General features: G+C 62.1%; 104 protein-coding genes, 3 tRNA genes and 2 rRNA genes (2 of these 109 running past the window's edge). 57 read left to right on the forward strand and 52 right to left on the reverse strand.

Translation table 11 applies throughout. From position 1 onward, the window contains the following. From ACR42D_RS02505 to ACR42D_RS02520, 4 genes are all read left to right on the forward strand, one after another. Positions 1-1,971, forward strand: a 23S ribosomal RNA gene (locus ACR42D_RS02505); it begins 971 nt to the left of the window's first position. 66 nt (positions 1,972-2,037) lie between these two features. After that, positions 2,038-2,152, forward strand: a 5S ribosomal RNA gene (gene rrf, locus ACR42D_RS02510). Between the two features lie 147 nt (positions 2,153-2,299). Beyond that, positions 2,300-3,058 carry a dimethylarginine dimethylaminohydrolase family protein gene (locus ACR42D_RS02515; protein ID WP_484565291.1) on the forward strand — a complete coding sequence of 253 codons (759 nt, stop codon included), beginning with the start codon at positions 2,300-2,302 and terminating at the stop codon, positions 3,056-3,058. A gap of 16 nt (positions 3,059-3,074) precedes the next feature. Next, complete coding sequence (locus ACR42D_RS02520; RefSeq protein WP_484565292.1) at positions 3,075-3,698, forward strand: class I SAM-dependent methyltransferase; 624 nt, start codon at positions 3,075-3,077, stop codon at positions 3,696-3,698. Positions 3,699-3,780: 82 nt separating this feature from the next. Here the strand turns inward: ACR42D_RS02520 and ACR42D_RS02525 are convergent, their stop codons facing one another. The 3 genes from ACR42D_RS02525 to ACR42D_RS02535 all read right to left on the reverse strand — a co-directional run bounded on the left by ACR42D_RS02525 (position 3,781) and on the right by ACR42D_RS02535 (position 6,403). Next, on the reverse strand, positions 3,781-5,169 hold the full coding sequence (locus ACR42D_RS02525) for an esterase-like activity of phytase family protein (RefSeq protein WP_484565293.1): 1,389 nt from the start codon (positions 5,167-5,169) through the stop codon (positions 3,781-3,783). A 186-nt stretch (positions 5,170-5,355) separates the two neighbouring features. Further along, a complete protein-coding gene (locus tag ACR42D_RS02530; protein ID WP_484565294.1) occupies positions 5,356-5,970 on the reverse strand; it encodes a hypothetical protein in 615 nt (204 codons plus the stop codon). A gap of 73 nt (positions 5,971-6,043) precedes the next feature. After that, positions 6,044-6,403 (reverse strand): helix-turn-helix domain-containing protein, encoded by a 360-nt coding sequence (locus ACR42D_RS02535; RefSeq protein ID WP_484565295.1) that lies wholly within the window; start codon positions 6,401-6,403, stop codon positions 6,044-6,046. A gap of 182 nt (positions 6,404-6,585) precedes the next feature. On the opposite strand from ACR42D_RS02535, the gene ACR42D_RS02540 reads away from it, so the two are divergent. Beyond that, a complete protein-coding gene (locus tag ACR42D_RS02540; protein WP_484565296.1) occupies positions 6,586-7,539 on the forward strand; it encodes a chymotrypsin family serine protease in 954 nt (317 codons plus the stop codon). Positions 7,540-7,657: 118 nt separating this feature from the next. Here the strand turns inward: ACR42D_RS02540 and ACR42D_RS02545 are convergent, their stop codons facing one another. From ACR42D_RS02545 to ACR42D_RS02565, 5 genes are all read right to left on the reverse strand, one after another. After that, positions 7,658-8,137, reverse strand: coding sequence for a hypothetical protein (locus ACR42D_RS02545; protein ID WP_484565297.1), 480 nt, complete (start codon positions 8,135-8,137; stop codon positions 7,658-7,660). Between the two features lie 80 nt (positions 8,138-8,217). Next, entirely contained in the window at positions 8,218-10,251 is a 2,034-nt protein-coding gene (locus tag ACR42D_RS02550) for an AsmA family protein (protein ID WP_484565298.1), read from the reverse strand. Positions 10,252-10,261: 10 nt separating this feature from the next. Beyond that, the gene (locus ACR42D_RS02555) at positions 10,262-10,966 is read right to left on the reverse strand and encodes a DUF4197 domain-containing protein (RefSeq protein WP_484565299.1); all 705 of its coding nucleotides are present in this window, start codon (positions 10,964-10,966) and stop codon (positions 10,262-10,264) included. A 139-nt stretch (positions 10,967-11,105) separates the two neighbouring features. Next, on the reverse strand, positions 11,106-14,246 hold the full coding sequence (locus ACR42D_RS02560; protein WP_484565300.1) for an aryl-sulfate sulfotransferase: 3,141 nt from the start codon (positions 14,244-14,246) through the stop codon (positions 11,106-11,108). Positions 14,247-14,327: 81 nt separating this feature from the next. Then, the gene (locus ACR42D_RS02565) at positions 14,328-15,356 is read right to left on the reverse strand and encodes a DUF1786 domain-containing protein (RefSeq protein WP_484565301.1); all 1,029 of its coding nucleotides are present in this window, start codon (positions 15,354-15,356) and stop codon (positions 14,328-14,330) included. A 112-nt stretch (positions 15,357-15,468) separates the two neighbouring features. On the opposite strand from ACR42D_RS02565, the gene ACR42D_RS02570 reads away from it, so the two are divergent. After that, on the forward strand, positions 15,469-16,299 hold the full coding sequence (locus ACR42D_RS02570; RefSeq protein ID WP_484565302.1) for an alpha/beta fold hydrolase: 831 nt from the start codon (positions 15,469-15,471) through the stop codon (positions 16,297-16,299). A 199-nt stretch (positions 16,300-16,498) separates the two neighbouring features. Here ACR42D_RS02570 and ACR42D_RS02575 read toward each other — a convergent pair whose 3' ends face one another. Together ACR42D_RS02575 and ACR42D_RS02580 are read right to left on the reverse strand one after the other, a co-directional pair. Beyond that, complete coding sequence (locus ACR42D_RS02575; protein WP_484565303.1) at positions 16,499-18,082, reverse strand: HEAT repeat domain-containing protein; 1,584 nt, start codon at positions 18,080-18,082, stop codon at positions 16,499-16,501. A gap of 34 nt (positions 18,083-18,116) precedes the next feature. Continuing rightward, the gene (locus ACR42D_RS02580) at positions 18,117-18,575 is read right to left on the reverse strand and encodes a chemotaxis protein CheX (RefSeq protein ID WP_319581534.1); all 459 of its coding nucleotides are present in this window, start codon (positions 18,573-18,575) and stop codon (positions 18,117-18,119) included. Positions 18,576-18,938: 363 nt separating this feature from the next. Here ACR42D_RS02580 and ACR42D_RS02585 point away from each other — a divergent pair, with 363 nt between their 5' ends. From ACR42D_RS02585 to ACR42D_RS02595, 3 genes are all read left to right on the forward strand, one after another. Next, positions 18,939-19,688: an N-acyl homoserine lactonase family protein gene (locus tag ACR42D_RS02585; protein WP_484565304.1), complete on the forward strand. Its 750-nt coding sequence runs from the start codon at positions 18,939-18,941 to the stop codon at positions 19,686-19,688. 78 nt (positions 19,689-19,766) lie between these two features. Further along, entirely contained in the window at positions 19,767-20,675 is a 909-nt protein-coding gene (locus ACR42D_RS02590) for an AEC family transporter (RefSeq protein WP_484565305.1), read from the forward strand. Positions 20,676-21,180: 505 nt separating this feature from the next. After that, a complete protein-coding gene (locus ACR42D_RS02595) occupies positions 21,181-21,666 on the forward strand; it encodes a hypothetical protein (protein ID WP_484565306.1) in 486 nt (161 codons plus the stop codon). A 73-nt stretch (positions 21,667-21,739) separates the two neighbouring features. Here the strand turns inward: ACR42D_RS02595 and ACR42D_RS02600 are convergent, their stop codons facing one another. The 8 genes from ACR42D_RS02600 to ACR42D_RS02635 all read right to left on the reverse strand — a co-directional run bounded on the left by ACR42D_RS02600 (position 21,740) and on the right by ACR42D_RS02635 (position 26,835). Continuing rightward, on the reverse strand, positions 21,740-22,306 hold the full coding sequence (locus tag ACR42D_RS02600) for a kinase inhibitor (RefSeq protein WP_484565307.1): 567 nt from the start codon (positions 22,304-22,306) through the stop codon (positions 21,740-21,742). Positions 22,307-22,358: 52 nt separating this feature from the next. Continuing rightward, positions 22,359-23,246 (reverse strand): AraC family transcriptional regulator, encoded by an 888-nt coding sequence (locus ACR42D_RS02605; protein WP_484565308.1) that lies wholly within the window; start codon positions 23,244-23,246, stop codon positions 22,359-22,361. Between the two features lie 70 nt (positions 23,247-23,316). Continuing rightward, positions 23,317-23,697 (reverse strand): RidA family protein, encoded by a 381-nt coding sequence (locus ACR42D_RS02610; RefSeq protein ID WP_484565309.1) that lies wholly within the window; start codon positions 23,695-23,697, stop codon positions 23,317-23,319. Between the two features lie 78 nt (positions 23,698-23,775). Continuing rightward, positions 23,776-24,228: a MarR family winged helix-turn-helix transcriptional regulator gene (locus tag ACR42D_RS02615; protein WP_484565310.1), complete on the reverse strand. Its 453-nt coding sequence runs from the start codon at positions 24,226-24,228 to the stop codon at positions 23,776-23,778. Between the two features lie 2 nt (positions 24,229-24,230). Continuing rightward, complete coding sequence (locus ACR42D_RS02620) at positions 24,231-24,854, reverse strand: cysteine hydrolase family protein (RefSeq protein WP_484565311.1); 624 nt, start codon at positions 24,852-24,854, stop codon at positions 24,231-24,233. Positions 24,855-24,945: 91 nt separating this feature from the next. Continuing rightward, complete coding sequence (locus tag ACR42D_RS02625) at positions 24,946-25,629, reverse strand: DUF554 domain-containing protein (protein ID WP_484565312.1); 684 nt, start codon at positions 25,627-25,629, stop codon at positions 24,946-24,948. A gap of 101 nt (positions 25,630-25,730) precedes the next feature. Continuing rightward, complete coding sequence (locus ACR42D_RS02630; protein ID WP_484565313.1) at positions 25,731-26,441, reverse strand: LrgB family protein; 711 nt, start codon at positions 26,439-26,441, stop codon at positions 25,731-25,733. Then, positions 26,425-26,835, reverse strand: a complete 411-nt coding sequence (locus ACR42D_RS02635; protein ID WP_484565314.1) for a CidA/LrgA family protein — start codon at positions 26,833-26,835, stop codon at positions 26,425-26,427. Before ACR42D_RS02635 ends, ACR42D_RS02630 begins: the two co-directional genes overlap by 17 nt. Before the next feature lie 87 nt (positions 26,836-26,922). On the opposite strand from ACR42D_RS02635, the gene ACR42D_RS02640 reads away from it, so the two are divergent. After that, the gene (locus ACR42D_RS02640; protein ID WP_484565315.1) at positions 26,923-27,816 is read left to right on the forward strand and encodes a LysR family transcriptional regulator; all 894 of its coding nucleotides are present in this window, start codon (positions 26,923-26,925) and stop codon (positions 27,814-27,816) included. Between the two features lie 65 nt (positions 27,817-27,881). On the opposite strand, the gene aldA is transcribed toward ACR42D_RS02640, so the two are convergent. Then, positions 27,882-29,318, reverse strand: coding sequence for an aldehyde dehydrogenase (gene aldA / locus ACR42D_RS02645; RefSeq protein ID WP_484565316.1), 1,437 nt, complete (start codon positions 29,316-29,318; stop codon positions 27,882-27,884). Positions 29,319-29,619: 301 nt separating this feature from the next. Between aldA and ACR42D_RS02650 the strand changes: the two genes are divergently transcribed. The 8 genes from ACR42D_RS02650 (at position 29,620) to ACR42D_RS02685 (ending at position 37,296) form a co-directional block, all read left to right on the forward strand. Beyond that, positions 29,620-29,706 (forward strand) — tRNA-Leu (locus ACR42D_RS02650). Between the two features lie 280 nt (positions 29,707-29,986). After that, entirely contained in the window at positions 29,987-30,604 is a 618-nt protein-coding gene (gene darT, locus ACR42D_RS02655; protein WP_484565317.1) for a type II toxin-antitoxin system toxin DNA ADP-ribosyl transferase DarT, read from the forward strand. A 12-nt stretch (positions 30,605-30,616) separates the two neighbouring features. Next, positions 30,617-31,675, forward strand: a complete 1,059-nt coding sequence (gene darG / locus ACR42D_RS02660; RefSeq protein WP_484565318.1) for a type II toxin-antitoxin system antitoxin DNA ADP-ribosyl glycohydrolase DarG — start codon at positions 30,617-30,619, stop codon at positions 31,673-31,675. A gap of 281 nt (positions 31,676-31,956) precedes the next feature. Then, a complete protein-coding gene (locus ACR42D_RS02665) occupies positions 31,957-33,582 on the forward strand; it encodes an ATP-binding protein (protein ID WP_484565319.1) in 1,626 nt (541 codons plus the stop codon). Then, positions 33,579-34,280, forward strand: a complete 702-nt coding sequence (locus ACR42D_RS02670) for a response regulator (protein ID WP_484565320.1) — start codon at positions 33,579-33,581, stop codon at positions 34,278-34,280. The genes ACR42D_RS02665 and ACR42D_RS02670 overlap by 4 nt, the downstream gene beginning before the upstream one ends. Before the next feature lie 213 nt (positions 34,281-34,493). Beyond that, on the forward strand, positions 34,494-35,471 hold the full coding sequence (locus tag ACR42D_RS02675) for a TRAP transporter substrate-binding protein (RefSeq protein WP_484565321.1): 978 nt from the start codon (positions 34,494-34,496) through the stop codon (positions 35,469-35,471). 58 nt (positions 35,472-35,529) lie between these two features. Then, positions 35,530-36,012 (forward strand): TRAP transporter small permease, encoded by a 483-nt coding sequence (locus tag ACR42D_RS02680; protein WP_484565322.1) that lies wholly within the window; start codon positions 35,530-35,532, stop codon positions 36,010-36,012. Between the two features lie 9 nt (positions 36,013-36,021). Beyond that, positions 36,022-37,296: a TRAP transporter large permease gene (locus ACR42D_RS02685; RefSeq protein WP_484565323.1), complete on the forward strand. Its 1,275-nt coding sequence runs from the start codon at positions 36,022-36,024 to the stop codon at positions 37,294-37,296. A 178-nt stretch (positions 37,297-37,474) separates the two neighbouring features. Here the strand turns inward: ACR42D_RS02685 and ACR42D_RS02690 are convergent, their stop codons facing one another. Next, positions 37,475-37,897 (reverse strand): hypothetical protein, encoded by a 423-nt coding sequence (locus ACR42D_RS02690; protein ID WP_484565324.1) that lies wholly within the window; start codon positions 37,895-37,897, stop codon positions 37,475-37,477. A 356-nt stretch (positions 37,898-38,253) separates the two neighbouring features. Between ACR42D_RS02690 and ACR42D_RS02695 the strand changes: the two genes are divergently transcribed. The 7 genes from ACR42D_RS02695 to ACR42D_RS02725 all read left to right on the forward strand — a co-directional run bounded on the left by ACR42D_RS02695 (position 38,254) and on the right by ACR42D_RS02725 (position 44,884). Continuing rightward, complete coding sequence (locus ACR42D_RS02695) at positions 38,254-39,000, forward strand: IclR family transcriptional regulator (protein ID WP_484565325.1); 747 nt, start codon at positions 38,254-38,256, stop codon at positions 38,998-39,000. 64 nt (positions 39,001-39,064) lie between these two features. Beyond that, a complete protein-coding gene (gene rhmD, locus ACR42D_RS02700; protein WP_371386870.1) occupies positions 39,065-40,270 on the forward strand; it encodes an L-rhamnonate dehydratase in 1,206 nt (401 codons plus the stop codon). Between the two features lie 135 nt (positions 40,271-40,405). Then, positions 40,406-41,689: an MFS transporter gene (locus tag ACR42D_RS02705; protein WP_484565326.1), complete on the forward strand. Its 1,284-nt coding sequence runs from the start codon at positions 40,406-40,408 to the stop codon at positions 41,687-41,689. 30 nt (positions 41,690-41,719) lie between these two features. Further along, positions 41,720-42,517: an aldolase/citrate lyase family protein gene (locus tag ACR42D_RS02710; RefSeq protein WP_484565327.1), complete on the forward strand. Its 798-nt coding sequence runs from the start codon at positions 41,720-41,722 to the stop codon at positions 42,515-42,517. A gap of 320 nt (positions 42,518-42,837) precedes the next feature. Next, a complete protein-coding gene (locus ACR42D_RS02715; RefSeq protein ID WP_484565328.1) occupies positions 42,838-43,335 on the forward strand; it encodes a GlcG/HbpS family heme-binding protein in 498 nt (165 codons plus the stop codon). A gap of 178 nt (positions 43,336-43,513) precedes the next feature. Continuing rightward, entirely contained in the window at positions 43,514-44,434 is a 921-nt protein-coding gene (locus tag ACR42D_RS02720) for a metal ABC transporter solute-binding protein, Zn/Mn family (RefSeq protein ID WP_484565329.1), read from the forward strand. Between the two features lie 18 nt (positions 44,435-44,452). Further along, positions 44,453-44,884 (forward strand): Fur family transcriptional regulator, encoded by a 432-nt coding sequence (locus ACR42D_RS02725; protein ID WP_484565330.1) that lies wholly within the window; start codon positions 44,453-44,455, stop codon positions 44,882-44,884. Positions 44,885-45,000: 116 nt separating this feature from the next. On the opposite strand, the gene ACR42D_RS02730 is transcribed toward ACR42D_RS02725, so the two are convergent. The 3 genes from ACR42D_RS02730 to ACR42D_RS02740 all read right to left on the reverse strand — a co-directional run bounded on the left by ACR42D_RS02730 (position 45,001) and on the right by ACR42D_RS02740 (position 47,752). Next, complete coding sequence (locus ACR42D_RS02730) at positions 45,001-46,143, reverse strand: IS481 family transposase (protein WP_484565331.1); 1,143 nt, start codon at positions 46,141-46,143, stop codon at positions 45,001-45,003. Between the two features lie 674 nt (positions 46,144-46,817). Next, the gene (locus ACR42D_RS02735) at positions 46,818-47,072 is read right to left on the reverse strand and encodes a hypothetical protein (RefSeq protein ID WP_484565332.1); all 255 of its coding nucleotides are present in this window, start codon (positions 47,070-47,072) and stop codon (positions 46,818-46,820) included. A gap of 11 nt (positions 47,073-47,083) precedes the next feature. Beyond that, positions 47,084-47,752 (reverse strand): YkgJ family cysteine cluster protein, encoded by a 669-nt coding sequence (locus ACR42D_RS02740; protein WP_484565333.1) that lies wholly within the window; start codon positions 47,750-47,752, stop codon positions 47,084-47,086. 378 nt (positions 47,753-48,130) lie between these two features. Here ACR42D_RS02740 and dsrA point away from each other — a divergent pair, with 378 nt between their 5' ends. From dsrA to ACR42D_RS02775, 7 genes are all read left to right on the forward strand, one after another. After that, a complete protein-coding gene (gene dsrA / locus ACR42D_RS02745; protein ID WP_484565334.1) occupies positions 48,131-49,447 on the forward strand; it encodes a dissimilatory-type sulfite reductase subunit alpha in 1,317 nt (438 codons plus the stop codon). Between the two features lie 18 nt (positions 49,448-49,465). After that, positions 49,466-50,611, forward strand: a complete 1,146-nt coding sequence (gene dsrB / locus ACR42D_RS02750) for a dissimilatory-type sulfite reductase subunit beta (protein ID WP_484565335.1) — start codon at positions 49,466-49,468, stop codon at positions 50,609-50,611. 68 nt (positions 50,612-50,679) lie between these two features. After that, positions 50,680-50,928 carry a dissimilatory sulfite reductase D family protein gene (locus tag ACR42D_RS02755; protein ID WP_071545912.1) on the forward strand — a complete coding sequence of 83 codons (249 nt, stop codon included), beginning with the start codon at positions 50,680-50,682 and terminating at the stop codon, positions 50,926-50,928. An 88-nt stretch (positions 50,929-51,016) separates the two neighbouring features. Further along, positions 51,017-52,402, forward strand: coding sequence for a cobyrinic acid a,c-diamide synthase CobB (locus tag ACR42D_RS02760; protein ID WP_484565336.1), 1,386 nt, complete (start codon positions 51,017-51,019; stop codon positions 52,400-52,402). A gap of 76 nt (positions 52,403-52,478) precedes the next feature. Beyond that, positions 52,479-53,612, forward strand: coding sequence for a DegT/DnrJ/EryC1/StrS family aminotransferase (locus ACR42D_RS02765; protein ID WP_484565337.1), 1,134 nt, complete (start codon positions 52,479-52,481; stop codon positions 53,610-53,612). Positions 53,613-53,617: 5 nt separating this feature from the next. Then, entirely contained in the window at positions 53,618-53,956 is a 339-nt protein-coding gene (locus ACR42D_RS02770) for a hypothetical protein (protein ID WP_484565338.1), read from the forward strand. Positions 53,957-54,059: 103 nt separating this feature from the next. Continuing rightward, on the forward strand, positions 54,060-54,554 hold the full coding sequence (locus ACR42D_RS02775; protein WP_484565339.1) for a peptidylprolyl isomerase: 495 nt from the start codon (positions 54,060-54,062) through the stop codon (positions 54,552-54,554). 103 nt (positions 54,555-54,657) lie between these two features. Here ACR42D_RS02775 and ACR42D_RS02780 read toward each other — a convergent pair whose 3' ends face one another. The 7 genes from ACR42D_RS02780 to ACR42D_RS02810 form a co-directional block, all read right to left on the reverse strand. Beyond that, positions 54,658-55,275: a hypothetical protein gene (locus tag ACR42D_RS02780; RefSeq protein WP_484565340.1), complete on the reverse strand. Its 618-nt coding sequence runs from the start codon at positions 55,273-55,275 to the stop codon at positions 54,658-54,660. Between the two features lie 165 nt (positions 55,276-55,440). Beyond that, the gene (locus tag ACR42D_RS02785; RefSeq protein ID WP_484565341.1) at positions 55,441-56,178 is read right to left on the reverse strand and encodes an ABC transporter ATP-binding protein; all 738 of its coding nucleotides are present in this window, start codon (positions 56,176-56,178) and stop codon (positions 55,441-55,443) included. Next, on the reverse strand, positions 56,175-56,942 hold the full coding sequence (locus ACR42D_RS02790) for an ABC transporter ATP-binding protein (protein WP_484565342.1): 768 nt from the start codon (positions 56,940-56,942) through the stop codon (positions 56,175-56,177). Before ACR42D_RS02790 ends, ACR42D_RS02785 begins: the two co-directional genes overlap by 4 nt. 10 nt (positions 56,943-56,952) lie before the next feature. Further along, positions 56,953-58,047, reverse strand: a complete 1,095-nt coding sequence (locus tag ACR42D_RS02795) for a branched-chain amino acid ABC transporter permease (RefSeq protein ID WP_484565343.1) — start codon at positions 58,045-58,047, stop codon at positions 56,953-56,955. A gap of 16 nt (positions 58,048-58,063) precedes the next feature. Further along, positions 58,064-58,975, reverse strand: coding sequence for a branched-chain amino acid ABC transporter permease (locus tag ACR42D_RS02800; protein WP_484565344.1), 912 nt, complete (start codon positions 58,973-58,975; stop codon positions 58,064-58,066). 121 nt (positions 58,976-59,096) lie between these two features. Further along, positions 59,097-60,272, reverse strand: coding sequence for an ABC transporter substrate-binding protein (locus ACR42D_RS02805; protein ID WP_484565345.1), 1,176 nt, complete (start codon positions 60,270-60,272; stop codon positions 59,097-59,099). 345 nt (positions 60,273-60,617) lie between these two features. Further along, positions 60,618-62,357, reverse strand: coding sequence for a long-chain-fatty-acid--CoA ligase (locus tag ACR42D_RS02810; RefSeq protein ID WP_484565346.1), 1,740 nt, complete (start codon positions 62,355-62,357; stop codon positions 60,618-60,620). A gap of 542 nt (positions 62,358-62,899) precedes the next feature. Between ACR42D_RS02810 and ACR42D_RS02815 the strand changes: the two genes are divergently transcribed. From ACR42D_RS02815 to ACR42D_RS02825, 3 genes are all read left to right on the forward strand, one after another. Continuing rightward, positions 62,900-63,514, forward strand: coding sequence for a winged helix-turn-helix transcriptional regulator (locus tag ACR42D_RS02815; RefSeq protein WP_484565347.1), 615 nt, complete (start codon positions 62,900-62,902; stop codon positions 63,512-63,514). A 2-nt stretch (positions 63,515-63,516) separates the two neighbouring features. Further along, entirely contained in the window at positions 63,517-64,608 is a 1,092-nt protein-coding gene (locus ACR42D_RS02820) for an N-acetylneuraminate synthase family protein (protein ID WP_484565348.1), read from the forward strand. 353 nt (positions 64,609-64,961) lie between these two features. After that, positions 64,962-65,921 carry a chemotaxis protein gene (locus ACR42D_RS02825; RefSeq protein ID WP_484565349.1) on the forward strand — a complete coding sequence of 320 codons (960 nt, stop codon included), beginning with the start codon at positions 64,962-64,964 and terminating at the stop codon, positions 65,919-65,921. Here the strand turns inward: ACR42D_RS02825 and ACR42D_RS02830 are convergent. The 3 genes from ACR42D_RS02830 to ACR42D_RS02840 form a co-directional block, all read right to left on the reverse strand. After that, a complete protein-coding gene (locus ACR42D_RS02830) occupies positions 65,918-66,199 on the reverse strand; it encodes a DUF2325 domain-containing protein (protein ID WP_071545926.1) in 282 nt (93 codons plus the stop codon). The genes ACR42D_RS02825 and ACR42D_RS02830 overlap by 4 nt on opposite strands. Before the next feature lie 118 nt (positions 66,200-66,317). Further along, complete coding sequence (locus ACR42D_RS02835) at positions 66,318-66,884, reverse strand: flavin reductase family protein (RefSeq protein WP_484565350.1); 567 nt, start codon at positions 66,882-66,884, stop codon at positions 66,318-66,320. An 81-nt stretch (positions 66,885-66,965) separates the two neighbouring features. Continuing rightward, positions 66,966-67,400: a MarR family winged helix-turn-helix transcriptional regulator gene (locus ACR42D_RS02840; protein ID WP_484565351.1), complete on the reverse strand. Its 435-nt coding sequence runs from the start codon at positions 67,398-67,400 to the stop codon at positions 66,966-66,968. Positions 67,401-67,836: 436 nt separating this feature from the next. Here ACR42D_RS02840 and ACR42D_RS02845 point away from each other — a divergent pair, with 436 nt between their 5' ends. From ACR42D_RS02845 to ACR42D_RS02860, 4 genes are all read left to right on the forward strand, one after another. Further along, positions 67,837-68,523, forward strand: coding sequence for a helix-turn-helix transcriptional regulator (locus ACR42D_RS02845; protein ID WP_484565352.1), 687 nt, complete (start codon positions 67,837-67,839; stop codon positions 68,521-68,523). A 206-nt stretch (positions 68,524-68,729) separates the two neighbouring features. After that, positions 68,730-69,104: a RidA family protein gene (locus ACR42D_RS02850; RefSeq protein WP_484565353.1), complete on the forward strand. Its 375-nt coding sequence runs from the start codon at positions 68,730-68,732 to the stop codon at positions 69,102-69,104. 88 nt (positions 69,105-69,192) lie between these two features. Then, positions 69,193-70,461: a dicarboxylate/amino acid:cation symporter gene (locus tag ACR42D_RS02855; protein ID WP_484565354.1), complete on the forward strand. Its 1,269-nt coding sequence runs from the start codon at positions 69,193-69,195 to the stop codon at positions 70,459-70,461. A 24-nt stretch (positions 70,462-70,485) separates the two neighbouring features. Then, positions 70,486-71,787, forward strand: coding sequence for an L-cysteine desulfidase family protein (locus ACR42D_RS02860; RefSeq protein WP_484565355.1), 1,302 nt, complete (start codon positions 70,486-70,488; stop codon positions 71,785-71,787). Between the two features lie 84 nt (positions 71,788-71,871). Here the strand turns inward: ACR42D_RS02860 and ACR42D_RS02865 are convergent, their stop codons facing one another. After that, the gene (locus tag ACR42D_RS02865) at positions 71,872-73,170 is read right to left on the reverse strand and encodes a right-handed parallel beta-helix repeat-containing protein (RefSeq protein ID WP_484565356.1); all 1,299 of its coding nucleotides are present in this window, start codon (positions 73,168-73,170) and stop codon (positions 71,872-71,874) included. Positions 73,171-73,398: 228 nt separating this feature from the next. On the opposite strand from ACR42D_RS02865, the gene ACR42D_RS02870 reads away from it, so the two are divergent. Then, complete coding sequence (locus tag ACR42D_RS02870; protein WP_484565357.1) at positions 73,399-75,423, forward strand: methyl-accepting chemotaxis protein; 2,025 nt, start codon at positions 73,399-73,401, stop codon at positions 75,421-75,423. Positions 75,424-75,489: 66 nt separating this feature from the next. On the opposite strand, the gene ACR42D_RS02875 is transcribed toward ACR42D_RS02870, so the two are convergent. From ACR42D_RS02875 to ACR42D_RS02885, 3 genes are all read right to left on the reverse strand, one after another. Further along, positions 75,490-76,035, reverse strand: a complete 546-nt coding sequence (locus ACR42D_RS02875) for a hypothetical protein (RefSeq protein ID WP_484565358.1) — start codon at positions 76,033-76,035, stop codon at positions 75,490-75,492. Positions 76,036-76,522: 487 nt separating this feature from the next. Then, entirely contained in the window at positions 76,523-78,109 is a 1,587-nt protein-coding gene (gene groL, locus ACR42D_RS02880) for a chaperonin GroEL (RefSeq protein ID WP_484565359.1), read from the reverse strand. A gap of 173 nt (positions 78,110-78,282) precedes the next feature. Continuing rightward, positions 78,283-78,543, reverse strand: a complete 261-nt coding sequence (locus tag ACR42D_RS02885) for a co-chaperone GroES (RefSeq protein WP_484565360.1) — start codon at positions 78,541-78,543, stop codon at positions 78,283-78,285. Positions 78,544-78,753: 210 nt separating this feature from the next. On the opposite strand from ACR42D_RS02885, the gene ACR42D_RS02890 reads away from it, so the two are divergent. The 4 genes from ACR42D_RS02890 to ACR42D_RS02905 all read left to right on the forward strand — a co-directional run bounded on the left by ACR42D_RS02890 (position 78,754) and on the right by ACR42D_RS02905 (position 82,451). Beyond that, positions 78,754-80,226, forward strand: coding sequence for an alpha,alpha-trehalose-phosphate synthase (UDP-forming) (locus tag ACR42D_RS02890; protein ID WP_484565361.1), 1,473 nt, complete (start codon positions 78,754-78,756; stop codon positions 80,224-80,226). 2 nt (positions 80,227-80,228) lie between these two features. Next, the gene (locus tag ACR42D_RS02895) at positions 80,229-80,462 is read left to right on the forward strand and encodes a hypothetical protein (RefSeq protein WP_484565362.1); all 234 of its coding nucleotides are present in this window, start codon (positions 80,229-80,231) and stop codon (positions 80,460-80,462) included. A gap of 67 nt (positions 80,463-80,529) precedes the next feature. Then, entirely contained in the window at positions 80,530-81,018 is a 489-nt protein-coding gene (locus tag ACR42D_RS02900; RefSeq protein ID WP_484565363.1) for a hypothetical protein, read from the forward strand. Between the two features lie 101 nt (positions 81,019-81,119). After that, positions 81,120-82,451: a DUF697 domain-containing protein gene (locus tag ACR42D_RS02905; protein ID WP_484565364.1), complete on the forward strand. Its 1,332-nt coding sequence runs from the start codon at positions 81,120-81,122 to the stop codon at positions 82,449-82,451. On the opposite strand, the gene ACR42D_RS02910 is transcribed toward ACR42D_RS02905, so the two are convergent. Together ACR42D_RS02910 and ACR42D_RS02915 are read right to left on the reverse strand one after the other, a co-directional pair. Beyond that, positions 82,448-82,960: a C40 family peptidase gene (locus ACR42D_RS02910; RefSeq protein ID WP_484565365.1), complete on the reverse strand. Its 513-nt coding sequence runs from the start codon at positions 82,958-82,960 to the stop codon at positions 82,448-82,450. The genes ACR42D_RS02905 and ACR42D_RS02910 overlap by 4 nt on opposite strands. A gap of 9 nt (positions 82,961-82,969) precedes the next feature. Continuing rightward, on the reverse strand, positions 82,970-83,530 hold the full coding sequence (locus ACR42D_RS02915; RefSeq protein WP_484565366.1) for a BON domain-containing protein: 561 nt from the start codon (positions 83,528-83,530) through the stop codon (positions 82,970-82,972). Between the two features lie 136 nt (positions 83,531-83,666). On the opposite strand from ACR42D_RS02915, the gene ACR42D_RS02920 reads away from it, so the two are divergent. Both ACR42D_RS02920 and ACR42D_RS02925 read left to right on the forward strand, forming a co-directional pair. Then, positions 83,667-84,089, forward strand: coding sequence for a hypothetical protein (locus ACR42D_RS02920; RefSeq protein ID WP_484565367.1), 423 nt, complete (start codon positions 83,667-83,669; stop codon positions 84,087-84,089). 9 nt (positions 84,090-84,098) lie between these two features. Continuing rightward, positions 84,099-84,635 carry a hypothetical protein gene (locus tag ACR42D_RS02925; RefSeq protein WP_484565368.1) on the forward strand — a complete coding sequence of 179 codons (537 nt, stop codon included), beginning with the start codon at positions 84,099-84,101 and terminating at the stop codon, positions 84,633-84,635. Positions 84,636-84,640: 5 nt separating this feature from the next. On the opposite strand, the gene ACR42D_RS02930 is transcribed toward ACR42D_RS02925, so the two are convergent. The 8 genes from ACR42D_RS02930 to ACR42D_RS02965 form a co-directional block, all read right to left on the reverse strand. Then, positions 84,641-85,549, reverse strand: a complete 909-nt coding sequence (locus ACR42D_RS02930) for an RluA family pseudouridine synthase (protein ID WP_484565369.1) — start codon at positions 85,547-85,549, stop codon at positions 84,641-84,643. A 166-nt stretch (positions 85,550-85,715) separates the two neighbouring features. Further along, on the reverse strand, positions 85,716-86,078 hold the full coding sequence (locus ACR42D_RS02935; RefSeq protein ID WP_484565370.1) for a YdbL family probable chaperone protein: 363 nt from the start codon (positions 86,076-86,078) through the stop codon (positions 85,716-85,718). Then, positions 86,068-86,277 (reverse strand): hypothetical protein, encoded by a 210-nt coding sequence (locus tag ACR42D_RS02940; RefSeq protein ID WP_484565371.1) that lies wholly within the window; start codon positions 86,275-86,277, stop codon positions 86,068-86,070. The genes ACR42D_RS02935 and ACR42D_RS02940 overlap by 11 nt, the downstream gene beginning before the upstream one ends. Positions 86,278-86,289: 12 nt before the next feature. Next, positions 86,290-88,680 carry an intermembrane phospholipid transport protein YdbH family protein gene (locus tag ACR42D_RS02945; protein ID WP_484565372.1) on the reverse strand — a complete coding sequence of 797 codons (2,391 nt, stop codon included), beginning with the start codon at positions 88,678-88,680 and terminating at the stop codon, positions 86,290-86,292. Between the two features lie 472 nt (positions 88,681-89,152). Beyond that, a complete protein-coding gene (locus tag ACR42D_RS02950; protein ID WP_484565373.1) occupies positions 89,153-90,454 on the reverse strand; it encodes a TRAP transporter large permease in 1,302 nt (433 codons plus the stop codon). Further along, positions 90,454-90,942: a TRAP transporter small permease gene (locus ACR42D_RS02955; RefSeq protein ID WP_484565374.1), complete on the reverse strand. Its 489-nt coding sequence runs from the start codon at positions 90,940-90,942 to the stop codon at positions 90,454-90,456. Before ACR42D_RS02955 ends, ACR42D_RS02950 begins: the two co-directional genes overlap by 1 nt. A gap of 66 nt (positions 90,943-91,008) precedes the next feature. Next, positions 91,009-92,016 (reverse strand): TRAP transporter substrate-binding protein, encoded by a 1,008-nt coding sequence (locus ACR42D_RS02960; protein ID WP_484565375.1) that lies wholly within the window; start codon positions 92,014-92,016, stop codon positions 91,009-91,011. 51 nt (positions 92,017-92,067) lie between these two features. Next, positions 92,068-93,723 carry an FG-GAP-like repeat-containing protein gene (locus ACR42D_RS02965; protein WP_484565376.1) on the reverse strand — a complete coding sequence of 552 codons (1,656 nt, stop codon included), beginning with the start codon at positions 93,721-93,723 and terminating at the stop codon, positions 92,068-92,070. A gap of 208 nt (positions 93,724-93,931) precedes the next feature. Here ACR42D_RS02965 and ACR42D_RS02970 point away from each other — a divergent pair, with 208 nt between their 5' ends. The 3 genes from ACR42D_RS02970 to ACR42D_RS02980 all read left to right on the forward strand — a co-directional run bounded on the left by ACR42D_RS02970 (position 93,932) and on the right by ACR42D_RS02980 (position 95,593). Continuing rightward, positions 93,932-95,215, forward strand: coding sequence for an RsmB/NOP family class I SAM-dependent RNA methyltransferase (locus ACR42D_RS02970; protein WP_484565377.1), 1,284 nt, complete (start codon positions 93,932-93,934; stop codon positions 95,213-95,215). A 179-nt stretch (positions 95,216-95,394) separates the two neighbouring features. Continuing rightward, a tRNA-Val gene (locus ACR42D_RS02975) sits at positions 95,395-95,470 on the forward strand. Between the two features lie 46 nt (positions 95,471-95,516). Continuing rightward, positions 95,517-95,593: transfer RNA gene (locus ACR42D_RS02980), tRNA-Asp, on the forward strand. A 705-nt stretch (positions 95,594-96,298) separates the two neighbouring features. Here the strand turns inward: ACR42D_RS02980 and ACR42D_RS02985 are convergent. The 3 genes from ACR42D_RS02985 to ACR42D_RS02995 all read right to left on the reverse strand — a co-directional run bounded on the left by ACR42D_RS02985 (position 96,299) and on the right by ACR42D_RS02995 (position 99,091). Next, positions 96,299-96,958, reverse strand: coding sequence for a hypothetical protein (locus ACR42D_RS02985; RefSeq protein WP_484565378.1), 660 nt, complete (start codon positions 96,956-96,958; stop codon positions 96,299-96,301). Beyond that, the gene (locus ACR42D_RS02990; RefSeq protein ID WP_484565379.1) at positions 96,959-98,203 is read right to left on the reverse strand and encodes a radical SAM protein; all 1,245 of its coding nucleotides are present in this window, start codon (positions 98,201-98,203) and stop codon (positions 96,959-96,961) included. A gap of 648 nt (positions 98,204-98,851) precedes the next feature. After that, complete coding sequence (locus ACR42D_RS02995; RefSeq protein ID WP_484565380.1) at positions 98,852-99,091, reverse strand: tyrosine-type recombinase/integrase; 240 nt, start codon at positions 99,089-99,091, stop codon at positions 98,852-98,854. Positions 99,092-99,578: 487 nt separating this feature from the next. Between ACR42D_RS02995 and ACR42D_RS03000 the strand changes: the two genes are divergently transcribed. Next, on the forward strand, positions 99,579-100,586 hold the full coding sequence (locus ACR42D_RS03000; RefSeq protein WP_484565381.1) for a hypothetical protein: 1,008 nt from the start codon (positions 99,579-99,581) through the stop codon (positions 100,584-100,586). A 260-nt stretch (positions 100,587-100,846) separates the two neighbouring features. Here ACR42D_RS03000 and ACR42D_RS03005 read toward each other — a convergent pair whose 3' ends face one another. Continuing rightward, positions 100,847-101,530, reverse strand: coding sequence for a DUF1847 domain-containing protein (locus tag ACR42D_RS03005; RefSeq protein WP_484565382.1), 684 nt, complete (start codon positions 101,528-101,530; stop codon positions 100,847-100,849). A 546-nt stretch (positions 101,531-102,076) separates the two neighbouring features. Between ACR42D_RS03005 and ACR42D_RS03010 the strand changes: the two genes are divergently transcribed. The 7 genes from ACR42D_RS03010 (at position 102,077) to ACR42D_RS03040 (ending at position 111,851) form a co-directional block, all read left to right on the forward strand. Then, a complete protein-coding gene (locus ACR42D_RS03010) occupies positions 102,077-102,505 on the forward strand; it encodes a Panacea domain-containing protein (RefSeq protein WP_484565383.1) in 429 nt (142 codons plus the stop codon). 1,161 nt (positions 102,506-103,666) lie between these two features. Continuing rightward, positions 103,667-104,422, forward strand: a complete 756-nt coding sequence (locus ACR42D_RS03015; protein WP_484565384.1) for an IclR family transcriptional regulator — start codon at positions 103,667-103,669, stop codon at positions 104,420-104,422. Positions 104,423-105,403: 981 nt separating this feature from the next. Further along, on the forward strand, positions 105,404-106,819 hold the full coding sequence (locus tag ACR42D_RS03020; protein WP_484565385.1) for a GntP family permease: 1,416 nt from the start codon (positions 105,404-105,406) through the stop codon (positions 106,817-106,819). A 109-nt stretch (positions 106,820-106,928) separates the two neighbouring features. Next, the gene (locus tag ACR42D_RS03025; RefSeq protein WP_484565386.1) at positions 106,929-107,831 is read left to right on the forward strand and encodes a dihydrodipicolinate synthase family protein; all 903 of its coding nucleotides are present in this window, start codon (positions 106,929-106,931) and stop codon (positions 107,829-107,831) included. 69 nt (positions 107,832-107,900) lie between these two features. After that, positions 107,901-109,622, forward strand: a complete 1,722-nt coding sequence (gene ilvD, locus ACR42D_RS03030; protein WP_484565387.1) for a dihydroxy-acid dehydratase — start codon at positions 107,901-107,903, stop codon at positions 109,620-109,622. Positions 109,623-109,903: 281 nt separating this feature from the next. Continuing rightward, complete coding sequence (locus tag ACR42D_RS03035; RefSeq protein ID WP_484565388.1) at positions 109,904-110,800, forward strand: AEC family transporter; 897 nt, start codon at positions 109,904-109,906, stop codon at positions 110,798-110,800. 178 nt (positions 110,801-110,978) lie between these two features. Beyond that, positions 110,979-111,851, forward strand: coding sequence for a GNAT family N-acetyltransferase (locus ACR42D_RS03040; RefSeq protein ID WP_484565389.1), 873 nt, complete (start codon positions 110,979-110,981; stop codon positions 111,849-111,851). A gap of 103 nt (positions 111,852-111,954) precedes the next feature. Here the strand turns inward: ACR42D_RS03040 and ACR42D_RS03045 are convergent, their stop codons facing one another. Then, positions 111,955-112,489, reverse strand: partial view of an ABC transporter ATP-binding protein gene (locus ACR42D_RS03045; RefSeq protein WP_484565390.1) — the 3' portion only. Its footprint extends 317 nt past the window's final position; 535 of the gene's 852 nt are visible here — the last part of the coding sequence; the start codon falls outside the window, past its right edge; its stop codon occupies positions 111,955-111,957.

A 112,489-nucleotide genomic window follows, 5' to 3' on the forward strand; every position in this document is an offset into this window, starting at 1 on the left:
ATGTGTGGCAGTCAGGCTATGGGTGCGAAGGCCCGTGGCCAAAAGGGAAACAGCCCAGACCAACAGCTAAGGTCTCCAAATCAATGCTAAGTGGGAAAGGTGGTGGAGTTGCTGATACATCCAGGAGGTTGGCTTAGAAGCAGCCATCCTTTAAAGAAAGCGTAATAGCTCACTGGCCTAGCGATTCTGCGCCGAAAATGTAACGGGGCTAAGCATTGTACCGAAGCTTTGGGTTCATAGTTTACTATGAGCGGTAGGGGAGCGTTCTCAGATGGGACGAAGGTGTACCGTGAGGTATGCTGGACTAATGAGAAGTGAATATGCTGGCATGAGTAACGATAAAATAAGTGAGAAACTTATTCGCCGTAAACCTAAGGTTTCCTGGGTAAAGCTAATCTTCCCAGGGTAAGTCGGCCCCTAAGGCGAGGCAGAAATGCGTAGTCGATGGGAAACAGGTTAATATTCCTGTACATGTATACGTGTGCGATGGAGGGACGCAGGAGGATAGGCGGTCCGGGTGTTGGATATCCCGGTGCAAGCGTGTAGGGTTGAACTGTAGGCAAATCCGCAGTTCTATATGCCTGAGACGTGATGCCGTGTCATTAAACTGACTGAAGCCGTTGAGTCCATGCTGCCAAGAAAAGCTCCTAAGTTTAGCGTATGCATACCGTACCGCAAACCAACACAGGTAGGTGGGTCGAGCAGACCAAGGCGCTTGAGAGAACTCTGGTTAAGGAACTCGGCAAAATGACCCCGTAAGTTCGCGATAAGGGGTGCTCGAATCCATGACCATTTGACTATGTGAGTGGATTTGAGACGCAGGAATCGGGGGGGGCGACTGTTTACTAAAAACATAGGTCTCTGCTAAGTCGTAAGACGATGTATAGGGACTGACGCCTGCCCGGTGCTGGAAGGTTTAAGAGGTGAGGTTAGACTTCGGTCGAAGCTTTAAATCGAAGCCCCAGTAAACGGCGGCCGTAACTATAACGGTCCTAAGGTAGCGAAATTCCTTGTCGGGTAAGTTCCGACCTGCACGAATGGCGTAACGATCTCCCCACTGTCTCAACCAGAGACTCAGTGAAATTGAATTCCCGGTGAAAATGCCGGGTACCCGCGGAAGGACGGAAAGACCCTGTGCACCTTTACTGCAGCTTGACATTGGTATTTGATTAATAATGTGTAGGATAGGTGGGAGACTTTGAAGCGTGCTCGCCAGAGTGCGTGGAGTCAACCTTGAAATACCACCCTTTATTACTTAGGTATCTAATCCATAACCGTTATCCGGTGTGGAGACAGTGTCTGGTGGGTAGTTTGACTGGGGCGGTCGCCTCCTAAAATGTAACGGAGGCTTGCAAAGGTTCCCTCAGGCTGATTGGAAACCAGCCGTTGAGTGCAAAGGCATAAGGGAGCTTGACTGTGAGAGAGACATCTCGAGCAGGAACGAAAGTTGGTCTTAGTGATCCGGTGGTTCCGAATGGAAGGGCCATCGCTCATAGGATAAAAGGTACGCCGGGGATAACAGGCTGATCGCGTCCAAGAGTTCACATCGACGACGCGGTTTGGCACCTCGATGTCGGCTCATCACATCCTGGGGCTGAAGCAGGTCCCAAGGGTACGGCTGTTCGCCGTTTAAAGTGGTACGCGAGCTGGGTTTAAAACGTCGTGAGACAGTTTGGTCCCTATCCTCCGTGGGCGTAGGAGAATTGAAGAGGGTCTGCCCCTAGTACGAGAGGACCGGGGTGGACGAACCTATGGTGTTCCTGTTGTCACGCCAGTGGCACTGCAGGGTAGCTAAGTTCGGAACGGATAACCGCTGAAAGCATCTAAGCGGGAAGCCAGCCTTAAGATTAGTTCTCCCTGGACTATATGTCCCTGAAGATCCCTTGAAGACTACAAGGTTGATAGGCTGGAGGTGTAAGCAACGTGAGTTGTTCAGCTGACCAGTACTAATAGATCGTGCGGCTTATTTAACAATTAATGGAATTCTCTCTTCCCCTATTTACTAATATATTCCGAACTCCGGTTCGCCAAAATTTTCTTGGTGGCCAAGGAGGAGGGGGTACACCCGGTCCCATTCCGAACCCGGTAGTTAAGCCCTCCATCGCCGATGATACTGCATGGTAGCGTGTGGGAAAGTAGGTCGCCGCCAAGGAATATTTCAAAAAGCCCTCAGTCATAACGACTGAGGGCTTTTTGCGTTTGGAGAAACGGGCAGGGGAAGAGGGCGGCAGATCGGGCTTGACGGGCGGAAGGGGAATCAGCAATCTGAGGCGGCATCAATTACTCAAGGAGAATCCACATGTTCACTCGCGCCATAACACGACGCCCCGGCCCCGAGATGGTCGACGGCATCACTTCCCAGAACCTGGGCAAGCCTGACTTCGAGCTGGCCCTGAAGCAGCATGCGATATACTGCCAAACCCTGTCCGACCTCGGCCTGGGCGTGACCGTGCTGGACGCGGCTCCCGGCTTCCCGGACTGCTGCTTTGTGGAGGATACCGCCGTTGTCTGTGCCGAGGTGGCCGTGCTCACCCCGCTGGGCGCGCCGTCCCGCCAGGGCGAGCAGCTGACCATCGAGCCCGAGCTGGCCAAACACAAGCCGGTGGTGAAGATCGTCCCGCCCGCGCTCATCGAAGGCGGTGACGTCCTCCTGGTAGAAAAGACCTTCTACGTGGGTTTGTCGGACCGGACCAACGCGGCGGGCGCCGCCGCCCTGGCCGACGCGGTCAGGCCCCACGGCTATGACACCGTGACCATCGCCTGCTGCCCCAGCCTGCATTTCAAGACCGACGTGAACTACATCGGCAACGACACCATCCTGGTCTCGCCATGCTGCGACTCCCTGCCCGAACTGGCCCGGTTCAAGCGCGTGGTGGTCGAGGACGACGAGGCGTACGCCCGCAACTGCCTGTACATCAACGGCACGGTCATCGTGCCCGAGGGCTTCCCCAAGACCTTGGCCCAGGTGCAGGCCACCGGCGTCAAGACCACGGTCATCGACGTGTCCGAATACCGTAAGCTGGACGGCGGGCTGACCTGTTTGTCCCTCAGGTTCTGATTCGAGGAGTTGCGCCTTGTCGTTTATCAAGTTCTTCTCCCGACAAGCGCGCAGGCCGTCTGGCCTGTTCGGCCGCTACGCGTCCAGGCTCATCTTTGACATGGGTAACCGGGCGGTCAACAAGCTAATGCTCGAACTGGCCGACGTCCGGGAGGGTGAGACCGTCCTTGAGATCGGCTTCGGCACCGGGACGGTCATCAAGAGGATGGCGGGCGTGATCGGCGACGGTGAGGTGCACGGCATCGACTTTTCGGTTGCCATGATGGGGGTGGCCCGAAAGCGTAACCGCAGCCAGATCGAGAGTGGCAAAGTCCACCTCATTCAGGGGGATTTCACTGCTTGCAATTACGCGCCCGAGACCTTTGACACCGTGTGTTCAGCCAACACCATCTATTTCTGGCCGGACCAGCCCGGGGGATGTGCGCGGATATACTCACTACTCAAACCCGGAGGCAAGGCGGTGCTCGCCTTCATGGATAAGTGCAGGATGGACACGATGCCGCTGGATAGGACGGTGTTCACGCCCGTTGCACACCAGGACGTGAAAAGATGGCTCCTTGGTGCAGGGTTCATCTCGGTGGAAGCGCACCGATCGCCGGTCGATACGACGCAATATTGCGTCGTCGGTCAGAAGGGATGACACAAAAAGGGACCCGGTATTCAGCCGGGTCCCTTTGTTTAGAATCAATACTCCTTCCAGAACACGTCTTTCAAGTTTTGATCTAGTACTCCGATACCGGCTTGGGCAGGGTGAAGAGCCAGAGCTTGGAGCTGGTGCCGGTTTCGGACAGTTCGATGTGGGTGTTCACCGGTTCGCCCTTGTATTTGACCTGGCCGGACGCGTCCACGGTGTAGGCGGCGGCCTTGGTCACGGGCTTGCCGTCACTGTCGTTGACCGGATCCACGACCTTGAAGGTGAAGCCGAAGTCGTTGTCCGAAGTCACGGCGATGGTGCGCATGTCCGGCAGCAGGGCCACGCCCTCGGCCTTGCCGGGCTTCCAGCCGTGATCCTTGAGGTCGATCAGCTTGGTCTTCTTGACGTACTTCACGCCGCGAGCCTCGACGTCCGCGCGGTCGGTCAGGGTCTCGAGCTCCTTGCCGTCGGCGGTCTTCACGCCGGAGATGTCGGACGCGCCGGAGATGTCGATCAGGTAGACCGGGATGCGGGTCTTGCCGTCCGCGTTCTTGCCCCGCTCGATGAGCAGGAACCGGGTCTCGGACACGGCGTGCAGGTCGCCGATCTTGGCGTCCGCGGATTTCTTGTAGTTGTCGCGGTCATGCGGGTAGGCGAACTGCTCGACCCTGCCGGTGGCCGGGTCCAGGAAGAGCAGGCGGCAGAAGGTTGCCTTGGACTTCTTGACGTTGCCGTCCACGTCGCAGATGGACTGGATGGCGGACAGAACCTTGTTGGACGGGGTCACGGCGATGCCTTCCAACCCCCGGTTGGGCTGGCGGGAGGCGGCGATCATGGGCAGTCCCTTGCCGGGCACGTATTTCTTGACGATCTGTCCGGTGTAGCCGTCGATCTTGGCGATGAACGGGCCGTACTCGTCGCAGATCCACAGGAACCGCTTGTCTTTGCGGTCTATGGCGATGCCCTCGGTGTCCAGCCCCTCGGGGTCGATGGGCAGCTTCTGCAGCGAGTCGTTCAGGGGAATCTCGCCGGTGGCGCCCACGGAACCGAGCGGGATGGCCCGGCCCGAGACCGGACGCATGTTCGCGTCCTTCACGGTGATCAGGCTGGACAGTACGGCGTGGCCGTCCTTGACCCGGATCGCGCCGTAGGAGGGGTGGAAATCCGGGGCCGGAAACATCTTGGTGGCCGTGGTCTTGCCGTCCTCGACCCACTTGGGCGCGTCGGCGTTGGGGCCACGGTCGGTGATGGCGTAGAACACGCGCGAGCCGTCGGCGGCCTTGCCCACGTAGGTCATGCCCGAACCGATGCCGATAGTGAACCCGTCCGGGAACTGGGCGGCGTACTGCCCGGTGTAGGGGACCATGAATTCCTTGGGAATCTCGATGTCGTATTTTTCCACGGTGACGTCCGCAGCCGGCGCGGCCTGGACGGCGGACAAGAGTAATAGAGCGGTCAGAAAGAGATAGCGCAGCATGAAGTGCCTCCTCATTGAAGTTGCCAGTATATAGAAGTAAGCGGGGCAAGACGCATGACGGAGGCATGACACTTCGTGACGGAAGTGTGTCGATTGGGCGCGGTGGTCGGTCGGCGGGAAAGCGGTTGACCTCTGGGGTGGGACCTGCGGCGGCCTTGGCGACCGCCGCAGGTGGGTTTTGGTGGACTAGCGGCGGGTGTAGGTGGTGTTGCAGGTGATGGAGTCACCCTTTCTGATGGCGTTGATGGTGGCCACGTTGGATCCCTCGGCGAACTGGAGTTCGATGGGACCGACCTCAACGTTGCTGCTGATCACCTCGCCGATCTGCACGTCGCGGAACAGGCCGACCCAATAGGTGGGAACGACCTTGAACTGCGCGGAGGCGTTGCTCAGGACGTTGCGCTTGAAGACGGAACCGACGCCGGCCATCCCGATACCGGGATTGGCCACCAGGCCCGACTTGTTGTTGATGACGACGTACTCCTGCTTGTCCGGGGAAAGGGCCTGGACGCGCTTGAGCTGCTGCACGCCGTCGATGTAGACGATGTCCCATTCGTATCCGAGCTCGGTCTGCATGGCCTGGCTGGCCTTGTAAACGCCCATCGGCGTGTCCTGCAGGTAGTCGGAGATGGCCACATTGTAGCTCGCCTCCCAGTACACGCCGCTGTTTCCGGAAGTGGGGACCGCGGTCCGCTTCCAGGCGACGCTGTCCAGTCCGATGGAGTTGGGAATGGTCTGGTACACCGCCATGGTCCAAGTCCTGTCCGTCCCGTTGTTGAAGTCAACGTAATACATGTCCATGATTCTTCTCCTATTGGGTTGATGTTGTCCGTTCCTGGCGCCTGAACGGGTATGAAGAGACACAAACGCTGTGTCATCTCATCGTGTTCGCATATTGAATGAAGCGTCCGGGTGTGGTGCGGAAGACCTTCTTGAATTTGGTCCTGAACTGCTGCGTCTTGGCGATGCCCAGTTGGGAGGAAATCTCCTCCACGGTCATGGCCTGCTGCGTTCTCCACATCCGGGCGATGATGATTCTGGACCTGACGGCCTTCTCCAGGTCGATGTATTCGGAGACGGACAGCTGGAAATCCTTTTTGAATCGCTTGGAAAGGTAGCTCTTGTTGATCTGGAAGGTCTCCGCAATGGAATATCGGGTCAGTTGGTTCAACTCGGCATCGCTCCTCGACATGACATAAAGGGCTATGGATTCGGTTAGGCTCAGTTTCTTCATTGCTGCTCCAATATTTGAATTGGCTCGGTTTTGTATCGGATAACGCATAGCGATGAGTGCGTACTAGGGCCAGATGGTCGCCTAACACGCGACAATCCGGCCCTTTTTTATTCTCTTCGCGCTCTCTATTGAGGGAGCATGGCGCCTATGCCGGGCAACCATGGAAACCAGAGGAGCGAAGTATGAGCAAATTGAATGTCGCAGCAATGGAAGGGGTCGTATTGGCCGAGGCCGATATGGAACGGGCCAGGGAGGTGTATCCCGGAGCCGTGAAGAAGTTTCTTCATGCCGAGAGGGAGAATGTCGTGGGCGTCGGTATCGGCCACAAGTGGGTCAATGGCCTGCCCACTGCGGAGGCCTGCATCCAGGTCTACGTCAGGAAGAAGGTCCGCGATCCAAACGAGCTGCCCGCCGGGGCCACGATCCAGGAAACGGTCGGTGGCGTCAAAACGGATGTCATCGAGGTCGGAGAGATCACTTTTGATTCCCTGACCGACAAGGTCAGGCCCTTGGAGATCGGGTACAGCGTCGGCGCCCAGTTCGAGGATGAAAAGCATACCGGCACCTTGGGGGCTTTCGTCACCAAGGTCATTGACGGAGTGCCCCATTACTTCGTCCTGAGCTGCAACCATGTCCTCGGTGCCAACAACGGCTTTTTGCCGGGGACCATGGCCATGCAGCCCGGGCCGAAGGACGGTGGGGGGGCGGACGCCATCTGCGCCCAGTTATGGCGGTATGTCCCGAAGTCGAAGGCCTCCGCGAACACCGTCGACGCGGCCATGGCCGCAGTGCATAAGGAAATGATCTGCGACGACAGGCCCTACGTCGTGACCCCGCAAAAGGATGTGGCCCCGGGGTTGAATGTGCGGAAAACCGGCAGGACAACGGGGCTCACCGAAGGCAGGATCATCGCCACCGACGTGACCATCAAGGTCAAGTCGAGTTCGGGCGTCGTCTACGAGATGACCGACCAGCTCAAGGCGTCCTACCCCAGCGCGGGTGGGGATTCCGGCGCCCTGGTCATCGCGTCGGAGGGCAACAAGCCCGTCGGGCTGCACTTCGCCGGAAGCGACGACGCCGCCTTTTTGAATCGGATCGAGAACGTCCTGACGGCATTGGGCGTTGCGTTGTACTAGATGGCCGGAATCCGGCATGGACGTCATGCGCTTACACTACAGGGAGGGGGCCGCCCCTCCCTTTGTTTTCGGCCTTGTCCTGTCCCGGCCCCTTTTCGCGCCGTCCTGGCGCCGATGGTCAGCGGCTGAAGTAGGTGGTGCCGTACTCCATGGAATCGTCCTTCCCGTCGATGTCGATGACGGCCGCGTTGGAACCCCGGGCGAAACGGAGTTCGATGGGGCCGACGTCCATGCCGCCGCCGATCGCCTCGTCGGCCCGCACGTCGCGGAACAGGCCGACCCAGTATGTGGGAACGGCCTCGGACCGCGCGGAGGCGTTGCTTTGGGCATTGCCTGTGGAAAGGGGGCGGTCACCCCTGAGTTGCTGCACGCCGTCCCTGTAAACGATGTCCCATTCGTGTCCGAGCTCGGCCTGCATGGCCTGGCTGGCTTTGTAAACGCCCATTTCCCAGGCCAGGCTGCCGGTGGTGGATGGGGGCACTTGGGTTCGTTTCCACACGTCGCTGTCCCGGCCGAAGGCGTTGGGAATGCTCCGGTAGACCGCCATGGTCCATGTCCGATCCGTCCCGTTGACGAGATCAATGGAGTATCGCTGCATGGTTTTCCTCTTTTGCGCGGCGGGCCTTGTCCCATGGAAGGGAGGGGATATCCTCCCCTCCCTCGGTCCGGTTGTTTTCCTCAGTTGAAAAGCCGCTTGAGCGGATTCTCCTTTGTGTCCTTTGCGCCCTCCGAGTCCTTTGCGCCGCCGAGCAGTCCCTTCTTGAGCGTTTCCTCGACGCCCTTTGCGCCCTGCTTGAAGGTGCCCTTGAACAGGGCCTCGGCCATGGCCTTGATGTCCAGGGAGATGGACGGGTTGTCCAGGCTGCCCTTGACGTTGACCGGCAGCGGCAGTCCCTTGAGGTCCTCGATGGACTTGCCGTCCTGGCCTTCCAGGGTGCCGACCACGGTGACCGTGGCGGTGTAGTCCGTGGTGTTCTGCGGCAGGTCCGCCCAGCCCTGGCCGGTGACGCGCAGCAGCGGGGACTTCATGAGCAGGTCCTTGTTGACGATGTGCCCGTTGGTCAGGGTGGCGGAGCCGAGCAGTTCGGCGAAGTCGGTCTTGGCCGGTTCGTCGCCGGATACGGGCTGTCCCTTGAGGCGGCTCCATCCGTCGCGGAGCATCTTGGCCACGTTCACGCCGTTGATCGCCCCGTCCGTGAAGGCGAAGGACGCGGTGCCGCTAACGGACCGCTTGATGTTGTCCGGGGTCAGCCCCGCGCCCGTGAGGTCGTACCGGGCGTTGGCGGTGCCGTTCAAATGCTCCTTGCCGGCCAGATCCTTGATCAGCGGCCCGGCCTGGACGCTCTTGAGCTGTCCGGTCTCGGTCCAGGCGGCCACGGGCTTGTTGGCGTCCAGGGTGCCCTTGGCGGTGTATTCGCCGTCATAGAGCTTCAGGGACACCGGGTCGGCGGTGATCAGGCCGTTCCTGGCGGTGATCTCGGCCAGGATGTCGGTGATGGTCAGGTTGACGGCCTTGAGCTTGCCCACGGTCAGCCGGGCCTTGAGGTCCAGGTCCTTGAGCGCGCTCAGGTCCGGCTCCTCGGCCGGGGCCGATTGCGTGGAGGCGGCGGGCTGGGCCGGGGCCGTCTTGGATTCGGACTTGGGCGGCAGGTAGCGGTCCGCGTCGATGTCGTCCACGTTGACGTTGACGGTCACCGCGGGCTTCTTGAAGTTCCTGACCGCGCCCTCGGCGGTGATCATTGTCTGGTCCAGCTTGACGGTCAGGGATTCCAGGGTGGCCATGGTGTCCGAGCCGTTGACCTTAAGGTCGGCGGTCAGGTTCTCCAGGACCTTGGGATCGCTGGTCTCGGGCGGGGTCATGCCCAGCTGCTTCATGAGCTCGCGCACCGATGCCTGGGCCAGCTTGAGTTCGGCCGAAAACGATGTTTGGTCATCCTTGCTCTTGGCGAAGAACAGGCCGCTCAACTCGAGGTTGAGCAGGGAGAGCTTCATGTCGTCGACCTCGATGCTCCCGGCCTCCTGGTCGAACCGGGCGAAGCCGGTCAGGACCGGCCGGGTGTCCACCTTGGGATTGTCGAGCTTGAGGTTGAACTTGAGCTCGAACGGGAAGCGGACCTTGTCGCCGACCTCGCCGATGATCAGGCTCAGGTCGTTGACCGAGGTCTTGGAGCCCGCCTGCATGTCGTCGTAGACGATGTTGGCGTTCGTGACCTCCACGCCCTGCACGGACAGGGACTTGGGCTGGCCGGATTTGGACGGAGCCTCCGTGCCGGTGACCGTCTCGGCCTCGCTCTTGCCCGAATCGCCGCCCTTGGCCAGGTCGTCCCAGTTGGTCACGCCCTTCTTGTTTTTGGCCAGGTTCAGGGTCAGGCCGTCCAGGACCACGGTGCCCACGGCCACCTCGCCGGAGAGCAGGGGCATGATCCGGATGGAGGCCTCGGCGCGGTTGATACGGACCATCTCGGACGGCGAGAAGCCCGGGGCGTTGCCCAGGGCCATGGGGCCCACCTCCAGGCCGAGCCAGGGGAAGAAATTGAAGGAGATGTCGCCCTCGAACTTCAGTTCGCGGCCGGTCTCCTTTTTGACAGCGTCGGCTATCTGGGGTTTGTAGTCATTGGGGTCGACCGTCAGCACCAGCACGATGCAGGCGGTGATGAACAGGGCCGCCAGGGCCCCGATGACGATCAGTGCGATCTTGAGAGTCTTGTTCATAATTTCGCTCCTAGAAGACTTTTTGCAGGAGTTCGCTGGTCACGGCCAGGTCGCCCGAGCGGACGTCCTGTTCGGTCTTGGCCATGTACAGGAACATGGAGTCCAGGGTTTTGTCGGTCAGGTAGCCCACCGGGTCGAAGCCTGTTCCGGTCAGGGCGGAAAGTTGTTGCGCGGCGCTGACGGCCGTACCCGCCCCGGCCTTGTCCAGGGCCGAACGGATCAGCGGGGCGGCGTTCGCTGCCAGACCGGACCGCGCGCTGTCCTCGAAATAGCGGGTCACGGCGTCGCTCTTGCCCGAAAGCAGCCCGGACGGATTGGCGAATTCCATGGTCCCGATGGTCTTTTGGAACAACTCGCCGATGGCCGGGACAGCCGCCTCGGCCGCCGAGTTCAGGTTGGCGAGCAGGTCGGGGGCCACGGTTTCGGCAATCTTCCGATAGCTGTCCGGAAGGGACAGGGAGGTGGCGGCCAGCTTGGAGAAACCGCCGTCCTGCGACAGGGACTGCACTGCGGAATCCGCACCGAGCGAGAGCAGTTCGCGGAAGGCGCTCTCGATCTGGGACGGGGTCACGGACAGCCCAGCGGCCTTGGCCCCGGCGTCTCCGGCGGCCTTGAGGGCGTCGCCCCATCCCGCGGACGCGGGGACGGCCGCCCAGGCCAGGGCCAGCGCGAGCAACAGGGAGAGAGCGGGGAGAACGGGATGTCTGGGCGTCATGGTCGGCTCCTGTTTGCATTGGAAAAACGCACAGGGGAAGAATACCACGGGCGAACCGGTCTGCCTAGGGGGCATGGGGGATTTTGGCGATACCTTCGGTATGACCGCAAACCGGTCGCCCTGCGTGGTCCGGGGCGGGCTAGGGCAGGCCGAGCCGGGTCAGGCCGGGATGGTCGGCCGGGATGCGCCGGGCCCGGTACAGGGGCTTGGCCGGAGCGGTCTGTTCCCAGACGGTTTCGCCCTGCGGCGTGATCTCGAGGACGCGCCCGGCCCGGCCGTCGTAGACCAGGTTGTTGCCGCCCGGCAGGCGGCGGGCCCCGGAGTGGCTCTCGCCGGTATGGGACCACACGGTCTCGGCCGTCAGGCCCGTGCCCTTGAAATAGTATTGCGGGCGGATTTCGAGGAGTTTCGTCCGTCCGGTGGCCCGGTCTGTGCCATTGGTGATGAGCAGGGTCTCCTGTCCCGGCCTGCCGTGGGCCACCCAGCGGGCGTCGCGCGGGCCGTCGAGCTCGGCCCGGCCCGCCGCGCCGTAGGCCGCCGGGTTGCCCCAGCGGAAGAGGATGTCTCCGCCCCGATGCATGAGCCCGCCCGTGGAGGACGCGGCCTGTTCCGTGGAGGTGGAGTGGTCGATGATCCAGACCTCGCCGGTGTTGCCCAGACTGAGCACGATCTGGTCCAGGGCCGGGTTGTAGTCCATGGCGTCGGCGCGCAGCCAGTCCGGGGTGCGGCCGGGGTTGTAGTTCACATCCATTCGCCGGGGCAGGCGCACCGGGCTGGCGTAGCCGGGCGCGTTCGGATCCGCGTTCTGTACCAGATGGTCCCAGACGTGCCATTGCCAGACGATCTGCCCGCTGCGCGGCCCGGACTTGCGCACCTCCACGATGTGTTCGGCCCAGATGCTCCCGTCGGGATGGTTGCGCACGGACGCGCCCGCCGCATCGAGTTGCGAGCCGCTCTTGAGCTCCCAGGCCAGGATCAGGACGTTGCCGCCCGGCAGGGGGACGATGTCGTGGTGCTGGCGGACATCTTTGGATATATAGCTGTATTCCCAGACGATCTGGCCGCGCGGCGAGACCTCCTGGATGATCCCGCCGTTCACGCCGCTCCCCTGAAACGGGGTGCGCACCTCGCCCTTGGCCGGGGAGACCGTGCGCAGCAGGTTGCCGCCGGGCAGGAGATGGGCCGTGCCCGTGACGCGGTCGCGCCCCTCCCAGGTCTTGACCGTATTGCCCTTGCCGTCGATCAGAAAGGTCCTGGTCCCGCCCACGGGCGCGAACAGGGTGTAGCCCGCGCCGGGCACGGCTTGCTCGGAGGCAGGCCCGGCGTTCTCGGCTTTGGGCGTGGCTGCCGGGACGGCTGCCGGGGGAGCCGGTCGGGGGGCGGCTCGTGGTGCGCGGGGCTGTGGCGCGTTCGCGGCCCGCGTGGCCGGGGGAAGGGCCTTAACGGGCGCGGCGGGCCGGGCCTGTCTGGCCTCGAACCGTTCCAGCTCGGCCCGGGACACGCAGCCGTCGCCATTGTGGTCCACGCGCCAGAACTGCTGGCGGACCACGCCCGAGGTCTCGTTGACGGTCAGGCAGCCGTTGCCGTCCCGGTCCTGCGCGGACAGGGCATCGCCGACAGGCGGTCCGGGGGCGGCCTTAAGCGTTTTCGGCTCGACAACGGGCTTGGGCTCGGCCTTGGGGGCCGGTGCCGGTTCGGGCGTCGGTTCAGGGGCGGGCGCAGGTGTGGGAGTCGGCGCGGGCATGGGGGCGGGTTCCGGTTCCGGGACAAGCGGTTCGGGCTCCGGGGCCGGAATCTCCGCCGAAACGCGCTCGGGAGCGGGTTCCAGGGCGGCCGTGGTCGCGGGAGCCGGTCCGGCTGGGGCCGGAGTCGGCGCGGGGACGATCTTCGCAGGGGCGGACGGTTCGGGGATCGAGGCGATGAGCGCTTTCGGCGTCGGCGTGGGCCTGGGGGCCTTTGCCGGTTCCGGGGTTGGGGCCCACACGGGAGCCTTCCGCGTATCGAGGAGCGCTACCGGGGCGGTAAGAACGTAGGCCGGGTCCGGGGCGGGCAGGGCGTTGGTCAGGCCGTATCTGGCCATGTCGGCGTGGCGCTCGGCCAGCAGGTTGTCCGCGAACTTGTAGCCGTTGGTCTTGAAGCCGTTGTCGAGCATGGTCTCGGACCTCCGGTCCAGGCCCGGGTTGGACCGGAACACGTCCTTGCCGTCAAAGCCGTCCTGGATGACCGCCGCCTGTGCGCGGATCACGCTCGGCGGCTCGGAGAAAAAGCGATTGTCGCCTTCGGGCGCCTCGTTGTCCCAGACCACGGTCTTGATGAGCACGGCCAGGTTGCGGCCGCCCGCCTGGTGGATGGCCGGGCCGTCCGTGAGCGCCCGGTTGCCGGTCAGGGTGCAGTAGTAGAGGAGGGGGGCGCTGCCGCCCTCGTCGGCCAGACCCGCACCGTGCGGGGCCTCGTTGTTGCGGAACAGGTCATTGAACAGGATTGGGGCCGCGCCCGGGCCGTTGTACATGCCGCCGCCCTTGAACTCGCTCTGGTTGGAGTCGAACTGGCAGGAGACGAACAGGGGGCGCGCGAGCAGGTTGGCCGCGCCGCCGCCCCAGGCCAGGGCCGAGTTCTGCCAGAAGGCGCAGTCCAGAAATCGGGGCGCGTTCCCCGCGCCGCTGTCCGGCCCGCCGGAACCCACGTTGCAGACCGCGCCGCCCATGAGCGCGTGGTTGTCCTGGAACACGCAGCCGCGCACCGTGGGGGCCGCGCGGAAGTTGAGCATGCCCGCGCCCTGGCCGTCGCCGGGCGGCAGGGACGCGTCCTTGGCGGTCATCCTGTCCGGGCCGTGCCAGCGGGCGTTCAGGGAGTACCCGCCGGAGATGGTGAAGCCGTCGATAAGCGCCCGGTCCGCGCCGGTGACCACGTGGAAAACGTTGTCCTCGGGCGCGCCGGGCAGGCCGATGTCGCCGGAAAGGACAGTCAGGTTGGCCTCGGGATCGCGCCGTTTCAGCTCGGACTCGTCGCCCTTGAATCCGCCATAGAGCGACACGCCGGGTTTCAGCCGGAAGGAGTCGGTGCGCCTCGGGCCGGGCGTGTATATCCCGGCGGCCACCCACACCTCGTCGCCGTCGTCGGCCAGGCTCAGGGCCTCGGCCACGCCTTGGAGCGGGGCGGTCCATGTGGAACCGTCACCGGGCCCGGCGGCCCCGTTGACGTACAGGGTGCGGGCCTGGGCGTTGGCGGCCAGGAGCAGCAGGCAGGCAAGCAGGACGGGGGCGAATCGGAGCGCGGTCATATGGTTTCCTCGGGAAACACCGCCGCTACCGTCCCCGTGGACGTGACGGCGGGTAGGGTTTGGCCGCCATCATGCCCGATTTTACCGCTGCATGGCTAGTCCCTTGAGCAGACCGAAACATCCGGCCAGCATCATGTCGCCGCCCGGGGCCGGAAAATCCACGTCGTACCCTTCGAGCATGGCCCGGCGGGGGCCGATGACGAAGGTGGGAGCGAACCCGTCCGCCTCGGCGGGCAGGTCCAGGCAGAGGCAGCCGTGGCCCTTTTCGTCGAAGACCTGTTCGAAGGACAGGCAGCCGCAACGGAACGCCGCCAGATCGGCCCACAGCTTCTCGCCGTCCACGCACCCGGTGTGCTGTTCGTACACGCCGTGGATGCGTCCGCCGTAGAGCAGAAAGGCGATCAGGTGCGAGTTGCCGATGTTGACCAGGGTGATGCCGCGCTCGAAGCTCAGCCGCTCGATCTCGTCCACGTAGAGCGCGCCGAGCACGGCGGCCGCGCCGGTGTCGGCCACGGGCCCGCCGCCGATGTCCCGCTGCAGGTCGGCAAGCCGGGTGAGCATGGCGGGCGGTTTTTGGTAGACCAGGGTCTCGGGGCGTCCCTCTCCCTCGCCGAGCATGGACTGCCACAGCCTGAACCGGCCCATGCGGTTGGACTGGCCGGGGTGGAAGCCGTGGTCCTGGGCGCAGGCCGCGATGCGGTCGGGCCAGGGCAGCTCGGCGGCGTCGAGGAAGCGGCGCCACCACGCCTCGTCGAAATCGGTCAGCCGGACCGGGGTGTACCCGTCCGGGCACTCCTCGGCCATGTCGATGCCCATGTCGGCCATGCGCGACAGATCGTCGGCCATGGTGTAGGCGGCGCTCTCGCTGGCGGCCACCTTGAGCCCGGCCTTGAGGTGGCCGTTGATGAACCGGGTCACGCCGCCGCCCATGTTGCTGCCGTGCAGCCAGATGGGCTGGCCCTGCAGGCGTAGCCCCTCGATGCGGCGGCCGATCTGCAGGGCCGGGGAGGGGATGACGAACTTGGGACAGTTTTCTATCTCCCTGTCCGGGGAGTACAGCAGCACGTCCTGCGTGCCGCTGCCGATGTCGAGGCAGAGTGTGGTTGTCACGTGGGTTCTCCTTGGATGTCCGGCCTTGGTTACACCGCGCGCAGGGCCAAGGCAAGGGGGCGCGGATTCCCCGCCGGGTTGACACCGGCCCGGCCCGCGGTCATGGTGCGTCATGCCCGTCAGAGTCTTCCTCTACGTCGTCCTGGGACTGACCCTGTTCACCCTGCTGCGCTACGGCATCTTTCTGCTGTCCAACGCCCTGGCCGGACGGCTCGGGCTCATCCGCGAGGAGGCGGGCGGCCTGGGGTCGGCCGTGGCGCGCGGCGTGGTCACGGCCATGGCCGCCGACGTGGTCGCCCTGCCGAGCATCGTCTTCCTGGCCCTGCCCGAGCGGCCCGCCGCGCCCACGGGCACGCCGGTGCTCATGGTCCACGGCCTGTACCACAACCGCACGGCCTGGCTGATCTTCGCCCGTAGGCTCCGCCGGGCCGGGTTCGAGAACCTGCACACCTTCGGCTACAACAGCTTCACCAAGGATTTCGACCACGCCCTGGCCGGGCTCAAAGCTCGCCTCGACGAGCTTTTGGCCGACTCCCCGGACGGCAGGATCATCCTCATCGGCCACAGTCTGGGCGGGCTGCTCTGCCGCTGCGCGGCGGGCGACCCCCGGTTCCGCGACAAGGTGGCCGCCCTCGTCGCCCTGGGCTCGCCCCACGGCGGCAGTGAACTGGCCTGGCTGGGCGGCAACCGCATGGCCAGGGGGCTCATTCCGGGCCGGACCATCCCCGAGGCCGTGGCCGAAGCGCCCGATCCGGACTGCCCCAAGCTGGCCGTCTATACACTGGCCGACGACTATGTCATCCCCCTCGACCTGCTGCGCACCGGCCGTCCCGGCTGGGACGAGCGCGTCTGCGCCCCCATGGGCCACGTCTGGATGCTCTATTCCCCGGAAGTGGCCGACATGGTCACCGACTTCCTGCGCCCGTTGCGGTGCGCGGAGTAGGGTGCGGGGGCTTAGGGAAAAGCAGGATTGGAAGGCCGCTGCGCGGCGATAGTCGGGTGATTTCGCCTCCGGCGGGCAGCGCTAGGGGTCGCCCCCTTGCATCCCTCTATTGCGCCTGCGGCGGTGTGTTCTCTCTATGTACAGGATAAAAAAAGGGCCTCATTTGAGGCCCTTTTTTTTGTTGATTTTTCTGCGATTTCTAGCTGGTGACTTCGAGGATCTTGGCCTTGAGGTCGTCCGGCTTGAACGGCTTGGTGATGAAGGCGGACACGCCGGTCTTGGAGGCCAGCCCTTGCTGGGAGGCCTCGGACTCGGTGGTGACCATGATGATCGGCACGTCCTCCATGCCCTGGGTGGAGCGGATCTTGCCGACCAGCTCCATGCCGTCCATGATCGGCATGTTCATGTCCGTGATGATGACCTCGAACGTCTCGCCCTGTTCGATGAACTCGTAGGCCTCCTCGCCGTTGGCCGCCACGAACGGCTCGAAGCCGAGGTCCGTGAGGATGGCCCGGTGCATGGCGCACATGGAGCGCGAGTCGTCCGCGGCCAGGGCCTTGCGCGTGCCCACGGTCAGAACCGGCAGGCGGTCCAGGTCCTGTTCGGCGCGCATGCCGCCGATCTCGGCCAGGGCGTCCCGGAACTCCTGCACGATCTCCGGGTCGCGGGACTCGGCCAGGGCGTCCACGAGGATGTCCCCCGCGCCCTGGCTCTCGTACAGCCGGTCGAAAATGGAGATGGCCTTGGAATTGATGACCGCCTTGGCCAGCAGGAAGGACTGGTCGTCGGCCGCCGAGATGAGTTTGGTCAGAGTCGAGATCATGCCCGGATTGATGTGCTGCTCCAGCCCGCCGATGACGGCCATGAGGATCAGCTCGTCGGTCTCGGACAGCCCGTCCACCAGGCAGATGATGCCCTTCATGGTGCCGATGCGGCCCAGGGCCTCGTACACGGCGTAGCGCACGTTGGGGTCGTCGGCCTGGCCCTTGTCGAAGGCCGCCACCAGACCGTCCGCGCCCGCCTTGTCGCGCAAAAAGCCCAGTACGTTGGCGGCCAGGATCTTGGTGTCCGTGTTCCCCGTTTCGAAGGCGTCCAGCAGCATGGGGATGCAGAAGGAGCCCACGTTGATCAGCGCGTCGGTGATGATCCGGCGCACCGTGGGATTCTTGTGGTGCAGGGTCTTGACCAGAAAGGAGATGGTGTCCTCGCTGGCGTTGCGGGCCAGTCCGTCCACGGCTTTCCAGGTGGTGATGTCGCAGACCTCGAAGCGGTCGTCCGCCTCGCTCTCCTCGATGATCTTCTTGAATTCATCGATAGAGGCGGGGTCGCCGAGCTTGCCCAGGGCCTCGATGCACGACGATTGGATGAACGGGTCCTGGTGGGTCAAAAACTTCCTGAACACGGGCATGGCTGCCTCGTCGCCGATGCGGGCCAGCGAGGTCAGGATCTCCATCAGGCGGTCGAGGTCCTCCTCGGCCATGGCCAGATCCGCCAGCGGCTGCACCGCGCCCTTGAGACCGTACTCGCCGGCCACTCGGATGCACAGAATATTGAATCCCTCGTGCGGGTCCTTGAGCCCCTCGATGACCTTGTCCTCGTTGTTCGAAAGGACCGCGTTCAGGGCGTTGACCACCATGTAATCAATGGAGGTGTCGCCGACCGGGTCCTTGAGCAGGCCGACAAGGCCGGAAAGGGCCTCGGAGTCTTTGCTCCCGGAAATCTCATTGAGGATCGTGATCTGATCCAGGAATTCCTTATCTCTGAAGTTCTCTAGTGGTGACATGGCGTCTCCGCGTGTTGTTGGGGAAGGCCGGGGCCTACTCGAAGCAGAACTCGATGGTGAAATCCCCGTCTTTGGTCTTGAAGGGGATGGCCATGATCGGGGCCTTAGCCATGTGCGAGATGGTGTGGTTGTCTCCCATGACCACGGTGGGCGTGGAGCCCTGGAAGACCAACCCGCGCTCCGCCAGGCCCGCCCGCGCCTGGCCGGAAATCATGTTCGTCAACTCGCCCACGGCGTCCTTGACGTCCTGCATGATGTCCTCGATCTCGTCGCCGAGCATGTTCTTGACGATGGCTACGGCGCATCCCTTGGAAAAGGAAAGCGAAACGCTGCCGTTCTTTTCGCCGGTGATGCCGACCATGCCGGATACGTCGCCGGCGGCGACGGTGTTTCGCTTCACGTAGGGCTTGCCCACCTCGGGTTTGATGAATGCCATGGTGGACAAGACATCTATGGCGGCTTTGATGAAGGGCTTGGCCAGTTCTACGTCCATGCTCTTTACTCCTTAAAAAATGAGGGTCTTTGTATCAGTCTTCAAGTTTACTCCAATTATCCGCAATAAAAGGAGAAGACCTGTGTGTATCCAATTGGGGCTCGCGCAACGGCAAATCCCCGCATTGCAAGTACGTACCCGAGGAAGAGTTAACGGGTCAAGGTGTGTATAATATTAATAATACCACTCCCGGTAATTTTCTTGGCCGGGTCCGGCGGCGGAGTCCGGACCCCGCCGAACGCTTCCGACGGCCGATTGCGCCCGGCGCTCCTTGGTCCGTCGGCCCGCGCGGGCCTCCCGACGCCCTTGACACGGCTCACGTCCATTCATACTTAGAGGCAAACACAACAGGAAGCGTGAACCGTGAGCTCTTACAAAATTCACCCGATCGTCATGGGAACCAAGGTCTTCGACAAAGGCATGATGACCTATCAGCACGATTACGGCACCCCGTACACCATCCCCATCTACACCTGGTACATAGAGGGCGGCGACAATAACATCCTGGTGGACACCGGCGAGATGCAGCCCATCGTTTCCGAGGACCGCGAAAAGGCCATCGGCGGCAAGATATATACCTTCGAGGAAGGGCTGGCCAAATACGGCCTCAAGCCGGAAGACATCGACATCATCATCCACACCCACCTGCACAACGACCACTGCGAGAACGACTACAAGTGTCCCAACGCGACGATCTACGTGCACGAAAAAGAGATGGAGTCGGTCTACAATCCGCATCCGCTCGATTTCCGCTACCTGGAGGACTATGTGGACGACGCGAAGGAAAACGGCCAGATCGTGACCGTGGACAAGGACACCGAAGTCCTGCCCGGCATCACCATGATCCACACCCCGGCACACACCCCGGGCGGCATGTCCGTGAAGATCGAGACCGACAAGGGCTCGGTGCTCATCTGCGGCTTCTGCACCATCCTCGAAAACCTGGACCCGCCCAAGGAGATCCGGGCCATGGAGATGGAGGTCATCCCGCCGGGTACCAACACCGGTCCCTACGAGGCCTACGACATCCTGCTCAAGGCCCGCGACATGGCCGACTACGTCCTGCCGCTCCACGAGCCCAAATGGGCGTCCATGGAGACCATCCCCGAATAGTTCAGGCGGGGGCCCGCCCATGCGGAAGCTCCCCGTTTTCCTTGCCATGAAGTCGCATCCGGGCGTACCGTCCCGTCCATGTCCCCCGCCATTTTCGCCATCCTGCCCATCTTCGGGCTGATCCTCATCGGCTTCATCCTGTACCGCCTCGACTTTCCGGGCGTGGGGTTCTGGCCGGTGTCCGAGCGGCTGACATACTACGCGCTCTTCCCGGCCATGCTCGTCAGCGGGCTGTCCGGGCGGCAGTTCGACGCCTCGTCCCTGGGCCTCTCCCTGACACTGATCGGCGCGGTCTGCCTGCTGGGCGCGTTTCTGGTCTTCACCCGGACCATGTTCCGCCTTGACGGCCCGGTCTTCACCTCGGTCTTCCAGGGGGCCATCCGGCCCAACACCTACGTGGGCCTTTCCGCCGCGGCCGGGCTGCTCGGCCCGGACTGGATGGCCCTGTCCGCCGTGGCCCTGCTGACCCTCATCCCGCTGGTCAATGTGCTCTGCGTCCTGGTCCTGTCGCGCCACGGCAGGCACGGCGGCGGCCTGGGCCGGGTCGGACTGGAACTGATAAAAAACCCGCTCATCCTGGCCTGCGTGGTCGGCATGGCCCTCAGCGTGCTCAAGCTCCCGCTGCCCGGCGTGCTCCTCGACCTGCTGACCATCCTCGGCAAGGCCGCGCTGCCGCTCGGCCTGCTCGCCGTGGGCGCGGGCCTGCGTTTCCACGGCATCGGCGCGTCCACACTGCCCGTGGCCCTGGCCTCCCTGGCCCACCTCGTGGCCCTGCCCCTGGCCGCCTACGGCTGCGCCCGCCTGCTCGGCGTGGAAGGCCCATCCGTGACCACCGCCCTCATCTATACCGCCATCCCGGTCTCGGTCTCCGCCTTCATCCTCGCCCGCCAAATGGGCGGCGACCACGACGTCATGGCCCTGATCATCACCGCCCAAACCGTCCTCTCCGCCCTGACCATGCCCCTCGTCCTCGCCCTGCTGGGCTAGGAAGACGCCCCCAACCCCCTCTCACCCTCCGAAACTTTTTCTATCCGCTTCGCGGGGCGGTCCGCACCGCTTCGGTTTTTGGCCCAGCATTGCCCGAAGTCCCCGCCGAACTCCACGGAGCGACTCGGGTGCGCAGCACTCGACAGCGGCTTTTCGCCGCCAATTCGTCCTCGGAATAGGCTTTGATTCGCCCCGTCCTGAGGCTCACCCCTTCGGGGCGTTGCGGAAAGGCCGCAACGTCCAAATCCGCTTTCCTGCGGATTTGTCGAGAGTGGTGCAGCTGTGTATTTTTTAGTGAATTGTAGGCGAGTCTTCGAGCCATACAAGATCTTATGCCTCAGGTACAGATCCAGGGGGCTTTCACCGCAGCGTAGCCGCCTACGTGAGGATGAAAGCCCCCTGGAAAAATGTGCAGATGGCCCGCTCCCGGAAGCCGCTTGCCATAAAGAAACAATTAAGTAATTATGCCGCTGATTTCCTGTTCACGGTACCAAAGGAGTGTGTAATGGCTAAAGATTTCAGGGAATATCTCGTCGAGGCCTACCGGACCGAGGAGTTCGGGCGCGTGTTCAAGGAACTGGCCGTGGGGTTCAAACTGTTCGTTTCGTTCCAGGCCAGCGAGGTGCACAGCTGCACTCCGGAGGAGACCCTGGACGACATGTCCGGCTATACCCACTGGGAGGTCACCCTGCGGTCCACCACGCCGCCCATCGACACGCCCGGCATCGGGCCGTGGATGACTCTGCGCGAAAAGGAATGGGCCGAGCCCTTTGACCGCCCCGAGTTCCAGCGGGCCATGCTCGGCGAGTTCATCCCCACCGAGCACTGCCAGCGGATCTTCGAGGACTGCATCGCCTACGCCATGGAAAAGGGCCACATCGAATCCGAGGCCGATATCCGCACCGTGGAGCCCGACGAGCTGGTCAAGAAGACCATGGGCTGCGGCGGCTGCGCCGGAAAGAAGAAGCCCGCCGAAAAACCCGCCGAATAGGCCGCTTTTATCTCCAACACAAAAGGCCCGCCTGTTGTCAGGCGGGCCTTTTTTCGTGGTCGAGGTTTAGGGGCTACCGTCCGTAGGTCGCGGTGATCGCGGCCTTGCCCAGGATGTGGCCGTGCAGGGAGAAGCCGACCATGGCGGCCGGGCTGTCCGGGGCGAGATCGAGATGGTCAACGTCCAGGGCGTACACGGTGAAGACGTACCGGTGCGGCGCGTCGTGCTGCGGCGGACAGGCCCCGCCGTAACCGGGCTGGCCGAAGTCGGTCCGGCTCTGCACGGCCCCGGCCGGGAGAGCGCCGCCCACGCTGCCCGCGCCCTGTTCGAGCCCCCGGCAGTCGGCCGGGAGGTTGAAGACCACCCAATGCCACCAACCGCTGCCCGTGGGCGCGTCCGGGTCGTAGACGGTCAGGGCGAAGCTCTTGGTGCCCGCTGGGGGATCGGTCCAGCGCAGGGCCGGGGAGACGTTGTCGCCGGTGCAGCCGAAGCCGTCCAGGACCTGCTCCGGGGGCAGGGCGGCTCCGTCGTGCACGGACGGGCTGGTCAACCGGAAGTCCCCGGCCAGGGCCGGGATCGCGGACAGGGTGAGGACGGCCGTCAGGGCCGCCGCGAGGAAAAGCGTGGAACGTGTGAGCATGATGCCTCCTTGGTGTTTCAAGGAATCTATCGGGCGGGGAGGTTGGGCGTGATCACGTTTCGGCCAAAGACGGCTCCAAAACGGCACCGCAGCGGAGCACGTCCCGGGGACTGATGCCGAACCGTTCCCGGAACAGGCCCGCAAACCGGGACGCGGAGCTGTATCCGCAGCGGAAGGCGGCTTCGCCCACCGAGACGCCCCCGCCCTGCAATAGGCTCAATCCCGTGCCCAGGCGCACCTCGCGGAGGACGTCCGTCAGGCGCGTGCCCTCACTCTGCAGGTGCCGACGCAGGCTGCGTTCGCTGGTACCGAGGCGGTCGGCCAGCTCCCCGGCGGTCCACTCCCGGCCCGGCGACTGGCCGATGACCCCGGCGCAGCGCGCCCCCCAGGTGGACGCCGAGGTCCACAACAGCGGGGCTCCCCCCGCCCGGTCGGCGATGAGCAGCAACACTTCTTCCCGGCAGAGGTCCAGGAGCCGGAGGTTGTCCGGGGCGGCCCCGGCCATGTCGGCCAGGTGGGCCAGGCTAAGGGCCAGGGTCTCGTCGCAGCGCAGGTGCAGTCCCTCGAGAAGGTGCGACGGCGCGTCCATCCGTTCTGGCCGGTCTGCCGTTCGGGCGAGCATGTCTTCGGAAAAGGTCAGGCAGAGCGCGGCGTACCGTCCGCTCTTCGGGTCCGGGATGTTCTCGACCATGGTCTCCATGCGCGCCGGGTACAGGAAGACCTCGCCCGCGCGGACGGTCAGTTGTTCCTGCTCCCGGTGGACCGTCTTGGTCCCTTCCAGGACGAAGACCGCGGTGGACTGGGGCAGGGAGACCGCGTGCAGACGGTATTGGCGGACGCTGGCCAGCAGGCCGAGCGGGGCCAGCGGCGTCAGGCCCGGTTCGGGGTCCTCTCTCGCCAGCAGTCGCTGCATGGTCCGGTGGAGTGCGGGAAAATCCATGCCCAAGGCGTATCAGCAGCGGGTACCGGAGGCAAGAGGCCGACCGCGCTTCCGGGCGGGCCCAGGATGGCTAGCCGTCCACGGCCAGGACGGCCTCGACCTCGATTTTGAGGCCGTCGGCGAACAGCCCGGCCACCCGGACCAGGGAGCTGGCGGGCAGGTTGTCGCCGTAGATGTCGAACAGGGCCTCGCGCAACGGGCCCACCCGGTCCAACTCCGTGACGAACGCCGTGACCTTGAGCAGGTTTTCCAGGCCCGATCCGTGGGCCGAGGCGATCAGTCCCATCTGCCGGAAAATCTCTCGCGCCTGCTCTTCGATAGGCCCGGATTCGGCGTCGCTGCCAAAGGCCGTGAGCCCGGACATGTACAGGGTGTCGCCGTGGCGCACGGCGTGGACGTACGGCCCGGCCGGGGCGGGCAGTTCCGGGATGTTGGTTCGTTGTATGGTCATGGGGTGTCTCCTTCGAGGCGTTTTCCGCCGTTCTTGAGATACGGGATGATGACGTAGACCTTGAGGGCGAAGAGGTGGTTAGGCATGGTCTTCCGCCAGTCGGCTCATGGCGTCCTGGATGGTTTCGTAATAGCCGGGCAGGATGGCCGCCAGCTTGTCGCGGCCCGGCCCGGTCAGCCTAACCAGCTTGACGCGCCGGTCCCTGTCGTGGGCGGCGATGTCGACGAATCCGTCCTCGGCCAGCCCTTTGAGGGTGCGGGTCATGACCGGCTTGGACACGTCGAGGTTGGCGGCCAGTTCGGTGACGGTCATCTCGTCCCTGTCCGGCTGGCGGTCGATGACCACCAGGATCAGGTAGCGCAACTGCGAGAATCCGTGCCCGGTGAAGTATTCGTCCAGGCTGCGGATGAGCAGACTGCCTTGCTTCATCAGGCGCAGGGCCTCCCCGATGACCTCGGGCCGCATGTCCGGGAACCGCTCGTGGTATCGGTCCAGGGTCTCGCGGCTGGGCAGTTCCTTGAGAAAGAACATGGTCATCCCCCCATGAACGCAGTCAGTTCCGCTGTGTTTGTCTCGGCCCCGAAGTGGCGGACCACATGCTTGCGCACGTGCTCGTGCTGGGCGCGCTCGAAGGCCGCGCAGGCGTCCTCCACCAGGTAGGCGTTGTAGCCCATGTCGTGGGCCTCGCGCAGGGAGGATTCCACGCAGACGTGGGTGGCGAACCCCATGAGGAACAGGGTGTCGATCCGCCGGTTGCGCAAAAAAGGGTCCAGGGTGGAGTTCTTGAGCACGCTGGCCCCGGACCTTCCGGAGACCACGAACTCGCCTTGGAGCGGGGCGAAGGGCGCGGGCCGATCGGCCCCGTCACCCCGCCAGGTCCCGGCCCGGGGAATGGCCTGGCGCAACCCGAGGACGCCGTCGCCGCCGTTGAAGATCAAGTAGCCGGGGTCCGCGCTCAGGTCGAGGCCCGCATGGACTACGGTCCAGCCGTTGGCCCGGGCGGATTGAATGATCCGCGCCCCGTTTTCGATTGCCGCCCGGAACGGTTCGCGGTCCTTGATGACCTTTTGTCGCAGGACGCTGTCCTCGGCCAGCCACTCCCGCTGGAATTCGATGAACACGAGCGCCGAACGCTCCCTGGTTATGTCGTGAAGCATGGTTCCTCCATGGTTTCGTCGTGCGGTTGTCTATTGTTATCATGGTAACTAATGTGCCGGACGCAGACTGTCAAGGGGGGCTGGACTGGGGTTAGCCGAAGAAGTAGGTCAGCACGACCACGTAGACCAGGGAAGGGAGCAGATTGGCCAGGCGGATCTCGGTCAGTTCCAGGAGGTTGATGCCGATGCCCACGATGAGCAGGCCGCCGCAGCCGGTGATCTGGGCGATCATCAGGTCAGAGAAGTACTGCTGGAAGAACGACGCGCCCACGGTGATGGAGCCCTGGTACACAAGGACCGGGATGAACGAAAAGATGACCCCGGTGCCGTAGGTGGCGGCGAAGGCGATGGCCGCGAAGCCGTCCAGGATGGATTTGGTGTAGATGATGGTGGCGTCGCCGTGGATGCCCTCCTCGAGGGAACCGACAATGGCCATGGCCCCGATGCAGAAGAGCAGGGAGGTGGTCACCAGCCCGTCGGTGAAGGTGGCGTTCTTGGACCGGACCAGCTTCTTGAAGCGGTTGCCCAGCCGTTCCAGCAGGGTGTCCAGCCGCAGCCATTCGCCGGTGATGCCGCCCAGCAACACCGCGAAGATGACGATCAGGATGTTCTCCACCTTGAGCGCCATCTGCACGCCGATGAGCAGCACGCACAACCCCAGCCCCTGGAACACGATGGTCCGGATGCGGTCCGGGAAACGGGATTGCAGAAAACAGCCGATCAGCGAACCGCCGATGATGGCGCAGGCGTTGACGAGGGAACCGATGGGCAACATGGGTGTTTCCTTGATCAGACGTGGATATGTCGTCCAGCGGTGCTATCACCAAGCGTAGGGCCTGACAAGCGGAATGGGGTCGATCCCGCTTGGAAAGTCGTCTAGCGGAACAGGGAAAAGACCGTGGCCCCGAGGACGTTGAGCATGCCCACGAGGATCATCAGCAGTCCGGCCACGGAGCCCTCCTCCTGGCCGAGCTCATTGGCCTTGGCCGTGCCCGCGCCGTGAGCGGCCACGCCGAGCATGGCCCCGCGCGCCAGGGCCGAGCGCAGAGGCAGCCGGTCGGCCAGGAATCCGCCCACGATGGAGCCGAGCACGCCGGTGACGATAACGAAGACCGCCGTCAGGTCCGCCGTCCCGCCGATGTCCTTGGACACGTCCATGGCGAACGGTGTGCTGATGGAGCGCGGCAGCAGGCTGAGGCGCAGGGGGCCGTCTATGCCGAGGACCGAGGCGAAGATCCAGCTGGTCACAAAGGCCGTGGCGGACCCGGCCAGCATGCCGATTCCCAGCACGCCCCAGTAGCGCCGGATGAGGCGGCGCTGCTCGTAGATGGGCACGGCGAAGGCCACGGTGACCGGTCCCAGCATGGTCAGGAGCCAGCCCGCCGAGTCGTGGTAGCGGCTGTAGGGCACGCGCAGGGCCCAGACCAGCACGATCAGCAGCGCCGGAGCCAGGGCCAGCGGCATCTGCCACCAGCGGTGCCAGCGGCCGTAGACGAGCTTGGCCAGCAGGTAGAGTCCGATGGTCGCCAGGGACCAGATGGCGGCCTGGACCAGGGGGTTGTTCCAGTACTCAGTCACGGTGGTCACGGCGGGCCTCCATGCGGAAGAAGAGATCGACGGTCAGCGCGGTGACGTTCATGACCGCGACGGTGCCCATGAAGATGACCGCCAGGAGCTTTAGCCCGAGCAGGCCGAAGAACTCGGGGTGGGCGGTGACCGCGGGCACGGCCGGGATGAAGAACAGGAGCATCTCGCCCAAGTACCAGTCGGCCCCCCGGCGCAGGCTGCGGGGGCTGATCTTCCGGCTGAAAAGCAGCAGATAGACGATGAGCAGGCCGACGATGCCCGACGGGATCGGGGCGTGGGTCGCCCGGACGAATCCTTCGCTGGCCAGCCAGACGAGAAAGAGCAGGCCGATCTGGGCCAGGCTGCTGTTGTGGAATTTCCTCCGCAGGGGAATGACTATGGCTCGTGTTGTCATGAATACCTCGTGACGGGAAAATAGGCCGCCGCAATCGATGAAGCAAATGACTTGTACAACTTGAAACTATTCCATATTGGAATAGGTATGGAGTTCAGAAAAATACAGATGTTCGTGGAGGTGGTCCGCCAGCAGGGCTTTTCCAGGGCCGCCAAGGTCATGTTCAGCACGCAGTCGACCATCAGCAAGGCCGTGCGTCAGCTGGAGAATGAACTGGACGCGCCGTTGCTGGACAGGCACGCGCGGGGCGTCGTTCTGACCCCGTCGGGCGAGGTGGTCTACCGCCGGGGGCTGCGTCTGCTGGCCGAGCGAGGCGACATGTTGCGCGAGCTGGAGGAGCTCCATGGCCTGGCCAAGGGCACGCTGGCGCTGGGGCTGCCGCAGATCGGCGCGTCCACCCTGTTCGCCCCGGTCTTCGCGGAGTACCGCAAACGCTTTCCCGGCATCGACATCCGGCTGGTGGAGCACGGCAGCGACGAGTTGGAGGAACTGCTGCTCGCCGGGCGTGTGGAGCTGGCCGCGTCGCTGTTGCCCGTGTCCGAGGAATTCGAGTGGCTGCCGGTCCGGCGCGAGCCGCTGGTGGCGCTGCTCTCGCGCGACTATCCCCAGGCTGTGCATGGCTCCATCCGTCTCGAGGCCCTGCGCGAGGTGCCGTTCATCCTCTTCGAGGACGGCTTCGCCCTGAACAGGATCATCCTGGCGGCCTGCCGCAGGAGCGGTTTCGAGCCCGCGGTCATCACCAAGAGCAGCCAGATCGACTTCATCTGCAAGCTGGCCGGGGCCGGGCTGGGAGCGGCCTTCCTGCCCCGGGTCGTGGCCGAACAGCGGACCTCCGGCGAGGTCGGGCTGGTCGAATTGGAGGACCCGCACACGGCCTGGGACATGGCCGTCATCTGGCGGCGGGGGGCGTATCGTTCCCGAGCGGCCCAGGCGTGGCTCGACGTGGCGCGCGATCTGTACGGCGACCCGGCAGCGGGCTGACCACCTCTTCAATAAAAGAAAAGGACCGGCCGAGGGGCCGGTCCTTTGTTGTGCGGACGCGAGGGTTAGTACTGGATGTAAGCGACGTGGGTCTGCAGGTATTCAAACAGGCCGTGCTTGCCGTCGGCACCGCCGATGCCGGACTTGCGCCAGCCCGCGTGGAAGCCCTGGATGGCCTCGAAGTGCTCGCGGTTGACGTAGGTCTCGCCGAACTTGAGCTCATTGATGGCCCGCATCGTCTTGTTCATGTTGGAGGTGAAGATGGACGAGGTCAGGCCGTATTCGCAGTCGTTGGACAGCTCGATGGCCTCGTCGAAGTCGCCGACCTTGACCACGGGCAGTGCCGGGCCGAAGATTTCCTTGCGGACGATCTCCATGTCCTGGGTGCAGCCCGCCAGCAGGGTGGGCTCGTAGAAGTAGCCCGAGGGCTGGTTTTCGGCGCGCTTGCCGCCGACCAGCACCTCCGCGCCCTCGGCCTTGGCCCGGTCGACCGTGGCCGCGATCTTGTCGAGCTGGGCGCCGTTGATCTGGGAGGACATGTCGGGCGCGGTCTTGGCAAAGGGATCGCCGTAGGTCACTGCGCTCATGGCCTTGGTCATGCGCTCGATGAACTCGTCGTAGACCGGAGCCTCCACGTAGACGCGCTCGGCGCAGTTGCAGACCTGGCCGGAGAAGATGACGCGCGAGGCGACCACGGCCTTGACGGTCAGGTCCATGTCGCAGTCGGCGCAGACAATGACCGGGGCCTTGCCGCCCAGTTCCAGCGAGGTCTTGGTAATGTTCTCGGCCGTGGCGGAGATGATCCGCTGGCCGGTCTCCACGCTGCCGGTCAGGGTGATCAGGCCGACCTCCGGGCTGCGCACCAGGGCGTCGCCCAGGGTGGAGCCGCCGCCGGACACGAAGTTGAGCACGCCCTTGGGCAGGCCGATGCCGGCGATGAGCTTGGCGAACTCGAAGGTGGTGTTCGGGGTGTCGCTGCTCGGCTTGAGGATGATGGTGCAGCCGGTCAGGATGGACGGGGCTACCTTGCGGGCCATGACGAAGAACGGGAAGTTCCACGGGCAGATGCCGACCACCACGCCGACGGGCTGGCGGTACAGGAGGATGTTTTCGGTGGGCCGGTCGCTCTGGATGACCTCGCCCTCGTACTTGTTGGCCCAGCCCGCGTAGTAGTCGAAATAGGCGGCGGTGGCGTCTATCTCCACCTGGGCGAGCGGCATGACCTTGGCCTGTTCCTCGGCCAGGGTCTCGGCGAGCATGACGCGGTTGGCCCGGATGGCGTCGGCCATCTTGGTCAGGTACGCGGCGCGTTCGGAGCAGGGCTTGGCGGCCCAGGCCTTCTGCGCGGCGGTGGCGGCTTCCAGCGCCAGGGCCGCGTCCTCGGCGTTGCCCTTGGGGGCCATGGCCACGACTTTCTCGGTGAACGGGTTGATGACCTCGAACCGCTCCTTGGAAACCGCGTCACGGAACTCGCCGTTGATGTACTGCTGATATGATTTCATCCAAAACCTCCTGAATAACAAGTGGGTTAATGTGCCAGCCTACAGGGAAAACCTCACCACCAGGAAACGGTCCGGCTGGGGTGCACATAAGAATGGTGCATACGTTGACAGAAGCGGAGGCCTGAAACAACCCCTCCAGCCGAGAAATGTGTCAATTCCAGCATAGTGGACATTCTCCGGCCAAAAGGGGGACACGGCCCCCCCCCTGTGGGATGGCGGCCACGGCCTGCCCCCGTCCCGCAGCCGAGACAAGACCATTGACAGAGACCGCGCCCCTGCCCTATGAGAGAACCTCTCCCAAGCCAGGGTGGCGGAATTGGTAGACGCAGCGGACTCAAAATCCGCCGGTAGCGATACTGTGAGGGTTCGAGTCCCTCCCCTGGTACCATACGAAAATCAGTGGCTTACGACGGAAATCGTGAGCCACTTCTTTTTGTGTCTTCTGATGTTGTTTGCCGTTTGCCCCGCATTTGCCCCTCTTTTGTGCTCATCGTTGGTGGTTAATGCTTGTTCGGTTTTGTGGGATATACAAATGATTGTGCCGATGATAGTAAGGCTAAAAGGTTAACGGCTTCCGATTACGGTTAGCTTACCTCTTATGTTGATTGAGCTTGCTATTGAGGGGCTAGGTGTTTTTTTGGGGTTGGGCTTAAGAACACGAGAATTAGATGACTTGGATATATCATTTTACGCACTACGAAAATCTAAACTCAATATTGGCTACGGGTGGCTTGAAATGCGATTCAGATATGGTCAATAAAGGCCATGCCATCGTAGGTAACAGGGATATTAAAACTCGGCGATTTAAAAAGAATGTGACGGTTCCTCCCAACGGTGTGGTTGCTGACTATGTTCCTTTTTATTTTGCTCCTCGCTCTCCCATGCTTTATTCGATTCATAGAGGCAATGTTCCTGAGTGTGACTATGGGCAGAAGGAAGTTATTTATTTGTGCACCACGGTAGAGGACGTTGTGTCAAAAGCTGAGTGTTGCTTCACTGATAGGAATGCAGCATTGACCTTCGCTTCATTCTATAAGGATGTCGGTCAACTTCATAACGTGGTCGATATGCCTTTGATGAGTGAGAAGATGTGGAACAACACACCTACTGATCTAGACCGTATGGAGCGTCGGATGGCTGAGTTCCTAGTCCATCGTTTCTTTTTGTGGGAGCTCGTTCGGTTTATTGGGGTGGCCAGTGTGGAAGTTAAAAACTACGTTGACGGATTGCTTCAAAGCAGTGGGAAAAATGTCGCCACTGACATCAGAACAGATTGGTACTATTAGGAGAGGTCTGCGATGATTACTTTAACAAAAGGTAATTTGCTAAAGTCTGATGCCGAAGCCTTGGTGAACACAGTGAATACTGTCGGTGTGATGGGCAAAGGAATTGCGCTGCAATTCAAGAAGGCATTTCCAGAAAACTTCGAGCAGTATGCCAAAGCGTGTAAGCTTGGTGTGGTTGTTCCTGGCTCTATGTTTGTGACCAAGACTACAGACTTAATTGACCCCAAATTTATAATCAATTTCCCCACTAAGAAGCATTGGAGAGGGAAGAGTAAGGTTGAATATATCGAGGAAGGATTAAATGCCCTTGTTAAGGTTGTGCAGGACAAGCATATTAAATCAATTGCTATCCCTCCGTTGGGTTGCGGGCTTGGAGGACTACCCTGGGAGACGGTTCGTTCATTAATTGAAGGGGCTTTCGCCTCATTGCCTGATGTGGATGTTTATCTTTATCCCCCTAAGGGGGCTCCAAGTGCGAAGTCCATGCCCAATAGAACTGTTAAGCCCAAAATGACCCCAGGCAAAAGGTCCTTGCTAAGTGTTTTGTCTCACTACGCTTCAATGCGTTTCGATCCAGAGTTTACACTTATTGAAACCCAAAAGCTTTCTTACTTTTTACAAATAGCGGGTCAACCTCTTAGATTGAATTTCGTCAAGTGGTTATATGGTCCATATGCTACCAATTTAAGGCATGTGATTAATGCATTGGAAGGGCATTACTTAACTGGATGGGGTGATGGAGATGAGCGCCCTCTAGTAAAGCTTCAGCTCATCCATTCAATGCAAAGTAAGATTGATGATGGCCTAAAAAAGGATCAAGAGCTTTCAGATCGGATTGAAAGAGTTCTCGATTTGGTCGAAGGTTTTGATTCCCCTTATGGTCTTGAATTGTTGGGAACAGTTCATTGGGTGATTACTCAAGAACTTGAATGCGAAGTTGAGCCTGAAAAAGTATATGATTCCATTAGTAAATGGACCGACAGAAAGAGCAGGATGTTTCAACGCTCACACATCGACCTTGCGATTGAGCGATTGGAATCGAAAGGCTGGCTTCAAGAGTGTGCTGTTTAGTGATCGCTGAGAGTTGGCATTGCCCTTTATCCCATGATGGTAATCCAATTGGTAGAAGTGGGTCCACTTTGTTGGACCACTGAGCAGCGTTTTTAAGGTGGACCGGTTAACGAGCTACGCCGCTTGGCGGGGCCAAGCCGTGGTATTGGGGTGAAGCGCATCCGGCAAAAAAAAGATGACGGATCAATTGGGAAGCGATATGAGTTGCTCAATCGTCGCAACCGCCGCCTGCGGTTGCGGAACGCCCGGTTCGGCCGGGCGATGCGCGATTGAATACCATCATGCAAAAATCCAAGATCCTGGCCGCCATAGTACCGAAGACCATACAGCACTATCTTGCTTATATGGTCGCCGGGCTGGTGCTGACCCAAATTGCGATCACCTGGTTTCTGGTCTCCGACCTCACCTCGTCCATGCTCCGGGAGCAGATCGGCCAGCGCGCGCTGCAGATCGCCCAGTCCATCGCCCAGATGCCCGCCATCGCGGAGGAATTGCAGCACAAGGACCCGAACGGGAAAATCCAGGTCCTTGCCGAGCGGATACGCGAACTGACCGGCGCCGCCTACATCGTCGTCGGCGACGCGCACAACAAGCGGTACTCCCATCCCGTGCCGGAGCGGGTCGGCAAGACGTTCGTGGGCGGGGACACCGGCCCGGTCCTCAACGAGGGCAAGTCCTATGTCTCGGAGGCGGTGGGCACGCTCGGCCGGTCCATCCGGGGATTCGTTCCCGTCCACGCGAGTGACGGCGGGATCATCGGCTTCGTGTCGGTCGGTTATCTGGCGACCAGCGTCCAGAAAAGCATAGCGGACCACATGCAGCGTCCGCTTCTCTTCATCGCCCTGTTGACGATAGTCGGATTCGGCATCACGGCCGGGATCACGCGTCATCTCAAGAAGATCACCCTGAACCTCGAACCGGCGGAGATTACGAATCTCTACCTGGAGCGGGGCGCGGTCCTTGAAACCATCCGCGAGGGCGTCATCGCCACGGACCACAAGGGCGTGATCCGCCTGGCCAACAAGGCCGCGCTCAAATACACCTGCTTCAATTCCTCGGAACTGGTGGGCAACCACATCGACGACGTCATTCCCTGCGCCGGGATGAAGCACGCCCTGACCACCGGGGAGAGCGAGTACGACCAGGAACGGGTGGTCAACGGACAGGAGCTCATCTTCAACATCGTCCCGGTCCTGAAGGACAAAGAAGTCAAGGGGCTGGTCGCCAGCTTCCGGCGCAAGGACGAATTGGACAGGATCTCCCACGAGCTCTCGAGCATCCAGGAATACTCGGAGCTCCTGCGGGGGCAGACGCACGAGTACTCCAACAAGCTCCACACCATCGCGGGCCTGATCCAGATCGAGGCCTACCAGGAGGCGCTCGAACTGGTCACCCGGGAGTCCTCGGGCTACGAGGACATCATCCGCTTCCTGAACAAGGCCGTGCCCCACCCGGTCATCGCCGCCATCGTGCTCGGGAAATTCAACCGGGCCATGGAACTGAAGATATCCTTTGAGATCGACCAGGACGGCACCATGGTGGACGTGCCGGATTGGATCAAACAGGAAAAAATCGTTACCATTGTCGGGAACCTGCTGGACAACGCCTTCGAGGCCGTCCTGGAGCAGGGCAAGGACCGGCGGCATGTCTTCCTCTCCTTCACCGATCTCGGCAACGACATCGTCTTCGAGGTCGAGGACACCGGCTCGGGCATCCCGGAGGAGCGGATGGACGTCATCTTTGAAAAGGGCATTTCCTCCAAGGGAACCCTCAGGAGAGGGCTGGGGCTGTATCTGGTGAAACAGCGCCTGGACGAGCTCGGCGGCTTCATCTCCGTTTCGTCGGGGGAGTTCGGCGGCGCGCTTTTCTCCGTCATCATTCCGAAAACCAGGTGTATCGTCGGATGAGGAATATCGAAGTCGTCATTGTCGAGGATGACCCGCGCATCGCGGACCTGCACCGCCGGTTCACCGAGCGGGTCGAGGGGTTTTCGGTCGTCGGCATCGCCCAGGGGCTCGAGGACGCCCGGGTCATGATCGGACTGTACAAGCCCGACCTGATCCTGCTCGATCTGTATTTCCCGGAGGGCACCAGCCTCGACCTGCTGCGCGAAATCCGCACCCAGGGCATCGAGACCGACGTCATCCTGATCACGGCGACCAAGGAGATGGGCCCGCTCAAGGACGCCCTCAGGGGCGGCGTGTTCGACTACATCATCAAGCCGGTCATCCTGGACCGGTTCACCGCCTGCCTGGACAAGTTCCGGGAGTACTTCCGCCGGCTGCGCACGGACGGCACCGTCGAACAGCGGGACGTGGACAGCATGCGCAATCTCAACCCGACCCTCTCCCTGTCCGAACCCCCGGCCGAGGACCTGCCCAAGGGCATCGACGCGCTGACGCTGAAAAAGATCAAGGCCGAGTTCGAGGGCGAAGGCCTGGACGCCGGACGCGGCGCCAGCGCCGAGGAGATCGGCGAACGCATCGGGGCCAGCCGGTCCACGGCCCGCCGCTACCTCGAGTACCTGGTCTCCATCAAGTTCATCTTCCCGGACGTGGCCTACGGCTCGGTGGGCCGCCCCGAGCGCCGCTATTTCAAGCACTGAGCCGGTTCACGGCGGGGCTTCCGGGCAGCCAGGCGGTCGGCGGTTTCGCCAGCGCCCGCGCCGTGAACAAAATGCCCAAAATCCATTTTAGGGACAGTATACCCTTTAAACAGCCAATCTGTTTTCTGTCCTTTTTTATCATACGTACATCCTACCAAGTCAGAAGGGTTGCACTCCAATCTAACCTTAAGACTGCCTTTGGCAGGAGGATGTATGAGACGTATCTTGACGGTCGCCTGCGCGATCATGCTGGCTGTTGCCCTTTCCGTTCCCGCGTTTGCCGGACAAATTGTCCTGAAACTCGGCCACATCGCCGAGCCCGTCCACCCGTATGGCCAGGGGGCCGAGAAGTTCGCCGAACTGGTCAAGGAGAAGTCCGGCGGCGATATCGTGGTCAAGGTCTTCCCCTCCTCCCAGCTCGGCGGGCAGAAGGACCTCATCGAGGGGCTGATCTTCGGCACCGTCGACATGGCTCTGGTCGGCACCGCCGTTCTGGGCCAGTTCCAGCCGCAGATTTCCATCTTCGACCTGCCGTTCCTCTTCCAGGATCGCCCCCACGCCTACCGTTCCCTCGACTCCGTCGGCATGGAGCTGGGCAAGGCCCTGGAGCCCAAGGGCATCAAGCTGCTCGGCTACATGGAGAACGGCATCCGCCACCTGACCAACAACGTCCGCGAGGTCAGGACTCCGGCCGATATGAAGGACCTCAAGATCCGCGTCATGACCAACAAGATATTCATCGCCATGATGAAGTCCCTCGGCGCGTCCCCCACCCCCATGGCTTTCGGTGAGCTCTATTCCGCCATGCAGCAGGGCACTGTGGACGGCCAGGAGAACCCCAGCGCCCACATCTGGACCAAGCGGTTCTTCGAGGTCCAGAAGTACGCCTCCCTGACCGCCCACGCCTACTCCCCGGAACCGGTGGTCATGTCCATGATAAGCTGGTCCAGGCTCTCCCCCGAACAGCAGCAGATCCTCAAGGACGCCGCCAGGGAAGCCATCGACTGGCAGCGCGAGCTGTCCGCCGAAAAGGATGCGGAATACTGGAAGCTCATTGCCGACACGGGCAAGATCAAGATCACCGAGGTCGACCGCAACGTGTTCATGGAAGCCACCAAGCCGGTGTACGAGGAATTCGCGCCGGTCGTGGGCCAGGACAACATCGACAAGATCAACGCGCTGCGCAAGTAGTCATATCGGGATGGGGCCGGAGGTTTTCTCCGGCCCCGTTTCATAGGAGGGTTTCCCGATGGATGCGTTGTTCAACAAATTGCGTTCCGTCCTCTACTGGATTTCCGTGTCGTCCATGACGATCATGCTCGGACTGATCTTCATGCAGGTCGTCACCCGCTACATCTTCGGCATCACCTTCGAATGGTCCGAGGAGCTGGCGAGATTTCTTTTCGTCTGGGTCGTCTTTCTCGGCTCGGCCCTGATCATGGGGGAGAGCGGCCACCTGGCGGTCCAGATCCTGCCCACCAAGCTGGCCGGAACAGGCACCGGGCTGGCGCTCGAGGTGTTCGTCAACCTGTGCAGCTATGCCTTCACCATGCTGCTCCTGGTGCAGGGGGCCAAAATGACTTCGGTCATGACCTTCCAGACGGCTCCCGGGCTCGGCGTCTCCATGAGTGTCGTCTACTCCATCATTCCGATCAGCGCGTCCCTGATGATCCTCTACCTGATCAAGGACACCCTGAATATCTTCAAGAAAATCCGGGAACACCGGGGTTAGGAGGTCGTTATGGAAGCGGTACTGCTTTGCGTCTTTCTCGGCCTGACATTCCTGGGAGTGCCCGTGGCCTACGCGCTGGGCCTCTCGGTTTCCGTCATTCTCTACCATTACATGAACATGCCGCAGGTCATGATCACCCAGGTCATGTACTCGGGCATCGACTCGTTCTCGTTCATGGCCGTGCCGTTCTTCATGCTCGCGGGCTCGTTCATGTCCGCGGGCGGCGTGACCAAGCGGCTGGTCAACTTCTCCCAGGCCTTGGTGGGTTCCTTCACCGGCGGGCTGGCGCAGGTCGTGGCGGTCTCGGGCATGTTCTTCGCCGCCATCTCCGGTTCCTCGGCGGCCACCACCGCGGCCATCGGCTCGACCATGGTCGATGAGATGGAGAAGAAGGGCTACCGCCGCGAGCTGGCGACCGGCATCGTGGCCTCGGGCGGAACGGTCGGCATCGTCATCCCGCCGTCCATCACCCTGGTGGTCTACGGCGTCATAGCCGGGTCCTCCATCGGTGACCTGTTCGTCGGCGGCCTGGTCCCCGGCCTGCTCATGGGGCTGACCATGTGCCTGGTCAGCTACTTCATCGCCAAGAAGGAGGGTATTCCCTCCGAAGGGTCCTTCTCGTTCGTCAACCTGCTCAAGGCGTTCAAGGATTCCTTCTGGGCGTTGATGACGCCGGTCATCATCATCGGCGGCATCTACGGCGGCATCTTCACCCCGACCGAGGCGGCGGCCGTGGCCGCGGTCTACGGCATCTTCGTCGGGTTTTTCATCTACAGGGAACTGACCCTCAAGGACTTCCCCCGGATCATCTTCCAGGCGGTCATGGGCACGACCATGATCATGTTCATCGTCGGCGCGGCCAAGGTCTTCGGCTGGATGCTCACCAACCTCGAGATTCCCCATCACATCGGGGAATACATCGTGTCCCTGACCAATTCGCCGGCCGTGTTCCTGCTCATGATGAATCTGCTGCTGCTCTTCATCGGCACGCTCATCAACGCCTCGGCGGCGGTGGTCATCCTGACCCCGATCTTCCTGCCGGTGGCGATGAAGCTGGGCATCGACCCGCTGTTCTTCGGCGTGTTGATGGTCGTCAACCTGGCCATCGGCTGCATCACGCCGCCGGTGGGTCTGGACCTCTTCGTGGCCAGCGCGATCACCAAGGTCCCCCTGGAAAAGGTCATGAGGGCTTCGGTTCCCTATCTGGCGGCCCTGCTCGCCGCCCTGTTGCTGATGACGTTCTGTCCCCCGATCATCACCTTCCTCCCGAACCTGTTGCAGTAGGGCATTACCCCGGCACCGCCGGGCGACTGTTTGAATAACGGGCCCCGCCGCATCATGGGATGCGGCGGGGCCTGCCCGCTTTGTACGACTTTGGCCGCTCCCGGACGCAAACAGGGCGCAGAGGCAAAACCTCTGCGCCCTGTTCGTTTCAACGGGGATGAATGCGGGCCGCCGGGAGCTATCCGTTGGCCGCGGCGAGGCAGGCGGCCCGGAGCCTTTCCTTTATGTACCGGACCATGTCGTCGTCGCCCTCGTAGAGGTCGAAGCATTTGGCGTCTTCGCCCATCAGGCCGCCGGGGACCTCGTCGCCCAGTTCCTTGGGATCGTCCACCAGGTCGTTGTAGAAGCAGACCGACAGCCAGCGGTCGGCCGGGTCGTCGTCGATGACGTCGACCATGGCGAACAGGTTGCGCTTGGTCTGGTTCTCATGGGCGGCGCGCAGGGAGTAGGTGATGCCGGGGCGGGGCACGAAGTCGAGCTTGATGCCGTCCAGACCTTCGAGGTGCGCCTTGAGGGTCGTGAAGCAGTCCTTGGTCTGGTTGGGGTCCGCTGTCCAGGTGTCGAGAAAGGTTGCCAGTTGGTCGGCGAGCAGGGTGTCCATGGGGTGGGATCTCCTTGAGATGCGATTCTCCGGTTGCGGGGGAACGGCCAGGGGCGTTCCTGGCCGCGAGCGTTCCTTGGTCGGGACGAAACGGGTCCGCCGCCAGTGCCTATACTTGGTGAACGCCCGGCCTTCAAGGGGAAGGTGGGGCGGCATGGGCGTCTCGCGCGCAAAAGAAGCGGCCCGAGTAAGGCCCGGAGGAAGGGAAGGCGAGGCAGGGGGGAGCTCTGTCCCGGCCTTGCGGCTGGCGCGAAATTGTCGAGCCCGTACGCGGCACCCTCTTGACAGGGATTTTTTTGCGGTCTAGGTTTGTTCAACATTTAGGAATGGAGTCCAGTATTTTGGAAAAGAGCAAAATGTCGACCCTGCAACGGGCCATGGTGATTATGGAATACCTCTCCGAGCACGGGGGTGCGCCCGCCTCGGAGCTCATCGAGCACTCGGGCATTCCCAAGAGCACGGCGTACCTGCTGCTCAAGGAGATGCAGCAGCTCGGGCTGGTCTCCCAGGACGACCGTGGCAACTACCGGCTGTGGGTGCGCCTCATCGCCCTGGGCGAACGCGCCTCGGAGCAGCTGGACATCCGCGACACGGCCAGGCCCCACCTGGAGGCGTTGATGAACCGCACCGGGCTGCTTTGCCATCTGGGCATCTTCGACGGCGACGCCGCCTACTATATCCTCAAGATCGAATCCCAGAGCACCATCAGCGTGCGCTCCTACGTGGGCAAGCGTCTGTCCCTGCACCGCTCGGGCGTGGGCAAGTGCCTGCTGGCCTGGCAGCCGGAGTCCGTGCGCAGGGCGATCATCGCGGGCACGGATTTCAAGCCGGTCACGCCGACGACCATCGTCTCGGCCGAGGCCCTGGAGGAGGATCTGGCCAAGATCCGGCGCGAGGGCTGGGGATTCGACAACGGCGAGGATGTCTCGGCGGTGCGCTGCGTGGCCGCGCCCGTGTTCGACGGGGCGGGCGGGGTGGCCGGAGCCATCTCCGTGGTCGGGACCTCCATGCAGGTGGCCGACTCCATGGTGGCCTCCCTGGCCGAGCAGGTGCTGGCCTGTGCGCGGGACATTTCAAGAGATTTGGGCTGGACGGAATCCTAGGCACGCGCGGTGCGCGCCGGAGGGGCTCCCCGGCCTCGACAACCTGTTACATTGGAGGACCAAGATGATTCTTCCGAAGATCAAGGAGATCAGGGCCTACTACTGCGGCGGCGCCACGGCCAAGGCCGCCGGTGGCGGCGGCGACTACCACGACCAGGCCGGAGGGCACTGGATCGACGACCACATCGCCACGCCCATGAGCAAGTACAAGAAGTACGAGCAGTCCCGCCAGTCCTTCGGCATCAACGTGCTGGGCACGCTGATCGTCGAGGTGGAGGCGGACAACGGCGTGACCGGCTTCGCCATCTCCACGGGCGGCGAGATGGGCTGCTTCATCGTCGAGAACCACCTCAACCGGTTCATCGAGGGCCGCTGCGTCAGCGACATCAAGCTGATCCACGACCAGATGATCAACGCCACCATGTACTACGCCGGTTCCGGCGGCATCGTCATGAACACCATCTCCTGCGTGGACCTGGCCCTGTGGGACCTGTTCGGCAAGGTGCTCGACACGCCGGTCTACAAGCTGCTCGGCGGCGCGGTGCGCGACGAGATCCGGTTCTACGCCACGGGCGCGCGCCCGGACGCGGCCAAGGAGATGGGCTTCATCGGCGGCAAGATGCCGACCCACTGGGGTCCGCACGACGGTGACGAGGGCATCCGCAAGGACGCGGCCATGGTCGCCGAGTACCGCGAGAAGTGCGGCCCGGACTTCTGGCTGATGCTCGACTGCTGGATGAGCCAGGACGTGAACTACGCGGTCAAGCTGGCCCACGCCTGCGCCCCCTACAACCTGAAGTGGATCGAGGAGTGCTTCCCTCCGCAGCAGTATGACAGCTACCGCGAGCTCAAGCGCCAGGCCCCGGCCGGGATGCTGGTCACCACCGGCGAGCACCACGGCACCATCCAGTCCTTCGCCACCCTGTCCGAGACCGGTGTGGACATCATGCAGCCGGACGTGGGCTGGTGCGGCGGACTGACCACCCTGACCGAGATCGCGGCCATCGCCAAGTCCCACGGCCAGCTGGTCGTGCCCCACGGTTCCTCGGTCTACTCGCACCACGCGGTGATCACCTTCACCAACACCCCGTTCAGCGAGTACCTGATGACCAGCCCGGACTGCCTCGAGGTCAGGCCCCAGTTCCACCCGCTGCTGCTCAACGAGCCGGTGCCCGAGAACGGCCGGATCACCAAGGAGACCCTGGACAAGCCCGGTTTCGGCGTGGAGCTGAACCGCGAGTGCGACCTGGTCCGGCCCCACACTCACTAGGAAATGGTGATGGACTATACGATGCGGATCGTGGCGGGCGGCGAGATGGAGCCCGCAACGAACATGGGCCACCAGGTGGCAGCCCGGTAGCCCACTCTCCCAACGTAAAACGGTATCACGCAATAGGAGAAAACCATGTCATCAAACTTGGAGCAGGTTGTCAATAAAACCCGCCTGCGCCTCATTCCGTTCATGTTGATGCTCTACATCCTGGCCTTCCTCGACCGGGCGAACATCGGTTTCGCCAAGGCGTCCTACCAGTTGGACACCGGGTTGGGCGACGGGGCCTTCGCCCTGGGCGCCGGGATATTCTTCGTGGCCTACGCCTTTTTGGGCGTGCCCGCCAACCTGCTCATGCGCAAGTTCGGCGCCCGCGCCTGGATCGGCGGCACGACCCTGGTCTGGGGCGTCCTGTCCGCCTCCATGGGCTATGCCGACTCCGAGTGGAAGTTCCTGCTCGTGCGCAGCCTGCTCGGCGCGGCCGAGGCGGGCTTCTTCCCGGGCATGATCTACCTGACCTCCCAGTGGTTCCCCCAGCGCAGCCGCGCGGGCATCATGGGGCTGTTCTACATGGGCGCGCCCCTGGCCCTGACCCTGGGCTCGCCCCTGTCCGGCGCGCTGCTCGAGATGCACGGCTTCCTGGGCCATCCGGGCTGGTACTGGATGTTCGTCATCGAGGGGGCGCTGGCCCTGATCGCCGGTTTCGCCACCTTCCTGTACCTGGACAACTCCCCGGCGGAGGCCCGTTTCCTCGTCCTCGAGGAGCGTGAACTGCTGGCCGAGACCCTCAAGGCCGAGGAGAGCACCAAGGCGACCTCGAAGATCAGCGACGCCGTCAAGCGCTGGCCCGTGTGGCACCTGGCCATCATCTACATGATCATCCAGATCAGTGTGTACGGCCTGGTCTTCTACCTGCCCACCCAGGTGGGTGCGCTCATGGGCACCACGGTCGGCTTCAAGGTCTCGCTCGTGGCCGCCATCCCGTGGGTGGCCGCGCTGTTCGGCACCTACTACATCCCCCGGTACTCGGACCGCACCGGCGAGCGGCGCATCACCGCCGCCATGACCCTGCTCGTGGCCGGTCTCGGCCTCGGCGTCTCGGCCTTCGCCTCCCCGGGCGTGGCCATCGTCGCCCTGTGCTTCGCGGCCGCCGGCTTCATCGCCGTGCAGCCCGTGTTCTGGACCATGCCCACCAGCCTCCTGTCGGGCGCGGCCCTGGCCGCCGGTATCGGCTTCACCAACATGTTCGGCGCGTTCGGCGGCTTCCTGGCCCCGAACATCAAGGCCCAGGCAGACATCTTCTTCGGCAACCACATGGCCGGTCTGGTCACGCTGGCGATCATCACCGTGTGCGGTTCGGCGGCCATCCTGGCCCTGCGCTCGAAGAAGGCTCCCCAACCCGTGCCCAGCGAAGGCTGATCCACGGGTCCACAACAAACGAGATAGACAATGATACCCAAGAACAGATTCAAAGAGGCGATCGCCAAGGGAGAGGTGCTCTACGGCCTGTGGCTGAGCACCGCATCCCCCTACATGGCCGAACTGGCGGCCGGAGCCGATTACGATTGGCTGCTCATCGACGGCGAACACGCCCCGAACACGATACAGACGGTGCTTGGCCAGCTGCAGGCCGTGGCGCCCTATCCGGCCTACCCGGTGGTCCGTCCCCTGGAAGGGAATACGGCCCTGCTCAAACAGGTCCTGGACGTCGGCGCGCAGACCGTGCTGGTGCCCATGGTGGACACTGCGGAAGACGCCAAGCGCATGGTCGCGGCCCTGCGCTATCCGCCCAACGGCCAGCGCGGGGTCGGGGCGAGCATCGCCCGGGCGTCCCGCTGGGGCCGCGTGAGCGGCTACATGGCCAAGGCCGAGTCCGAACTCTGTCTGCTGGTCCAGGTGGAGAGCCGCGAGGCCCTGGGCAACCTGGACGAGATCATGGCGGTCGAGGGCGTGGACGGCGTGTTCATCGGCCCGGCCGACCTGTCGGCCTCCATGGGCCACCCGGACGACGCGGGCCATCCCGAGGTGCAGGCCGCCATCGAGGACTGCCTGAAGCGCATCCGCGCGGCGGGCAAGGCCGCCGGAACCTTGTGCACGGACCCGGACGCGGCCCGCAAATGCATCGAGTGGGGCGCCAACTTCGTGGCCGTGGCCGTGGACACCGTGTCCTACGTCGATGCCCTGGATGCGGCCCTGGCTCCCTTCAAGCCGACCGGCCGGGAAGCGGAAGAGAAGCAGGGCTATTAAGCGCAACAAAATCGCAACCTCCACCGGCCTCGGGCGGCGGCGTCAGCCGCCCCCGGGGTCGGCCTCAGGTCCTTTTGCTCCCGTGGGACGACGGCGGATCAAAGCCCGCCGTCGTCCCACGCTTTTTTCCCGCATGGCCCCCAGTCCGGAGGGCGTCGGACCGGTCTCCACCTCGGCCGTTCTTGTAGCGGCTCTACCGTATCAAAACATTGCTTTTTTTATCGCGCGGGCGTAATTTCCTTTTGAATTCGCCGGTATTATCCGTTGCCCCGGCGTGGGGCCCGGTAAGACGGCATGTCATTTAGGAGGAGAATTTTTCCATGCGTAAAATCGTGCTCAGCACCGTTCTTGCCCTTGCCATCGCGCTCTTTGCCGTGCCCGCTCTGGCCGAGGGCCCGGTCAAGACCCTGCCCGGCGACATCACCCTGGCCCAGGCCCGGGCCGTTCTCGACACCGCCCTGGAAAAGGCCGTTGAGACCAAGGTGCCCGTGAACATCGCCGTCGTGGACGCCGGCGGCAACCTCAAGGCCTTCTATCGCCAGGAAGACGCCTTCATCGGCAGCATCGACATCTCCATCAAAAAGGCCGTCACGGCCCGTTACTTCAACATGTCCACCCGCACCCTGGGCGCCGTGTCCGTGCCCGGCCAGCCCCTGTACGGCATCGAGGCCAGCAACGACGGCCTGATCCTGTTCGCGGGCGGCGTGCTGCTCGTGGACAAGAACAACGTCATCGTCGGCGCCGTCGGCGTGTCCGGCGGCACCGTGGACGAGGACGAGGTCATCGCCAAGGCGGGTGCGGCCGCCCTGCTCAAGTAGCGTCCGCCGTCAATCACCTGCAATTCGAACGGCCCGGCCCGGAGTTTCTCCGGGCCGGGCCTCGTCGTTGCGGGCAGGGCGGATTCTCCGGCGGTGTTGACAAGTATGCAACTGTGTTGCACGATGTGATCAGTTTGCCTATCTCGACAAGGCCGTACCGCTGCATCTGGAGGTTGTCATGAAGGTTTTCGATCTGATGAAAAAAGCGCTCCCCGTGGTGCTCGTGCTGTTGATGGCCTGGGCCGGGCCCGCCCTGGCGGCAGGGCCGGTGAAGGCGTTCGTGTCCATCCTGCCGCAGAAATATTTCGTGGAACGCATCGGCGGGGACCTGGTGGACGTCGAAGTGCTGGTCCTGCCCGGTGCCAACCCGCACATGTACGAGCCCTCGCCGAGACAGATGACCGCCCTGACCCGGGCACAGGTCTATTTCGCCATCGGCGTCAACCTGGAGGAGGTCTGGCTGCCCAGGCTGGCCGATGCCAACCGTACCATGCTCGTGGTCAAGACCCAGGAGGGCGTGGAAAAGATCCCCATGGCCGAGCACCACCACGATGACGGGGACGGCCACAAGGCCGCGCACGAGGAGCATGAAGGCGAGGAGCACGGCATCCTCGACCCGCACATCTGGCTCGACCCGGTGCGGGTCAAGATCGTCGCGCGAAACACCTGCGCCGGGCTGATCCAGGTCGAGCCCGCTCACAAGGATGCGTTTCAGGCCAATCTGGCCGCGTTCCTCAAGGAGTTGGACGACCTGAACGAGGCCATTGCCGGGAAGCTGGCTCCTCTGCCTGCGGAAAAACGGACCTTCATGGTCTTCCATCCGTCCTGGGGCTATTTCGCCAAGCGCTACGGGTTGACCCAGGTGGCCATCGAGGCGGGCGGCAGCGAACCGAGCCCCCGGCATCTGGCCGAGATCATCGAGCACGGCCGGGAGCTGGGCGTGGGCGTGGTCTTTGTCCAGCCGCAGTTCTCCCGGCGCAGCGCCGACGTCATCGCCTCGGAGCTCGACGCCAGGGTCGTGCCCCTGGACCCCCTGGCCGAGAATTGGAAGGACAACCTGCTGCACGCGGCCGACGCCTTTGACCAGGCCCTGCGCTAATCCCGTCCGGAGGGTGTCATGACCAAGCACGATACCGCCGAAGCCGCCCGGGAGTTCCTGGAGCGGACCGGCCTGGAGCCGACCCTCAACCGTATCCTGGTGCTGTCCGCCGTGGCCGCCGGACAACATCCCATGACCGCCGCCGAGGTCCTGGCCGCGATCCTGCCCGAGCACCGCATCAACCGGGTCACGGTCTACCGTATCCTCGACCTGCTGGCCGAAAAGGGCGCGGTCAACCGCTTCAGCACCAGCGAGCGCGTCCAGCACTACTGCGTGGGCCGCGACCACAGCCATTTTCACTGCACCGGCTGCGGCCGCGTCCAGTGCATCGCCAACGAACAACTCCACTTCGATGAAACCGCCGTGGCCAACGCCCTCAACCTGGCCGTCAGCCACGTCGACCTCCACCTCGAAGGCCTCTGCCCCGCCTGCGCCCGCGCCGCAGGGTAGGGCGGAGGAGGCCTCCGGCGGCCGGGGGAAGGGGGAAAGGGACCCCTTTGAAAAGGGCTTCCCTGTGCAACCGGAAACATGGGTAACACTTCTGCCCGGGTACATGGGTAACACTTTTATTGTTCGTCTACCGGTTCCGGGGGCCTGATCAGGCCCCCGGAACCGGAGGCGGGCAAGATGCCGAGCAGGACTGATCCGGCGTAGATGTTCAAGTCGCCGGCGCGGTTTTCCAGAAGGCCGATCAGACTGCCGGCCAGGCCCTGGCTGATGTACCGCCTGCGGCCCCTCCACTTGATTTCCCCGGTGTTTTTGACCCGCCGGACAGTGTGCTGTGCGGCGTATTGAAAGTCCGGTATTTCAGCTGGATATCTTCTCTCCGATCGGACGTAGACCTGGGCTGGGACGGCCATGCCCAACGCTTCATGGGGCCTGTTGTGGTTGTAGTGCCGACGCCAGGCGCGGAAGCGGCGCTGCTGTTGCCGCAGCCCTCTGCCCAGGCGGATTTCCCGCTTGAGGCTGCGGTGCATCCGCTCGTGCGCCCCGTTTTGTTGCGGCTTGCCCGGCTCGATAAACTCCACGTCGATCCCCAACCGCAGCCAAAGAGCACTCAGCCGGGACAGGCCGCCCGCTCCCGCCCCCGCGAACGGCGTTCCGTTATCCACGCGGATTATTTCGGGCAGGCCGAATCGGGCGAAAGTCCGGTCGAAGGCCTCCCGCGTGGGCGCGAAGGCGGGCCGGGACAGGGCCTCGCACCCCACGAGAAATCGGCTGTAACTGTCCATAATCGTTAATGGATAGCAGGTGCTTCCGCAAAGCATCCTGAACCAGCCCTTGTAGTCGACGCTCCAGACGTGGTTGGGATGCTCGGGCTCCGTCAGCGTGTCTGGCCATTGCCGAAACCGGGCGTTGCGCCGCCTGCGCGCCTTGACCAGCCCCGCGTCCTTGAGGATGAGGGCGATGGTGCTGTGGGAGGGAGGCCGGAGCCCCCGATTGCGCAGCTCACCGGCGATCTTGCGCGGCCCGATGCCCGGCCACGCCTTGCGCAGGGCCACGACGGCCTCCCGCATTTCAACAGGCGTCCTATGCGGACAACCGCGCGGCCTCCTGGTCAGCTCCATGAATCCGAACTTGCCGAGTTCATGGTATCGTTTCAGCCACTTGTATCCTGTTTTTCGACTGATGCCGTACTTGCGGCACAATGCCGACAGGGCCTCGGCGCCAAGCTGCGCCTCCATCACAAACAGCCATCGTTGATCCATAGGTCTGACCTCATTCCAGGGCATGGGCACCTCCAGGCTCTCATGCCCAAAGTGTTACCCCTGTTCCCGGGCTAATGTGTTACCTATGTACCCGGGCTGTACCCCCTCTCCCCTTCCCCCGGACCCCCATCCCCCTTTCCCTCCGAAACTTTTTATAGCCGCCTTCGGCGGAGCGTGAGCACTAGGGTGCAGTTTTTTCTCATGAACAGCGACAGCGGCTCTCGCCATGCACGGTGTCAGGCTTTCGAGAGTGGTGCAGCCGTGCATTTCAAGTGAATTGTAGGCGAGTATTCGAGCCGTACAAGATCTTGTGCCCCAGGTATAGCGAGGGGGTGCTTCACCACAGCGTAGTCCCCCAACGTGAGGATGAAACACCCCCTCGGAAAATGTGCGGATGCGCCGCTATCGGAAGCCGCGCGCAAAAGAAGGCAAAAAGAAAGGCTCCATGGCGGTGATTGGAGCCTTTCGGGGGGAGTTCCCGGCGGGGATTGCCGGGAAAACAATTGATGTCGTTCTTGGTGCTCATACACTCATACTTTTATGCCAAATACAATAGGGGAACGTCCTGATGTTGCCTCCCTTTGCCGGGAGAAATTCCCATTCGGTAAAATAAAACCGCCCGGCAGGACCGGGCGGTAGGGAAAGTGGATAGTTTATTGTTTGTATTCAGTCGGTTAGTCGCCGAGGAGCTTGCGGGCGATGTCCAGGTCGTAGAGGGCCAGCGGATTCCGGTCCGTGTTCTTTTCGCGGAACATGGCCGCCGCGGCCTGGATGGCCCCGTAGGGGACCCACTGGTGTTTCTCCCAGATGACCGGCTCGTCGGGGTTGTAGAGCCGAAATTCGATTTCCCCCTCGTTGTCGCGCACGTACATGCGCACCTCGGGGTGCTGCAGGGAAGGGGTGTAGTAGACGCCGCGTTCATCTTTCATGGCGTGTTCTCCTAGGCTTGGAAGTTGAAGCGGACCGTGTCGCCCGTGTCGTAGACCTTGACGTTCATGGCGCCGAGCAGCACCCGCAGGGGCCTGCCGAAGAAAAAGTCGTTCAGTTCGGCGGGCATGCCGGATTTCTGCGGCACCAGGCGGCGCATCTCCATGTCGTAGGCAACCATCTCCCTGAGCGCTTCGCCGGCCTCGCGGTCACCCTCGCGGGCGGCCTTGGCCAGGTCCTCCATGCGCGACGGCGGACAGCGGCGGTCGTGCTCGGCCATGAGTTCGAGCAGGGGGTGTCCTTCGGGCAGCAGGTCGGCGCGGGACAGCCGGTCTTTGCCGTACATGGCCTGGAGCGGGGCGGTGTCCTCGCAGAACAGGGCCTCGCACTCGGCGGGGCGGGTCTCGTACACGCCGCAGAGATTGCTCTCCGGGCTTAAATAGAGGCAGGTCCAGGTACTGCCTTGCCCCTTGATCTTGAGCATCTCTGCCGTCAGCGGCACGATCTCCTGCCGGGGCTGGTCAAAAACCCATTCCCCGACGCGCAGGGTGACGATGTCGGCCAGGGGGATGGTGCCGTCCTGGATGAGCGGAATATCCTGGGTGTGGAGGGCCGGGCCGCCTTCGCGGCAGCACTTCCCGCAACACCGGCATTGCGGTTCATTAGTGTTTGGAATTTGCAAGTTTGTGTTGCTCCTTATACCCTTTTGCGGTAACGCTTATGGCGGTCCATATCCTGTGCCAAGGGTCCGATACTCCGGCTCGGCCGCGAAGGCAAGACCGGGGGTGGCAAACGATCCCGAAATCAGGTTGTCTAATGAGTCCGCAAACTGTGGGTTGACAATGGTTTCTTGGATATTTCGGTTGACAGAAAACCGAACGGTCCAGTACATTATCAGCCCTGCATACCTTGTGAATATTGGCGCAATTGCCGTTATTCCAGGTGGTTGCGTTAAGTAGGTAAGGCGTTCTGGCTCTGGGTGAATTTTTTCACCATTTGCCGGCCCGGGCGCAAAAATGGTTGATGGCAACATCTTAATCAAACAATGGAGGTTAAGGGAATGGCGAAACACAAAACTCCTCTGTTGGATCAGCTGGAAAGCGGCCCGTGGCCCAGCTTCGTATCCGACATTAAACAGGAGGCTGACGCTCGAGCCAAGAACGAGAAGGGTCTGGATTACCAGATCCCCGTCGATTGTCCCGACGATTTGCTGGGTGTTCTCGAAATGTCGTACACCGACGGTGAAACCCACTGGAAACACGGCGGCATCGTCGGCGTCTTCGGTTACGGCGGCGGCGTTATCGGCCGTTACTGTGACCAGCCCCAGATGTTCCCCGGCGTCGCTCACTTCCACACTGTCCGCGTGGCTCAGCCCAACGGCAAGTGGTACAACACCGAGCTGCTGCGCAACCTGGTCAAGATTTGGGACCTTCGCGGTTCCGGCCTGACCAACATGCACGGCGCCACCGGCGACATCGTGTTCCTGGGCACCACCACCCCGCAGCTCGAGGAGATCTTCTGGGAACTGACCCACGACCTCGAGATCGACCTCGGCGGCTCCGGCTCCAACCTGCGTACCCCGGCCACCTGCCTCGGCATGTCCCGTTGCGAGTACGCCTGTTACGACTCCCAGGAGCTGTGCTACAACCTGACCCAGGAATACCAGGACGAGCTCCATCGCCCGGCGTTCCCCTACAAGTTCAAATTCAAGTTCGACGGTTGCCCCAACGGTTGCGTTGCCGCCATCGCTCGTTCCGACCTTTCCTTCATCGGCACCTGGAAAGATGAAATCAAGATCAACCAGGAAGTCGTCGCCGCCTACGTCGGCGGTGAGATCGCTCCCAACGCCGGCGCCCACGCGGGCCGCGACTGGGGCGCGTTCGACATCCAGAAGGAAGTCGTTGACCTGTGTCCGTCCAAGTGCATCTCCTACGATGGCAAGCTGACCATCGACAACAAGGAGTGCGTCCGTTGCATGCACTGCATCAACACCATGCCTCGCGCCCTGAAGATCGGTGACGAACGCGGCTGCTCCATCCTGTGTGGCGCCAAGGCCCCGATCCTCGACGGTCCCCAGATGGGTTCCCTGCTCGTGCCTTTCATCGAAGTCAACAAGGACGACGATTACCAGGCCATCAAGGACATCGTCGAAAACATCTGGGATTGGTGGATGGAAGAGGGCAAGAACCGTGAGCGTATCGGTGAGACCATGAAGCGTCTGGGCATGGCCGCCCTGATCGACGCCGCTGGTGTCCCGGTTGACGCCCGCCAGGTCCAGGAGCCTCGCCACAACCCCTACATCTTCTGGAAAGCCGAAGATGTCGAAGGTGGTTGGGAACGCGATATCAACGATTTCCGCAAGCGTCACCAGCGCTAAAAAGAGGAGTGTATCAATATGGCTTTTATTTCTTCTGGGTACAATCCCGACAAACCGATGGAAGGTCGGATCTCCGACATCGGACCTCGTCACTTCGGTGAGTATCTGCCCCCGGTTATCAAAGAAAACTTTGGTAAATGGGACTACCATGAGATCATCGAGCCCGGCATCCTGCTGCACGTGGCCCTGTCCGGCGACAAGACCTACACCGTCCGCGCCGGTACCGCCCGCCTGATGTCCGTCACTCATATTCGTGAAATCTGCGACATCGCCGACAAGTTCTCCGGCGGTTACGTCCGTTTCACCACCCGTAACAACCTCGAGTTCCAGGTCGAGACCGAAGAGGCCGCCAAGGAACTCAAGGCTTACCTGAACGACCAGAAGTTCCCCGGCGGCGCTTACAAGTTCCCGGTCGGCGGCACCGGTGCCGGTGTGACGAACATCGTCCACACCCAGGGTTGGGTCCACTGCCACACCCCGGCTACCGACGCTTCCGGTACCGTCAAGGCCACCATGGACGTCGTCTTCGACGACTTCACCGACATGAAGCTGCCCGCTCCGGTGCGCATCTCCATGGCCTGCTGCCTGAACATGTGCGGCGCGGTGCACTGCTCCGATATCGCCATTCTCGGTATTCACCGCAAGCCGCCTCTCATCGACCACAAGTTCCTCGACAACCTGTGCGAGATTCCCCTGGCCGTGGCCGCCTGCCCCACCGGTGCAGTCCGTCCGTCCAAGGTCGAGCTCGACGGCGAGACCTACAAGACCGTCGCCATTAAGGAAGAGCGCTGCATGTTCTGCGGTAACTGCTACACCATGTGCCCGTCCCTGCCGCTGTCTGACGGCGAGGGCGACGGTATCGCCATCATGGTCGGCGGTAAGATCTCCAACCGTATCACCAAGCCCGCCTTCTCCAAGGTCGTGGTGCCCTTCGTGCCCAACGAGCCGCCTCGCTGGCCCACGCTGACCAAGGTGATCAAGAAGATCCTCGACACCTACGCTCAGGATGCCAACAAGTACGAGCGTCTGGGCGACTGGGCGACCCGCATCGGTTGGGAGCGTTTCTTCGAGAAATGCGACCTGCCCTTCAGCGAGCACCTGATCGATGACTTCCGTGATCCGGCGTACTACACTTGGCGCCAGACCACGCAGTTCAAGTGGTAAGATAATGAAGATTCGGGGTACGGCGACTCCGCCGTACCCCGTCTTTATGCAACAATAAGGAGTCCGTCATGGCACTCGATCCCGAAGCCGGAAAGGCTGAAATCCTCAAGTTCTGCGAAGAGAAGTCCGCGTCGAAGACCAAGTTCTACTTCAACGACTTCACCAAGCTCTTCCCGGATGAGAAGAGCCGCGCTGTTAAAAAACTCCTGACCGAACTGGTCCAGGAAGAAAAGATGGTGTTCTGGTCCTCCGGGTCCACCACCATGTACGGCCTGGCCGGTGTCGGCAAGCAGGCCCACTCCGAGGGCGAAGATTAATCTTCGTTTCTGATCGGTTTTCAAGCCTTGCCCTCGTCCACAGGATGACGGGCAAGGCTTTCTTGGTTCATTAAGCCCGGTTTCAAACGTGTCCGAATCCATCCCGCGCATACTCCTGGCCGGATTGTCCGGCGGCACCGGGAAGACCATCGTCTCCCTGGCCTGCGCCCGCGCCTTCACGCGCCGGGGGCGGGTGGTAGCCCCGTTCAAGAAAGGCCCTGACTACATCGACGCCCAGTGGCTCGCCCTGGCGGCCGACCGCCAGTGCTCCAACCTGGATCCCTTTTTCCACTCCCGCGACGTCATCCGCTCCCTGTTCTTTCACCGCTCCAAGGGGGCGGACCTGAGCCTCATCGAGGGTAACCGCGGGCTGTTCGACGGCATGGACGAACAGGGCTCCTGCTCCAGCGCCGAGCTGGCCCGCATGCTCGACTGCCCGGTGGTCCTGGCTATCGACTGCACCAAGATGACCCGCACCGTGGCCGCCATCGTCCAGGGATGCGTCGGGTTCGAGCCCGGCCTGAACCTGGCCGGGGTCATCCTCAACCGCACTGCGGGCGAGCGGCATCGGGCCGTGCTGCGCCGGTCCATGGAGACCTATTGCGACGTGCCGGTGCTGGGCATGCTGCCCAAGATGAAGAACCCCATCCCCGAGCGCCATATGGGGCTCATGTCCGACCAGGAGTACGACGGCTCGGCCCATCTGGACCGGTTGGCCGACGCCGCCGCCGAGTGGCTGGACCTGGATTCCATCTTTGAGGCCGCGCAGGCGGCCCCGGACTTCGGCCCCGAGCCCGGTCCCATATTTCCCGGCCCCCCGGCCGAAAAGACGGCGCGCATCGGCTACGTGCACGACGCGGCCCTGTGGTTCTACTACCCCGAGAACCTTGAGGCCCTGGAACATGCCGGGGCCGAGCTGGTCCGCTTGAGCCTGCTGGACGGCGAGCCCTGGCCCGAGATCGACGGGCTGTACCTCGGCGGCGGGTTTCCCGAGGTCTTTGCCGAGCGGATAGCGGCCAACCGGCCCGCGCTGCGCTACCTCCGGTCGCTGGCCGAGTCGGGCATGCCCGTCTACGCCGAGTGCGGCGGGTTCATGGTTCTGTGCGACCTGCTCGAGATCGACGGCCGCAGCCATCGGATGGCAGGCGTTTTTCCTCTGACCACGTCTTTCTGTCCCCGCCCGCAGGGATTGGGCTACACCGAGGCCGAGGTGGTCGAGGACACGGTCTTCTTCCCCAAGGGCGCGCGCGTCCTGGGCCACGAATTTCACTATTCCATGTGCGTGTCCGACGGCGCGGCCGACCTGCGCCACGGGCTGCGCATGATCCGCGGCCAGGGCAGCGCGCTCGGCCGCGACGGCTTCCTGCACAAGAACACCTGGGCCGGATACAACCATATCCACGCCCTTGCCGTGCCCGGCTGGGCCGAGCGGTTCGTGGCCGCCGCGGCCGCCCGCCGGGGAGGGGAGCGGTAAACCCCTTGTCTCGGCATGGTCTTTCGTGAGACACTGCCGCCACACAATCACCCACTCCTACAAGCGAGTATTTAGAATGAGTATACCGTTCATTGACCTGAAAACGCAGTACAGGCAGATCGAAGATCAGATCAAAGCCAATATCGAAGGCGTCCTGGAACACGGCGCCTATGTCATGGGCCCGGAGATCCGGGAACTCGAGTCCAAACTGGCCGACTACGTGGGCGTGTCCCACGCGGTGAGCTGCTCGTCCGGCACCGACGCCCTGCTCATGTCCCTCATGGCCCTGGGCGTGGGCCCGGGGGACGCCATCTTCACCACCCCGTTCACCTTCATCGCCACCGCCGAGGTGGTCGCCCTGCTCGGCGCGACCCCGGTCTTCGTGGACATCGACCCGGTGACCTTCAACATCGACCCGGACGACCTGCGGCGCAAGATCCGCTATGTTCGCGAGAACCGCAAGGACCTGACCTCGCGCGGCGTCATCGCCGTGGATATCTTCGGCCAGCCCGCTGACTACGACGCCATCGAACCCATGGTCCACAACTCCGGCCTGTTCCTGCTGGTGGACGCGGCCCAGTCCTTCGGCGCCATCTACAAGGGCAAGTCCGTGTGCGCCCTGGGCGATCTGGCCTGCACTTCGTTCTTTCCGGCCAAGCCGCTGGGCTGCTACGGCGACGGCGGCATGGTCTTCGTCAACAACGAGGAACTGCACCAGCTCCTGGTCTCCGTCCGCGTGCACGGCATGAGCCCCACGGACAAGTACGACAACGACCGGCTGGGGCTGACCGCCCGCATGGACTCCATGCAGGCCGGCGTGCTCCTGGCCAAGTTCGGCATCTTCCCCGGCGAGATCGAGAAACGCCAGGAAGTGGCCGCCCGCTACGCCGAGCTCTTGTCCGAAGTGGACGGCCTGACCCCGCCGTCCGTGCCCGAGGGCAACGTTTCGGTCTGGGCCCAGTACTGCGTGCTGGCCCGGGACACCGAGCAGCGCGCCGAGATCATGGGACGGCTGTCCGAGGCGTCCATACCGTCGGTCATCTACTATCCCAAGCCGCTGCACCTGCAGACGGCGTTCGCCGATCTGGGCTACTCCATGGGCGACTTCCCGGTGTCCGAGGACGCCTCCTCGCGCATCTTCGCGCTGCCCATGCACCCCTACCTGACCGCCGAGGATCAGGAAAAGATCGTCAAGGTCCTCAAGGGGTAGGGCGCGTGTCCAGGTTGACCTGGGGCGGCATGGTCCGGGTGCTCAAGCCGGTCATGGCCGGGGTGGCCCTGGCCTATCTGGTCACGGGGTTCGTGGACGGGCCGCCGCCGGTCAACTTCAGTCCGGAGAGCCCGCACACGGCCAAGCAGACGGAGATCGTCGAGCCCCAGGCCGAACTGGTCATCGAGCGGAACATCCTCAAGCTCGGCTCCCTGCTGACCTTCCAGGCCGAGAACCCGGCCCTGGTGCGGCAGCAGGCCTCGCCCAACGAGGGGCTGGGCATGTTCTACGACCCCGGCGTCCAGGCCCCCTCGGGCCAGGACGGTACGGCCGCAGGCCAATAGGCCCGGCCCGGCGGCCTCATTTGCCAGGCGCACCGGGCTTTGGTAAGGGGTAAGCCCCTAACGACATCACGCCGGGCGCGACCCGGCACAAAGGAGCGTATTCATGATCAAGATGGAAACCAGCATGGGCGACATCGTCATCGAACTCGATTTCGAGAAGGCCCCCAAAACAGCGGCCAACTTCCAGCAGTATGTGGAAGAGGGCTTCTACGATGGCCTGATCTTCCACCGCGTGATCTCCAATTTCATGATCCAGGGCGGCGGCATGGACCCGGACATGAAGGAAAAGACGACCCGCGAGCCCATCCAGAACGAGGCCAACAACGGCCTGACCAACGACAAGTACACCCTGGCCATGGCCCGGACCATGGACCCGCACTCCGCCTCGTCCCAGTTCTTCATCAACGTCAAGGACAACGGCTTCCTGAACTTCTCTTCCGAGACCCCCCAGGGTTGGGGCTACGCCGTGTTCGGCAAGGTCGTGGAAGGCCAGGACACCGTGGACAAGATCAAGGACGTGGCCACCGGCCGCCACGGTTTCCACGACGACGTCCCGCTCGAGCCCGTGGTCATCGACAAGGCCACGGTCGTCGAATAGCGGCCGATTGCTCCCCGGCCTTCGGGCGCGGGAGACGCGACGATCCAAATAAAAGGCGCGCCCTGTTACGGGCGCGCCTTTTTTGCCGTGTGTAAGGTGGTCGCTAGACCATCAGGTTCAGGCCGGAGTAGGCGGCGCTGCTCCCGCCCATGGCCAGCAGGCCGCCGCCATCGAACCAGCTTGTCGGATTGGTGTTGTCCGCGTACCACCAGGCCATGGACTGCTGCCGCATGCTGGTCATCATCTGGCTCTGCGAGAGCTGGCTGGAAGCCGTGGCGGTCAGTTTGCCCAGCTGGATGATGTCCCGGAACTCCTTGACCTTGTCAGGGTTGTCCTCGAAATATTTGTTGATGATATCCGCGTTCTTGGTGGAGGCCGGGACCGTGACCTTGCCCGTTTCCGGGTCGTAGGTCATGGCGAATTCGGTGGACACGTCCACGCCGAGCTTCTTCAGGTCGGCCATGACCTCGCGGTCCCACTTGTCGCCGAGTTTCTCCCGGTAGTCCTGGACATCCTGGAAGGAGAGCCGGTTGTCGTCCCCCTTGGGAATCTGGTCCAGGATGGACGAAATTTCCGAGGCCAGGCCCGAGGACCCCGCTTTCTTGGAGCTTTCCTCGTCCATCTTCCTGGCCTGTTCGCGAAGCTGTTTCTCCTCGATCGAGCCGCGAAGCAGCGTATAGGTGTTGGTGATCAGATCCCGTCCGATGGATGTTGTCGACATGCTTACTCCCGCTGTTGCCGTTTCTCATGAGGAATCTTTTTCCCTTTGCCGGACACAGCACAAGGCGTGCCAAGCTTAAGAAATATTAATTGGCTGCGGACGGGAATGGACGCAAAAAAGGGCTGCCCGGCAGGACAGCCCCTTTGCTTTGCGTGTTGATGGGGATTAGCCGCCGAGGTACGCCTTCTTGACCTCCGGGTTTTCCATCAGCTCGGCAGACGTGCCCTGGGCCACGATCTCGCCGGTGTCGATGACGTAGCCCCGGTGGGCGAACTTGAGCGCCAGGTTGGCGTTCTGTTCGATGAGCAGGATGGTCATGCCTTCCTCGTTCAGCTCCCTGAGGGTGCGGAACATGTCGTACATGAGCAGGGGGGCCAATCCCATGGACGGCTCGTCGAGCATGATCACCCGGCAGCCGGACAGGATGGCGCGGCCCACGGCCAGCATCTGCTGCTCGCCGCCGGACAGGGACTCGGAGCGCTGCTTCTTGCGCTCGTCCAGGCGCGGGAACAGGGTGTAGACGCGCTTGTAGTCCCGGTCGATCTCTGCCTGCCCGTCCTTGCGGGAGTAGGTGGCGATCTTGAGGTTTTCCTCCACGGTCAGGTTGCCGAATATGTGGCGTCCCTCCGGGACCAGGGCCATGTGCAGGTCCGAGACGACCTTGTCGGCGGACATGCCCAGGATGGACTGGCCCTTGAAGCGGATGTCGCCCTTGATGACCTTGGGGGCCTCGGGCGGCGGCAGCTGGGCGATGGACATGAGGGTGGTCGACTTGCCCGCGCCGTTGGCGCCGATGAGGGTGACGATCTCGCCCTCGCCCACGGTGAAGGAGATGCCGTGCAGGGCTTCGATGTTGCCGTACTTGACGTACAGGTTTTCGACTTCGAGTAAGGGAGTAGTCATATGTTGTCGTCTCCAAGATAGGCCTTGATGACGGCCGGGTTGCTCTGGATGTCTTCAGGGGTGCCCTCGGCGATGGTGGAGCCGAAGTCGATGACCTTGATCCACTGGCACAGCGAGGTGACGACCTTCATCTGATGCTCGATCATGAAGATGGTGATGTCGAAGCGCTCGTGGATGCCCCTGACCAGGGTGATCAGGTCCTCCACGTCCTTGGAGTTCAGGCCCGCCGCCGGCTCGTCGAGGAGCAGGAGCTTGGGCCGGATGGACATGGCCCGGGCGATCTCCACCCGGCGCTGCAGGCCGTAGGGCAGGTTCTTGGGATACTCCATGGCCACGTCGGTCAGGGACATGGCCTCGAGCAGCTCCTCGGCGATCTCCAGGATGCGCGCCTCTCGGGCGCGGTATTTCTTGCCGCGTATGACCGAATCCAGGACCGAATAGCCGAGGCGGTAGTGCTGGGCGATGCGGATGTTGTCCAGCACGGTCATGTCGTGCCACAGGCGGATGTTCTGGAAGGTCCGGGCGATGCCCATGGACGTGACCTGGTGGGGCTTGAGCCCGGCCGTGGGCTTGCCGTCGAAGGTGATGGTCCCCTCGGTGGGCTGGTAGAAGCCGGAGATCAGGTTGAAGATGGTGGTCTTGCCCGCGCCGTTGGGGCCGATCAGCCCCATCAGTTCGCCGCCCTGCATGTCCACCGAGAACTCGCTGACGGCCTGAAGGCCGCCGAACCGTTGGGTGAGGCTGTCTATTTTAAGCAGTGACATGAACAGCCCCCTATTTGAACGTGTAGTATTTTTTGAGCTTCGGGAACACGTCCGACAACTCCTTGTTGCCCATGATGCCCTCGGGCCTGAACTGCATGATCAGGACCAGGAGCAGGGGGATCATGACCCACTTGATGACGCCCGCCGACGGCTCCCAGTCCGGGAACACGAAGGTGGCCGGGGCCAGCAGGAAGTCGATGAGCGCCTGGGAACGGAGGATCTCGAGCAGGAAGGTGAAGACAATGGCCGAGAGGACCGCGCCCGAGAGCGAGCCCATGCCGCCCAGGTAGACCATGACCATGGCCTCGGTGGACTTGAGGATGTTGAACGACTGCGGGTTGACGTAGCCGACCACGTGGGCGAACAGGCCGCCCGCGCATCCGGCCAGTCCGGCCGAGATCATGAAGTTCACGGTTTTGATCTTGTTGGTGTTCACCGACATGATCTCCGCGGCGGTCTCGTCCTGGCACACGGCGTTCACGCCCTTGCCGTAGGTCGAGGTGATGAACCGGCGGATGACCCAGATGTCGAAGATGGTGAACAGGATGACGTAGAGCAGGACCCAGGGGAAGTCGTTGTCGCCGGCCAGCCACGACGGGGTGGCGTCGACCATGGCCCAGACCGTGTCCTTCATGCCCTGGAAACCGCGCGAGCCGCCGACGAAGTCCATGTTCTCGATGCCCGAGATGACCATGTAGTTGACCGCGATGGTGATGATCGCCAGGTAGTCGTCGCGGGTCTTGAACGAGGGCAGGGCCACCAGGATGGAGGACAGGGCCGCAATCACGCCGCCGATCAGGATGATGACCGGGAAGACGAAGTAGGACGCGCCCGCCGGGAACAGCGGGTCGCCGAACTTGGAGCCGAAGCAGAGCACGGACAGGATGGAGGCGACATACGCGCCCACGCACATGAATGCCGCGTGGCCGCAGGTGAATTCGCCCATGTTGCCGTTCACCAGATTCAGCGAGGTGGACATCATGATGTTGATGCCGCCGAACATGATGACCGCCTGGATGTAGTTGTCGAGGATGCGGTACTGGGCCAGGACCAGAAGGACCACGGCCGCGAACGCGATCAGGATATTGAATGAGTATTTCTGCATGCGCTTGGCTCCCCGACTAGATCTTGGTGGACTGCGGCATGCCGAACAGTCCTGTCGGTTTCATCCAGAGAATGATCAGCAGGATGGTGAAGGCGAACAGGTCGCGGTAGGTGGACGGGAACACGGTGACCACGCCGACCTCGATGAAGCCGAGCAGGAAGCCGCCGTAGAACGCGCCTCGGATGTCGCCGATGCCGCCGACGACCGCCGCGATGAACGCCTTCCAGCCGATGAGCATGCCCATGAAGGGCTCGAGCACCGGATAGGACATGGCGAACAGCAGACCGGCCAGGCCCGCGAAGCCGGAGCCCAGTATGAAGGTGAACACGATGACCTGGTCGATGGGGATGCCCATGAGCGGGATGGCGAACTTGTCGTACGAGATGCCGCGCATGGCCATGCCGATCTTGGTCTTGGTGACGATGAAATTGAGGATGACGAAGACCGCGATGGCCGCGAAGATGACGATGACCTTGAGGTTGGTCACGGTCACACCGCCGATGTCCCAGACGGTCTTGTGGACCAGTTCCGGGAATTTCAACCGGCTGGCGCCGAGCACGGCCAGGTTGGAGTATTCGAGGATCAGCCCGCACATGAGCGCGGTGATGACCACGTAGAGCCGGTGCGCGCCCTTGCGTCGCAGCGGCCTGTAGGCCACGCGCTCGAGGGTGACGCCCACGCAGGCGGTCAGGAACATGGTCAGCGGCACGGCGAGCAGGAATGTCGCCATGGGCGACAACCCGAGCGCCGGGCCGAGCAGGAACCCGGCCACGAAAAACGCGATGTAGGCGCCGACCATGAAGATATCGCCATGGGCGAAGTTGATCAGGCGCAACACGCCGTACACCAGGGTGTAGCCCAGCGCGATGAGCGCGTAGAAGCTTCCCCACTGCAGGGCGTTGATGATGTTTTGAATGATGAAGTCCACGATAGCCTTCCCTGGGAAATTTCTGAGGATTTCGGGCCGCTGGGCGCCCCCGGCCCCGGAGGGTGTATACAAGAGCGGGGGCCGACGGCCCCCGCTCACCTAAGCCGGTATACTCAATTGCTTACGGGCAGACGGACTGCTCGAAGACGAATTCGCCCTGGTCGGAGATCTTGACCACCACGGCGCACTTGATCGGGTCGCCCTGTTCGTCGAACTTGGACTTGCCGGTGATGCCGTCGAAGGACTTGATGGCGGCCAGGCCGTCGCGGATGAGCTGGCGCTCCTTGCGCGGGTTGGAATCAACCTTGCCGGCGTTCTGGATGCCCTGAACGAGCAGGCCGATGGAGTCCCAGGTCAGGGCCGCGTAGTCGGCCGGGGTGGAACCGTAGGCCTTCTCGTAGCGGTCGATGAAGACCTTGGTGGCGCCGGTGGCGCCGGCGGCCGCGTAGTGGGTGGAGAAGAAGTTGCCGTAGCACTGCTCGCCGCAGAGCTTGATCAGGTCGGGGGTGCCCCAGGCGTCGGAGCCCATGAACGGACCCTGGTAGCCGAGGTCACGCGCCTGCTGAACGATCAGGGCGACCTGGTTGTAGTTGTCGGGGACGAAGATGAAGTCCGGGTTGGCCTTGATGATGGTGGTCAACTGCGCGGAGAAGTCCTGGTCCTTGGTGCCGTGGGACTCGAAAGCCACGACCGGGCCCAGGCCCTTCTTTTCCCAGGCGGCCTTGAAGATCTCGGCCAGACCCTTGGAGTAGTCGTTGGACACGTCGAACAGGACGGCGGAAGTCTTGGCGCCGAACTTCTGGGAAGCGAAGTCGGCGGCTACCGGGCCCTGGAACGGATCCAGGAAGGCGGCGCGGAAGACCCAGGGACGGTCCTTGGTGGTGTCCGGGTTGGTGGACCACGGGGTGATCATCGGGGTGCGGTTGTCGTTGCAGGTGCCGCCGGCGGGCACGGCCTGCTTGGAGGAGTTGGGGCCGATGATGGCGACAACGTTCTCCTGCTCGATCAGCTTGAGGGCCGCGTTGACCGCGGATTCGGCCTTGGACTCGTTGTCCATGTAGACGAACTCGAGCATGTACTTCTTGCCGCCGACCTCGAGGCCGCCGGCATCGTTGATGTCCTTGAGGTACATCTCGGCGGCCTTCTTGGAGCCGTCGCCGACCTCGGGGATGTCGCCCGTCAGGGGCAGGTTGAAGCCGATCTTGATGGTGTCGGCGGCAAAGGCCGGAACCATCATCAGGAAGCTCAGGACGAACGCGAGAGCCAGCAGGCCCATCTTGTGCAAACTCAGTTTCATTACTCCTCCTCTCATAGGAATTATGGTTGCTGATAGAAACAGTCTTGTTTCATACATCAAAAGGGGAATGAGAGGAAGTCATTTTCGTTAATACATTTTTGCAAATCTGGCGGTATGGTTGAATAAATTGCTCACTTCTTAATAAAAACAGCCCGAAATTTCTCCAAAAGAAATTTTTTGGGGAATAAAATTTTTCATTAATGTTAGAAAACGATTGGAGACTCGCCGAACCATGTCCCGGATTGGATGAAAGCGTTGGGGGCCGGGCCTTTGCGGGACGCGAAAAAAGGCCGGTCCCCCTCGGGAACCGGCCCTTTGTCTCAGGCTGTGCGCGGCCGTATCCGGCTACTGTTCGCAGGCGTCCCGGGGCTCGGCCGCCTTCTTTTCGGCCCGGCGCTTCTTCTTGGCCTCGGTCTTGGCTTCCTCCTCCTCGCGCAGGGCGCGGCGCAGGACCTTGCCGACCATGGTCTTGGGCAGTTCGGTGCGGAACTCCACCTGGCGCGGGACCTTGTAGTTGGCCAGCTTTTCGCGGCAGAACGAAATCACGTCGCAGCGATCCAGTTTTTCGCCTTCCTGGACCACCACGTAGGCCTTGACGATCTCGCCGCGCGCCTCGTGGGGGATGCCCACGGACACGGCCTCCTTGATCTTGGGGTGGCTGTGCAGGACCTCGTCGATCTCGCGGGGGTAGATGTTGTACCCGCCGGAGATGATCAGGTCCTTTTTGCGGTCCACGATGTAGAAATAACCTTCCTCGTCCATGGTGGCGATGTCGCCGGTGTACAGCCAGCCGTTGCGGAGCACGTCGGCCGTGGCGTCGGGCCGGTTGTAGTATCCCTTCATGACCTGCGGGCCGCGGATGACCAGCTCGCCGCGCTTGCCCGGGGGCAGGGGCTCGCCGCCCACGTCCATGTCCACGATCTTGGCGTCCGTGTCCGGGAAGGGCAGGCCGATGGAGCCGTTTTTGCTCTTGCCTTCCAGGGGGTTGAAGTGGGTCACGGGCGATGCCTCGGTCAGCCCGTACCCCTCGGTGATGGACGTGCCCGAGCGCTCCAGGAACTGCTCCATGTACTCCACGGGCATGGGCGCGGACCCGGACACGCAGACCTCGATGGACTTGAGGTCGTACTTGTCGATGTCCTTCTGCTGCAACAGCGAAATATACAGGGCGGGCGCGCCGGGAAAGACCGTGGGCCTGAGCTTGTGGATGCCCTTGAGCACGTCCAGGGGCACGTAGCGCGGGAACGGGGCCAGGGTGGCGCCCAGGCTGGTCGGCCAGGCCAGGCAGGTGGTCAGCCCATATATATGGAAATAGGGCAGGATGCCGAGGAAGGTCTCCTGCTTCTTGCCCAGGGTGTGCATCATGGACTGGCACTGCTGCATGTTCGCGCCGATGTTGAAATGGGTCAGGATACACCCCTTGGCCACGCCGGTGGTCCCGCCGGTGTACTGCAGCAGGGCCGTGTCGTCGGCCACCACCCGCTCGTTGGTGAACCGCTCGCGCCCCTTGGTCAGGCTCTTGAACGGGAGCACGGTCCGGCCGTCGAAGGGCACCTTGGGCATGGAGCCGCTCTTCCTGGCCTGCAGGGCGTAGAGGACGTTCAGGGGGAATTTCAGCCCCTCGCCTATGGAAGTGATGAAGAACTTCTCCACCGGCAGGGAGTCGCGGAGCTTTTCGAGTTTGGGCCAGAGCAGGTCCAGGGTGATGCAGCAGCGCACCCCGGCGTCGTTGAACTGGTGGATGATCTCGGTCTCCATGTACAGGGGGTTGGTCATGACCCCCACGGCCCCGGCCCGGAGCACGCCCCAGAAGGCGATGATGGTCTGGGGCAGGTTGGGCAGCATCAGCGCCACCCGGTCGCCCTTGCGGATGCCCGCCGCGCGGAGATTGGCGGCCATGATCTCTGTCTGCGCCTTGAGCTTGGCGTAGGTTATCGACCAGTTGCGGAAAACGATGGCCTTGCGCTTGGGCCACTTGTGGGCGGCCCTGTCCAGGAACTTGAACAGCGGAATCTTATCGTAATCCAGGGTCGGCGGCACATCCGGATCATAGGATTTGAGCCAGGGACGGTCGAGTTGCTCCATCGCGGGGGTCCTTCAAGGGGGTTCGGTGGTGAAAATGTGCGGCGAAGGTATAATAGGCCGGTCACGGGGTCAATATGGCGTGTTTCCAAAGGCGGAGTCGGAGTTTTGACGATTTTTTCTTGCCCGACAGGAGTGCCTGTCCGCCTGGCTCGACAACTCGGTGGTTGTAAAAATAAAATCCATTTCTACCGGTGTGTTAAGTAAGTTCAAAAGCGGCTGACGGGAGGTTGTCCACCCCTTGGCAAACTCCTTGCACTTGTCTCCGCACGTCCCTTTCGGGGGAAATCATTGCCCGTCGGCTAAAGTCGGGACCCGAAGACGCCGATTATTCAATATGTCAACGATCGATTGAACGGCGGTGGCTGGGAAAGGCGGGCCAACGGCCGGAGGAGCCCGGTCGGGGCCGAGTTGACAGGGGGGGTGCCTGTGCCTAGAGTGAAAACCTCGGCAGTGCCGGACGCCATCTCGAACGGATGAATCATTGACCGAACGAATGACCGAGAAGTTGCATGGCAGAACACGCTGAAAATGTGGTGACCGGAATGCTGATAACCGAGGGGTGCTACCTCAGACCGAGCAAGAGCACCCGCGTCCTGGCCATCCTGGACGCCCTGTCCAGGGACTCCAGCCTGTCCCAGTACGAACTGGGAAGACGGCTGCACCTGTCCGGGGCCATGGTCAACCAGTACCTCAAGCAGCTGCAATCCGAAGGGCTGGTCGAATTCCTCCCGGTCAACGGCAAGAGCTACAACTATACCCTGACGGAACAAGGCCGCCGCTCGCGGCAACGGATGTTCTCGGACTATTCCTCGGAGACCGTCCGACTCTATTCCACCATCAAGGAGTTCGTGCTCGACAAGCTCAAGGGCCTGGACGAGGAAGGCAAGCGGGACCTGGCGCTGTTCGGCGCGTCCGAGACCTGCGAGGTGGTTTTGTCCGCCCTGCGCGGCACCCGCTTCCGGGTCAAGATCCTGCTCGATAACGATGCCGAGAAACAGGGGCAGATTTTCAACGGGCACGTGGTTTCCGCACCGCATGTCCTGGATCAGGTGGACTGCGACGCCGTGGTCATCACCTCCTTTGGCAAGCAGGGCGAGATCTATGAACAGGTCAAGCCCTATTCCGAAAAGCGCGGATTTCAAATCGTGAGATTCTGAGTATGAAACAGATCCAATCCGTCACATTGCGTTCGGGCGTCACCATCGGCAAGGGCCATCCCTGCTTCGTGGTCGCGGAAATCGGCAACAACCACCAGGGCGAATTCGACATCGCCAGACAGATGATCGACGAGGCCGCCGCCGCCGGAGTCCAGGGCGTCAAGTTCCAGAAGCGGGACAGCGAGGCGCTGCTCACCCGGCAGGGGCGGGCCGCGCCCTACACCGGGCCCAACAGCTTCGGCCCGACCTACGGCGAACACCGCGCCGCGCTCGAGCTGTCCATCGATCAGATGGCCCGGCTCAAGGAATACGCCGAATCCATGGGCCTGGTCTTCTTCGCCTCGGCCTGGGACGACCCGAGCCTGGCTCAGATCCTGGATCTGGACGTGGAACTGCTCAAGATCAGCTCCGCCGAGCTCGTCAACGTGCCCCTGGTCCGCAAGTACGCCAAGGCCGAGATCCCGGTCATCCTGTCCACCGGCATGAGCGGCCTGGACGACATCGACGTGGCCATGGCCGAAATCCGGTCCTACCACGACGACGTCATCCTCCTGCACTGCAATTCCACCTACCCTTGCCCCGAGGAACACATCGGACTGCCCGTCATGGACGCCCTGCGCGACCGTTACGCCGTGCCGGTCGGCTACTCCGGGCACGAAAAGGGCATCGGGCCCAGCGTGGCCGCCGCTGCCCTGGGCGCGTGCGTGGTTGAACGCCATTTCACCCTGGACAAGACCCTCAAGGGAACCGACCACCAGGCCTCCCTCGAACCCGCGCAGCTGGCCGCCATGGTGACCATGATCCGCGAAGTCGAAAAGGCCGTGCAGGTCAAGGGCAAGGTCGTCTTCCCCGACGAGCAGGCCGCGGCCAAGAAGCTGCGCAAGTGCATCGTCTTCTCCCGTGATCTGCCCGCCGGCCATATTCTTACCGAGGCCGACCTTACCACCCGCTGCCCGCGCGTGGGCGTCTCCCCGGTCCACTGGGACGAAATCATCGGCGCCGCGCTCAACCGGCCGGTCAAGCACGAGGAACCCGTGCAATGGGATACCCTCAGCCTGACCCAGTCCGCCTGCGCCGACGCCGCCACGTCGTAGACGGCGCGTATGCGAATGAAAAGGTGCGGACGCGCAATGCGCGTCCGCACCTTTTTTTTGCCTCCCCCTTCCCCCCTTCCCCCCTTCCCCCCTGGACCCCCCAACCCCCTCTCACCCTCCTGAACTTTTTGGGCCGCTTCGCGGATGGTGGGAACTCGGGGGAATCGCTGTTTCGCACTTTTGCCAAAGGCGACACATAAGGTGCTTGAGCGGGGGCTGAGGCTGTGCCCCGGTTGCTTCGGCACGGCGCAGGCTATCGGAATCGGCAATCTATACGTAAATTATCATTCATCTCGGGGCAGAGGCGTGCTAGATGGTAGGGGTATGGCCGCAACCGTGCCGGAGGAGGGCGAATGAGTCAGACGGATATTTTGTTGGAAACAGGGACCAATGAGCTTGAGATCATTGAGTTCTTCATTGACGAAGTCACCCCGGAAGGGGTGGAGCGCCAGTATTTCGGCGTGAACGTGGCCAAGGTGCTGGAAGTCGTCGAGGCCCCGGAGGGGCTGGAGGGGTCCGAGGCGGCGGTGCACCCGAGTTTTCTGGGCACGATCCCGCTGCGCGATCTGATCCTGCCGGTGGTGGACTTGAGCGTATGGCTGCATATGGAGCGTTCGCCCGCCGAGAACGAGCCGATCATCGTCACCGAGTTCAACGCCATGATCACGGGTTTTCTGGTCTCGGGCGTGACGCAGATCCACCGAGTGTTCTGGGCCGACGTGGAGCCGCCGAGCAAGTACGTGTCGTCCATGGAGACCAACTGCATCACCGGCACGGTCAAGATCAAGGACCGGTTCGTGCTCATGCTCGACCTGGAGCAGGTCCTGGCCGACCTGGACGAGTCGGGCCAGACCAAGGCCAACCTGAGCACCGTGGTTTCGGACGAGCGTTACCGTGCGCTGGTGGCGGACGATTCCACTTCGGTGCGCCAGCTGCTCGAAAACAATTTCAGCCGGGCCAATTTCGAGGTGACCATGGTCCGCGACGGGGCCGAGGCGTGGGCCATTCTGGAAGATATCAAGATCAAGTGCGCCGCCGAGGGCACCAGCCCGCTGGACTACCTGGATGCCGTTGTCTCGGACGTGGAGATGCCGCAGATGGACGGCTACACACTGACCCGGCAGGTCAAGGAGGACCCGGTCCTCAAGGTACTGCCCGTGGTCCTGTTCTCGTCGCTCATCTCCAAGTCCGTGCTGCACAAGGGCAAGGCGGTCATGGCCGACGAGCAGGTCACCAAGCCGGAATTCCACGGCCTGACCGAGAAGGTCATCAACCTGATCCGCAGATGGGACAGGCCCGGGGCGACCGCCTAGCCGACCACCTCGTCCAGCTGCTTGCGCAGGGTGGACACGCCGCAGGAGTGGTGCATGTAAACCGGCACGTCCTTGCCGCGCACGGCGTCGAGCACGTCCTTGCGCGCCTTGTGGGACACCTTGTTGGTGAACATGACCACGAAATCCACCTGGCCCAGGGCCTTGGATATCTTGCGCTCCTTGCCCGTGAAGTGCTTCAGCTTGATCCCGCTGCGCTTCGCTTCGGTGACGTATTCCTGCTTCAGCCGATCCATTCCGCCTATCAATGCCGCGCACATATTGCACTCTCCATGTTTGAAATTGAAAATCGTTATCAACAAATACAGAGAGGACGGGATCGTGTCAACAACAGATCCCGTCTTTTTCGTGATGCGGCTAACTGACTGCATCAGTGGATTATTTGCGCAACGCCTTGCCGTCGTGCCAGGCACGGCCTACCTGTTCGCCCACGGCCCAGTAGTGGTTGTCGGGCATGGTCAGGGTGAAGGGCCGGACCTTTTCCACGTCCACGTGGCCGTCGGTCATAAAGCGCTCCTCGGTCCAGGCCCCGACCAGTTCGCCGATGAACAGGGTGTCGTTGGTCATGGCGAATTGCTCCTTGAGCCGGAACTCCATGGCCAGGGGGCAGGTGCGGATGAGCGGAGCGTTTTCGAGTTCGCCGTAGTGGACCTCGAACAGGCCGGACTTGTCGGTCCGGTTGCCCGAGGCCAGCCCGGCGTAGTCGGTCTCGGCGACCATGTCCACGGACGGGATGTTGATGGAGTATTGACCGGTTTCGAGGATGGCCCGGTGGCTGGCGTGCTTTTTGTTGACCGCCATGGCCATGATGCACGGGTCGTAGTTGACCCGCGTGACCCAGGCCATGGCCATGAAATTGGGCTTGCCGTCGAGCATGGTCCCGAGGATGGTCTGCGGCTCGGGCAGGATGAAGGCGTTGTTGCCGATGTTGATTCGTTCGGACATGGTGTGCTCCTTTTTATTGTATGTACATACAAGTGTTGTCGCCGAAAAGACCGGCACCGGGTATCCGTGCGTCGGGTCCTGTCAGGTCATGTCTTCGATGCGCTGGTGCGCGGCAAAGGTCTCGCGGGCCAGGGCGTCGCCCGCCTCGCGTCCGAGCACGGCGCAGTAGTTTTCGTGCAGTCGGGTCCAGGCCTTCTCGATCTCGGGTTGGATCGCGCCCGCCCGGTCCGTGGGGTAGACTCGTGTCAGCTTGCCCTCCTGCTTGCGTTCCACCAGGTCCTGGTAGACCAGTTTGTCCGTGAAACGGGTCAGGGTGGACGGGGCCAGGTGCAGGTGGTCGGCAAGCTCGGTCACGGTGATGCCCGGCTGGTCGTTGACCAGCATGACGGCAAAGGCGAGCGAAGGGGACAGCCCGGTGTCGCGGAACGCCTTCTCGGCCATGCGCGAGACCGACCGGGCCAGGGCGTTGGCCGTGAAGAACAGGCAGTTTTGCAGATAGAGCGATGGTTTCTTCATGTGATTCTCTGTTGTATGTACATACAAATATCCTCACGGGCCGCGATGGTCAAGTGGGGAGTGTCGGTAAGAGGGGGCGGGCGTGTACCGTGGGGGGATGGGCGGGCCGGGAACCTTCGTGTGGCGTTGCTTCGTATGGCGACGGCGTTGGCAATGGCTGTCGGCTTGGCTCCGCCGAATGTGCCGAGTCGGGCAGGAGGAAGGCGTTGTTGCCGATGTTGATTCGCTCGGCCATTTTCCCTTCTCCCGCGTTGTGCTAAAGGGCATGTAACCGTAATAGTCCTAAACTAGAGGCGTAACTGGGCGGGAATTGCCGGGCCTCCTTCCCCGCCGCAAGCCATTCCGGGTGGCGTGCGGCCCGGGAGTTTGACATTATTCTCGCAGGCCGCTAGATTTTTATTTTTATGCCAAATTTTTATTGAGGGAGGGGAGAGATTTGGGTGGAAAAAGCAATTCGGCATGCTCGACGATCAGGCAATTCGTTCCGTTGGTCGCCTTTCTCGGTGCTTTTCTCGGCGAGAATTGCGAAGTGGTCCTGCACGACGCTTCGGCCAAGGAGAAGTCGGTGCTGGCCATCGCGAACGGGCATATCTCCGGTCGCAGGGAAGGGGCCCCGCTGACGGACTTGGCGCTCAAGTTTGTGGTCAACAGGGAGTATGAGAAGCGCGATTGGGTCATGGGCTATACCACCCGCACAAGGGACGGCAGGCCCCTGCATTCCGCCACCTATTTCATCCGCGAAGACAATGGGGAACTGGCCGGGATGTTGTGTCTGAACATGGACACCTCGGATCTGGTGCAGGCCAGGGACATGTTGAACAAGGTCATCGCCGCCGTGGGCTTCGAGTCGGCCAAGGCGAAACAAAGCCCGGACCATGCGGCGCACACCGAGACCTTTTCCGGGTCCATGGAGGAACTGACCGAAAACCTCATCCGCCGGGTCGTGGCCGAGGCCCACATCCCCCCGGAGCGCATGACCATTGCCGAGAAAATGGGCATCATGGCCACCCTCAATTCCCACGGCGTCTTCCTGCTCAAAGGGTCGATCCGGGTGGTGGCCGAGTATCTCGCCGCTTCGGAGGCCACTATCTACCGGTATCTGCAAAAGTTGAACGAGCAGTAACCCGGCCCGGCATCCCCCGCAACCTGCCAGAAACGGCGCGCCCCGCAGACAGCTGCGGGGCGCGCCGTTTTCTTGGTGTAATAAAAAAGTATATTCCATGATAAAAAATTATTGACTCGGTGGTCATTCCTCTTTACTAAAAAATTATTGTAGTGCGAATAAACGCATCACATCAAACAATCACCTATAAGGTAAGGAGATATTTTATGCACCAAGCTGTCAACAGCGATAAAGTCCCGGCGGCCGTCGGCCCCTACTCACACGGGAGCGAGGTCGGCGGCCTCATCTTCACCTCGGGTCAGCTGCCCATCGACGCCGCCACCGGCGAAATGCCGGCCGACGTCGCGGAGCAGACCCGGCAGTCCCTGGAGAACGTCCGCCAGACCCTCATGGCGGCCGGTTCCTCGCTGGAAAAGGTCGTGAAGACCACTGTGTATCTGAAGAACATGGAGGATTTCGGCGCGGTCAATGAAGCCTATGCAGGCTTTTTCAAGGAACCGTTTCCGGCCCGCAGTTGCTTCGAAGTCGCCCGCCTGCCCAAGGAGGCGTTGGTGGAGATCGAAGTCATCGCGGAAAAATAGAGATCTTGCAGCGCCTCCGCTTCAACAGTCTGTCCCGGCCGGACCGTAGGGTCCGCCGGAACAGTTCATAACGATAGGATAAAATGCCATGTCTACCAAGAGCAGATTCGGAGAGTTCGGGCTGATCTTCAAGCTCGTGTTCGGTATCATCGTAGGTGTCGTCATCGGCCTGTTCGCCAATGAGGCGATCATGGATGTCGTCGTTACCGCAAAATACGTCATGGGGCAGTTCATTTATTACACCGTCCCGCTGGTTATCATCGCCTTCATCGCCCCGGCCATCACCCGGCTCGGGCACAACGCCAACAAGATGCTCGGCGCGGGTGTCGTTCTGGCCTACGTATCCGCCGCCGCAGCAGCAACCATGGCCGCCGTGGCCGGGTACGCCCTCATTCCCCATCTGTCCATCGCCACGGAAATGGAGGGGCTGCGCGAACTGCCCAAAGTGGTCTTTCAGCTCAGCATTCCCCCCGTCATGCCGGTCATGACCGCCCTGGTGACGGCCGTGGTTCTGGGCGTGGCCACCATCTGGACCAACGCACGGACCTTCAGGGGCATACTGGGCGAGTTCGAGAACATCATGATGCAGGTGGTCATCCGTATCGTCATTCCCGTGCTGCCGTTCTTCATCGCCGCCACCTTCGCGGGGCTGGCCTATGAAGGCAGCCTGACCCGCCAGCTGCCGGTGTTCCTTGAGGTCATCGTCCTGGTGCTGGTGGGCCACTGGATCTGGCTGACCGTGCTTTACACCATTGCGGGCGCGGTCTCCGGCCGCAACCCCCTCAAGGTTCTCCGGCATTACGCCCCCGCGTACCTCACCGCCGTGGGCACCATGTCCAGCGCGGCGACCCTGCCCGTGTCTCTCGAATGCGCCCGCAAGTCCGAGGTGCTCAGCAAGGATACGGTGGAGTTCATGATCCCGCTGGGGGCCACCATCCACCTGTGCGGATCGGTGCTCACGGAGACCTTCTTCGCCATGACCATCTCCATGATGCTGTACGGGCATCTGCCCGCCGTGGGCACCATGGTGCTCTTCGTCCTGCTCTTCGGTATCTTCGCCATCGGAGCGCCCGGCGTTCCCGGCGGTACGGTCATGGCCTCCCTGGGCATCGTGGTCGGCGTCCTGAACTTCGACCCGGCCGGCGTGGCGCTGCTGCTTGCGGTGTTCGCCCTGCAGGACAGCTTCGGCACTGCCTGCAACGTCACCGGCGACGGCGCTTTGGCATTGATGCTCGAAGGGCTGTTCAACCGGCACGGCGAACTGAACGAGGCCCGGCTCGCCGAGGAAGCGGCCGTTGTCGCGGCACCGGATGCGAGGGCCCCGATGCAGGTCGAGCTGGAAGAAGCGCAAGGTTAGTGAACCCAACGGGAGATTCCCATCATGTCGAAGAATGATTGGGCTCAGTATCGAGCCATTATCAGTAAGGAAGTGGTGCCGGCACTGGGCTGCACCGAACCGATAACCATATCGCTGGCCGCTGCCCGCGCGGCGGAAACCCTGGGCGCGTTCCCGGAACGGGTCACCGTCCTGGTGAGCGGCAACCTGCTCAAGAACGGGATGGGCGTTGGCGTTCCCGGCACGGGCAGCACCGGCCTGGACATCGCCGCGGCCGTGGGCGTCACCGGCGGCAAGTCGGAACTGGCCCTGGAGGTGCTTCGGGATCTCACCGAGGCGCAGGTCGAACAGGGGAAACGGCTGCTGGCCGAAGGCAAGGTCAGCGTCGACGTCGCGGACGCCGGCGAGCTGCTGTACGCGGAGGTGACGGTGACGGCGGGCGGCGAAACGGCTCGCTGCGTCATCGCCCGCGAACACACCGGTATCGTGCTGGTGGAGAAGAATGGACAGGTCCTGCTCGACAAGCGGCAGCCCGCTCCTTCGGAAACCGGCGAGGCCTGGCCGCTGACCGTCCGCGAGGTCTTCGAGTACGCCACCGAAGCGCCTCTGGAGGATCTCGACTTCATCCTGGAAGCCGCGCGCCTGAACGAGGCCGCCGCGGCCATGGGGCTGGAGCGGGATTGGGGTCTGCGGGTGGGACGTTCCATGGACCGGGACCTCGAAGCGGGGTTGCGCTCGGACGACATCGTCTCCTATGCCACCAAGCTGACCGCCGCCGCCTCCGACGCCCGCATGGAGGGTGCGCCCTTGCCCGTCATGAGCAACTCCGGCAGCGGCAACCAGGGGCTGACCGCCACGCTGCCCGTTGTGGCCTTCGCACGCAGGCGGGGCGACTCCGAAGAGGCGTTGGTCCGCGCTCTGATCATGAGCCATCTCACCGCCATCCATCTCAAGCACCACCTGGGGCGGCTCTCCGCTCTCTGCGGCGCCAGCCTCGCGGCCACGGCCGCCGGATGCGGCATCGTGCTCCTCCTGGGCGGCGGTCTCAAGGAGGTGGAAGGCGCCATCCGCAACACTGTGGGCGACATCGCCGGAATGATCTGCGACGGCGCAAAGACCTCGTGCGCCCTCAAGGTGGCGTCCTGCGTCGAAGCCGCCGTCAACGGGGCCTTGCTGGCCATGAAGGGGATAACCATCCCTGGCCGGGACGGCATCGTGGAGGACGACATCGAGGCCTGCATCCGCAACATCGGCCGCCTCGGATCCGTGGGCATGGCCGAAACCGACAAGGTCATTCTGGACATCATGACCAGCAAGAGCAACGGCCGGGCCGTCAAAACGGCGTAACCATCCGGCGCAAAGGGAGTATTCCCATGCCTCTCTCGACGGGAATCGGCCACGGCCGGTTCCCGTCTTTCTTGGTGGGGCGGTCTATCCGGCGGGTTCCCAGTCGTTGCCTTCGGAATCGGCTTCGGGCAGGGCGCAGGGCGGGCAGTCCACCACGCGGTTGCCCTGGCCGTGGTCGATGAGCGACGGGACCGCGCCGACCACCACGTTGACCCGGCCGCCGAGCAGGACCTGGCCCTTTAACCCGGTGAACAGGCCCAGCTCGGTCCAGGCAAAGGTGTTGGCCGTGGCGGTCAGCGCCTCGAACGGGTAGCAGAACAGGGCGTAGTTGGCCCGGCCGCGCACCCGGTTGTTGGCGAAGAAGCCGCGCGAGCCGGTCTGGACCACGCCGCGCGCGCCTCGGCCTCCGGCCATGACGATGTCGTTGCAGGTGGCCGTCAGGTCGTTGGCGTAGACCAGCAGCCCTATGGACTCCTCGCCGCGCGCCTCGATCCGGTTTCCCGTGATGACGGCCCGGCTGTTTCGGGAAAAATCGACCCCGCCGGTAGTGTCGAAGTACCAGCCGACGACGATTCCGTTGGGCCCAAACTTGTTGGGATAGGCGATCCCCTCGTCGTCCGTGGCGATGCGGTTGTCCTGGATGCGGATGACCCCCTTGCCCTTGGCGTCCAGCTCGTTGTCCAGGACCTCGATGCCGTTGCGCGAGGTGCGGTTGATCTCGTTGTCGCGGATGGTCATCTCCGCGCCCGTGGTCCAGTCCGCGAGCACGCCGTATCCGGCGGTCTCCTCAGGGTGGTCGTTGATCATCTCGAACCGGTTGCCCTCGATGAGCACCGTGCCCGTGACCGCGCCCTTGAGCCCGCCCTTGGGATGGATCAAGCGGTTGCCGATGACGATCCCGGCCTGGAACGGCAGGGAGTCGCCCTGGCTCCAGGAGATGGCCGTATCCTGCGGGATCACGTTGCTGACCACGCAGCCGCCGACCTCCAGCCCGCCCGCATAGGCGAAGTGCAGGGGCGTGCCCGTGGCCCCGTCGAAGCGCAGGTCGCGGACCACGATGAGCGGCCCGTCCTTGCCCGGAGGCGCGGTGTCCACGGGCAGGGGGGAGTAGAAGGTCCAGTCGCCGCCCGTGATGGTGGTCTGCGCCTCGCCCGACCCGTCCCGCCTGCCCAGGATGCGCACATTCTTGGTGATCTTGACCCTCCCGGTCTCGCCGAAATCGAAATGCCCGCGCAACCGGACCGTGCCGCCCTTGTCCAGCGCGGCCTGCACGTTGGCCACGTCCGCGGCCGGGTCGCCGGTGCCCGTGACCACGGCGTCGTCCGCCAGGGCGGGAACGGTGAGAACCAGGACAAGAAGCAGGGCGGTGAAAAAGCGGTGCATGGAATCTCCGTGCGGCTGGGTGGTTATCTCGGCGTCTATGCAGGTGTTTTTAACCTCTTTGGCGGCGATGTTCAATCCGTAGGTCTGTCCGCGTGCGGCCCGCTCTCCGGATTTATAATATTAATTATCGTTTTGTTCACGAATTATGAGGACTCGATATATGGTGAATGGCCGATGGGTCTAACGTGAGGGTCTGCCAGGGGGATAGCAATGCGTTTGAGAACGAGAATGACGTTGATGCAGGTGGCAACCGTGGTGGTGGTCATAGTGACGCTCAGCCTGCTCTCCATACAGGGGTTGCGGGGATATGCCGACGATCAGATGACGGCTTTCCGAAGCGAGCAGATGGCGGATGCCCGCCTGAATCTTGAGGACGCGGTCCAAATGGCCGAGGGAACCTTGAAAAGCTACTATGACCGCGCCCAGGACGTGGAGGGGCTGAAGCGCGACAGGCAGGAGGATTTGAAACGCGTGGTCGACGTGGTCTACGGACAGGTCAAGGACTACTACGACGCCAACGTGGACCGGCTGGATCGGGCCAGCCTGCTCCGGGGGCTGCGCCGCATCGTCGAGCCCGCGCGCTTCGACGGGGACAACTACGTCTGGGTGCAGAACCTCGACAACGTCATCCTGGCGCACCCGTCCGACGCCCTGCGGGACAAGGACATGTCCGGGCTCAAGGACAAGAAGGGGTTCCCGATCATCGCGGGCATGAGCGACGTGGCCGAAAAGGACGGCCAGGGCGTGGTCGCCTACTGGTGGCCCAAGCCGGGCGAGGAGGAGCCCAAGCTCAAGATATCCTATGTCCGCCTGATACCCGAGGCAGGCTGGGTCGTCGGCACCGGGGCCTGGATCGAGGACATCACCCAGGCCATGAAAAAGGAGGCCCTGCTCCAGGTGTCCAAGATGCGTCTCACGGACGGCAACTACTTCTGGATCACCGACCTGACGCCCACCATGGTCATGCACCCCATCAATCCCGGCCTGGACGGCAAGGACGTCAGCCGCGAGCAGGACAGCAAGGGCAAGCCGTTCTTCGCGGAGATGGCCAAGGTCGCCAAGGCCGACGGCCAGGGGTTCGTTAACTACTTCTGGACCAAGCCGGGCGAGCAGGGGGATTTCCCCAAGCTGTCCTTCGTCAAGCTGTTCAAGCCGTGGGGCTGGGTCCTCGGCATGGGCGTCTACGTTGACAGCATCGACGCCGAGATCGCGGCCAAACAGACCGATCTGGACGCGCGCATCCTCAACATGATCCTCCTGGTCCTGGGCATCGCCCTGGCGCTTGCCGTGCTCGGCGTGGCCGCGGGCGTACTCAGCGCCCTGTCCGTGACCAGGACCCTGGGCGGCGAGCCGTCCGACATCGCGGGCATGGCCGCGCGGGTGTCCGAGGGGGACCTGACCATGGCCAAGCCCGGAGAGCGCGACCGGGGCGTGCTTCGGTCCATGCTCAGCATGGCCGAGCGGCTGCGCGGCGTGGTCGGTGATGTCCAGTGCGCCACGGACAACGTGGCCGCGGGCAGCGAGGAGCTCTCGGCCTCGTCCGAGACCCTGTCCCAGTCCACCGAGGAGCAGGCCGCGTCCATCGAGGAGGTCTCCTCGTCCCTGACCGAGATCGTGGCCTCCATCCGCAAGAACGCGGACAACGCGGAAAAGACCAGCACGATCGCGGATCAGACCAACCGCGAAATCCTCACCGGAGAGGAGTCCGTGCGCCGGACCGTCGAGGCCATGCGCGAGATCGCGGACAAGATATCCTTTATCGAGGAGATCGCCCGGCAGACCAACCTGCTGGCGCTCAACGCGGCCATCGAGGCGGCCCGCGCCGGAGAGCACGGCAAGGGATTCGCCGTGGTCGCGGCCGAGGTCCGCAAGCTGGCCGAACGCAGCGGGACCACGGCCCAGGAAATCAGCGAACTGTCCGCCTCCAGCGTGGCGGTGGCCGAACAGACCGGCGACCTGTTCGCCCGGGTCACCCCGGAGATCGCCAAGACCGCCGAGCTGATCAAGGAAGTGTCCAAGGTCTGTTCCGAACAGAACCACGGGGTCAGCCAGATCGAACGGGCCATGGGCCAGCTGGATACCGTCATCCAGCAGAACGCCATGGCTTCCGAAGAGATGGCCTCCACCGCCGAGGAACTGGCCGGGCAGGCCACCACCCTGCAAACCGCCATGCACTACTTCCGGGTGGACGGTCTGGACCAGGTTTGCGAAAAGGCCGATTTCAAGGCCCTGCCGCCGGGCGGCGCGGCCTGATCGAGGCCATGAAAGAAGCCCCCTTTCTACCATTCGGAAGGGGGCTTCTCCTTTCGAGCGCCGGGGTCAGTACCCCTGGCGAAATTCCGATGTCCTGCGGCCCGCCTCCCGGAAATTCCGGTCGCGCGCATTGACCTTGTCCTGCTCGAATACGGCCCTTGCCACGGCCTCGCAGGCCGCGTCCAGATCGGCCCCGCCCGCGCGGATCAACCCGATCTGCTCCCTGAGCGCGGACTCCACCTTGCGCTGGCCCGCCCAGGACGGATACAGCGACCAGTACCACGCCGCCTCGTCCCCGCGCCCCAGCTTGGCCGCCGCATAGCCCGCGTTCAGAAACGCGTCCGGTATCTCCTTGCGCTCCACGCACTGCGAAAGCACGCGCAGGGCGTCCTCGTACCGGCCCACCCGCGTATAGCACACGCCCGCCATGACCAGGTGCGAGGGGCGCACATCATCGGGCTCGCCGCCAAGAAATTCGTCAAAAGCCGCCGCGCCTTCGCCAAAGAACGCCTCGGCTTTGCCGAAGTCGCCCCGCGCCTCGGTCGCGCGCCCGCGCTCGAAATTCTTGCCGCCCTTGGTCTCGGGCCGTGCCAGCTTGGAAAAGAATGACATGGCATGGATAGTAGCCGGTCGGCGCGGCCACGACAAGGGGGAGTGCCTCCGGCGGCCGGGGCGCTGCCCCGGACCCCGCCAGGGAACCCTTTGAAAAGGGTTCCCTGGACCCTCCCAAACTTTTTGTGTCGCCTGCGGCGAAGGAGGGGGCGGGAAGGCGGATTGTTGTGTGTGGGGATTGGCGTGGCGCGGTTTGGCGGTGTCCCGAAGGGTTCGCGCCGCCAGGAGGGACGCGGGGGAAGGAAAATTGAGAGGGCGGCGTCTTGGACTGCGGCGCGAAGAAAGTCGATTCCCGGCGCTGCCACCATCCGCGAAGCGGCAACAAAAAGTTTGGGGAAAGGAGGGGATGGGGGTCCGGGGGAAGGGGAGGAAAGAGAACCCTTTTCAAAGGGTTTTTCCTCCCCTTCCCCCGGCCGCCGGAGGCGACAATAAAAAGAGCGGACGCGCATGGCGCGTCCGCTCTTTTTATTGTCGATGTATCGGGTGACTAGTCTTCTTCGGCGACGTAGTCGGAGATGGCGCATTCGGTGGTCAGCAGCATGCTGGACACGGACGCGGCGTTTTGCAGGGCGATGCGGGTGACCTTTTTGGGGTCGATGACGCCTTCCTTGACGAGGTCGGCGTATTCGCCGGTGGCGGCGTTGAAGCCGTTGTTGCCCTTGAGGTCCTTGACCTTTTCGACGACCACGGTGCCTTCAAGGCCGCAGTTGTTGGCGATCTGCCTGAGCGGTTCCTCGATGGCGCGGGCGATGATGTCGATACCGGCCTGTTCGGTGTCGTTGGCGCCCCTGAGGCCCTTGAGGGCTTTGCCGGCGCGCACCAGGGCGGTGCCGCCGCCGGGGACAATGCCTTCGTCAACGGCCGCGCGGGTGGCGTTGAGGGCGTCCTCGACGCGGTCCTTGCGCTCCTTCATTTCGATCTCGGTGGGCGCGCCGACCTTGACCACGGCCACGCCGCCGACCATCTTGGCCAGCCGCTCCTGCAGCTTCTCGCGGTCGTAGTCGCTGGTGGCGTTGGCCGCCATGTTGGAGATCTCGTCGCAGCGGGCCTCGATGGCCTTCTTGTCGCCCGCGCCGTCCACGATGAGCGTGTTCTTCTTGTCGACCACGACCTTCTTGGCGGTGCCGAAGTGTTCGGGGCGGATGGATTCCAGGGTCACGGCGGTGTCTTCGGACACCGGGGTGGCGCCGGTCATGATGGCGATGTCGCGGACCATTTCCTTGCGGCGGTCGCCGAAGCCCGGGGCCTTGACGGCGCAGACCTTGAGCGCGCCGCGCATGGCGTTGATGGTCAGACCGGCCAGGGCCTCGTTCTCCACGGTCTCGGCGATGATCAGCAGGGGCCGGTTGGCCTTGGCCACGGCCTCGAGGATGGGCACGAGCGCCTTGATGTTGGAGATCTTGTTTTCGGCCAGGAGGATGAACGGGTTCTCGAAGGTGACGTTCTGGGCTTCCTGGTTATTGACGAAATAGGGGGAGAGGTAGCCGTTGTCCCACTGCATGCCCTCGACCACGTCCAGTTCGGTGGTCAGGCCCTGGGACTCTTCGACGGTGATGACGCCGTTGTTGCCGACCTTGTCCACGGCCTCGGCCAGGATCTCGCCGATGGTCATGTCGTTGTTGGCGGAGATGGCGCCGACCTGGGCGATCTCGGAGGTCTTCTTGATGGGCTTGGCCATCTTGTCCAGTTCCTCGACCACGGCGGCCACGGCGGCGTCGATGCCGCGCTTGAGCGACATGGGGTTGCGGCCGGCGGCCAGCAGCTTGACGCCCTCGTTGAACACGGCCTGGGCCAGGACGGTGGCGGTGGTGGTGCCGTCACCGGCGATCTCGTTGGTCTTCTTGGCCACTTCCTTGACCATCTGGGCACCCATGTTTTCGAGCTTGTCTTCGAGGTCGATCTTCTCGGCCACGGTCACGCCGTCCTTGGTCACCTGAGGCGCGCCCCAGGTCTTCTCGAGCATGACGTTGCGGCCCTTGGGGCCCAGGGTGACCCTGACGGCATTGGCCAGGGTGTTGACGCCACGCTGCATGCCCTCGCGGGCTACCGCTTTGTAATCAATTGCTTTAGACATTGTTCCAAATCCCTATGAAAAGTGGTTGTCAGTGATTGTAGTCAGCTTCGCAAAACCGTCCAGAAAGGTTCGAGTGCGAGGCGCAAAAAAGAATCAAGGCCGAAGCGTAGTCTTTCTACGCGAGGGTTTGATTCTTTTGCAGCAACGAAGCAATCGGGCCTTTATGGGCGGCTTTAGGCGAAGACGCCGAGGATGTCGTCTTCTCGCATGATAATCAGCTCGTCGCCGTCCATGCTGAATTCGCTGCCCGCGTACTTGGCGAACAGGACGATGTCGTTTTCCTTGACGGTCTTGCACTCGGGGCCGGCGGCCACGACGACGCCGTTCTGGGGCTTTTCCTTGGCGGAATCCGGGATGTAGATGCCCCCGGCGGTCTTTTCCTCTTCTTCCTTCCTCTGGACGATGACGCGGTCATTGAGCGGTTTCAAACCCATGAAAAGTCTCCTTATGCTGTCTTCACCGCAAGCAGTGGCGGCGTGTTTATCGACTGGGCCAAGAGATAAGTACGGTGCGGGCGGTGTCAACAGCCCGGGCGGATATTTTTCCGGACCGTTTGGGTGACGCGGTTGAAATCCCCACCGATGCGAGGTAGTGCTATAGATAGAAAAAAACCGAATAACCGAGAAAACAGGAGAAAATTCAGGATGGAACCCGCGCTAAAACGGCTGGTGGTGGTCTCCAATCGCCTTCCGGTCGCCCTTCACAAGGAAGAGGACGGCTGGAAGATCAAACAGGGCTCGGGCGGGCTGGTCACGGCCATGGCCCCGGTGCTCAAGAACCGGGGCGGCATGTGGATCGGCTGGTCCGGGGCCACGGATACCGAGGCCGACCTGGACGGGCTGATGGACGACTTCACCGAGGAGGCCGGGTACGAACTGTGCACCGTGCCCCTGACCGAGGAGGAAGTGGACGGCTACTACTACGGCTTTTCCAACGAGATCATCTGGCCGCTGTTCCACGACTTGCAGAGCCGCTGCCGTTTTCATCCCCGCTACTGGCGCACCTACCTGGACGTGAATTTCAAGTTCGCCGAGGCCGTGGCCCGGCGCTCCTCGCCCGAGGACTACATCTGGATCCAGGACTACCACCTCATGCACCAGGCCTTTTTCCTCAAGTCCATGGGCGTGCGGCGCAACACCGGGTTCTTCCTGCACATTCCCTTTCCGCCGCCGGACATCTTCATGAAGCTGCCGTGGCGGTCCAAGCTGATCCAGGCCCTGACCGAGTTCGACCTGGTCGGCTTCCAGACGGTCCAGGACCGGCGCAACTTCGTGGGCAGCCTGCACCGACTCATGCCCGAGGCCAAGGTGGAGGGGCGCGGCGCGGTGGTGACCGTGAACATGGGCAACCGCTCGTTCCGGGCCGGGGCGTTCCCCATCTCCATCGACTACGCCCAGTTCTCGGAGATGGCGGGCAAGCCCGACGTGGTCCAGAAGGCCTATGATCTCAAGGAGGCGCTGAGGCACCGCAAGATCATCCTCGGCGTGGACCGACTGGACTACACCAAGGGCATCCCCGAGCGCATCCGCTCCATCCAGACCCTGCTGCGCCGCTATCCCGACCTCAAGGGCAAGGTGAATTTCATCCAGATCGCGGTGCCCAGCCGCGAGGAGGTGGACGAGTACAAAGAACTGCGCACCGAGATCGAGCAACTGGTGGGCCGGGTCAACGGCGAGTTTTCGTTTCCGGGCTGGGTGCCGGTCCATTATCATTACCGCAGCCTGCCGCACGAGGACCTGGTGGCCTATTACGCGGCGGCCGACGTGGGGCTGGTCACGCCGCTTCGCGACGGCATGAACCTGGTGGCCAAGGAATACTGCGCCTGCAACAACAAGGGCGACGGGGTCCTGGTCCTGAGCGAATTCGCCGGGGCAGCGGCCCAGCTCCAGCGCCACGCCTACCTGGTCAACCCGTACGACGTGGAGGGCATCGCCAAGGCGCTGCACCGCGCCCTGTACTGGCCGCTGGAGGAGCGCAAGGCGCACATGACCCGGCTGCGCGAGCAGATCCGGCGCAGCAACATCTTCCGCTGGGTGGACTCCTTTCTGCGCGCGGGCATCGCCAAGTCGCTGGACGATTTCCCCGAGGCGGACACCGTGCACTTCAACCGGGTCTAGCCGTGCTCGTTCTCAAGTGCGCCGACTGCCGCCGCAAGCTCTGGCGCTACCAAAAGATAGGCCAGGGCGAGGTGCACCGTTGCCACAAGGACCGCATCGACAAGGTCTGGAACATGGAGGAGCGGGACGGCAAGGTGTTCTGCCCCTGCGGCCGCGCCGTGGGCATCGACCGGGGGAGCCACTACACCATGGACAGGAAGGCCTTCACCTACAAGGGGACCAAAACCAACGGTTGACAGCCGGTGGCCCTTTCGGAAAAAGTATGCATATGCGTATAATGGAACCGTGAACAAGGAGCCCGACTTGAAGACCCGCATTTTGATCCCGGCCCTGATGCTGACCCTGATCCTGGCCTCCGCCGCTGGGGCCGCGACCGCTCCGGAGGCTTCCGCTCCGCCCGCCGTGGAGGAGTGCAAGGCCATCCCCTGGGGCGCGGCCATCTCCGCCGTGGAGGAGATCACCTACTCCCACACCGTGGCCGGGGTGAAATACTACAAGGTGATTAAGGCCGAGCCGTGCGGGGTGTTCAACGTCCAGGGCGCGAACGTGACCTACGGATTTTTGGAGGGCAGGCTCTACACCGTGCTGGTGGAGATCGCCAAGGCCCAGGACGTCAAGCAGGTGGTGGCCACCCTCATGGACTCCTACGGGTTGCCCGACCACAAGCAGTCGGACGGCTGGGACGAGTACCGCTGGGAGACCGACGACCTCAAGGTCAAGCTCAAGAGCCAGTTCGCCACCGACCGCATCAAGATCGGCATGTACTACAAGCCGCTGATCCCCAAGGAATAGCGGCTCCCTGATCGCCTTATTCCAGGCCGTCCCGCCCGGGGCGGCCTTTTCTTCCATTTGCCTTTGCCCGGTCCGTGCTTATCCTCTGCGGGGAGGAACCCATGTCGAAACAGATGAAGAATTTCCTGACCATTGCCGGGATCATCATCCTGGGCGCGTTTCTCGCATTCCTGTACGACTGCGTCGCCGGGCTGGCCGATTTCGCCGGGCGCATCAACCCGGCCCTGGTCCCCTGGGTCTTCTGGGGACTGCTGGGCGTGGTCCTCGCCTCCCTGGCCTGGTGGCTGTCCCTGGTCCTGGTCCGGCCCAGGCCGCTGCTGGTCCACGCCGATCCCACGCCCGAGGAGCTGGCCGGGTTCCGCCGAGAGCTGGTCAAGCGGCTGTCCAGAAACCGCGTGCTCAAGGATTCGGGCGTTGACGTGCGCGACGAATCGGGCCTGGAGCTCGGCCTCGAGGTCCTGCGCAAACGGGCCGACGAGGAGATACGCAGTACGGCCAAGCGGGTCTTCATCGGCTCGGCCATATCCCAGAACGGGCGGCTCGACTCCCTGGTGGTCCTGTTCCTCATCTCGCGCCTGGCCTGGCGTATCTCCAAGCTCTATGCCCAGCGGCCGCACTACCGCGAGCTGGTCAACCTGTACGTGAACATCGCGGCGACCTCGTTTCTGGCGGGCTCCATCGAGGAGTTCGGCATCGAGGAATACATCCACGAACTCATGGGTCCGCTGGTGGCCGGATCGGCCCTGGGGGTCATGCCCGGCGCCGAGGCCGTGGCCTCCACCGTGACCAGCTCGGTCCTGAGCGGCTCGACCAATGCCCTGCTGGCCATGCGCTGCGGCATCGTGGCCCGCAACTACATGAGCCTGGACCTGGACAGGCGCGGGGCCATGCGCCGCTCGGCCACCCTGGAGGCGGCGGGCATGTTCATGTCCATTTCGGGCGAGACCGTGGCCCAGGTGACCAGGCTGCTGGTCAAGGGCTCTTCCCGGGCGGTCAAGGGCGGGGCCAAAAAGGCCTTCACCTCCATGGGCAAGGGCGTGACCGGGGCCGCCGGGAGCGTGGGGCGCGGCGTGTCCGGCGCGGCCGGGGCCGTGGGCAACGGGGCCAAGAGCGTGGGACGTGGGGCAAAGGACATCGGGCGCGGTGTTTCGGACTCCGCCCGCTCGGTGGTGAACGGCGTGGACCGGGCCCTGGACCGGGTCGTGGACGGCACGGCCGGGGCGGCCAAGCGTTCGGCCCGCAAGGTCCGCGATGCGGCGGACGGGGCCGGTCGGCTGGCCAGGAAGGCCGGGGGAGCCGTGACGGGCGCGGCCGGTACGGCCAGGGGCGCGCTGCGTTCCACGGGCAAGTCCGTGGAAGAGGGCGTGCGCTCGGTGCGCGACACCCTGCTGCGCCGTAAAAGGAAGCCGAAGGATACGCCGGAAGACGGCTAGAGCACGCGCCGCGCGCTCATATAATGTTCCGACCAGAAGGGCGAATTGAGGCTCGATTCCATGACCCGGCTGCCGGAGCTGGGGGAGTGCACGAACGTGCCCCGCTCGGTGACGATGCCCACGTGCAGCGACTTGCCGTCCTTGTCCACCTGGTGGAAGACCAGGTCGCCGGGCCGGATGTCGCTGCGCTGGACCGGGCTGCCCGCGCCGAGTTGCTGCCAGGATATGCGCGGCAGGTCGACCCCGTTCTGGTGGTAGACGTACCAGATGAACCCGGAGCAGTCGAAGCCGGTCCCGGGCGAGTACCCGCCCCATTTGTACGGGGTGCCGACCAGCGAGCGGGCCAGCCGGATGACCTTAACGGCCACGGGCGCGGCGGGCGCGGGCCGGACCGGAGCCTCGGGCTGCGGCGGCCGGACCGGGGCGGTCGCGGCGCAGGCGCAGAGCAGGAGCGCGCAGGCCGCAAGCCCGAGCGCGGGAAAAAGTCCGCTTGTCCTGCCCTGCCGCATGACCGCCGTCTAGCCGCGCTTGATCCGCAGGAAGGACTTGACCGAACGTACGCCGCCCACGGACTTGGCGTGATTGATGATCTTGTCCCGTTCGGCGGAGGAGCCGACGATGCCGAGCAGGACAACGTTGCACTGCACGGTCTTGATCTCCACGTTGGTGGACCAGATGTCCTTGTCCTGCACAAGCAGGTTCTTGACCTTGGCGTAGAGTTCCAGATTGTCGGTGGTGCCGCAGGTGTCGTTGGCCTTCTTGGGCAGCAGGTAGGTGGTCACCGAGCGCACGCCCTCAACGGCCTTGGCGATCTGCACGGCCCGGTCCACCTGGGCGCGGGACTCGTATTCGCCCACGATGTAGACCAGCCCTTCGTAGCTCGACGCGTCGAAGTCCATGTACTTGACCAGATCGTCCGCCAAAAAGTCCTTCTCGATGAGGAAGGTTATCTTTTCGTCGTTGGCGTAGTCGCCTACGGAGCGCTCCTCCACGGCCACGTTGTAGGCCGTGCAGCCGTTGGCGAACAGGCCCAAGGCCAGGAGCATAAGGATCGATAATATCAGTCTGTTGCGCTGCATGAAACTCCCCCTGAGTTTTTCTAGAGTATCTCTATATACCGGTTTTGCGGCCCGGTGGCAACATCGGCGGCCGGACCCCATTGACCCGGTGCGCGTATTTACTCATACTCCGCGTACTGCCATTGGAGGTGGCGCGATGCAACGAATCCGGTACATTCTCATGTTCTTTCTGGCGGGGCTGATCCTGGCGGGCTGCGGTCCCAAGCGGCCCGTGCTCTATCCCAACGCGCACATGGACGAGGTGGGCATGCAGGTGGCCCAGGCCGACATCGACGACTGCATCATGAAGGCCGAGGCCGCCGGGGCCAACGCCACGGACACGGGCGCGGCCGCCGGAACCGTGGCCAAGTCCGGGGCCGTCGGCGCGGCCGCCGGGGCGGTCTTCGGGGCGATCATGGGCAACGGCGTGGGCCGGGCCGCCGCCGCAACGGGCGGGGCCGCCGCGGCCGGAAGCGCGGTCAACGAAGGGTTCAAGTCCGGCGACCCGACAACCATCCACAAGAATTTCGTCGAACGGTGCCTGCGCGAAAAGGGCTACGACGTCATCGGCTGGAAATAGGAGAAGACCATGAAACGCCTGCTTTCGCTCATCCCGCTCCTGCTCCTCCTGACCGCCTGCGCCGCCAGGGGCCCGCTGGCCGAGGACCGCCGGGGCAACGTGGTCAGCTTTACCCGGACCGACACCGGCAACGTCGTGACCGTCACGCTCAGCCCGGACCTCGAATACGAAAAGCGCGTGCACCGCGACTTCATGGGCGCGACCATCGAGGGTTGGCTCTACCGCGCCGAAGACGGCACCTCGGTCCTGGTCTCCAGCATGGACCGGACCAAATTCGAGGACCTCATCGGCCGGACCATCGAGGCCCCCGAGGCCGGGATCAAGGCGTACCCGCCCCAGACCTCCTGGCTGCCGCGCCTGTGCCAGCTGGTCCGGGCCTACGTGGTCTCCCTGGACAGCGACGTGGTCTCCACGGTCAAGTTCGGCCCCCGCCCCGAAGGCGAGTGCGACGGATCGGTGGACAACGACGCGTACATGGCCGCCCATCTGGACGAGGTGGCCGAGTTCGACCGCCGGGCCGAACAGGAAATCTCCGTCGACTGGTAGCCGCCTCAGTCGAAGAGCAGGCCCAGCGCCTTTTGCAGCGCCTCCCGGTCGACCTCCCAGCCGCCGGACCAGGTCGGTTCCAGGCTGATGGTCCGCTCTCCGGCGTGCAGCGCGTAGCAGTGCAGACGCATGCTCGTGCACGACGCGCGCTGCCCGCCCTTGCCGTACTTTCTGTCGCCGACCACCGGATGCCCGCGCGAGGCGAGTTGCACCCGGATCTGGTGCGTGCGCCCGGTCAGCAGCCGCACGGCCAGCAATGACCGTTCCCGGCCCGTCTTGAGCGCGGTGACCCGCGCCAGCGCCGTCTTGCCCGACCCGGTGCGGACCTTTTCCCTGCCCGGTGCGCCGCGTTTCTCCATGGCGTCTTCCAGCATCGCGCCGTCCGGCTCGTCCCACCGTCCCTCGACCCAGGCCAGGTAGACCTTGGCCACGCCGTTGGACGCGAACAGGTCGTTCAACTCGCGCAGGGCCTCGTAGCTCTTGGCCGCCAGCAGCAGCCCGGATGTGTCGCGGTCCAAACGGTGGGCCAGGGTGGGCATGAACGCGGCGTCGCGGTACAGGGCCCGCAGTCGCGCCGTGACCGAGTCGGTCACCCCGTCGCCGCCATGGGCCGCCAATCCGGCGGGCTTGGCCACGGCCAGCAGGTCCGCGTCCTCATAGGCCACCTTCAGGCCGCCCGCTTCGGACACCTGTTTGGATTCGCCGGGCGTGTACGGCGGAATGCGCACGGTCTGCCCGGCCTCGATGCGGTCAAAAGGCTTCTTGCGGCCCTTGTCCACGCGCACCTGACCCGTGCGGATCCATTTCTGGATGGCCGAGCGCGGCACGTCGCCGGTCAGACGCCGCTCCAAAAACTGCAACAGCTTCTGGCCCGACTCGGCCTGCGTGACGATAACGAATTGTGTTTCCGGCATGATGGTGGTGGAGGGTGCCTCCGGCGGCCGGGGGAAGGGGGAAAGGGAACCCTTTGAGAAAAGGGTTCCCTTTCCCCCTTCCCCCGGACCCCCATCCCCCTTTCCTTCCTAAACTTTTTGGGTCGCTTCGCGAAGGGGGGGGGAGGGGCGGAGAGTTGTGGGGTGGTTATTTTTTGCGCCAGGTGCCGTCGGGATTTTGCAGCCAGGTGCCGGACGGGGCCTGCTGGGCTATCTGGGATGCCCGGCGCTGGCCCACAAGGTCCGGGGTGGTGTTGGTCTTCTTGGCGATGGCCGCGTAGACCGTGGCCCGGTCCTTGTTCTCGGCGGCCACCACATCGGCCTGTTTCTGCGGGCCCCGGAATTCGAGATAGCCCTGGTTGTTCTCGCCCACGGTACCGTCGGCCAGAAGCGCGGCCACGGCGGGCTTGCGGGCGATGAACCGGTCCTTGAGGGGACCGGCCAGGGCGGCGCTGGCCGCCAGCCCGAGGACAAGGGTGAATATGAGGACGAGTCGTGTCTTATTGCGCATTGGTCGCCTCCGGTGCGGCTGGGGCTTCGTCGACGTCGGAGAAGAAATCGTCCAGAGCCCGGTCGACCCGGACGTTCACGTCGATGGTGATGTGGATGGGCTTGACCTCAACCGGGGCCACCTCCACCTTGTGGCTGGTGGAACAGCCCAAGGCGAAGAGCAGCAGGAGGCAGGCCGTCGCGGCTACATAGTGTTTCATGGCATGTTCTCCCTATTCGATCATGCGTGTGATGTCTTTATACAGCAAAATCCGGTCCAGCGGTACGCTGAAATTCACGTCCAGGCGCAAGCCCTGGAAGTTGGAGCCCTTGACGTCGCCGGTCACGCGGATGAACCCGCCGAACTCCCGCTTGTACACGAAGGGCAAAGTCGAGGCGGGCTTGCCGTCCACGGAAAGCCGCACCAGCAGGTCCTCGCCCACGGTGTCCGCCTTGATGCGCACCCACTTGTAGTCGAAGTCCCGGACCGCCTCCCGGGCCAGTTCCAGCTGGCCGCGCTCGGGCGTGCCCTCGGGGATGGCGTCCACCAGGTCCTGCATGGCCTCCACCCGGATGGTCCCGCCCTCGCCCGGCGTGGAGTGCAAAAATCCGCCGTTGAACGAAATTTTCCCGTTCTTCCAGGTCACGGGCAGCTCGCCAGACAGCGCGGCCTCGCCCTCGGCCTTGGCCAGCCCAAGCTGTCCCAGTATCTCCGAAAGCCTGAGCTCGGAACAGAACAGGGTGACCGCGTACTCGTTGGACTCGGGCTCGATGCGGAAGGCCTTGCTCGACACGTGCCCGCCGCACCAGTCGAATCCGGCCTGCTCCACCAGGATGGATCCCATGGACTCCAGCTGGTACACCACCCGTCCCTTGGTCAGGGCGATGTCGCCCGCCTTGATCGAGTCGAAGGACAGGGCCTGGGCCGGGGCGCTGCGCAGGGTGAACAGGTCCGGGGTGTAGTAGGCCAGATCGATGCCGTCAACGACCGTGTTCCCCTCGTTCATGGTCAGCCTGCCCCGGGTCAGGAAGACCCCGAGCCTGCTGTCCACGCCGCGCTCGTTCACCGTGATGCCGCCGTCCGCGCGCAGCGTGCCGGTCAGGGCCACGCCCTTGAGCGCGGGCGCGAGGGTGGCCGGGGCGAACCCTTCGGGCAGGGCGTAACCGGCCACCTTGAAGGTCACGTCCGATTCGTTGCGGACCATGGAGGACCGCCCGGAAAAAGGCACCCGCAGGCCGGGCAGCAGTTCGGTGTAGAGCGTCCCGCCAAAGGCCAGGTCCGTGCCCTCCTGGCGCACTCGGGCCCGGACGTTGCCGAGTCGGCGCTGGTCCAGTCTGAGCCCGGACAGGCTGATTTCCCCCTGCCTGTTCGTCTTGGGCGCGGGCCATTGGAGCGGCAGGGTCAGCCGCATGGGGCCGGAGGTGAATCCGCTTCCCGGCAGCCCCGTGCCCCGTGTGCCGCAGTTCAGGACCACGTCCGCCGATTCCGCGCCCGCCGTTCCCTGCATGGAAAAGATGAAGCCGTTGAGCTTGATGGTCCGGCCCGCAGTTCGGACCGTCAGCTTGTTCGGGTTGGCCGCCGTGAAGGACACGTCCCACAAGCCGCCGCTGTCCTCCTTGCGCAGGGCGTCGAACCGGCCGCCCATTTCCACCCCGGCTCCGGCCACGGAGAACTGCGCGGACAACTCATCCGTCCCGAGGCTGCCCGCCGGGATGGCCAGCGACGCCGGATACGGCTCGGCCAAGGCCACGCGGTCCATGGAGAAGCGGACCTCCCGCTCCTTAAGCCGCCCTTTGATCCCGACCACCGCGCCTTCGGCCAGATCCACGCCCAGGGCGCGCAGGTCGCACCCGGACAGGGCCAGGGAAAACTCGGCGACCGCGCCCGCCGGATCGGCCAGGTTCACCTCGCCGGTGGCCGTCACGGCGGCGGTCGCCTCCAGCGGCACGGGCAGAAAATCGCTGAACGCGCCCACCTCAAGCGCGTCCGCATGGACCGTGAGCGACAGGTCGTCCAGGCTTGGTCCCAGGACCCCCTCCACATGCACGGCCTGGTCGCGCGGTGCCAGTTCGGCGGTAAACGACACGGTCCCGCCCGGCGTGATCTCGGCATCCACGGGCACGGACACGGCCCGGCCCATGATCTCGCAGTCCAGGACCGCGCCGTGCAGGGTCAGCCTGTCCAGCGGCAGGGCCGGAATCGCCGCGCCTTCCGTCGCTTCGTCGCCGTCTTCGGACGCGGGCAGCATGTCCAGCACCGGCAGCCGGAACTGTTCGCCGTCAAAGGAGCAGGCCAGATGCAGCCCGTCCAGCCGGACCGCATCGACCCGCCCGGCCTTGAGCGAGGCCGGAGTGTAGCTGACGTGCACGTTGGCCAGGGTCAGCGCGCCCGCCCCGTCCCCCAGCCGCACCGGCCCTATGTCCGCTGAAAACAACCCCGCGTTGCGCACATGAAACTCGGTCAGCCGCAACCCCATGTCCGCCGCCAATTCCGGCACCAGCCGCTCCAGATACCCCGGCGTCCACACCGTCAGCCACCAGCCCGCGGCCAAGACCGCCGCCAACAGCCACGGCGCGACCAGCACGGTCCACTTCAGGATTGTTTTGCCAAGGGATTTCGCCATGCATTACCCATACAAGCCCCGGTCCCCCATTGGCAAGGGAATGCCTCCGGGCCTCCAGCCGTTGGCGAGTATTCGAGCCTTACGGATGAGGACAGCAGTGATCGGCCGGGGGAAGGGGGAGGAAAACCCTTTGAAAAGGGCTTTTCCTCCCCCTTCCCTCGGCCCCCCATCCTCATCCTTTCCTAAACGTCTTATCGCCGCTTCGCGGGGAGGTGGTGCACAACCAAAAGACCTCCGACTTGTCAGCGAGTCGGAGGTCCAGTTTTGTCTTTGGAGCGATTCGGGTGCGCAGCAGCCGACAGCGGCTCTTTCCCCCGCGCTCGCACAAGGCTTTCGAGAGTGGGTCAGCTGTGCATTTTCTTCCGGCCGCGACAACCGCAGCGTAGCCGTCTACGTGAGGATTGGCGCGGCCGGAAAAAATGTGCAGATGGCCCGCTATCGGAAGCCGCCTTCCACTTGTGGCCGCCCGCTTTTACATGAGGCTTGGTAGGAACGTCACCAACTGAGGAACCGCCAGCAGCAATCCCACACAGACAACGTAGGCGGCCACAAAATACGCAACCCCCTTAAAGGCGTCGGTCATGGATACGTCGTGCGCCATGGAGGCGACGATGAACAGGTTGACGCCCACCGGCGGGGTGATGGCCCCCAGCGTGGTGACCACGGTGATGAGCACGCCGAACCAGATGGGGTCGTAGCCCATGGCCGTGACCACCGGGAAGAAGATGGGGATGGTCACCAGCAGCAGGGCCAGCGCGTCCATGACCATGCCGCCGACCACGTAGATCAGGCAGATGACCATGATGATGACCACAGGCGGGATGGGCAGCGCGGCCACCCAGCCGGCGGCCTCGAAGGGCAGCCGGGTGATGGCCAGGAAGCGTCCGAAAATGACCGCGCCGAGCATGATGACCATGATCATGGAGGAGATTTTCAGGGTGTCGCTGACGGCCAGGCGGAATTTCTCCACGCTCATCTTGCCCGAGACCATGGCGATGAGCAGGGCCAGGGCCGCGCCCGCCGCGCCCGCCTCGGTGGGGGTGAACAGCCCCATGAACAGGCCGCCCATGACCAGGAAGAACAGGGTGACCATCTCGATGGAGCCGGGCAGGGAGCGCAGCTTCTCGTTGAAGGTGGTCTTGGGACCGGCCGGGCCCCAGTCCGGGTGGCGTCGGCACAGATACCAGATGGTCCCCAGGAACAGCGCGGTCAGCAGCACGCCGGGGACCATGCCGCCCACGAACAGCTGGGCGATGGACTGGCTGGTCTGCAGGCCGATGATGATCAGGACCACGGACGGCGGGATGACCACGCCCAGCGTCGCGCCCGCTGCCACCGAGCCCGTGGACAGGATCGGGTTGTACTTGAACTTGCGCATCTCGGGCAGGGCCACGGTGGACATGGTCGCGGCCGTGGCCGAGTTGGACCCGCAGATGGCCGCGAACCCGGCGCAGGCCAGGACCGTGGTCATGGCGATGCCGCCCCGGATCTGGCCCATCCAGGCGTAGGCGGACTTGTACAGCCGCTCGTTCACGCCCGAGTAGAAGCAGATCTGGCCCATGAGGATGAACAGGGGGATGACGGTCAGCCCGTAGTTGGAAAAGACGTTCCACAGCTCGGTGCCGAGCATGCCGGTGGCCGCGTTCCAGTTGAGCACGTAGGCGAAACCGCCAAACCCGATGATGCCCATGGCGAAGGCCACGGGGATGCGGAACAGAAAGATGGAGACCAGGAGCAGGAGGGTGCCGAGGATACCGGCGGTGATCGGATCCATTACGCCACCTTCTCCCGGGTCAGGGCCTTGAGCGTGTCCACGGCCAGGACGAAGGCCAGGGCGAGGCACCCGACGGCCGAGGCGAACACGAAGGGATGGTAGATGATCTGCAGGGTCTCGGAGACCTCGCCGGTCTGGACCAGGAAGGCCGCCCATTTCCAGGTCTCGATACCCGCCAGCAGGAAGAAGCCGCAGGACAGCGCGTTGGTCGCGGCGTCGGCCAGCCTGCGGAACCAGGCCGGGAATCGCGTGAGCAGGATGCCCACGGCGATGTGCGCCTTGCGCCGCTGGGCGAACGCCAGGGAAAAGGCGGCCACCACCGCGCCGAGGTAGCCCATGAGTTCGAAGGTTCCCGGCACCGGATTGTTGAAGACCCCGCGCATGACCATATTGACGCAGCCCAGGACCATCATGGCCACCAGGAACAGCCCGGCCAGACAGGTCAGGAGCCTGGTGACCAGTTCACTCGCCTTATCAAGAAAATCCATCATGACCCACCCGAAAAGAAAAAACGCCTCCATCCGCTCAGGGACGGAGGCGCTATTGCGGTTCCGTTACATGCCTTCGTATTTGGCCTTGAGGGCGAGCATGTCGGCCAGGACAGCGTCCACGTCGATGCCCGCCTTGGTGCCGGCAGCCTTCCAGTCGTCGACCAGCGGCTCGCCGAGCGCCTTGATCCGGGCGTGTTCTTCGTCGGTCAGCTCAAAGACCTGCACCTGGTACTTTTCCTTGGACCAGGCCAGGGCTTCCTTGATGTGGTCGTCCACGTACCGGCCGGTCCACTGAGCCTGCTCGCGGGAGAGGCCGTCCAGAACCTTCTTGACGTCGGCGGGCAGGGACGCCCACCTGGCCTTGTTCATGATCACCACAAAGGGGTAGACCGGCAGGTTGGTGATGGTCTCATAGCGGCAGATGTCGGCGAAGTTGAAGTCCTTGAGCACGTCGAAGGAGGAGACAAGCCCTTTGACCACGCCCTTCTGCAGGGCCTCGGGGGTCTCGGACATGGGCATGCCCACGCCCTGTGCGCCCAGGCCGCTCAAAACCCGCAGGATGGTGCCCGAGGCGCGCAGCGGCAGGCCGTTGAAGTCGGCCAGGGTCTTCACCGGGGTGTTGCTCATGATCTGGGACGGGGGCGAGGTGAACACGGCCAGGACCTTGACGTCCTTGAACTCCTCGGGGCCGTACTGCTGGAAGAGATCCCACATGGTCAGGCTGGCCGCCTCGGAGGAGGTGAAGGCCACGGGCAGGTTGACCACGTCCATGAACGGGAACACGCCGGGGTAGTACGCGGTGGAGATGCAGCCGATGTCTGCCTGGCCGGTCTGCACGCCGCGCAGCATGTTCTTGGGACCGAGCAGGGTGGAGCCGGGGAAGGTCTGGACGGTCAGAGCCCCGCCGGTGCGCTTCTCGACTTCGGTCTTCCACCGCTCCATCTGGACGCAGGGGAAGGTCTTGGCGGGCGGGAAGTTGGCGTAGGTCACCATGGTCCCGGCCAGGGCCGAGGCCGCCATGAGGCAGGTCAGGGCCAGGCTCACGGCCAGCGCGGTCATCGTTTTTCGCATCACTCTCTCCTTGAAATGCGTATGGTTGGGAACGGCCGGTCGGCCGTTCCCCTATTGGACGTTTAGATCGTAGGCCAGGACCAGGGTCCTGCGGTTGCCGTAGCCGTAGCCCGTAAAGGTGTTGACCAGCACGCACAGCTGCTTGTTGCCGTCGTTGTTCAGGTCGGCCAGGGCCACGTCCGCGACCTGGCCCTTGATGCGCCGGGTCTTCCAGGCCAGGTTCAGGCCCACCTGGTCGTAGACCAGCGAGTGGATCTCGCCCTGGGTGTAGTATTTATAGTTCTTGAACACCTGGGCCGTGGCCGACAGGTCGCGGTTGACCAGCATCTCGTAGCGCTTGTTCGAGGTCAGCGGCGCGGTCAGCCCGCGGATGGGGATGTTGTAGGTGACGCCGTGCTCCTCGGTGGGGCCGCCGCCCATGCCGAGCATCTTGTCCGCGGTCTCGATGACCACGCCGGAGCTGTTGTAGGTCTCGTCGCTCTCGTAGAGGCGCTCGAAGGACTGGCTGTAGACCACCAGCTTGTGGCTGTTGTTGATGACCACGCACTTGTAGCCCAGGCCGTCGGGCAGATAGGTCATGTTGTAGACATTGCCGAAGGGCGGCACCGGGATGGTCTGGCCGAACTCGACGTCGTTGCCCTTGATAAAGGCTTCGTAGACGTGCTTGTCGAACAGGTCGCGCTGGCCTTTTTTCTGGGCCACCAGGATCGGCATGTAGGTCGGCGGAATGCGCATCACGCCGAGGAACCGGTCCACCTTTTCGACCACGTATTTGAATTTGCCGCCCTCGAAGGAGAGAATGCAGGACTGGGGATTGCCGCGCGGGGCGCGGACGCCGCCCTGGTTCTGGAACCGGTAGGCGCCGATGATGAACTCGGGCATGCCGTCGCGGTTCAGGTCCGCGATCTCGAGGCGGACGCTCATGACGTTGGCGGGCAGTTCGAAGGTGTTCAGGTGCTGGAGCTTGCCATCCTTGAAACGGAAGGCCGCGAGGGCCGATTCCTGGAGGATGAAGATTTCGTTGCGGCCGTCGCCGTCGCCGTCGGCGATGTACATGCCGAAGGAGTAGAAGGGCAGGGTCTGGCTCCTCCAGCGGCCGGTGGTCTCGGTGCCGCCTTCATAGCGGAACTGCGGGTTGAGGGCGGCCGACTGGAAGGGCTGCCCGTCGCCGGTAATGAACGGGCTGTTGGTGGGGGCCGCGGTCTGGACCGGGGCCTGTTCGGCCTTCTTCTCCTCGACCGAGCCGTAGCCCGGGCGGTTGAACACGTCGCCCTGCAGGAGCTTGGCCTGGGCGTCCAGCCAGCTGGTCATCTCGTCGATGCCCACTTCGCCCTTTTTCTGCCAGGAGTTGCCGTCGGCCGAGACGGCGTCAATGCGCATGTGCGCCTTGCTGCCGAGAATGGCGATCTCGCCGTACATAATATAGTCCACGCCCAGGCTGCGCAGGGCGGACAGGGCCGCGCCCTTGTCGTTGGGCACGCCCACGGACTGCAGGCTCTTGGTGGTGGGCTCGACGTGGCCGAGCCATTCCAGGTCGTTCTCCAGGCTGGCCTGGACGGCCTTGGAAAAGTATTCGTATTTCTGGGGCCCGTTGTAGACGAACGGGAGGACCGCATAGGTCTTGTTCCCTTGGGCCATGGCCGGGAGGGCCAGGAGCAGGGTCGCCGCAAGGGCGATCAAGACGGTGATGACAGGTCTTCTTGCCATGTATTCCTCCGGAAGGTAGGTGATAACCTTGTTTTGTGGCATGTGTGGACGTGCGGTCTCGCACGGGAGCCCCTTGTACCAGTTTCCTGACCGGATGCAAAGGGCGAAGACAGTTGATACGGCGGGGGATAGCCGCTATTGCTGCCGTCGGCGGACGGGCCGGACGGCATGGTGACGGTCCGGTGTCCGGGCCGCCCAGGGAGAGTACATGACCCAATTCGGACGCACCTTCAGGCTGGTCTGCGACGAACCGGCCGTCCCGGTGGTGGAAGGGCTGCTGCGCGCGCAGGGATTCGATTTCGGACCCGAGCCGTTCTACGCTTTTGCCCGCAGGCTGATCCATGAGCCGTTTCCTCTCGGTGAAAGTCTGGCCGCCCGGTTCGGCCTCATCTATATACAGGACCGTTCCTCCATGCTGCCGCCGCTGGCCCTGAACCCGCCGGCCGGGGCCGACGTCCTGGACATGTGCTCCGCGCCGGGCAGCAAGACGAGCCTGCTCGCCCGCATGGTGGGACCGCAGGGGTTCGTGTTCGCGTCCGAGCCTTCGGCCGACCGGCTGGGCACCCTGCGCGCCAACCTACGGCGCACCGGCTCGGTCAACGCGGCCACGGCCAAGGCCATGGCCCAGGATCTGCCCTTTGCGGACGGCGCTTGGGGCCACATCCAGCTGGACCCGCCGTGCAGCGGCTGGGGCACCGTGGACAAGAATCCCAAGGTAATGGAGGTCTGGTCCGGTTCCAAGACGGCCCCGCTGGTCTCCCTGCAAAAGACGCTCCTGGAAAAGGCGGCGTCCCTCCTGCGTCCCGGCGGCACGGTCCTGTACTCCACCTGCACCACTAATATCGAGGAGAACGAGGAGCAGGTTGCATGGGCCCTGGAGACCCTCGACCTGGAGCTCATGCCCCTCGCCGAGCCCGAGGGGTTTGTTTTCGAGCCCCCGCACATGCCCGGCATGGACGGTGTCCTGCGCGTGGCCGAGGACTCGGACGGCCAGGGATTCTTCCTGGCCCGGTTCGTGAAGAAGGGCGGCGAAAGCGCAACCTCCGGCGCGGGTGCGCAAAATACGGACCTGCCGGGCAACCGGCTGGACCTGGCGAAGATGGTCGGCGGCGACCTGCTCGACCTGACCCGGCTGCCGCCCGGCGAGGTCTACGATTTCGGCGGCAAGGCGTTCTTCCTGCACCAAAGGGCTCTGGACCTGGTGCCTCCGGGCCTGCGCTGGCAGGGGTTCCCCCTGGGCAAGTCGGCGGGCAGGGGCGACCGGGCCAAGTTCACTCCCGCGCCCCTGGCCCGGGTACTGCTTCCGGAGGACCCGTCACGGGCCGCCTGCGACGTGCTCGACGCGGACGACACGGCGATCCTGGAGCGTCTGTTCACCGGCCAGAGCGTGCCGTTCGGGCAGGGCAGGGGCAGCGTGGGCCTGTATTATCGGGGCTTGCCCGTGGGCTGGCTGGCCAGAAAGGGCGGACGTCTTTTGTGGTCTGCAAAATAGTCAAATAATTTCAGCGTATTGAATGGCGTAAATTTTTTGTCAAAAAGCGTTGACAAAAGAGAGGCGTGTGGGCAGTATGCCCTTCGCTGAACGCGGATGGGTGCTTGGACAAGAGCGCGCCGCCACTGCCGAAAGTGGTTGACAAGCGGTGCCTGCCAAGCTAAAAGCTCTCTTCCTGCGGGCGCGTAGCTCAGCTGGGAGAGCATCGGCCTTACAAGCCGAGGGTCACAGGTTCGAGCCCTGTCGCGCCCACCATCTTTGAAATAGAGGGTATGCTTAACACCCTTTATCATAAAAGTGCGGAGCCGTAGTTAAGCTGGTTATAACGCCGGCCTGTCACGCCGGAGGCCGCGAGTTCGAGTCTCGTCGGCTCCGCCACTTGAAAGAACTAGGATGTTAGATGATTATCTAACATCCTTTTTCTTTTGCTATTTCCAACAGGCGGACGTAAATCCGTCCCTGAATCGTTTTCAGGCTACATCCCCTTTGTTAGCTGTCTTGGTTTTGCTCCGTTCTGCCGCTAAGAGTTTAGACACTGAAGCTCGGCTTTCTGCCCTTGCACTTCCCTGCCCTTTTAGCTTTTGCAATCCCAGCCAGTTGCCGTGCCTAGGTTCGTTTCAACTTGGCAAAGACTCCGAGCACTCCATGGGAGTCTTCCCACTCGCTGTGCCTGTGTCTCTGCGCTGATTGAGCACCTTAAAGGCGGCATCTTTATTTCAAGCACGTCTTCGAGGTCGCAAAGACGCGCATGTTACGGGTGAGCCTGTCCAATTTCCAGACTGCCAGCTTGTCTCCGTTGCCGATCGTCTCAAACAGGAGTTTCAGCACTAGCCGTCCATTGGTGGTAGCAATGGCCTTTTCTTCTCGCATGACAGTGGTAGGGTAGGCGCGTTTGATTGCGCTATCTGGATTTGTGGGCTTTGGTCGGTGGTCGAGGCTCGGCAGTAGGCAAAGGTAGTGGACATAGGCACCTCGCTAGGGACATTAGGGTTTGAGATGCCAGCACCCCTGAGGTCAAAAGGGTGGGAAGTCAACTCAAATGTCCGTGCCTTGTCCTGAGGACACTAGGGTATACCTAATTGTCTAGTAAAGGTCGTGTCTTTTGACGTAGCGAATTAGAAAACGTTCTAGATCATCGATTTCATTTAATAGAGTTGGAACGTAAAATAACATTCCTAACATAAATATAAAAGTAAATGCAAAAATGATATAAGTCGGTAAAGACGGGGCAACAATAAATGGACAATTTCTTTCTATAAACATAATAATTGAAATTAAAAATGCGATTAATGAGATTATTGGGGCAATTAACCCATTATCAACTCTAACATAGTAGTATGAGTATCTGGCGCTGATTTCTGATCGCAATTCTTGAATGTTGATTTTTGCAGTTCCAGAATTGCTGCTATCAATTATATATGACTGAGCAATTGCCATTTTGTATTGATTGTTTGAATTTGTGATTGGAAGAACTAAGGGGGAAAAGCTTTTGAGTTCGTCTAGGGAATGCCTTCTTTTGTAAACAAACCTACGTGATCTAAACGGACTGAGTATTGAAATCGATAGTTGGTGTATTATTGTGCCTAGGGGTAATGCCAATGTGACTGCGACTGCTAAAACAGGGATAACTGTTTCTAACCCTTTTAGGCTGACTAGTTCCCATTTTACACAAGGCAGGTAGTACATAAAAATCCAAAAAATACAAGTGAGTCCTGATATTTGAAACCTCAGAAATTGTTTCATTTAGGCCTCCAAAATTGGTTCATATTTAAAAATGTGATCACCATTTGTGTCTATCGATAGAAAGGATAGTTCAGGGAAGAAACTGGCTGGATAAAATCTATGCGATTCGTTGCTCCAAATGTTCTTCAGGGATTCAGCGTAGGTTGTGTCGTAAACGTTTCTTTTGCAATTGTCCCTATTGATTATGAAATTTAGAGGTGAGTCTTCGTTGCAAATATCAGAAAATGTAACGATCCCATTTTCTTTAGCCACATGAACGGCATAGCTTATTTGCATTCTGCTCCACGATTTATCAGATAATGGTAGGCCACAGCAGTTCGGAGTGCTAGTTTCATATTCACGGAAATCTTTATTGCAAGACGAAATGTCTAAGCGGTATTTCTTGCACAGTTTTACTAATTGCTCATATGTCTTTTGTGTTACTTGTTGGTTTAATCGTAAGTATCCGTTTCTGTTATGTTTTAAGTCGCTATTGTTGTGGTAGTATTCAATTACGTCAAAGCCGATCGCCTCTGAAATATGATCGTAATTCGCCTTTGTTTGTATGGTTAAAGTCCTTGGGACTCGCAACCATTCAACTGTCACCCATTGGAAGCCATACTCTTTGGCCTTTTCTAATAATGCCCCAAAAGTCTTTTCTGAAAAATTTGGAATAATCGGTCTTAGTCGCAAGCCAAGATTTACTTTGGTATGCGATAGCGCAAGGCCGAGATTTAGCCTTTCCTCAGGTGATGGAGTTAACGGTTCAATTAACTTTAACGTAGCTGAATCCATTGAAATCAATGAAATTAGCACTGAGGCTTTTGAATAACTTTCTAGTGCCTCTAGGTATTCTTCTTTGCCTAATTCTAAACCTTTCGTGCTTATTCTAATTGGATAGTTATTCCCTCCAGTTCGAAATAATTTAATTAAATTGAGAGTTGATTTGTATTTTTGTTCTAATATTCCACATGGCTCTGTTTGTGCACCAATCTGTACGGCGATCCTTCGATCTAAAAAATATTTCAGCGATCGCGAATCTCTATTTGTTGGTTCAAACCCATGGATGAGTTTTTCTACTGTACTGATATCAAATACATCTTTTGATGCGTCAAATCCTCTTTCTTTGCGCTTCTTTGCTTTGTTGTGCCATGATTCCTTGTGCTTGGTGAAACAATATTTACATCCATAATTACAAATGTGATATGGTTCAATTGCTATTGGGTATGAGCAATACGGCCATTCTGGGGTGATAAATATTCCCATATTCATTAGCTGCCTAGAGGTGTAGTGGGCGTCCAATTGGAGCGTTGCTAGTATGCCTACGTTGACAGCCCTTTGTAGGCCAAAATCGATGCTTGTTCAAATGAATAGGGCTAGCAGTTGAAGGGGGGAGCTATGCGATTGCATGGAAGGTTCATCCAATACTGCTTAAGAGGGGATGACTTCCTTTGGTGGGGCGCTAAGATGTGTCTGTAGTCGCGAGTGGCCGTAAATACGACATGCAACCCGTTGCTTAATCGAGCATATAGCTTGTATAACTATTCGAAATTATGTAGAAAATAGTTAGAGTTTTGGCCTGTCACGCCGGAGGCCGCGAGTTCGAGTCTCGTCGGCTCCGCCAGTAAAGAACAAGGACATTACTCAATAAGGGTAATGTCCTTGTTCAGTTCTAGAGCTATTCAACGCTCTACCCGATACATCTACCCGATGAATTTTCCATTTTTAAAATGGCGATGCGGCGGTCTTGAACCCAAAAAAATTGAAATTGAGTTCGATCCCAGGGGGCGGCCACCTTTTCATTTTTTGATTTTTTGAGTTGAACATGATTCGGATAGTTGGCGTTGACTAATATAAAAAGGCCGCGGCGTTAGCCCCGGCCTTGTTTTTTTGCGGCTATTTTATAGGCGCAGCCTAAAAGGTCCCATCGATCTGTTCGAGCGCGTTGTCGAGCCCAAGCTCGTGCAGGTAGCGGGCTGTCGTGTTCGGGTTCTTGTGGCGCAGGATACGCTGGATCAGCGAGACCGGGTGCCCGGCATGGAACAGTTCCGTGGCCGTGAGGTGGCGATTCTCGTGGTAGAGGACTATTATCTGCCTACGCCGGAGGCAGAGGGTTCGAGTTCCTTCGGCTCCGCCACGAAAGATCAAGGGCATCAACGATAGTTGGTGCCCTTGTTTCGTTTCGTTGTCCGAAGAGCGTCAGACACATTAAACGGGAATACTTATATCTTTAGTTTGGAATCGCGGCTGGTTGGGCTATCCATTTTTCTTGTGATCCCCGATGGATCGCTTTTGTCCGGTTGAATCTGTGCGGGGAGGGTATTGTGCTGAACTGGACATAAGTCCTGTCGGCTATACTTGGGGTCGTTCTTGGTCTTATTTTGGCGTGGGAGAACCTTTGCATAGTATGCGATACGTTGGGTCCAGTGTCCTCTTGTTGCTCATTGTGAGCTCTCTGGCGGTGTTCGAAATGGGGAGGCGGGTGCGTATGCCGGGTGATTTTAGTGCGCTCTCGGCCTTTCTTTTGCTCGAAAGGGACGCGGAGCAGTGGATGGCCAGCGAGCGAATGCGGTTTCTCCGGGGCGAAGAACTGGTGGAAGTAGTGCTAAGCGGAATTTCCGCTGGGCGTACGGAGTGAACGATGGACATGTCGATTGCTGATTTGCTGCGATTCAATGAGTTCCTGGATTCAACAATGAATCCGAGGAAGTTGGACGAGGAATATATTACTGCAAGGCAAGACGAGTTGGACGATATATCCAGGGGTTTTGATGGTAAATATTCCCCTCTTATAGCCCTAAGCTATGCCAAGTTGCTGGAATTGACCGTTTTCCTGACTGGAACATGTTCTGACAATTGCCGAATCGCGGATTTTGGGGATCTTGTGGTAAATCCTCGGCATATGGACGTTTGTGTCTTGAATACCCGATTGATAAAAGAAGAGTACGGCATTAATGACGATATTCCGCTTTGGTTCAAGAGACAAGTGCGTGTGAGTGCTGGTGACCAATATTCTGAAGACCTGGGAAGAATGGTTGTTGATCCTGCTTTTTTGTTACCTTTTGTTGAAAAAGGGCTACTGCTGAGAACGGTAAAGAAAGAAAGGCATGGGAGATTGAGCGATCAGTTTCGGTATTGTATTTCAGATGATCCGCATTGTGCTTCATCATATATTGAGCGGGCTACGCCTGCCGCACATAATGCGGTAAAAATGCTTGATTGCGGATACAAAAGGGCTGATTCTCGCGATGTCACATCCTGGCTCGCCAGCAGCACGGTATTGAATATCGTGAAAGGCACCTTGAAAAGCGATCTCATGGATGTATTGTGTGAAGTGATGTCAACTGATTATCTGAAATCAGTTAGCAAAAGATTTGAAAAGGCATTTAGTTCTTTGCACTATGTAAGCACGGCAAAGCAAAATTTCGCTGATTTTCCCTATGACGATGGGGTGAGGATCTCTGAGTGGGCTGAGATTAATAACACTTTATGTCATTTCAATCTAGATGGCTATGGGGCTATCCAGTCAGAATTAGACAAAAGCCTTGCCAGTCCATATTACAGAAGTCATTTTCTGGATATTGCATTGTACGAGGTTCCAATATCACATGACATAACCCGGATACAAATGATAAGAAGCATCATGTAAAATTTTTGCATCATCTGACATACCCCAAGCACTCCTGTAAAAATGACCGATTGAATCCATGAGCTGCGCCGGGCGGATTCATTTCCGGTCACGCCAAAGGCCGCAAGTTCGAGTCTCATCGGCTCCACCACGAAAAAGAAAAGGACTTCAGGATGATGCCTTGAAGTCCTTTTCTTTTGTTGTTGCCACAATGTGTGGAGAGGGGGCGGGCGCGATTTTCAGAGATGTCGGCCCCCTTTTTAATTACCGTTCAACTCCGGTTATATGTCCTTGAGGTAGCGGTAATACGTGTCCAGTTGGTAGACGGCCGCCATGGGATTGTGTCCCAGCATGCGGTCCTTGACCGCGAGCACGGTCACCGGGGCTTTCGCGTGCATGATGAACAGGGAGTCATGCCCCACGCACAGCCCCATGAGGACATTCAGATCGACCTCGCAGTCATTGACGGCTTCGGCCTGGAACACCGGGTTGCACATGGTCTCCACCTCGCAAGTGGTGTCAACGTGCTCATCGCGGGTCAGGCCCAGTTCGGATTTGGGGACGCGTCCCGCCTTGCAGGCCACGGAGACCACTTCAAAGCCGGCGGACTCGAACAGTCTGTGGACCTTCTCCGCCTCGAATCTCACGCCCACGCAAAAAGCCAGGCCCAGGCGTTTGTAGTGCATCCGCCGGGCGAATTCGATAATCTCCTGGATGCGCGGTTTGCAGGGGGCGACGGTGGCGTAGCCCTGTTCTCTTCCCGAATAGCCCTCACTTTCCTGCCGGGAGGCCTCGCAGGCGAAGGGAAGTAGATCTTCGGCGGTGGTAGCCGCCGTGGCCCGGGCCAAGGTCTCTTTCATTCTTATGGAAGGACAGTTCTCCGGGGCCTTGCCGCCCGCTTTGCGGCAGTACCTTTCCGACCATTCATAGGGACATACTGCGCATTGTGGGTGTGGATGGGGCATGGTGATTCCTTTGGTATCGGTTTATTCTCAGGGAGGCCGAATTGCTCGGATTTCCCCCTGTACACCCTGTCCGTCGCGTTTCGCAAGGGACGTAATGCGGCGCTGATAGTTCTTCTCTTGCGAACCGGCTTCTCCATAGGGGGGGGCTTCGTTTGCTACTCATACCCGGGGACCCGGACGGTCACGGAGAAATATATGTAGGGCGGATACAGGAGGGTGGCATGAGCGGAAAAGTGAAGTGAGGAGGGAATAGGCTTTATCTGGTCGGGCTTGTCGATTTCAAACGGGAGATCAATGGGGGCTCTGAAAAAGTGAAGAAGTGCTGGGGCATTGGGGCGTCGATTTCAAATGGAAGGGCATATCGGATGAGTACAGAGAGGTTATTGCGGTGGGTGGAGGAGGTGCCTCAAGAGGGGAGAGAGTTCCTCTTTCACATAGGTCTTAAACTATGTTTCACTTGGCAGCGCTTGACTGTTAACTCATTCCGTATATAAAAAAAGAAAGTTTTGGACGCGACAACTAAAGGTCAATAGGGGGGAAGCAGCTATGGCAAACTGTCTTGACGTTGCGCAATATATTCTGGAGAGAAGAGGGCCGACCTCAACTATCAAGTTGCAAAAACTCGTTTTTTATTCTCTGGCCTGGTCTCTTGTCTGGGATGAAGATCCTATTTTTACAGATAAGATAGAGGCTTGGGCAAATGGACCTGTTGCTCCGAGGCTTTTTCACGAGCATAAGGGGTTGTTCAAAGCCGACAGTATTCCCCATGGGCATTCTGAGAATTTGACTAAAGATCAGAAGGAAACCGTTGACAAGGTAATCGAATTTTACGGGAATAAATCCGCTCATTGGCTGGTGGAGTTGACACATATGGAGAGACCTTGGAAAGAGGCCCGTGGCGATTGCCCGCCTGGGGAATCTTGCAATAACCCAATCCCGATTGACAAAATCGCCGAGTTTTATAGCGCCTTATAACTTCATGGCCCGCAATAAAAGACAAGGGCCCAAAGCTGGCGCAGAGGTCCCCGAGGAAAAGCCAGGTGTCGGAGAGGTTCCATCAACTTTTTTTGATTTGCCAATAGGCTGGAACTTTTCCCGGATGGATTGTGATGGGACATTTTGTCCATGTGATTTCCGACGGTTGACGAGGTATAGGGATCAACTTATGTCTCTAGAGGGGAAAAGCTGTCATAGAATATTTAATTCTAGGAGTGGGCATTGCCACGCTTACTCTTCATCGGACGTACTGAGTAAAGATGCTCAAAATAGATTAAAAGAACTTCATTTAGACCAAGAGACTATTTTCCAAATTGGGTTAGGTAATAAACCCCGACTCTTTGGGATAATGAATAAAAATATTTTTCAACTTCTTTTTCTCGACGAAAATCATGAAGTTTATCCAGTAGACAAAAAAAACACGTAAAAATGGGCGTATGAGTTTTAAAAACCCGCTCCGGCGGTTTTTTTGTGCCCCCCTACCGGCTCTCACCTACTCGCCAACCAACCGAAGTTCCCTAAACTGCCGGATTACGCTTCTAGTATTCAAAGGAGCGTGCTCCGTGATCGAACAAGCCACCATCCACCGCCTGGAAAAGTCCGACGCCGGAACCTTCGGCTTTCTGTCTATCGATGGAAAGGCTATTTGCGTCACCCTCGAGCCGTCTGACAACGGCAATGCCAAAGACCGTTTGCATTCCCTAAGGGGGGGCTGTGTAAATCGGTCCACTCGACCTACTTCGATTACATCTACGAGATAGCCGACATCCCGTGCTACACCAGCATTCTGTTCCATCCAGGCCACACCGCAGGGCAGGGACACGCCGGAGGCCGAGAGTTCGAGTTTTGTCAGCTCCGCCTCTCAAAATCGCAGGCTTCAGTCAATGAACTAATTGTCTTATTCCTTAGCATTTTAGATTAGTTCGGGTGTGATTCGCTTTTATATCCCAGGCGGAGAAGCTGCCGTTGGTCCTGTTTCGCGTAGGCCGATAATGTTTTTACCCGAACATAAGGTGGTTGCCGCATTTGAGTCGTTTGAGATGACATTTTTGCGGCACCCACGATTGACACGGGTTTGCTCCTGAGCTACAAGTTGTAAAAATACAAACGGTGTTCGACAATGTCGGACAAGGGGCGTTGATGAGCGAAGGCAGAATTATACAGTCTGTGGCGCGGGCCTTGAATATCCTGGAACTGTTCGAAGGTTCCCCGGATCTCAGCGTGACGGAAATCGCCAACCGGCTCGATTTGAGCAAGAGCACGGCCTTCGGTCTGATCAACACCTTGGCGCACAAGGGGTATCTGGAGCAGAATCCCCGCGATTCGCGCTACCGGCTCGGCCTCAAGCTCCTTCGCATGGGCGGGGCGGTCCAGCGGCACAACGTCATCGTCAACCGCGCCAGGCCGTTCATGGAAAAGCTCGTGGAAGAGTTCTCCGAGACCGTGCACCTGACCGTCGAGCGCAACGGCATGGTCGTCTACATCGAGAAGATCGAGGGCGACAAGGCGATCTTCGTGCAGTCCGCCATAGGCGCGGAAAACCCGATGTACTGCACCGCCGTCGGCAAATGCCTGCTCGCCTACATGCCCGAATCCAAGGCGGAACGGCTGCTCAGGAAGATGCAGCCGCTGGAGAGACGCGGCCCGAACACCATCACCGACGTCGAAGAACTGCGGCAGGAGCTGCAGGCCATCCGCGAACGCGGCATCAGCATCGATGACGAAGAGCATGTGCCCGGTTTGATGTGCATCGCCGCCCCGATCCGCAATCATACCGGGGAAGTGGTGGCGGCCATCAGCATGTCCGGGGCCAAGGCCGGGATCTCGTCCAAGCTGGTCGGCCGGATATCGGAGCGAGTGGCCAGAGCCGCGCAGCAGATCAGCGCCGCCATGTAATTTTTTTTTCGCAATCTATGCGAACTGCGTGCGATATAGTCGCACATTTGAAATGAGTAGATGAGGGGGACGGCGGTGAAGGCGGCTTGGACTAGGGAGCCTGTAACCGACGCTGAGTATGGTTGACCGGTCCGAACATCTCGAAAGAGGCTTTTGTGGTGTTGAAACGGGACAGGGCAGTCATTGCAGGGACATGCGCGCGATTCCTGCATTCAAAGAAGAGAACGTTGTGCGATAATGTCGTACTAAAAGCGATTGGCACTGTACGATGAACCGGCCCCGAGCGCGAGACGAAGCGTCTTGCCCGGCAACAACGATTGAATGGATGGTCATCAATCCGGGACATTGCGCATTGGGCTGTCGTAGATATAATTTTCGTTCTAAGTGTGAATAGCGTGCGAAATAGTCGCACAAAGTGGTTGCGGTTCTGGTGCGTAGACAGCTTGGTGACACGGAACAGTCAGGCGAGGGCGAAAGCAGCTGTCCGCAGTTCCTCGGGAGGGAGTAACAGCTAATGATGGAGGTTGATCGTTACTAATGGTTATAAACGTGCCCGGGCGGATCGAATTCGCAGGGTGCGGGGGACGAAAAGGTGGACGCCGGGTGCTTGCCGATCCGACGCAAGGCCCCGGCAGGGCTCTCCCCTCGGGAGCCGGTGGTATTTTAACTTCACGCTGGAAGGAAAACGCTCGGCCCTTTGTCCGTAAACAGGCGGAAGAGTGGCAACCCGTCGGCATGACAGCCGGGATCCCGCCTGACAGGGTGGCAGACCGGGGCAAGGGCCGGGCCGGAAAGGCGGCGACCATTCGGTGCCGCAACTTCACCATCCTGGATGGAACGTGCGCATGGGGCGCACCCCATTCCGGAGGTGTTGTAGGGTGTTGTGAAGAAATTGAATGATAGTGAAACGCTGGAATGTACACGACGGGTCGGATGTCGGCAAAGGCATCCCCGGTTCCGGCAAAAATAAACGAGAATGCAATGACTCCAGTACTTTTTTTGATAATACTCGCGATCGCCATCGCCTTCCTGATGTTGATGATTATGAAGGTCAAAATGCACCCGGTCCTGGCGCTCTTCCTGACCAGCCTCGGACTGGGCCTGGCCTTCGGCAACAATCTCATCGGGACCGTCAATCTGATTAACACCGGCTTCGGCGGAACCCTCAAGGGCATCGGCGTCACCATCATCCTGGGCTCGATCCTGGCCATGGGCATTCAGGACACCGGCGCGGCCACGTCCATCTGCAACTTCTTCACCCGCCTGTTCCGCGGCCGGGCGCTCGAGCTCGCCCCGGCGCTGACGGCGTTCATCGTGTCCATCCCGGTGTTCGGCGACATCACCATGGTCCTGACCGCGCCGATCGCGTCCATCCTGTCCAAGCGCAAGAGGATTTCCATGTCCTCCATGTCCTCCTTCATCGGCATGGGTCTGGGCCTGACCCACGGCCTGGTGCCGCCCACCCCCGGCATCCTGGCCATCGCCCTGATGTACGGCGCGGACCTCGGGCTGACCATCTTCTGGGGAACGGTCATCGCCTTTATCGCCTTCATCGGCACCTGGCTGGTGCTGCGCAAATGGGCGGCCAAGGAATGGATCGACCCGCGCGAGGATTTCGTGGACGGCATCGAACCGGCCAAATCCGAAGCGGTCGAGGACATCATCATTCACGAGAAGGGGCTGCCCAGCGCCCTGATGGCCCTGCTGCCCGTCCTTATCCCCGTGGTGCTCATCACCTTCGCGTCCTTCGCCAAGGTCTACATGAAAGACGGCGGCGCGACCCTGACCTTCTTCACCTCGGTGGGCGACAGGGTCATGGCCCTGCTGCTGGGCGTCGTGTTCACCATCGTCCTCGGCTACGTCAAGGCCGAGAAGGTCAAGGCCCACCACCTGCGCACCGCCGGTGACGACGGCGCGAGCCTGCGGCAGATCATCTTCGGCACCTGGGTGGGACGCGGCCTCGTGGTCGCCCTGCTGCCCCTGCTCATCACCGCCATGGGCGGCGCCATGGGCGGCATTCTCAAGAGCGTGCCCGTGGTCAAGGAGCTCGGCACCATGGTGGCCGACACGAGCCTGCTTCCGATCATGATTCCCTTCCTCACGGCCTCCATCCTGATGACGGCTGTGGGCTCCATGACCACCGCCGGCCTGACCGCCGCCGCCATCATCCTGCCCATGCTGGATTCCCTTGGGCTCTCCCCGGTGGCCGCCACCCTTTCCATCGGCTGCGGCACCATGATCTTCAGCCACCTGAACGACAGCGGCTTCTGGATCATGACGCAGTTCTTCAACCTGAACACGACTCAGGGCTTGAAATACCTGACCATTCCCCGCGCCGTCAGCGGCGTGATCGGTTTCATCACACTGGCGACCCTGGTGTCCATGGGACTGATCTAGCGGGCTTGGGAAATCCGACAACAACCCTTTGTCCGGCGGCTTTCGCCGGACAAAGGGAAAACCGGCCAGGAATCTGGTCATGATACATTGCACAAGCAAGGAGCAACAAATGTCTTTTGATTCTTTCCAGGGTGTCATCCCGCCTGTCCTCACCGTCATGAACGAGAAGGGTGAATTCGACAGCGACGGAATGGGCGTCCTGATAGACCGGCTGGTGGACAGCGACGTCAACGCGCTGCTGTTCCTCGGCAGCGCGGGAGAATTCTCCCAGATGACGTCCGTCACCCGGAAGCGGGTCGCGGAGTACTGCGTGAAGAAGGTGGCCGGGCGCAAGCCGGTGATCATCGGCACCGGCGCCTGCGGCACGGCCGAGGTCGTCGAACTGAGCGAACACGCGGAGTCCATCGGGGCCGACGCGGTGATCGTGGTCAACCCCTACTACCAGGGCATGAGCGACGAACGGCTGTACCGGCACTACAAGACCGTCTCGGAGAGCATCTCGATCCCGGTGCTGATGTACAACTTCCCGGCCCTGACCGGCAAGGACCTGCCGCCCGAGCTGGTGACGCGCATCGCCAAGGACTGCCCGAACGTGATAGGTATCAAGGACACCGTGGACTGCATCAGCCACATCCGCGACCTGATCCTCCAGGCCAAGGGCGCACGGCCCGATTTCAAGGTCATCTGCGGGTACGACGAATACCTGTTCTCGACCCTGGCCCTGGGCGGCGACGGCGGCATTGTCGGCACGTCGAACTTCGCCCCGGAAATCACCTGCGGCATCTACAAGGCCTTCCGGGAAAAGGACATGGCCACGCTCCTGGAGCTGCTCCCGCGCCTGAGCATCCTGTCCCAGCTGTATGCGCTGGACGTCCCGTTCTCCTGGCTGCTGAAGGAAGCCGTGCGCGCCACCGGGGTGGATATCCCCACCGGCGTGGCCGCTCCCGCCAGCGAGCCCACCGACGACGTCAAGCGGCGTTTTGCCGAGATCCTCAAGCAGGCGGGCTTCTAGGGAGACGAACGGAGAGGAACCGCACGACATACAATGCTAATCGCAACCTTGTGAAAAGGAGATATAATTTTGTCTAAACAACGATGTGAACGCGTACGAGATCTCTGGTCGCAGGTCGACGCCCTGATGATGGGCATGAACTGGACGCGGGAAGACGTCGAGAAACCGCAGATCCTGGTCGACGACGTCCAGGGCGACAGCCATCCCGGCAGCTACCACCTCGACGTCCTGAGCGAAGAGGCCTCCATCGGCATCTACGAGGCCGGCGGACGCCCGGCGAAGTTCCACGTCACGGACATCTGCGACGGCTGGGCCCAGGGGCATGAGGGCATGAACTTCATCCTCTGCTCGCGCGGCATCATCGCCGACATGGTGGAAATCCACGCCTCGGTCATTCCCTGGGACGGCATGATCCTGCTGTCCGGCTGCGACAAGTCCACGCCCGCCCATCTGATGGCTGCGGCGCGCATGGACATCCCGACCATCCATATCCCGGGCGGGGCCATGCGTTCCGGTCCGGGCAACTCGACCTCGGGCCTGGCCGGGCCGCTGTCCGCGCGCAAGAAGAAGGGACACGTCGACCTCGCCGAGATGCGCGACTACAAGCTCACCGGCTGCCCCTCCTGCGGCGCCTGCCAGTTCATGGGCACGGCCAGCACCATGCAGTGCATGTCCGAGGCCCTGGGCATGGCCCTGCCCGGCACCGCGCTCATGCCCGCGACCATGGCGGAAATCCGCCGCATGGCCCGGGCCGCCGGAAAGCAGATCCTGTACCTGGCCGATCAGGGCATCACCGCCCGCAAAATCATGACCAAGGCGAACTTCGTCAACGCCATGAAGGTCCACGCGGCCATCGGCGGCAGCACCAACGCCTATATCCACATGCCCGCCATCGCCCACGAGATCGGCCTTGAGCTCGACCCCAGAGAGTTCGACGCCATCGGGCAGGAGATCAAGTACATCACCAATATCCAGCCCAGCGGCAAGTACACCGCCGAGCTGTTCTGGTTCGCGGGCGGCATTCCCATGGTCCAGCACATGCTCCGCGACCAGCTCGACCTGGACGTCATGACCGTCACGGGCCGTTCCCTGGGCGATTCCCTGGCCATGCTGGAGGAAGACGGCTTCTTCAACCGCTGCCTCGGCCACCTCAAGAGCTACAGCATCCCGCAGCACGACGTCATCCGCACCCCCGAGCAGTCGGACAAGTGCGGCTCCATCGCAGTGCTGGACGGCAATCTGGCTCCCAAGGGGGCGGTCGTGAAGTACGCGGCCGTGAAGCCGGACATGCACAGGCATGTCGGCCCGGCCGCCGTGTTCGACAGCGAGGACGATGCCCAGGCCGCCATCATCGCGGGCAAGATCAATCCCGGTTCCGTCGTGGTCATCCGCTATGAAGGCCCCAAGGGCAGCGGCATGCCGGAGATGTTCATGACCACCGACGCCATCGTCTATGACGAGACCCTGAACGGCACGGTGGCCATCGTCACGGACGGCCGGTTCTCCGGAGCCACCAGCGGCCCGTGCATAGGCCACGTCTCTCCCGAGGCGGTCGACGGCGGTCCCATCGCCCTGGTGGAGGACGGCGACCTGATCGAAATCAACATCCCGGAGCGGGCGTTGCAGGTCGTCGGCGTGAAGGGCGAAAAGAAGACTCCCGAAGAGATGGAGTCGATCCTGGCCGAACGCCGCAAGAACTGGACACTGCCCGAGCGCCCGCAGAAACGCGGCGTGCTCAAGCGCTATTCCGACAGCGCCGTCTCCGCCATGGAAGGAGCGTACATGCGCTAGGAATCCCCGAGCGGGAACCCGAAATAAAACAAAACCCCCAACCTCCACCCCCTGAAGGGCGTCTGCCGAGTCCCTGCCCCTGATCCTTGGGGCTCGGCAGGCGTGAGGGGGGAGGCGGGAGCTTTCAGGGAACCTCCCTGTTTCGCCGGACCGGCAGGTCCTTGCGGAGCAGGGAGTTCTTTGGCAAAAACGGCCTGGACGCACGCCGACCAAGCGCGACGCACGGTATATGATGCGGCGCCCGCACGGGCTGCCGCCCCTTTGACAAGTCAGGATTGAAAGTGGACAGATTCTTCGTGATCGGCATGTTTGTCGGCGTCGGCTGGCTCCTCAGGCGTGTTTCGGTCTTCCCCAAACAGACCGCCCAGGTGCTTAACCTGTTTGCGCTGTACGCGGCGCTCCCGGCGGTCATCCTCCTCAAGGCGCCCCAGATCCGGTTTTCGCTGGAGATGCTGGTTCCGGCGGTCATGCCCTGGGCCATGCTGCTCGTGTCCGTCGCATTGGTCCTGTGGGCGGGGCGGGCGTTCGGCTGGTCGAGGGAGGTCGTGGGCGTCCTGCTCCTGGTCGTGCCCATGGGCAACACCTCCTTCATGGGCGTGCCCATGGTCACCGCGTTTTTCGGCGAGCAGGGCATCCCCGCACTGATCGTCTACGACCAGCTCGGCACGGCGCTCATTTTCGCGGTCTACGGTTCCGTTATCCTGGCCATCTACGGGAGCGACATGCGCATACGGCCCGCCCGGATCGCGGCCAAGGTCCTCCTGTTCCCGCCCACCGTGGCCCTTGCTCTGGGCCTGTGTCTGCGCTCGCAGGTCTACCCCGCGCCCGTGACAAGCTTCCTGCAGGCCCTTGCCGGTACGCTCACTCCGCTGGTCATGACGGCCATAGGGTTCCAGCTCAAGGTCCGCCTCAGCCCGGAGACGATCCGGCCCATGGGGTTCGGGCTGATCGTCAAGCTGGTCGCGGCCCCGTTGGCCGCCCTTGCCGGATGTCGGCTGCTCGGCATCGACACCCTGCCCGCGAATGTCTCCATCTTCCAGGCCGGCATGCCGCCCATGGTGGTCGCGGGCACCATGGCCATGGTCGCCGGACTGGCCCCGGAACTGGCCGCCGCCTCCGTCAGCCTGGGAATGATCCTGTCCTTCCTGTCCCTGCCGCTGTTGGCCTGGCTCCTCTGACCGAGACGGGACCGCGCCGTTATTGGAACCGTCCCCGCCAGGCGGCATTGCCCGCCCGGCGTTCCCGATGTCCTCCGCGTGCTTGTGCGATTGGGCCCGCTTCGTTGCCCGGCCTTCGTTGACAGCCGGGCGCGCTCAGAGTAGTTGATAGTGTCAATTAAATGAAGGGAAGCGGTGGATGTACATTTCAAGAATACGCAGCGAACTACGCTATCTGGTCCGAGAACTGGGACTGCTCGACAAGAACTGCTTCGACTCGGGGCTGACCCTGGGACAGGCCCATATCCTGACGTATCTGGTCCGCAACGGCGACTCTCCGTTTAGGGAGCTGTGCGACAGCCTGCATGTGGACAAGGCCTCGTTGAGCCGGTCGGTGGAGGCGTTGGGACGGAGGGGCTTCCTAAAGAAGGTGAAGGGCGTTGAGGACGGGCGGCAGCGGGTGATCTCCATCCTGCCCGCCGGTGCGCGCGCCTTGGAGGACGCCAACTCCGCCATCAACGCCGAAATGAGCGAAATCATGAGTGACATGGTCGAGGAAGAGGTCGCGGCCGTCTGGCGCGGGCTGCGGCTTTTCCGGCGCGCGGCGGCCAGGAGGAACCTGGCCGCGGGGGCGCGGGACTTCGAGATCGAGCGGCTGGATCCGTCCTATGTGGATGATGCCCTGGTCCTTGTGGAGGATGTCTTTGCCGGGGAGCAGGGCATCCCCGTCGAACTCGCGCTGCCGGGCGGGGACGACATCCACTGGTGGGGTGTCCGGTTGGGTGAATACATCATCGGCGCGGCCGCCTTCTGGCGGGAGGGTGCGGCATGGCACTGGGGCCGGTTCTCCATAGACAGCCAGTATCGGGGGCGTGGGCTGGGCCGGGAACTGGCGCGGCGCTCCCTGGTGGATTTTTTCGGGATTGCCGATACCCTCATTGTCGAGGCCCGGGACAGCACGACGCATATCCTCAAGGGCTTTGGCGCCAAGGCCACGGGGCCGACCGGCAGTTTCTATGGAATGCCTCTCACTCCCCTGATTTTGCGCAAGGCCGACTTCACCGGGCACTAGGCCCAAGACCGATGTGCCGCCGCCAAAAGAGACAGGACACCAACCAACGGGCTGGTGTCCTGTCTCTTTTGACGGCGTCGTGAACAGGCCGTGGCCCGCGTCGCTAGACCGGCATCGCGGGGAGCATGGCCGAGGCCAGTTCCCGGAGGTCGCCGGGAAGGGCTTGTACGGCCTCGTCCCGGCCCAGGTCCTCGATGGCGAAAGGTTCGAGGCGGCCCCGCTCCATGGTCACGGAGCGGTCGCAGAAGAGTTTGACCAGGCGCAGGTCGTGGGTGACGAACAGGTAGGCCACACCGTCCTCGCGGCGCAGGCGGTCCAGGAGGTCCAGGATCTTGGCCTGGACGAGCATGTCCAGGCTGGACAGGGCCTCGTCCAGGATGATGCAGCGCGGGCGGGGGGCCAGGGCGCGGGCGATGGATATGCGTTGCAGCTGTCCGCCGCTGAAGCGGGCCGGATGTTTGGCCGCGTCTTCGGGGCACAGGCCCACGTGGACCAGCAGCTCGGCCACGCGATCGTTCAGGGCGGCTTTCGTGAGTTGCTCGAAGTTGCGCAGCGGCTCGGCGATGATGTCCCCGGCGGTCAGCCTCGGGTTCACCGAGCCCACGGCGTCCTGGAACACGACCTGGACGGCGCGGCGC

Origin of the sequence: Pseudodesulfovibrio sp. lm2024 (genome assembly GCF_051175575.1) — a bacterium.
Lineage (GTDB): Bacteria > Desulfobacterota > Desulfovibrionia > Desulfovibrionales > Desulfovibrionaceae > Pseudodesulfovibrio > Pseudodesulfovibrio caledoniensis.

Bases quoted from the DNA above. Each gene is read 5' to 3' on its own strand.
- ACR42D_RS02725 (WP_484565330.1), top strand. From the start codon at position 44,453: ATGACCAAGCACGATACCGCCGAAGCCGCCCGGGAGTTCCTGGAGCGG.
- rhmD (WP_371386870.1), top strand. From the start codon at position 39,065: ATGATTCTTCCGAAGATCAAGGAGATCAGGGCCTACTACTGCGGCGGC.
- ACR42D_RS02995 (WP_484565380.1), bottom strand. From the start codon at position 99,091: ATGCCCTTGATCTTTCGTGGCGGAGCCGAAGGAACTCGAACCCTCTGC.
- ACR42D_RS02990 (WP_484565379.1), bottom strand. From the start codon at position 98,203: ATGGGAATATTTATCACCCCAGAATGGCCGTATTGCTCATACCCAATA.
- ACR42D_RS03000 (WP_484565381.1), top strand. From the start codon at position 99,579: ATGGACATGTCGATTGCTGATTTGCTGCGATTCAATGAGTTCCTGGAT.
- ACR42D_RS02595 (WP_484565306.1), top strand. From the start codon at position 21,181: ATGGCTAAAGATTTCAGGGAATATCTCGTCGAGGCCTACCGGACCGAG.
- ACR42D_RS02515 (WP_484565291.1), top strand. From the start codon at position 2,300: ATGTTCACTCGCGCCATAACACGACGCCCCGGCCCCGAGATGGTCGAC.
- ACR42D_RS02825 (WP_484565349.1), top strand. From the start codon at position 64,962: ATGAGTCAGACGGATATTTTGTTGGAAACAGGGACCAATGAGCTTGAG.
- ACR42D_RS02875 (WP_484565358.1), bottom strand. From the start codon at position 76,035: ATGTCATTCTTTTCCAAGCTGGCACGGCCCGAGACCAAGGGCGGCAAG.
- ACR42D_RS02730 (WP_484565331.1), bottom strand. From the start codon at position 46,143: ATGGATCAACGATGGCTGTTTGTGATGGAGGCGCAGCTTGGCGCCGAG.
- ACR42D_RS02795 (WP_484565343.1), bottom strand. From the start codon at position 58,047: ATGCAGAAATACTCATTCAATATCCTGATCGCGTTCGCGGCCGTGGTC.
- ACR42D_RS03015 (WP_484565384.1), top strand. From the start codon at position 103,667: ATGAGCGAAGGCAGAATTATACAGTCTGTGGCGCGGGCCTTGAATATC.
- ACR42D_RS02530 (WP_484565294.1), bottom strand. From the start codon at position 5,970: ATGGACATGTATTACGTTGACTTCAACAACGGGACGGACAGGACTTGG.
- ACR42D_RS02810 (WP_484565346.1), bottom strand. From the start codon at position 62,357: ATGGAGCAACTCGACCGTCCCTGGCTCAAATCCTATGATCCGGATGTG.
- ACR42D_RS02955 (WP_484565374.1), bottom strand. From the start codon at position 90,942: ATGGATTTTCTTGATAAGGCGAGTGAACTGGTCACCAGGCTCCTGACC.
- ACR42D_RS02755 (WP_071545912.1), top strand. From the start codon at position 50,680: ATGGCACTCGATCCCGAAGCCGGAAAGGCTGAAATCCTCAAGTTCTGC.
- ACR42D_RS02570 (WP_484565302.1), top strand. From the start codon at position 15,469: ATGCCCGTCAGAGTCTTCCTCTACGTCGTCCTGGGACTGACCCTGTTC.
- ACR42D_RS02960 (WP_484565375.1), bottom strand. From the start codon at position 92,016: ATGCGAAAAACGATGACCGCGCTGGCCGTGAGCCTGGCCCTGACCTGC.
- ACR42D_RS02695 (WP_484565325.1), top strand. From the start codon at position 38,254: ATGTCGACCCTGCAACGGGCCATGGTGATTATGGAATACCTCTCCGAG.
- ACR42D_RS02600 (WP_484565307.1), bottom strand. From the start codon at position 22,306: ATGCTCACACGTTCCACGCTTTTCCTCGCGGCGGCCCTGACGGCCGTC.
- ACR42D_RS02715 (WP_484565328.1), top strand. From the start codon at position 42,838: ATGCGTAAAATCGTGCTCAGCACCGTTCTTGCCCTTGCCATCGCGCTC.
- ACR42D_RS02815 (WP_484565347.1), top strand. From the start codon at position 62,900: ATGCTGATAACCGAGGGGTGCTACCTCAGACCGAGCAAGAGCACCCGC.
- ACR42D_RS02970 (WP_484565377.1), top strand. From the start codon at position 93,932: ATGACCCAATTCGGACGCACCTTCAGGCTGGTCTGCGACGAACCGGCC.
- ACR42D_RS02545 (WP_484565297.1), bottom strand. From the start codon at position 8,137: ATGCAGCGATACTCCATTGATCTCGTCAACGGGACGGATCGGACATGG.
- ACR42D_RS02945 (WP_484565372.1), bottom strand. From the start codon at position 88,680: ATGGCGAAATCCCTTGGCAAAACAATCCTGAAGTGGACCGTGCTGGTC.
- ACR42D_RS02555 (WP_484565299.1), bottom strand. From the start codon at position 10,966: ATGACGCCCAGACATCCCGTTCTCCCCGCTCTCTCCCTGTTGCTCGCG.
- ACR42D_RS02705 (WP_484565326.1), top strand. From the start codon at position 40,406: ATGTCATCAAACTTGGAGCAGGTTGTCAATAAAACCCGCCTGCGCCTC.
- darT (WP_484565317.1), top strand. From the start codon at position 29,987: ATGACTTGGATATATCATTTTACGCACTACGAAAATCTAAACTCAATA.
- ACR42D_RS02930 (WP_484565369.1), bottom strand. From the start codon at position 85,549: ATGCCGGAAACACAATTCGTTATCGTCACGCAGGCCGAGTCGGGCCAG.
- ACR42D_RS02870 (WP_484565357.1), top strand. From the start codon at position 73,399: ATGACGTTGATGCAGGTGGCAACCGTGGTGGTGGTCATAGTGACGCTC.
- ACR42D_RS02710 (WP_484565327.1), top strand. From the start codon at position 41,720: ATGATACCCAAGAACAGATTCAAAGAGGCGATCGCCAAGGGAGAGGTG.
- ACR42D_RS02830 (WP_071545926.1), bottom strand. From the start codon at position 66,199: ATGTGCGCGGCATTGATAGGCGGAATGGATCGGCTGAAGCAGGAATAC.
- ACR42D_RS02905 (WP_484565364.1), top strand. From the start codon at position 81,120: ATGTCGAAACAGATGAAGAATTTCCTGACCATTGCCGGGATCATCATC.
- ACR42D_RS02765 (WP_484565337.1), top strand. From the start codon at position 52,479: ATGAGTATACCGTTCATTGACCTGAAAACGCAGTACAGGCAGATCGAA.
- ACR42D_RS03005 (WP_484565382.1), bottom strand. From the start codon at position 101,530: ATGCCCCATCCACACCCACAATGCGCAGTATGTCCCTATGAATGGTCG.
- ACR42D_RS02670 (WP_484565320.1), top strand. From the start codon at position 33,579: ATGAGGAATATCGAAGTCGTCATTGTCGAGGATGACCCGCGCATCGCG.
- ACR42D_RS02935 (WP_484565370.1), bottom strand. From the start codon at position 86,078: ATGCGCAATAAGACACGACTCGTCCTCATATTCACCCTTGTCCTCGGG.
- ACR42D_RS03010 (WP_484565383.1), top strand. From the start codon at position 102,077: ATGGCAAACTGTCTTGACGTTGCGCAATATATTCTGGAGAGAAGAGGG.
- ACR42D_RS02985 (WP_484565378.1), bottom strand. From the start codon at position 96,958: ATGAAACAATTTCTGAGGTTTCAAATATCAGGACTCACTTGTATTTTT.
- ACR42D_RS03025 (WP_484565386.1), top strand. From the start codon at position 106,929: ATGTCTTTTGATTCTTTCCAGGGTGTCATCCCGCCTGTCCTCACCGTC.
- ACR42D_RS02615 (WP_484565310.1), bottom strand. From the start codon at position 24,228: ATGTTCTTTCTCAAGGAACTGCCCAGCCGCGAGACCCTGGACCGATAC.
- ACR42D_RS02840 (WP_484565351.1), bottom strand. From the start codon at position 67,400: ATGAAGAAACCATCGCTCTATCTGCAAAACTGCCTGTTCTTCACGGCC.
- ACR42D_RS02675 (WP_484565321.1), top strand. From the start codon at position 34,494: ATGAGACGTATCTTGACGGTCGCCTGCGCGATCATGCTGGCTGTTGCC.
- ACR42D_RS02890 (WP_484565361.1), top strand. From the start codon at position 78,754: ATGGAACCCGCGCTAAAACGGCTGGTGGTGGTCTCCAATCGCCTTCCG.
- ACR42D_RS02885 (WP_484565360.1), bottom strand. From the start codon at position 78,543: ATGGGTTTGAAACCGCTCAATGACCGCGTCATCGTCCAGAGGAAGGAA.
- ACR42D_RS02850 (WP_484565353.1), top strand. From the start codon at position 68,730: ATGCACCAAGCTGTCAACAGCGATAAAGTCCCGGCGGCCGTCGGCCCC.
- ACR42D_RS02535 (WP_484565295.1), bottom strand. From the start codon at position 6,403: ATGAAGAAACTGAGCCTAACCGAATCCATAGCCCTTTATGTCATGTCG.
- ACR42D_RS02610 (WP_484565309.1), bottom strand. From the start codon at position 23,697: ATGACCATACAACGAACCAACATCCCGGAACTGCCCGCCCCGGCCGGG.
- dsrB (WP_484565335.1), top strand. From the start codon at position 49,466: ATGGCTTTTATTTCTTCTGGGTACAATCCCGACAAACCGATGGAAGGT.
- ACR42D_RS02620 (WP_484565311.1), bottom strand. From the start codon at position 24,854: ATGCTTCACGACATAACCAGGGAGCGTTCGGCGCTCGTGTTCATCGAA.
- ACR42D_RS02735 (WP_484565332.1), bottom strand. From the start codon at position 47,072: ATGAAAGATGAACGCGGCGTCTACTACACCCCTTCCCTGCAGCACCCC.
- ACR42D_RS02855 (WP_484565354.1), top strand. From the start codon at position 69,193: ATGTCTACCAAGAGCAGATTCGGAGAGTTCGGGCTGATCTTCAAGCTC.
- ACR42D_RS02560 (WP_484565300.1), bottom strand. From the start codon at position 14,246: ATGACCGCGCTCCGATTCGCCCCCGTCCTGCTTGCCTGCCTGCTGCTC.
- ACR42D_RS02950 (WP_484565373.1), bottom strand. From the start codon at position 90,454: ATGGATCCGATCACCGCCGGTATCCTCGGCACCCTCCTGCTCCTGGTC.
- ACR42D_RS02590 (WP_484565305.1), top strand. From the start codon at position 19,767: ATGTCCCCCGCCATTTTCGCCATCCTGCCCATCTTCGGGCTGATCCTC.
- groL (WP_484565359.1), bottom strand. From the start codon at position 78,109: ATGTCTAAAGCAATTGATTACAAAGCGGTAGCCCGCGAGGGCATGCAG.
- ACR42D_RS02865 (WP_484565356.1), bottom strand. From the start codon at position 73,170: ATGCACCGCTTTTTCACCGCCCTGCTTCTTGTCCTGGTTCTCACCGTT.
- ACR42D_RS02805 (WP_484565345.1), bottom strand. From the start codon at position 60,272: ATGAAACTGAGTTTGCACAAGATGGGCCTGCTGGCTCTCGCGTTCGTC.
- ACR42D_RS03040 (WP_484565389.1), top strand. From the start codon at position 110,979: ATGTACATTTCAAGAATACGCAGCGAACTACGCTATCTGGTCCGAGAA.
- ACR42D_RS02835 (WP_484565350.1), bottom strand. From the start codon at position 66,884: ATGTCCGAACGAATCAACATCGGCAACAACGCCTTCATCCTGCCCGAG.
- ACR42D_RS02915 (WP_484565366.1), bottom strand. From the start codon at position 83,530: ATGCAGCGCAACAGACTGATATTATCGATCCTTATGCTCCTGGCCTTG.
- dsrA (WP_484565334.1), top strand. From the start codon at position 48,131: ATGGCGAAACACAAAACTCCTCTGTTGGATCAGCTGGAAAGCGGCCCG.
- ACR42D_RS02680 (WP_484565322.1), top strand. From the start codon at position 35,530: ATGGATGCGTTGTTCAACAAATTGCGTTCCGTCCTCTACTGGATTTCC.
- ACR42D_RS02920 (WP_484565367.1), top strand. From the start codon at position 83,667: ATGCAACGAATCCGGTACATTCTCATGTTCTTTCTGGCGGGGCTGATC.
- ACR42D_RS02910 (WP_484565365.1), bottom strand. From the start codon at position 82,960: ATGCGGCAGGGCAGGACAAGCGGACTTTTTCCCGCGCTCGGGCTTGCG.
- ACR42D_RS02775 (WP_484565339.1), top strand. From the start codon at position 54,060: ATGATCAAGATGGAAACCAGCATGGGCGACATCGTCATCGAACTCGAT.
- ACR42D_RS02925 (WP_484565368.1), top strand. From the start codon at position 84,099: ATGAAACGCCTGCTTTCGCTCATCCCGCTCCTGCTCCTCCTGACCGCC.
- ACR42D_RS02790 (WP_484565342.1), bottom strand. From the start codon at position 56,942: ATGTCACTGCTTAAAATAGACAGCCTCACCCAACGGTTCGGCGGCCTT.
- ACR42D_RS02665 (WP_484565319.1), top strand. From the start codon at position 31,957: ATGCAAAAATCCAAGATCCTGGCCGCCATAGTACCGAAGACCATACAG.
- ACR42D_RS02625 (WP_484565312.1), bottom strand. From the start codon at position 25,629: ATGTTGCCCATCGGTTCCCTCGTCAACGCCTGCGCCATCATCGGCGGT.
- ACR42D_RS02820 (WP_484565348.1), top strand. From the start codon at position 63,517: ATGAAACAGATCCAATCCGTCACATTGCGTTCGGGCGTCACCATCGGC.
- ACR42D_RS02720 (WP_484565329.1), top strand. From the start codon at position 43,514: ATGAAGGTTTTCGATCTGATGAAAAAAGCGCTCCCCGTGGTGCTCGTG.
- ACR42D_RS02635 (WP_484565314.1), bottom strand. From the start codon at position 26,835: ATGACAACACGAGCCATAGTCATTCCCCTGCGGAGGAAATTCCACAAC.
- ACR42D_RS02605 (WP_484565308.1), bottom strand. From the start codon at position 23,246: ATGGATTTTCCCGCACTCCACCGGACCATGCAGCGACTGCTGGCGAGA.
- ACR42D_RS02525 (WP_484565293.1), bottom strand. From the start codon at position 5,169: ATGCTGCGCTATCTCTTTCTGACCGCTCTATTACTCTTGTCCGCCGTC.
- ACR42D_RS02940 (WP_484565371.1), bottom strand. From the start codon at position 86,277: ATGAAACACTATGTAGCCGCGACGGCCTGCCTCCTGCTGCTCTTCGCC.
- ACR42D_RS02690 (WP_484565324.1), bottom strand. From the start codon at position 37,897: ATGGACACCCTGCTCGCCGACCAACTGGCAACCTTTCTCGACACCTGG.
- ACR42D_RS02685 (WP_484565323.1), top strand. From the start codon at position 36,022: ATGGAAGCGGTACTGCTTTGCGTCTTTCTCGGCCTGACATTCCTGGGA.
- ACR42D_RS02785 (WP_484565341.1), bottom strand. From the start codon at position 56,178: ATGACTACTCCCTTACTCGAAGTCGAAAACCTGTACGTCAAGTACGGC.
- ACR42D_RS02780 (WP_484565340.1), bottom strand. From the start codon at position 55,275: ATGTCGACAACATCCATCGGACGGGATCTGATCACCAACACCTATACG.
- darG (WP_484565318.1), top strand. From the start codon at position 30,617: ATGATTACTTTAACAAAAGGTAATTTGCTAAAGTCTGATGCCGAAGCC.
- ACR42D_RS02575 (WP_484565303.1), bottom strand. From the start codon at position 18,082: ATGTCACCACTAGAGAACTTCAGAGATAAGGAATTCCTGGATCAGATC.
- ACR42D_RS02860 (WP_484565355.1), top strand. From the start codon at position 70,486: ATGTCGAAGAATGATTGGGCTCAGTATCGAGCCATTATCAGTAAGGAA.
- ACR42D_RS02540 (WP_484565296.1), top strand. From the start codon at position 6,586: ATGAGCAAATTGAATGTCGCAGCAATGGAAGGGGTCGTATTGGCCGAG.
- ACR42D_RS02550 (WP_484565298.1), bottom strand. From the start codon at position 10,251: ATGAACAAGACTCTCAAGATCGCACTGATCGTCATCGGGGCCCTGGCG.
- ACR42D_RS02640 (WP_484565315.1), top strand. From the start codon at position 26,923: ATGGAGTTCAGAAAAATACAGATGTTCGTGGAGGTGGTCCGCCAGCAG.
- ACR42D_RS03020 (WP_484565385.1), top strand. From the start codon at position 105,404: ATGACTCCAGTACTTTTTTTGATAATACTCGCGATCGCCATCGCCTTC.
- aldA (WP_484565316.1), bottom strand. From the start codon at position 29,318: ATGAAATCATATCAGCAGTACATCAACGGCGAGTTCCGTGACGCGGTT.
- ACR42D_RS02965 (WP_484565376.1), bottom strand. From the start codon at position 93,723: ATGGCAAGAAGACCTGTCATCACCGTCTTGATCGCCCTTGCGGCGACC.
- ACR42D_RS02580 (WP_319581534.1), bottom strand. From the start codon at position 18,575: ATGGACGTAGAACTGGCCAAGCCCTTCATCAAAGCCGCCATAGATGTC.